The organism is Halomonas sp. 3A7M, assembly GCF_014897875.1.
GTDB lineage: Bacteria > Pseudomonadota > Gammaproteobacteria > Pseudomonadales > Halomonadaceae > Vreelandella.
The window spans coordinates 1-88,552 of record NZ_JABUZD010000175.1; the positions used below are offsets into that span (position 1 = coordinate 1).

The 88,552-nt window shown below is 53.3% G+C and carries 79 protein-coding genes and 1 pseudogene; 41 read left to right on the top strand and 39 right to left on the bottom strand.

Features of this window, described 5'->3' with window-relative positions; all coding sequences use genetic code 11:
• Positions 1 to 481 precede the first annotated feature (481 nt).
• Positions 482 to 1,465 carry an ectoine hydroxylase gene (thpD, locus tag INT19_RS18915; protein WP_193061869.1) on the top strand — a complete coding sequence of 328 codons (984 nt, stop codon included), beginning with the start codon at positions 482 to 484 and terminating at the stop codon, positions 1,463 to 1,465.
• Between the two features lie 129 nt (positions 1,466 to 1,594).
• Positions 1,595 to 2,260 carry a fumarylacetoacetate hydrolase family protein gene (locus tag INT19_RS18920; protein ID WP_193061870.1) on the top strand — a complete coding sequence of 222 codons (666 nt, stop codon included), beginning with the start codon at positions 1,595 to 1,597 and terminating at the stop codon, positions 2,258 to 2,260.
• A 146-nt stretch (positions 2,261 to 2,406) separates the two neighbouring features.
• On the opposite strand, the gene speA is transcribed toward INT19_RS18920, so the two are convergent.
• Complete coding sequence (gene speA / locus INT19_RS18925; RefSeq protein WP_089039835.1) at positions 2,407 to 4,326, bottom strand: biosynthetic arginine decarboxylase; 1,920 nt, start codon at positions 4,324 to 4,326, stop codon at positions 2,407 to 2,409.
• A complete protein-coding gene (locus tag INT19_RS18930; protein WP_089040948.1) occupies positions 4,326 to 5,282 on the bottom strand; it encodes a homoserine kinase in 957 nt (318 codons plus the stop codon). Before INT19_RS18930 ends, speA begins: the two co-directional genes overlap by 1 nt.
• A 173-nt stretch (positions 5,283 to 5,455) precedes the next feature.
• Between INT19_RS18930 and polA the strand changes: the two genes are divergently transcribed.
• Positions 5,456 to 8,230 (top strand): DNA polymerase I, encoded by a 2,775-nt coding sequence (polA, locus tag INT19_RS18935; RefSeq protein WP_193061871.1) that lies wholly within the window; start codon positions 5,456 to 5,458, stop codon positions 8,228 to 8,230.
• A 164-nt stretch (positions 8,231 to 8,394) separates the two neighbouring features.
• Here polA and INT19_RS18940 read toward each other — a convergent pair whose 3' ends face one another.
• On the bottom strand, positions 8,395 to 9,420 hold the full coding sequence (locus tag INT19_RS18940) for a Fe(3+) ABC transporter substrate-binding protein (protein WP_089039833.1): 1,026 nt from the start codon (positions 9,418 to 9,420) through the stop codon (positions 8,395 to 8,397).
• 224 nt (positions 9,421 to 9,644) lie between these two features.
• On the opposite strand from INT19_RS18940, the gene INT19_RS18945 reads away from it, so the two are divergent.
• Positions 9,645 to 10,742 carry an ABC transporter ATP-binding protein gene (locus INT19_RS18945; protein ID WP_193061872.1) on the top strand — a complete coding sequence of 366 codons (1,098 nt, stop codon included), beginning with the start codon at positions 9,645 to 9,647 and terminating at the stop codon, positions 10,740 to 10,742.
• Positions 10,743 to 10,769: 27 nt separating this feature from the next.
• On the opposite strand, the gene INT19_RS18950 is transcribed toward INT19_RS18945, so the two are convergent.
• The 4 genes from INT19_RS18950 to dctP all read right to left on the bottom strand — a co-directional run bounded on the left by INT19_RS18950 (position 10,770) and on the right by dctP (position 15,633).
• Positions 10,770 to 12,470, bottom strand: coding sequence for an ABC transporter permease (locus INT19_RS18950; RefSeq protein WP_193061873.1), 1,701 nt, complete (start codon positions 12,468 to 12,470; stop codon positions 10,770 to 10,772).
• Between the two features lie 166 nt (positions 12,471 to 12,636).
• The gene (locus tag INT19_RS18955; protein ID WP_038478243.1) at positions 12,637 to 13,968 is read right to left on the bottom strand and encodes a TRAP transporter large permease; all 1,332 of its coding nucleotides are present in this window, start codon (positions 13,966 to 13,968) and stop codon (positions 12,637 to 12,639) included.
• Positions 13,965 to 14,468 carry a TRAP transporter small permease subunit gene (locus INT19_RS18960; protein ID WP_038478240.1) on the bottom strand — a complete coding sequence of 168 codons (504 nt, stop codon included), beginning with the start codon at positions 14,466 to 14,468 and terminating at the stop codon, positions 13,965 to 13,967. Before INT19_RS18960 ends, INT19_RS18955 begins: the two co-directional genes overlap by 4 nt.
• Before the next feature lie 61 nt (positions 14,469 to 14,529).
• Entirely contained in the window at positions 14,530 to 15,633 is a 1,104-nt protein-coding gene (dctP, locus tag INT19_RS18965; RefSeq protein WP_193061874.1) for a TRAP transporter substrate-binding protein DctP, read from the bottom strand.
• 332 nt (positions 15,634 to 15,965) lie between these two features.
• On the opposite strand from dctP, the gene INT19_RS18970 reads away from it, so the two are divergent.
• The 3 genes from INT19_RS18970 (at position 15,966) to INT19_RS19710 (ending at position 20,042) form a co-directional block, all read left to right on the top strand.
• Positions 15,966 to 18,152, top strand: coding sequence for a GNAT family N-acetyltransferase (locus INT19_RS18970; protein ID WP_193061875.1), 2,187 nt, complete (start codon positions 15,966 to 15,968; stop codon positions 18,150 to 18,152).
• Between the two features lie 32 nt (positions 18,153 to 18,184).
• Positions 18,185 to 19,648 carry an aminoacyl-histidine dipeptidase gene (locus INT19_RS18975; RefSeq protein ID WP_193061876.1) on the top strand — a complete coding sequence of 488 codons (1,464 nt, stop codon included), beginning with the start codon at positions 18,185 to 18,187 and terminating at the stop codon, positions 19,646 to 19,648.
• A 268-nt stretch (positions 19,649 to 19,916) separates the two neighbouring features.
• Positions 19,917 to 20,042, top strand: coding sequence for a hypothetical protein (locus INT19_RS19710; RefSeq protein WP_264299066.1), 126 nt, complete (start codon positions 19,917 to 19,919; stop codon positions 20,040 to 20,042).
• 348 nt (positions 20,043 to 20,390) lie between these two features.
• On the opposite strand, the gene INT19_RS18980 is transcribed toward INT19_RS19710, so the two are convergent.
• Positions 20,391 to 20,867, bottom strand: coding sequence for a Dps family protein (locus tag INT19_RS18980; protein WP_009724882.1), 477 nt, complete (start codon positions 20,865 to 20,867; stop codon positions 20,391 to 20,393).
• Positions 20,868 to 21,149: 282 nt separating this feature from the next.
• Entirely contained in the window at positions 21,150 to 22,280 is a 1,131-nt protein-coding gene (locus tag INT19_RS18985) for a glycerate kinase (protein ID WP_193061877.1), read from the bottom strand.
• Between the two features lie 134 nt (positions 22,281 to 22,414).
• Between INT19_RS18985 and INT19_RS18990 the strand changes: the two genes are divergently transcribed.
• From INT19_RS18990 to INT19_RS19005, 4 genes are read left to right on the top strand one after another with little or no spacing between them, the layout of a single operon-like run.
• A complete protein-coding gene (locus INT19_RS18990; RefSeq protein ID WP_193061878.1) occupies positions 22,415 to 22,993 on the top strand; it encodes a hypothetical protein in 579 nt (192 codons plus the stop codon).
• Complete coding sequence (locus INT19_RS18995) at positions 22,990 to 23,364, top strand: hypothetical protein (RefSeq protein WP_193061879.1); 375 nt, start codon at positions 22,990 to 22,992, stop codon at positions 23,362 to 23,364. The genes INT19_RS18990 and INT19_RS18995 overlap by 4 nt, the downstream gene beginning before the upstream one ends.
• On the top strand, positions 23,361 to 24,056 hold the full coding sequence (locus INT19_RS19000) for a DUF1007 family protein (RefSeq protein WP_442311456.1): 696 nt from the start codon (positions 23,361 to 23,363) through the stop codon (positions 24,054 to 24,056). The genes INT19_RS18995 and INT19_RS19000 overlap by 4 nt, the downstream gene beginning before the upstream one ends.
• A gap of 59 nt (positions 24,057 to 24,115) precedes the next feature.
• Entirely contained in the window at positions 24,116 to 25,150 is a 1,035-nt protein-coding gene (locus INT19_RS19005; RefSeq protein ID WP_193061880.1) for a nickel/cobalt transporter, read from the top strand.
• A 1-nt stretch (position 25,151) separates the two neighbouring features.
• Here INT19_RS19005 and INT19_RS19010 read toward each other — a convergent pair whose 3' ends face one another.
• Positions 25,152 to 25,571, bottom strand: coding sequence for an HIT domain-containing protein (locus INT19_RS19010; protein ID WP_193061881.1), 420 nt, complete (start codon positions 25,569 to 25,571; stop codon positions 25,152 to 25,154).
• Positions 25,572 to 25,806: 235 nt separating this feature from the next.
• Here INT19_RS19010 and INT19_RS19015 point away from each other — a divergent pair, with 235 nt between their 5' ends.
• Entirely contained in the window at positions 25,807 to 25,938 is a 132-nt protein-coding gene (locus INT19_RS19015) for an entericidin A/B family lipoprotein (protein WP_125751484.1), read from the top strand.
• A gap of 107 nt (positions 25,939 to 26,045) precedes the next feature.
• Positions 26,046 to 26,414, top strand: a complete 369-nt coding sequence (locus INT19_RS19020; protein ID WP_193061882.1) for an I78 family peptidase inhibitor — start codon at positions 26,046 to 26,048, stop codon at positions 26,412 to 26,414.
• Here INT19_RS19020 and INT19_RS19025 read toward each other — a convergent pair.
• Positions 26,411 to 27,016 (bottom strand): LysE family translocator, encoded by a 606-nt coding sequence (locus INT19_RS19025; RefSeq protein WP_146944814.1) that lies wholly within the window; start codon positions 27,014 to 27,016, stop codon positions 26,411 to 26,413. The genes INT19_RS19020 and INT19_RS19025 overlap by 4 nt on opposite strands.
• A gap of 95 nt (positions 27,017 to 27,111) precedes the next feature.
• Here INT19_RS19025 and INT19_RS19030 point away from each other — a divergent pair, with 95 nt between their 5' ends.
• Positions 27,112 to 28,506, top strand: a complete 1,395-nt coding sequence (locus tag INT19_RS19030) for an aminotransferase-like domain-containing protein (RefSeq protein WP_193061883.1) — start codon at positions 27,112 to 27,114, stop codon at positions 28,504 to 28,506.
• Between the two features lie 35 nt (positions 28,507 to 28,541).
• Here the strand turns inward: INT19_RS19030 and INT19_RS19035 are convergent, their stop codons facing one another.
• From INT19_RS19035 to INT19_RS19065, 7 genes are all read right to left on the bottom strand, one after another.
• Positions 28,542 to 29,546 carry an ion transporter gene (locus INT19_RS19035; RefSeq protein ID WP_193061884.1) on the bottom strand — a complete coding sequence of 335 codons (1,005 nt, stop codon included), beginning with the start codon at positions 29,544 to 29,546 and terminating at the stop codon, positions 28,542 to 28,544.
• A gap of 33 nt (positions 29,547 to 29,579) precedes the next feature.
• On the bottom strand, positions 29,580 to 30,104 hold the full coding sequence (locus INT19_RS19040) for an acyl-CoA thioesterase (RefSeq protein ID WP_089039817.1): 525 nt from the start codon (positions 30,102 to 30,104) through the stop codon (positions 29,580 to 29,582).
• A 90-nt stretch (positions 30,105 to 30,194) separates the two neighbouring features.
• Positions 30,195 to 31,505, bottom strand: coding sequence for a short-chain fatty acid transporter (locus INT19_RS19045; RefSeq protein ID WP_193061885.1), 1,311 nt, complete (start codon positions 31,503 to 31,505; stop codon positions 30,195 to 30,197).
• A 218-nt stretch (positions 31,506 to 31,723) separates the two neighbouring features.
• Positions 31,724 to 33,022 carry an MATE family efflux transporter gene (locus tag INT19_RS19050; RefSeq protein ID WP_193061886.1) on the bottom strand — a complete coding sequence of 433 codons (1,299 nt, stop codon included), beginning with the start codon at positions 33,020 to 33,022 and terminating at the stop codon, positions 31,724 to 31,726.
• 12 nt (positions 33,023 to 33,034) lie between these two features.
• Entirely contained in the window at positions 33,035 to 33,283 is a 249-nt protein-coding gene (locus INT19_RS19055; RefSeq protein ID WP_038478199.1) for a YfhL family 4Fe-4S dicluster ferredoxin, read from the bottom strand.
• Positions 33,284 to 33,355: 72 nt separating this feature from the next.
• Entirely contained in the window at positions 33,356 to 33,850 is a 495-nt protein-coding gene (coaD, locus tag INT19_RS19060) for a pantetheine-phosphate adenylyltransferase (RefSeq protein WP_193061887.1), read from the bottom strand.
• Positions 33,847 to 35,733 (bottom strand): beta-ketoacyl synthase, encoded by a 1,887-nt coding sequence (locus INT19_RS19065; RefSeq protein ID WP_193061917.1) that lies wholly within the window; start codon positions 35,731 to 35,733, stop codon positions 33,847 to 33,849. The genes coaD and INT19_RS19065 overlap by 4 nt, the downstream gene beginning before the upstream one ends.
• 210 nt (positions 35,734 to 35,943) lie before the next feature.
• On the opposite strand from INT19_RS19065, the gene INT19_RS19070 reads away from it, so the two are divergent.
• From INT19_RS19070 to INT19_RS19095, 6 genes are all read left to right on the top strand, one after another.
• A complete protein-coding gene (locus INT19_RS19070) occupies positions 35,944 to 36,609 on the top strand; it encodes a methyltransferase domain-containing protein (protein WP_089039813.1) in 666 nt (221 codons plus the stop codon).
• Positions 36,606 to 36,935: a DMT family transporter gene (locus INT19_RS19075; protein ID WP_089039812.1), complete on the top strand. Its 330-nt coding sequence runs from the start codon at positions 36,606 to 36,608 to the stop codon at positions 36,933 to 36,935. The genes INT19_RS19070 and INT19_RS19075 overlap by 4 nt, the downstream gene beginning before the upstream one ends.
• A 173-nt stretch (positions 36,936 to 37,108) precedes the next feature.
• Positions 37,109 to 38,515 (top strand): D-alanyl-D-alanine carboxypeptidase/D-alanyl-D-alanine endopeptidase, encoded by a 1,407-nt coding sequence (dacB, locus tag INT19_RS19080; protein ID WP_226912532.1) that lies wholly within the window; start codon positions 37,109 to 37,111, stop codon positions 38,513 to 38,515.
• 28 nt (positions 38,516 to 38,543) lie between these two features.
• Positions 38,544 to 38,915 carry a diacylglycerol kinase gene (locus INT19_RS19085; RefSeq protein ID WP_038478183.1) on the top strand — a complete coding sequence of 124 codons (372 nt, stop codon included), beginning with the start codon at positions 38,544 to 38,546 and terminating at the stop codon, positions 38,913 to 38,915.
• 73 nt (positions 38,916 to 38,988) lie between these two features.
• Complete coding sequence (gene glnE / locus INT19_RS19090; protein ID WP_193061888.1) at positions 38,989 to 41,973, top strand: bifunctional [glutamate--ammonia ligase]-adenylyl-L-tyrosine phosphorylase/[glutamate--ammonia-ligase] adenylyltransferase; 2,985 nt, start codon at positions 38,989 to 38,991, stop codon at positions 41,971 to 41,973.
• Positions 41,974 to 42,091: 118 nt separating this feature from the next.
• Positions 42,092 to 42,985, top strand: coding sequence for an AEC family transporter (locus tag INT19_RS19095; RefSeq protein WP_095604495.1), 894 nt, complete (start codon positions 42,092 to 42,094; stop codon positions 42,983 to 42,985).
• Positions 42,986 to 43,008: 23 nt separating this feature from the next.
• Here the strand turns inward: INT19_RS19095 and INT19_RS19100 are convergent, their stop codons facing one another.
• Entirely contained in the window at positions 43,009 to 43,365 is a 357-nt protein-coding gene (locus tag INT19_RS19100; protein WP_038478174.1) for a hypothetical protein, read from the bottom strand.
• 228 nt (positions 43,366 to 43,593) lie between these two features.
• Here INT19_RS19100 and INT19_RS19105 point away from each other — a divergent pair, with 228 nt between their 5' ends.
• The 5 genes from INT19_RS19105 (at position 43,594) to INT19_RS19125 (ending at position 47,736) form a co-directional block, all read left to right on the top strand.
• A complete protein-coding gene (locus tag INT19_RS19105) occupies positions 43,594 to 45,219 on the top strand; it encodes a BCCT family transporter (protein WP_193061889.1) in 1,626 nt (541 codons plus the stop codon).
• Between the two features lie 47 nt (positions 45,220 to 45,266).
• The gene (locus INT19_RS19110) at positions 45,267 to 45,413 is read left to right on the top strand and encodes a hypothetical protein (protein ID WP_193061890.1); all 147 of its coding nucleotides are present in this window, start codon (positions 45,267 to 45,269) and stop codon (positions 45,411 to 45,413) included.
• A gap of 192 nt (positions 45,414 to 45,605) precedes the next feature.
• Positions 45,606 to 46,955 (top strand): MFS transporter, encoded by a 1,350-nt coding sequence (locus tag INT19_RS19115; RefSeq protein ID WP_193061891.1) that lies wholly within the window; start codon positions 45,606 to 45,608, stop codon positions 46,953 to 46,955.
• Positions 46,956 to 46,969: 14 nt separating this feature from the next.
• Complete coding sequence (locus INT19_RS19120; RefSeq protein ID WP_193061892.1) at positions 46,970 to 47,485, top strand: retropepsin-like aspartic protease family protein; 516 nt, start codon at positions 46,970 to 46,972, stop codon at positions 47,483 to 47,485.
• A 71-nt stretch (positions 47,486 to 47,556) separates the two neighbouring features.
• Positions 47,557 to 47,736, top strand: coding sequence for a PLDc N-terminal domain-containing protein (locus tag INT19_RS19125; protein WP_089039806.1), 180 nt, complete (start codon positions 47,557 to 47,559; stop codon positions 47,734 to 47,736).
• A 118-nt stretch (positions 47,737 to 47,854) separates the two neighbouring features.
• Here INT19_RS19125 and INT19_RS19715 read toward each other — a convergent pair whose 3' ends face one another.
• On the bottom strand, positions 47,855 to 47,977 hold the full coding sequence (locus INT19_RS19715) for a hypothetical protein (protein WP_264298822.1): 123 nt from the start codon (positions 47,975 to 47,977) through the stop codon (positions 47,855 to 47,857).
• A gap of 228 nt (positions 47,978 to 48,205) precedes the next feature.
• On the opposite strand from INT19_RS19715, the gene INT19_RS19130 reads away from it, so the two are divergent.
• Complete coding sequence (locus INT19_RS19130; protein WP_038478158.1) at positions 48,206 to 48,964, top strand: winged helix-turn-helix domain-containing protein; 759 nt, start codon at positions 48,206 to 48,208, stop codon at positions 48,962 to 48,964.
• Between the two features lie 18 nt (positions 48,965 to 48,982).
• Positions 48,983 to 50,578, top strand: coding sequence for an ATP-binding protein (locus INT19_RS19135; RefSeq protein ID WP_193061893.1), 1,596 nt, complete (start codon positions 48,983 to 48,985; stop codon positions 50,576 to 50,578).
• On the opposite strand, the gene INT19_RS19140 is transcribed toward INT19_RS19135, so the two are convergent.
• Positions 50,541 to 51,479 (bottom strand): LysR family transcriptional regulator, encoded by a 939-nt coding sequence (locus INT19_RS19140; protein ID WP_193061894.1) that lies wholly within the window; start codon positions 51,477 to 51,479, stop codon positions 50,541 to 50,543. The two genes, INT19_RS19135 and INT19_RS19140, sit on opposite strands and share 38 nt — an antisense overlap.
• A gap of 99 nt (positions 51,480 to 51,578) precedes the next feature.
• Between INT19_RS19140 and metE the strand changes: the two genes are divergently transcribed.
• Positions 51,579 to 53,876: a 5-methyltetrahydropteroyltriglutamate--homocysteine S-methyltransferase gene (gene metE, locus INT19_RS19145; protein ID WP_193061895.1), complete on the top strand. Its 2,298-nt coding sequence runs from the start codon at positions 51,579 to 51,581 to the stop codon at positions 53,874 to 53,876.
• A gap of 155 nt (positions 53,877 to 54,031) precedes the next feature.
• Here the strand turns inward: metE and ppk1 are convergent, their stop codons facing one another.
• The gene (gene ppk1 / locus INT19_RS19150) at positions 54,032 to 56,245 is read right to left on the bottom strand and encodes a polyphosphate kinase 1 (RefSeq protein WP_089039802.1); all 2,214 of its coding nucleotides are present in this window, start codon (positions 56,243 to 56,245) and stop codon (positions 54,032 to 54,034) included.
• Between the two features lie 125 nt (positions 56,246 to 56,370).
• Positions 56,371 to 57,378: a porphobilinogen synthase gene (hemB, locus tag INT19_RS19155; protein ID WP_193061896.1), complete on the bottom strand. Its 1,008-nt coding sequence runs from the start codon at positions 57,376 to 57,378 to the stop codon at positions 56,371 to 56,373.
• Positions 57,379 to 57,586: 208 nt separating this feature from the next.
• Here hemB and elbB point away from each other — a divergent pair, with 208 nt between their 5' ends.
• Positions 57,587 to 58,246, top strand: a complete 660-nt coding sequence (elbB, locus tag INT19_RS19160) for an isoprenoid biosynthesis glyoxalase ElbB (RefSeq protein WP_089039800.1) — start codon at positions 57,587 to 57,589, stop codon at positions 58,244 to 58,246.
• Between the two features lie 126 nt (positions 58,247 to 58,372).
• On the opposite strand, the gene tatC is transcribed toward elbB, so the two are convergent.
• The 14 genes and pseudogenes from tatC to INT19_RS19225 form a co-directional block, all read right to left on the bottom strand.
• Positions 58,373 to 59,155 (bottom strand): twin-arginine translocase subunit TatC, encoded by a 783-nt coding sequence (gene tatC, locus INT19_RS19165; protein ID WP_193061897.1) that lies wholly within the window; start codon positions 59,153 to 59,155, stop codon positions 58,373 to 58,375.
• Positions 59,152 to 59,289: a pentapeptide repeat-containing protein gene (locus INT19_RS19905; RefSeq protein ID WP_442311382.1), complete on the bottom strand. Its 138-nt coding sequence runs from the start codon at positions 59,287 to 59,289 to the stop codon at positions 59,152 to 59,154. The genes tatC and INT19_RS19905 overlap by 4 nt, the downstream gene beginning before the upstream one ends.
• A 36-nt stretch (positions 59,290 to 59,325) precedes the next feature.
• Positions 59,326 to 59,715: pseudogene (tatB, locus tag INT19_RS19170) on the bottom strand (Sec-independent protein translocase protein TatB); the annotation flags it as partial.
• Positions 59,716 to 59,718: 3 nt separating this feature from the next.
• A complete protein-coding gene (gene tatA, locus INT19_RS19175; protein WP_089039797.1) occupies positions 59,719 to 60,003 on the bottom strand; it encodes a Sec-independent protein translocase subunit TatA in 285 nt (94 codons plus the stop codon).
• A gap of 23 nt (positions 60,004 to 60,026) precedes the next feature.
• Positions 60,027 to 60,383, bottom strand: a complete 357-nt coding sequence (locus tag INT19_RS19180; RefSeq protein ID WP_038486243.1) for a phosphoribosyl-ATP diphosphatase — start codon at positions 60,381 to 60,383, stop codon at positions 60,027 to 60,029.
• A gap of 96 nt (positions 60,384 to 60,479) precedes the next feature.
• Positions 60,480 to 62,102, bottom strand: coding sequence for a ubiquinone biosynthesis regulatory protein kinase UbiB (ubiB, locus tag INT19_RS19185; protein WP_193061899.1), 1,623 nt, complete (start codon positions 62,100 to 62,102; stop codon positions 60,480 to 60,482).
• Entirely contained in the window at positions 62,102 to 62,779 is a 678-nt protein-coding gene (locus INT19_RS19190) for a ubiquinone biosynthesis accessory factor UbiJ (RefSeq protein WP_193061900.1), read from the bottom strand. The genes ubiB and INT19_RS19190 overlap by 1 nt, the downstream gene beginning before the upstream one ends.
• Positions 62,780 to 62,801: 22 nt before the next feature.
• On the bottom strand, positions 62,802 to 63,557 hold the full coding sequence (gene ubiE, locus INT19_RS19195) for a bifunctional demethylmenaquinone methyltransferase/2-methoxy-6-polyprenyl-1,4-benzoquinol methylase UbiE (protein ID WP_193061901.1): 756 nt from the start codon (positions 63,555 to 63,557) through the stop codon (positions 62,802 to 62,804).
• A 121-nt stretch (positions 63,558 to 63,678) separates the two neighbouring features.
• Positions 63,679 to 64,080: a gamma-butyrobetaine hydroxylase-like domain-containing protein gene (locus tag INT19_RS19200; protein WP_193061902.1), complete on the bottom strand. Its 402-nt coding sequence runs from the start codon at positions 64,078 to 64,080 to the stop codon at positions 63,679 to 63,681.
• 237 nt (positions 64,081 to 64,317) lie between these two features.
• Positions 64,318 to 65,640 carry an ATP-dependent protease ATPase subunit HslU gene (gene hslU / locus INT19_RS19205; RefSeq protein ID WP_172421953.1) on the bottom strand — a complete coding sequence of 441 codons (1,323 nt, stop codon included), beginning with the start codon at positions 65,638 to 65,640 and terminating at the stop codon, positions 64,318 to 64,320.
• A gap of 10 nt (positions 65,641 to 65,650) precedes the next feature.
• Positions 65,651 to 66,184 (bottom strand): ATP-dependent protease subunit HslV, encoded by a 534-nt coding sequence (gene hslV / locus INT19_RS19210; protein WP_193061903.1) that lies wholly within the window; start codon positions 66,182 to 66,184, stop codon positions 65,651 to 65,653.
• A 210-nt stretch (positions 66,185 to 66,394) separates the two neighbouring features.
• Positions 66,395 to 67,144, bottom strand: coding sequence for an SPOR domain-containing protein (locus INT19_RS19215; RefSeq protein WP_193061904.1), 750 nt, complete (start codon positions 67,142 to 67,144; stop codon positions 66,395 to 66,397).
• Between the two features lie 3 nt (positions 67,145 to 67,147).
• Positions 67,148 to 68,833: an arginine--tRNA ligase gene (gene argS, locus INT19_RS19220; RefSeq protein ID WP_193061905.1), complete on the bottom strand. Its 1,686-nt coding sequence runs from the start codon at positions 68,831 to 68,833 to the stop codon at positions 67,148 to 67,150.
• Between the two features lie 144 nt (positions 68,834 to 68,977).
• Entirely contained in the window at positions 68,978 to 71,362 is a 2,385-nt protein-coding gene (locus INT19_RS19225) for a primosomal protein N' (RefSeq protein WP_193061906.1), read from the bottom strand.
• 19 nt (positions 71,363 to 71,381) lie between these two features.
• On the opposite strand from INT19_RS19225, the gene rpmE reads away from it, so the two are divergent.
• Both rpmE and INT19_RS19235 read left to right on the top strand, forming a co-directional pair.
• Positions 71,382 to 71,597, top strand: coding sequence for a 50S ribosomal protein L31 (rpmE, locus tag INT19_RS19230; protein ID WP_009724828.1), 216 nt, complete (start codon positions 71,382 to 71,384; stop codon positions 71,595 to 71,597).
• Between the two features lie 483 nt (positions 71,598 to 72,080).
• Positions 72,081 to 73,352 carry a malic enzyme-like NAD(P)-binding protein gene (locus tag INT19_RS19235; protein ID WP_089039788.1) on the top strand — a complete coding sequence of 424 codons (1,272 nt, stop codon included), beginning with the start codon at positions 72,081 to 72,083 and terminating at the stop codon, positions 73,350 to 73,352.
• Positions 73,353 to 73,436: 84 nt separating this feature from the next.
• Here the strand turns inward: INT19_RS19235 and INT19_RS19240 are convergent, their stop codons facing one another.
• A complete protein-coding gene (locus tag INT19_RS19240; protein ID WP_089039787.1) occupies positions 73,437 to 74,261 on the bottom strand; it encodes an acyl-CoA thioesterase in 825 nt (274 codons plus the stop codon).
• A gap of 110 nt (positions 74,262 to 74,371) precedes the next feature.
• On the opposite strand from INT19_RS19240, the gene tadA reads away from it, so the two are divergent.
• Positions 74,372 to 74,824, top strand: a complete 453-nt coding sequence (tadA, locus tag INT19_RS19245) for a tRNA adenosine(34) deaminase TadA (protein WP_319022096.1) — start codon at positions 74,372 to 74,374, stop codon at positions 74,822 to 74,824.
• Between the two features lie 46 nt (positions 74,825 to 74,870).
• Here the strand turns inward: tadA and mltF are convergent, their stop codons facing one another.
• Entirely contained in the window at positions 74,871 to 76,337 is a 1,467-nt protein-coding gene (gene mltF, locus INT19_RS19250; RefSeq protein WP_193061908.1) for a membrane-bound lytic murein transglycosylase MltF, read from the bottom strand.
• Positions 76,338 to 76,502: 165 nt separating this feature from the next.
• On the opposite strand from mltF, the gene purL reads away from it, so the two are divergent.
• The 9 genes from purL to INT19_RS19295 all read left to right on the top strand — a co-directional run.
• Positions 76,503 to 80,429 carry a phosphoribosylformylglycinamidine synthase gene (gene purL / locus INT19_RS19255; protein ID WP_193061909.1) on the top strand — a complete coding sequence of 1,309 codons (3,927 nt, stop codon included), beginning with the start codon at positions 76,503 to 76,505 and terminating at the stop codon, positions 80,427 to 80,429.
• 226 nt (positions 80,430 to 80,655) lie between these two features.
• A complete protein-coding gene (locus tag INT19_RS19260) occupies positions 80,656 to 81,447 on the top strand; it encodes a crotonase/enoyl-CoA hydratase family protein (protein ID WP_193061910.1) in 792 nt (263 codons plus the stop codon).
• 1 nt (position 81,448) lies between these two features.
• Positions 81,449 to 83,278 carry a DEAD/DEAH box helicase gene (locus INT19_RS19265; protein WP_193061919.1) on the top strand — a complete coding sequence of 610 codons (1,830 nt, stop codon included), beginning with the start codon at positions 81,449 to 81,451 and terminating at the stop codon, positions 83,276 to 83,278.
• 111 nt (positions 83,279 to 83,389) lie between these two features.
• Positions 83,390 to 84,364: a segregation and condensation protein A gene (locus INT19_RS19270; RefSeq protein ID WP_193061911.1), complete on the top strand. Its 975-nt coding sequence runs from the start codon at positions 83,390 to 83,392 to the stop codon at positions 84,362 to 84,364.
• The gene (scpB, locus tag INT19_RS19275) at positions 84,361 to 85,161 is read left to right on the top strand and encodes an SMC-Scp complex subunit ScpB (RefSeq protein ID WP_193061912.1); all 801 of its coding nucleotides are present in this window, start codon (positions 84,361 to 84,363) and stop codon (positions 85,159 to 85,161) included. Before INT19_RS19270 ends, scpB begins: the two co-directional genes overlap by 4 nt.
• On the top strand, positions 85,148 to 86,020 hold the full coding sequence (rluB, locus tag INT19_RS19280) for a 23S rRNA pseudouridine(2605) synthase RluB (RefSeq protein WP_089039779.1): 873 nt from the start codon (positions 85,148 to 85,150) through the stop codon (positions 86,018 to 86,020). The genes scpB and rluB overlap by 14 nt, the downstream gene beginning before the upstream one ends.
• Positions 86,021 to 86,959: 939 nt before the next feature.
• Positions 86,960 to 87,166, top strand: coding sequence for a hypothetical protein (locus INT19_RS19285; protein WP_193061913.1), 207 nt, complete (start codon positions 86,960 to 86,962; stop codon positions 87,164 to 87,166).
• The gene (locus tag INT19_RS19290; RefSeq protein WP_193061914.1) at positions 87,163 to 87,360 is read left to right on the top strand and encodes a hypothetical protein; all 198 of its coding nucleotides are present in this window, start codon (positions 87,163 to 87,165) and stop codon (positions 87,358 to 87,360) included. The genes INT19_RS19285 and INT19_RS19290 overlap by 4 nt, the downstream gene beginning before the upstream one ends.
• Before the next feature lie 217 nt (positions 87,361 to 87,577).
• A partial coding sequence (locus tag INT19_RS19295) for a TolC family protein (protein ID WP_193061915.1) occupies positions 87,578 to 88,552 on the top strand: 975 nt, incomplete at its 3' end.

An 88,552-nucleotide genomic window follows, 5' to 3' on the forward strand; every position in this document is an offset into this window, starting at 1 on the left:
AGCCTCGCTTTATACACCATAACTTATGCGGATTCACTTAGTATAATAAGAGTGCCCTGATGTAAGAGTGTGAGTTTTTCATGATGTGGTGCCACCTAATGATGTCTTGGTGCATATTGGTACCTCTAATGAGGTGGCCAAATTCACTATGCCACTTACCCTGTGTAAGGGCGCTTGAGCAGAAAAAATATTCGTAAAACTCGGATTGATATCAGGCATTTAAATTTGAAGAAAATGATAAGATGTGTCGGTTTTATAGCGATTTTATTTATGGATATATTTTTCTGTAATGGTTTTTTAAAGTCGTTGCTAGGTCTTGTTTGAGAGTGCTTAAAGAAATTTCATAACACACGTTATAAAATGAAGATGTGGCGGTTGCAAGGGCTAAGTATTTAGCTACCCTATTGGCTGTGTTATGTGAAAGCGGAAGCCGCTACATGTTTTATCGGTCTGAAATTTAATCATACAAGGAGTGGATTAGATGACAGTCAGCAACAATTCTCTCAAAACGATTACTGTCTATAAGCAATATAATGAAATGTTGGATATGCCGTCGGCGCGACGTACAGCGGTGAAAGATGAGTACCCAACGCGCCTAGCAGCAGCTCCAGCTTCGCTAACTCAGCCGCGTCGCGATGCGGTGGTTAAAGGTCGAAATTTATCAGGGCCGCTATCCTCAGAGCAGCTGGATGAGTTTGAACGCAAAGGTTTTTTGTTTATTCCAAACCTCATTTCAGGTGAAGAGCTGGAGGCACTTCGCCATGAAATGACATTATTGATGAGTAATAGTGCTTATCGCGATCAAGAATTCAGCGTTACTGAGCCAGAAAGCCACGATATTCGCTCGTTGTTTGCCGTGCATAGGCTTTCTGAACGATTAGGTCAACTGGCCAGTGACGAACGCTTGGCAGGTGCAGCCCGGCAGATCATTGGTGCTAATCCATATGTGCATCAGTCACGGATTAACTATAAGCCAGGTTTTGCAGGTAAAGGGTTTAATTGGCACTCTGATTTCGAGACGTGGCACGCGGAAGACGGCATGCCGAGTATGCATGCTGTTAGCGCTTCACTGATCTTGACCGACAACCATGAATTTAATGGCCCGCTTATGCTGATTCCAGGCTCCCATTTGGAATTTGTGCCTTGTTTGGGGGAAACACCAGAGGATAACCACAAAAGCTCGCTTAAAGCACAGGAGATTGGCGTGCCCAGCCCAGAAGCGCTGACTCAGTTAGTAGCAAAATATGGTATTGAAGCGCCAAAAGGTAAAGCAGGGGGATTGCTGCTCTTTGATTGCAACACGCTGCATGCGTCTAATGCCAATTTGTCGCCAGACCCCCGCAGCAACGTATTCTTTGTGTTTAACCGTCCGGATAATCGCTGTGTTGCACCGTTTGCTGCTCCCAAGCAGCGTCCTCGCTTTTTGGCGCATGGGCCTGATGATCGCTGGACGCCCGACGCATAATCTAACGTATCACTGGTGGTATGTATGAAATGCTATAGAAGAGGTTGTGGAACATACGCATAGCTGGGGTAGACTGTTGCGCCTGTCGTTGCGAATGCGGCACGCATAATGAGAAGGAGAGGACCCGCCATGCGTTTTGTTCCACAGTTTACCGATGGCCAGGAGTTTCCCCACGCGTTGGGCAAAATCGTCTGCGTTGGCCGCAACTATGCCGACCATGCCAAAGAACTGGATAATCCGGTTCCCAGTGAGCCTCTGTTATTTATGAAGCCCGCCACCAGTGTGGTGGACTTGACTAAACCCCTAGATCCGCCGTTTTCACGGGGTGATATACATTACGAAGTCGAGCTCGCGCTTTTGGTGGGGGAGACCCTGACTCACGCGACCCAAGATGAAGCTGAGCGTGCTATTGTGGGCATTGGCCTGGCGATGGATTTAACGCTGCGAGATGTGCAAACCAAGCTGAAAGAGAAGGGGCACCCGTGGGAAATAGCAAAAGCATTTGATGGTGCTTGCCCACTATCTCCGTTCTTGCCGCTAAGCCGCGTTCCCAATTGGAACGCGTTGGTGTTCACCCTTGAGATTGATGGTGAAGAGCGTCAACACGGAGAAGGTGCCGATATGATCTTCGCGATCCCGACGTTGGTGGCAGAGATGAGCCGTCACTTCACGCTAGAGCCGGGTGACGTCATTTTGACAGGAACACCTGCGGGTGTGGGTGAATTGCCCCGTGGGGCTTCGCTGCATTTAACGTTGACCGGCGGGTTAGAAATCACCACTAGCGTAGTAGAGTAGTTGGATGGCGATGATGCCAAAACCAACACTAGCTAAGCGTTAGCCGTTATGCGAAAAGCCACCGACGATGTCAGTGGCTTTTTCGTTGGCCTATTCTAAAAGCACTGCTCTATAAGCACGGTTCTATAAGTACGGTTCTATAAGTACTATTCTAAATAGGTGTAGCCATCCAGGCCTTCGCTCAGGCTAGCGGCAAACTTTGCCTGCTCTTGGGTTGAGAAGCCGCTAGTGATCAGTTGCTCGGTGAGCTTTTGCTTAAGCACTCGAGCATCAAAATTCACGTAGGCTAAAACATCGGCCACCGTATCGCCTGCCTGTAGGTTAGACAGAACCCACTCGCCATCTTTACCCAGTGCGGCATCGACTGAGTCGGTATCGCCGAAAAGGTTGTGCAAGTCGCCAAGAATTTCCTGATAGGCACCTACCAGGAAGAAGCCTAGCCAACGCTCGTCATCGCTTGCCCACTCGGGCAACGGTAGTGTGCTCTCCACGCCTTGGCCATCCACGTAGCTATCAATGCGGCCATCTGAATCGCAGGTAATATCCTGAATGACTGCGCGACGAGTGGGGGGCTGGTCTAGCCCGCTCAATGGCAGAACAGGGAATATCTGTTCGATCCCCCAGACGTCAGGCACCGACTGGAATAATGAGAAATTGACGAACAGCTTATCGGCTAGCTTTTCAGCCAGTTCGTCCATAATTTCCCGGTGCGCGCGATTACGGGTATCAAGCTGGCCGCGTAGGCGAGCACAGGCTGCCATATAAAGCCGTTCACCTTCGGCACGGGCATTGATATCACTTAAGCCCATTACGAAACGGTCTTGCAGCTCACTAACCGCTTGCAGAAGGTCATGCCAAGCTTCCACCAAGACACGGGGCTCCTGGCTTTCGGCTAACTGCTCAAAAACCCGCCACAGGGCTTCCACCTGGAGGTCTTCCTGAGAAGAGCGCTCTGGAGGCGAATCATTAACGCGCTCTTCGCCAATCACGTTGGTGATCAACACGGCATGATGAGCCGTTAGCGCACGGCCTGACTCACTGATCAGATGAGGCTGGGGAAGGTCAGCCTCCTGACACAGCTGCGCAAAGGCGCTAACGACGTTACGTGCATACTCCTGCATGGAGTAGTTGGCTGAGCAGTAGCTACGTGAGCGAGTACCTTCGTAGTCGATTCCTAGACCGCCACCCACATCGACGGTATCAATCGGTGCCCCTAGGCTCACCAGGTTTTGGTAAAAACGGGCGCATTCCCGCAGACCGCGCTGAATGTCGCGAATATTGGCAATTTGCGAGCCGAGATGAAAGTGCACTAACTGTAGGCTCTCTAACGCATTTTGAGCGCGCAAGGTCGCGACTACGTCAAGAATTTGGCTGGCAGTCAGACCAAACTTTGACTTCTCGCCGCCGGTGTTTTGCCATTTACCCTTACCCACTGAGGCAAGCCGTGCCCGCAAACCAATACGCGGGGTGACTTCCAACTCACGCGCCTCTTCTAATATAAGTTCCAGCTCAGACAGCTTCTCAACGACCAGGTAAACGCGATGCCCCAGCTTTTCACCCAGCAGCGCTAGGCGAACGTACTCGCGGTCTTTATAACCATTGCAGACGATCAGCGAGGAGCCGCCATCCGACAGCGCCAGCACTGCCAGCAGCTCCGGTTTACTGCCTGCTTCTAAGCCTACGCGACCATTGCCCCGCTCGGAGGTGGCGAGGATCTCTTCCACCACGCGGCGCTGCTGATTCACTTTGATCGGATAAACGGCTGTGTAGCCGCCCTGATAGTCGATGTCCTGCATCGCGACATCAAACGCACCGCACAGCTGTTCTACGCGGTCGTGCAGAATGTCGCTAAACCTTACCAGTACCGGCAACCGCAGACCCGCAGTCTGCAACTGACGCACAAGCCCGCTAAGCGGCAATGCTGGGCCTTCTGCGTCGCTACCTAGCGGACGAACCAAGGCTTGCCCGTGGTCGTCCACATCAAAGTAGCCACTGCCCCATTGGTCAATATTCCATGTGCGTCGGGCACGTAAGGCCTGGGCGCTGGTGGTCACCGATTCGATCATCAAGAAACCTCTGGGAGCGGTAGTGCGCCAAATGCAATGCGCGCTTTTAAAATGGTTCGGAAACGCTCAGGGTCATGAGGCGTTAGGTCATGGGCTGGTGGGTCAACATAGACGACCAGCAGGCGCGATAGCCAATATCGCAACGCTGTCATGCGCAACATGGCTGGCCATAGTTCACGCTCATCAGCGGTGAGAGGGCGACGTGCTTGGTAAGCGCTCAGAATGGCTTCATAACGCTCAGCATTCAGCGAGCCATCCTCATTGGTTGCCCAGTCGTTAATGACGATGGCGAGATCAAATAGCAAATCGCCGGTGCAACCGTTATAAAAATCGATAATACCGCCTAGTTGGTCGCCCTCAAACAGTGTGTTATCACGGAATAAGTCGCCGTGAAGCGCTCCTTGCGGTAGCTCGCCGTGCTGGCTAAAGGCACCTTCGAAGTCATCGACTTCATTTTTCATCAGCGTTTGGTCGTCAGGGCTGATATACGTCAGCACCTTGTGATGCACTGCTCGCAGCCAGTGAAGGTCGCGCGGGTTTGGCCGATGGCCAGGAAAACGCTGGGAGACAACATGCAAGTGCCCCAACGTATTGCCCAGCGCTTGGCATTGGGCAAGGTTGGGGGCGCTAGGATGCTTGCCTGGTAGGCGTGGAAACAGTAAAGCAGGCTTACCTGCCAAACTGTGTAGCGCAATCCCTTCGCGGTCGTGAATAGTACCGGGCACCGGCAAACGGTGCTCATCCAGATAATCCAACAACTCGACAAAAAACGGCAGCTCTTCATGTTCGCCCTGTTCAAACAGGGTTAACACCAGCTCACGACGATCGGTGGTCACAAAAAACGTCGAGTTTTCTGTGCCACCGGCAACGCCTTGTAGCGAAACGAAGCTGCCGACATCAAACTTTTCCAAAAACGCGGCGACCTGAACGTCGCTCAGCGGGGTAAATACAGCCATGAGAATCTCGCCCAGGTTGCTAAGCCCATTATTGTAGCGGCTTGCAGGGTCAGTTGGCAGCGTTGTGTGAGTTTGAAATGCGTTATTCGTAGCGGTTGTTTCTGCAGCCATTGCCGTGAACGCGTATCATAGCTAATAGACTTCTTACTGTGTTGCTAACAATGGAATTGGTTATGGCCCGTGCCCCAATCGTGCTTGTCGATGGCTCATCGTACCTATATCGCGCTTTTCACGCGCTGCCACCGTTAACGACCTCCAACGGCCAGCCTACGGGGGCCGTGAAAGGCGTATTAAATATGCTCAAGCGGTTGATCAAAGACTACCCGGAAAGCCCAATGGCGGTGGTGTTTGATGCACCAGGAAAAACCTTTCGCGATGAGATGTACAGCGACTACAAAGCTCATCGACCGCCCATGCCGGACGACCTGCGCAGCCAAATTAAGCCGCTGCACGCTTGTGTAAAAGCGCTAGGCTTACCGCTGCTGTGCATTGAAGGCGTCGAAGCCGACGATGTGATTGGTACCCTGGCTCATCATGCCACCCAGGCTGGCCGTGATGCGGTGATCTCGACTGGCGATAAAGATATGGCGCAGTTGGTGAATGACCACATCACATTGGTCAACACCATGAAAGAAGAAACCCTCGATGAAACAGGCGTCAAAGAGAAATTTGGTCTACCACCCTCGCTGATCATTGATTTTTTGGCATTGATGGGGGACAAGGTTGATAACATTCCCGGCGTGCCGGGGGTGGGTGAAAAGACGGCCATTGGCCTGTTGCAAGGTATGGAAGGTGGTTTAGAGACAATTTACGGCGATCTTGAGCGCGTCAAGACACTCAGCTTCCGTGGTGCGAAAACGTTACCCAAGAAGCTGGAAGAGCACCGTGAACAGGCCTTTCTCTCTTATCAGCTAGCAACCATTAAGACCGACTGCGAGCTGCCCGTGGGGCTGGATGACTTGGATATTGCGCATCCCGACCGCGAGGCGCTGGTAGAACTCTATAAAGAAATGGAGTTCAAGCAGTGGTTGGCTGAGCTTCTGGCAGGTACCGACGAGGGCGTCGATGACGTAAAGAAGGGCGAGCCTGCACCTGATAACGCTGCTAATGACGTGACTGATAGCGCCGCGGCTTCCAGCCAGCGAAACGACCATGTCATCGTTGAGCAAGCTGAGTTTGATGCGTGGCTAGCGCGACTGAAAAAAGCCGAGCGCTTTTGCTTCGACTTAGAAACGACCAGCCTGAATTATATGGACGCCGATATTGTCGGCGTTGGCTTGGCACTGGAGGCCGGTGAAGCTGCCTATATTCCACTGGCCCATGACTACCTGGATGCGCCCGCACAGCTTGATCGTCAACAGGTTCTGCAGGCATTAAAGCCGCTGCTGGAAGATCCTGAAAAAACCAAAATTGGTCAGAACCTTAAGTACGATATTTCCGTGCTGGCAAACTATGATATTCGCGTGGTGGGGCCGCTTGCCGACACTATGCTAGCCTCGTACGTGTTGAATTCCACCGCCACGCGTCATGATATGGATTCGCTGGCGCTAAAGTATTTGGGCGAAAAAACCATCTCTTTCGAAGAGATCGCTGGAAAGGGGGCCAAGCAGCTCACCTTTAACCAGATCGCCTTAGAGCAAGCGGTTCCTTATGCCTGTGAAGATGTCGATATCACGCTGCGGCTGCAAGAAATACTGCGTCCTCAGGTGGAACGGGAAGGGCGTTTAGCGGACGTGCTGGATCATCTTGAGCTGCCGCTGATTAACGTCTTGTCGCGGATTGAACGCAATGGCGTCGCACTGGATGCCGAACGTCTACACGAGCAAAGCCAGCAGCTAGAGCGCCGTATTCGTGAGCTTGAAAGCGAAGCCTTCGAGTTAGCCGGTCGTGAGTTTAATCTCGGTTCGCCCAAACAGCTGGGGCAGATTCTGTTCGAAGAGCAGAAAATTCCGGTGATCAAGAAAACTCCCAAAGGCGCACCTTCGACTGCAGAGGCGGTGCTAGAGGAGTTGGCGCTGGATTACCCCTTGCCCAAGGTGATTATGCAGCACCGGGGGCTGGCGAAACTTAAGTCCACCTATACCGATAAGCTACCGCGCCTGCTCAATAAAACCACTGGCCGAGTGCATACCAGCTATCACCAAGCGGTGACGGCGACAGGGCGTCTCTCGTCGTCGGACCCGAATTTACAGAACATCCCTATTCGTACCGAAGAGGGACGCAAAATTCGTCAGGCATTTATTGCCCGCCCAGGCTACCGCATTGTGGCGGCAGACTACTCGCAAATTGAGCTGCGTATTATGGCGCACCTCTCAGAAGATAAAGGGCTTTTAGAGGCGTTTGCGGAAGGGCGCGATATCCATACAGCGACCGCTGCCGAAGTATTTGGTACTGCGCTTGAAAAGGTCTCTGCCGACCAGCGGCGCAGCGCTAAAGCGATCAACTTTGGCCTAATTTACGGCATGAGCGCTTGGGGCCTATCGCGCCAGTTGCATATTGATCGCAATCAGGCGCAAACCTACATCGACCGCTATTTTGACCGTTATCCTGGCGTTGCTCGCTATATGGATCGTATTCGCACCCAGGCCGCAGAAGATGGCTTTGTGGAAACCGTGCTAGGGCGGCGGCTGTACCTGCCAGAGATCCACTCGCAAAACCGCAATCGCCGTCAGGGTGCTGAACGCACTGCCATTAACGCGCCTATGCAGGGAACGGCGGCAGATATCATCAAGCAAGCGATGATTGATGTCGATGCTTGGCTTGCTGAAGGCGATTTTGACGCCCTCATGGTTATGCAGGTGCACGATGAGCTAGTGTTTGAGGTGGCCGATAAGCAGGTTGAGGCGTTTATTGAGCAAGTTCAGGCGCGTATGCAAGCCGCTGCCACGCTTAGCGTGCCGCTGATTGTTGAAGCCGAAAGCGGCGCCAACTGGGATGAAGCTCACTAGTAACCACTAGCATGAAGCCCGCTAGGCTAAGCCCTCTAGGCTAAGTAAGGCTTAAACGGCGTTACGGGGTCGTTACCGGCACCCCAATAAAAAACACCTGCAGCTGAGCTGCAGGTGTTTTTTTAGTTAGGCTTGTGGCTCCTGAGTCCTAAGAGCCGCAGAGCTTAACGCCAGCTTACGCGGTCGAAAATACGAATCGCTTCTGGGTTATTTTCACCCAGGATGCTGATGTTGATATCGTCTTTGGCGAAATCACCCCAAGATTCCAGCACCGGGTTTTTCTTGATGCCTTCCACGACGGGGAACTCGTAGTTACGGTCAGCCAGTACTTCCTGAGCTTCGTCAGAGGCTAAGAACTCCAGGAAACGAATGCCGTTTTCTGGGTTTTGCGCGTTAGCCACTAAGCCAGCGCCGCCAACGTTAATGTGGGTGCCACGGTCATCCTGGTTGGGGAAAATCACCCCCACTTTGCGCGCGGCTTCGCGGTCGGCATCTTCATCGGAATGCAGCATGCGAACATAGTAATAGTGGTTTGCAACTGCTAAGTCACACTCACCGCTCGCAACGCCAAGAATCTGATCGGTATCGCCGCCTTCTGGGTCGCGCGCCATATTATTCACAACGCCTTGGGCCCACTCTTCCGCACCTTCTTCGCCATGATGCTCAATCATTGACGCTAGCAGCGACTGGTTATAAATGTTGTTGGAAGAGCGAATGCATACTTGGCCTTCAAACTGCGGATCGGCCAAGTCTTCATAGGAAGTGATTTGGCTGGGGTCAAAGTTCTCACGGTTGTAGAAAATAACCCGTGCGCGCTGGCTAAAGCCAAACCACAAACCTTCAGGGTGGCGCATTGATTCTGGCAGGCGCTCGTTAAGCACGTCAGAGTCTACGCTTTGAAAAAGGCCGTCCTGCTCGGCGCGCCATAGGCGGCCTGCGTCAACGGTAAGCATTACGTCAGCAGGGCTAGCAATGCCTTCACGCTGCATGCGCTCCATCAACTGGTCGGAGTCGCCTTCCAGGACATTAACTTCGATGCCGGTCTCTTCAGTGAACGCTTTGTAGAGAATCTCATCAGAGTCGTAATGGCGGGCGGAGTAAATGTTGACCTCGTTAGCGAGCGCGCTACCTGCAAAAGCAGAACCTGCCATGATGGCAGCTACGGTAGCCGTAAGACGTGCTTTTTTCATAACAAATACCCTGAATGTTTATGATAATAAGTTGCATTAGCGACGTGGCGTATTGAAACGCTTCTCATGGTTGGCGTCAAGTTAAATGCTAATGAAACGCATCTGCTGTTTAGCAAGAAACGTGCATCTCTACTCAATAGAAAATAGAATGCAAATAACTTTCAACCGTGTTCGCAGCGGCATGCGTTTATCATGTCGCGGGTGGACGAGACAATGGTGAAATAATGACGGCCACTGTGTCACTTTCCGATGTGTCGGCGCCTGCATCAGCACTGTCGCTTCGTGGTATTCAGCACACGTTTGCGGCTAATAAAGTGGTGAAAGGCATTGATCTTGATATCGCTCCAGGCGAGGTTGTGTGTTTACTAGGCCCTTCTGGTTGCGGCAAAACCACACTGCTTCGGATTGCTGCGGGCTTAGAGGTCGTGCAGGAAGGCTCGGTTAGTCTTGATGGTCTATCCATTGCGGCACCCGGTAAGCGTCATGTGCCACCGGAAAAGCGCAATGTTGGTCTCGCTTTCCAAGACTCAGCCTTGTTCCCACACCTTAGCGTGCTGGAAAATGTTACCTTCGGTCTGAAAAATTTGCCCTCTAGCCAGCGCCGGGAGCGTGCGCTGGAACTGCTCGCTCAACTCGGCATGGCCGACTACGCCGAGAGCTATCCGCATATGTTGTCAGGTGGGCAGCAGCAGCGCGTTGCGCTGGCGCGAGCGCTGGCACCCACGCCTAAATTAATGTTGCTGGATGAACCCTTTTCTAGTCTGGATGCGCGGCTACGTGATCGCATCCGAGACGATACGCTGCACGTGTTGAAAAAACTCGGCTCTGCGACCCTGCTAGTGACCCACGACCCTGAAGAAGCCATGTTTATGGCAGACCGCATCGCACTAATGCGGGATGGCGAAATTGTGCAGACTGGCACTCCCCGTGAGCTTTATTGTGCGCCAGTGGCTCCCTTTGTGGTGACGTTTTTTGGCGAGGTGAATGAGTTAAGCGGCATTGTTAGAGGGGGCTTTGTCGCTACGCCCGTTGGGCCGGTAGATGCCAGCTGGTTGCCAGAAGGCAGTAGCGTTCAGGTGATGATTCGCCCCGAAGCACTGCGTATCAAAGAGCGTGACTTGCCCGTCGAGTCGCATAGCCACAGCCATGTGGTCATGGCTAAGCTGCTAGGGCGTTCCAGCCTTATTCACTTATGTGCGCATGGAGAAGATGGTCAGGAAGCCCACCTTCACGCCCGTGTGCCAGGCGTGTTTTTACCCCAGGAGGGCCAGCCGATTGATATCGACTTGGATCACTCCCAGGTATTTATCTTTCCGCGTTAAATTTTTGCTGTTCAGCGCTTGCTTCCACTACTCAGCCTGGCTCCCAGGGCGCGCCCGGCGCATTGCCAAGCTGAGTAAAATCACCGGTAAGATGCCCACTACCACAATGGTCAGAGAGGCTGTTGACGCTTCAGCTAAGCGTTCATCTGAGGCGAGGCTGTGAGCGCGTACTGCCAGCGTGTCAAAGTTGAAGGGGCGCAGGATAATCGTGGCAGGCAATTCTTTCATCACATCGACAAATACCAGAATCCCGGCTGCTAGGAGACTGCTGCGCATCAGCGGCGTATGAATATGGCGCAGTGTACCGCCAGCGGTTTGGCCCAAGGTGCGGGATGCGGCATCCATGCTGGGGGTTACTTTGCCAAGGCTCGCTTCTACCGCGTTAAACGAGACGGCCAAAAAGCGTACGACATAAGCGTAAATCAAAATAAATGCTGAGCCGCTAAACACTAGACCAATGATTTTTCCGTAGTGTTCGTGAAGCCACATGTTTAGCGAGTTATCCAGCCAAGCAAACGGAATCAGGATGCCTACGGCAACCACCGAGCCAGGAATGGCATAGCCCATTGCGGCGATGCGGGTGAAAAATCGTGCGCTTGGTGAATTGTTGAGCCTAACCCCGTAGCTCAGAAGTACGGCTAAGCCTACCGCAATCAATGCAGCAACGGTCGCGAGGCTCAGGCTATTCATAGCAAAGCCAATAAATCGTGTGCCGAACAAGCTATCGCCCGTTTTAATGGCCATATTGAGCAAAATGCCGCTGGGCAACAAAAAGCCGATAACAATAGGCAGCAAACACGCCAGGGTAGCCCCCATTGCATGCCAGCCACGCAGCTGATATTCCGGTAGTTGCTGATAGCGGTTAGTGGTATGGAAGTAGCGCCGTTTACCCCGCGAATAGCGCTCTAGAAGAACCAATACAATGACGAAGGTCAGCAAGCAAGCGGCTAGCTGAGCGGCAGCGACGGGTTCACCTAAGCCAAACCATGTGCGATAGATCCCCGTAGTGAAGGTATCTACTCCAAAAAACTGCACCGCGCCAAATTCGTTAAGTGTCTCCATCAATACCAGTGAAACGCCGCCGACTAATGCCGGGCGGGCGAGGGGCAACGCCACGCTGGCAAACAAGCGCCAGGGGCCACGCCCCAGGGTACGGCCTACATCTAATACACATACCGACTGCTCAAGAAAAGAAGCCCTAGCTAACAGATACACATACGGGTAAAGCACAAAGGTAATCAGGATTGCCGCGCCGCCTAGTGAGCGCACATTGGGGAAATAGTAATCGCCCACTCGCCAGTCAAACCATTCACGCAACATGCTTTGTAGCGGTCCTGCTACTTGGAAAAAGTCTGTATAGGCGTAGGCAATGACATACGTTGGTACCGCCAGGGGTAACAGCAGCGCCCATTCAAATATGCGCTTGCCTGGAAAGCGGCACATCACCACCAGCCACGCAGTCCCGGCGCCTGTAATAAGAGTGCCAATGCCAACCCATAGCACCAGCCAGAACGTATTAGAGAGGTAGCGTGGTAATACGGTGCTTGCAAGGTGCTGCCAAACGCCCTCTGTCGGCACAAAAATATGGCTTAGAACCACAATAATAGGCAGTGCGACAACAAGGGCGATCAAAAAAAGCGCGATTGACCAAGGGTTGAGCGATAGTGAAATGCGTGACGCAAAACCTGAAAGCAGGGCCGATGGTGAGCGGCGAGCTGGCGTAGACACGTCGTTGTCTCCTTGGATGAGGGGCAGCTTGGCTCGTCAATGCGAAAAAATAGCGGCTGCAAATAGTATCACTTGCGTTAGGCGGCTGCAGCCAACATTGTGGCTATCAAAAAAATCCCCCCGCAAGGCGGGGGGACGTTGTGCGTTTGGCATCAGTAGCTTGGTATCACTGGTAGCCCACCAGCACACTAGGTAGTCCCGTAATCAAACTAGGGAAAATAGCCATTAGTATGCAGGCGAAAAGGATGATGGCCACAAATGGCACGACGGCTTTATATAAGTCGACGATTTCGACCCCAGGTGGAGCCACCCCTTTCAAATAGAACAGCGCATAACCAAAGGGCGGCGTTAAGAAGGAGGTTTGTAACACCACCGCCACCATGACGACGAACCACAGTACATCCACGCCCATCTGCGAAATGATTGGCAGCATGATAGGGAAGCTAAGCAACACAATGCCAGTCCAATCAAGGAACATGCCGAGAATGAATACCAGGAACAGCATTAATAGCAGAGCACCAACGGTGCCGCCCGGCATGGCCAGTACAAAGTCACTGATCACGGTCATCCCGCCACCAATCGAGAATACCCCAGTGAATGCGGTGGCCCCGACGAGCACTAACATCACCATCGTCGTGGTTTTGCCAGCTTCAATCAGCGTGTTGTAACAGGTTGATAGTTTGCGGTCGCCGAAGATTAAAAACAGTAGGAAAGCAATAAAAACACCAATGGCGGATGCCTCAGTCGCTGTCGCCACACCGGTAAACAGTGCCCCTAGTACGCCGAGAATTAACGACATTGGTGGGACAACATACTTGCCCAGCATGATCAGTAGCTGTTTTGTGCTGACTTCAGCGCGCTCTTCTGCCGGAACTTTAGGGCCGTAGCTAGGTTTGAGCCAGCAGATTACCAGCACGTACAGGGCATACATCACTCCCAGTATCAGGCCGGGTACTAACGCGCCAGCAAAGAGTGCGCCTACGGAGACAGGCGAGTAGCTAGCCATCAAAATCAGCATAATGCTGGGGGGAATCAAAATGCCCAGACAGCCGCTAGCCATGATGACGCCAGCACTCAGCTCTTTGTTATAGCCATACTTAAGCATCGGCACTAAGGCAATCATGCCCATAACGGCAATCGACGCGCCGACAATGCCAGTGGTCGCTGCAAGTAAGACAGAGACAACCACCACGGTCAGCGCTAATCCACCGCGAAGGTTCGCCAGCAGCAAGCGCATGGCATCAAACATTTTTTCGGTGACGCCTGAGTCATTAAGGAAGCGCGCCATTAGAATAAACAGTGGTATCGCCACGAGTACATAGTTGTCCATGGCGTTGCCATAGACGTTGTTAATGATGATACCCAGGGTATTAATGCCCGGCCCTAAATAAGCGCCGATGACCGCCATGCCACCCAATACAAAAGCAAGCGGGTGACCCATAAACAGGCCAACTAAAAGGCCTCCAAACATCACCAGCGTCAGTAGTTCTGCACTCATGCGGACGTCTCCTCACGCAGCTGCATAATGGCGCGCAGAACGATAGCAATCGCCTGCAACAAGATAAGCACAGCAGCGACTACGATAACGCCTTTTACCGGATACACCGGGATTGAGACCATTCCGTAGGTCGTTTCGCCTCGACTGAATGAACGTTCGAAAAAGCGCCAGCCGTAGGTCAATAACAGCCAAATGAAGGGCACAAAGAATATCAAGTAGCCGAGCAGATCGAGTACGGCCTGCTTTTTACGTGATAGCAGGCGTTTAATAACGTCGACTTCCACGTGGGCATGGTGGCGCAACCCATAGGCGGCCATCAGCATAAAGTGAGCGCCGAACAGCATTTTGGTGACATCAAACGCCCAGTCGCTAGGGCGGCCAAAGAAGAAGCGCGACACAATGTCGTAAAGCACTATTAGAGTAATGATGGCAATTAACGGTGCAATGATGCGGCCCAGCAGCTCGTTAATTGCATCGATCGCCTTGGCAATCGCGTTCATGGAAGGTCTCCGCAGCTAAGCAATAACCGCCCCTGCAGCGCAGGGGCGGCACTTAAACGTCTTATAGGCAGGCTTCGATCTCTTCCAATGAGGGCAGGTTGTCCATCGTACGGCTCATGTTGAATGGCGCAGTAACATCACGCCATACAGCGTACTCTTGTAGATAGGTAATCATGGAGTGATAGACCTTCGCGTGGTCGGAGTTTTCACACGCGCCACGTACGATGACATCGTTGGTGATTTCCTGGATGCGCGCCAAGTCTTCTTCTGAGAATTGGTTAATGGTGACGCCCGCATCAATAAACTTCTGGGTCGCTTCGGTAGATTCACGCTCCGACCAGGAAAGTGACCAAGCCATGGTGGCTTCAGCAGCTATTTTTAGCTTAGTCTGGGTTTCTTCAGACAGGGCATCCCAAGCGTCTTTGTTAATCATAACGCCGAAAACGCTTGCCGACTGGTGCCAGCCAGGTGTCGCCCAGTAGTCAGCAACTTCAGCAAAACCCGCTTTAAAATCAACGCCTGGAGTCGAGAACTCACCGGCATCAATTACGCCGCGTTCAATCGCTTGATACACTTCACCACCAGCCAGGGTGACCTGTGAGCCGCCTAGCTCTTCGAGCACCCGGCCCTGATCGCGTCCCGATAGACGCAAACGCTTACCTTCAAGGTCTGCGATGCTCTCAATCGGTGTGCGGCCCATAAAGCCAGATTCGTTGTTGGTAATGCCGTAGGGCAAATACACCATGTTGTACTGGCCGTAGATTTCTTGATAGAGCTCAAAACCGCCCCATTGTTGAATCCAGTTCAAGTAATCCACGCCGTTAAACAGACTGGTAGTGGTGGCCAGAGGAGAGAATGCTGGATTCAAGCCGGCCCAGTAGCCTGGCCAATCGCCAGAGGCTTGGATAGCGCCGGTTTCGGTAGCGTCGAACACTTCAGTGCCAGGCATGAGCGTGCCGCCTGCACGGAAGTTAATTTGTACTTCGTCACCTGCAAGCTGGTTGACAAGCTCTGCCCAGTGCTGATCAACCTTAATCAGGTCAAGGTTTTCGGGCCAGGTAGTCGTCATTGTCCACTGTTCCTGCGCTTGAGCAGTGGAGGTGAGAGCGGCGAAAGCGACACCAGCGGCGAGGCTGGTTAGTGCGAATTTAGTGATCTTTTTCATTGTATGTTTCCTGGTACTTTGGCGGTTGGCGTTATTAGTGTTTATTACCTGAAAGCAGGAAAGTGCAGTGAGTGTGGCTTACGTTTACGTAAAGTAAACAGCGCTAGGCTGCCTCGCTAAGCTAGCACACTCCCCCCGCTGCAGCGCAATATCAGTAACTCAAGGAATTTAACGTCGTAGCAGAAGTTTTGTTGGGAAATTTAGCTCATTAAAAACAATTATTTGTATATTTTTTAGTAACTTTCTTAACCTTATGGTTAGTTCTAAGAGCGTTGAAAATTACGCGAATCTACAACCAAAGTTGTAAGCAAAACACAAGCTCAGGAGTTGCTATGAGATCAGGCTGCCGCGTTGACAAACCCAACGCTGCCATTAAGCAGGTATCAGCCTTGGTTCATCATGCCATCCGCTTGCAGCGCCGCAGTTGGAGGGCGCTAGTATGGCTATATGGGCCGCCTGATAAGGCCCGCCAGCAGGCGCAGCTGTTGTGGGATGCACAAACGTGGCAGGCACCGCTGTGGGTGGGCGCTGAGCATGAGACGCCAGTGGCGCCGTGTTTACCAGCCGGTAAAGCTCGTACACGGTTAGGTGCGGAGCATCAGCTAATCGTCCTAGACGCTAGTGGTACCCAAGGGTTAGATCCAGATGCGCTCGGCGCATTAGCAGGTACCGTGAGTGCTGGTGGGTTATTGGTCATTATCACGCCAGAAAATTGGGGCGAACAGCCTGATCCTGATTATGCCCGCTTTGCCGATTATCCGTGGCGTTGGGATTCGCTGAGTGCTCATTACCTTAAGCGGTTAGCGTTTCAGTTGACGGGTGAGAGCACTATTGTTCGCTGGGAGGTAGACGGTAGCCTCACGCTGCCCAGGCTGTCTATTCGAGACTCGCGTGCGGCTCCGTTTGACGACGCAGACTGTTTGACGGCTGACCAGGCTCGTGCAGTGAATGCGCTAGTAAAACTAAAGCGCCGCCGGCCATTGGTTATTACCGCGGATCGTGGGCGGGGTAAAAGCGCTGCATTGGGGATTGCTTGTGCTCGCCTGCTACAAAAAAGCGTGACGCAACTGGTGGTGACGGCACCTCGACTCAGTTCAGTGGAAAGCTTGTTTGCGCGCGTAGTAGCGCTATGTCCGGAAGGCCAACGCCTCAGCTCAGCGCGGTTTGAACTGCCGAGCGGCAGCTCACTGTGTTTTCTTGCACCTGATGCGCTTAACGAACAGGTTGATCAGGCAAGACTCGGCGGTAGCGGCAGCTATTTACTCGTCGACGAGGCAGCGGCCATTCCTGCGGCAATGTTAGCCCACTGGCTTGCTGCTTTTCCACGTATCGCGTTTGCAACCACCGTGCATGGCTATGAAGGCTCAGGGCGCGGTTTTGCACTACGCTTTCGCGAGGTGCTCAATCGAACAGCTCCTCAATGGCGAGAGTTACCGTTAGATACCCCTGTTCGCTGGTCAGTGGGAGATCCTTTAGAAGCGACTATCCAAGCGTTGCTACTGCTCAACGCTCCGTTACCTGAGGCACACGCCAGTACTCATTGCCAGAATGCCTCTATGCTGTTGACTCAGGCCCAGTTAGCCAAGCAGCGTGAGTTGTTAGCGAAGCTGTTTGGCTTGCTGGTGCAGTCCCACTATCGCACCACGCCTAGTGACTTACGCCAGCTGTTAGATGGCCCTGGTACCGCCATTCGCACAATCATCGCATCACAAGAACCCCAGGCCGTTTTGGTGACCCGTGAAGAGGGTGGCTTTAATGCTGCACTTGCTGAGCAAGTGGCGCGTGGTGAGCGACGCCCTCAAGGCCATCTGCTGGCCCAATCGTTGGCGGCTCACAGTGGTAGCCGTGAGGCGTTAACCTCTCGCTGGCGGCGAGTAGCGCGCATTGCTACTCATCCAGAGCGGCGGCGTGAAGGGTTAGGACGCCGGCTGTTAGAAGAGGATATAGCTAACGCTCATCAGCAGGGTATCGCGCTTTACGGAGCTACCTTTGGTGCCGAAGCATCGTTGCTACGTTTTTGGCTGGCACTCGGGTTTGCGCCTGTTCGTTTAGGCATCACCCGAGAAGCGGCTACCGGCGAGTACGCCATTATGGTGGCGCGCGCGCTGACCAGCGAAGGGCAAGCCGTGCTGGCGTCGCTGGGTGATACCTTTGCGGCCTCATTGATAACGCTATTGGCCTTTGAATTAGCGACACTGCCCGCGCCGATCGTCGCGTTACTGTTGCCGTCCTTGCCTCGTTTGCCGCTTAGCACCGCTGAGCTTCAGGCGGTGGACGATGTGGCGTATGCGCACCGCGACCCTGCCTTGGCAAGGACGGCGCTTCAGGCGCTGGCCAGAGAGGCTAGCCATTGGCCGTTAGGGCAAGAGGCGCACATCGCCCACCAGCAGTTGGTTACCTGGGCCTTCCAAAACCAGCCGTTAGCAAAGGCGCACGGTGAGTCAGTGCGGCTGGTTCGTCGCGCGACTCAACAAATTATTGAACAGCGCACGCTTTTCCCCAGTAGCCCGGAGGGGTAAAGTAAACTGGTTATCGATAATGAAGAGTTTCCATGAACGCACATCTAGAAGCCCTCGAGCCACGTTTAGTGTGGCAGCACTTTCGCACACTATGTAATACGCCGCGTCCCTCTGGTCATGAGGCCGCGCTGGTGGCGACGTTGGAGGCCTGGGCCGATTCCCAGGGGCTACCCCACGACCGTGATGAGTTTGGCAACTTGCGCATTTGTAAGCCAGCCACGCCCGGCTGTGAAAGCGCGCCAGGCATCGTGCTGCAGGGCCATCTAGATATGGTGGCGCAAGCTAACGCAGGCCATGACCACGATTTTACCCGCGATCCTATTCAGACGTATGAAAAAGACGGTTGGCTATTCGCTGATGGCACCACATTGGGTGCTGATAATGGCCTTGGTGTCGCCGCTATTCTGGCCGTATTGGAAGACCCTGCGCTTACGCATGGCCCGTTAGAAGCACTGTTTACGCTAGAGGAAGAGACCTCTATGGGGGGCGCGCTCAATCTTGCTGAAAATTGGCTGGAAGGGGCATTGCTGCTCAATTTAGACAGTGAAGATCGTGGCCAAGTTTATATCGGCTGCGCGGGAGGCGCTGATGTCGTAGTGAATGCGCAGCTCCCCAGCACGGCGATGCAAGACCATGAGCAGGTGATTTCGCTGGCGCTGACGGGGCTAAAAGGCGGCCACTCGGGGATGGATATTGATAAACCCCTGGGCAATGCGAACCGTCTGCTAGTCCGCGTGCTGTGGGCATTGGAATCCTTTGGTGCGCGACTGGTTAATTACCATGGCGGCACACTGCGTAATGCCATCCCTCGCGAAGCGTTTGCGCAAATTGCTCTGCCTGCTGATGAGCTGGACGCCGCGCTGGCGATGGTGAAAACGCTTGCTGGTACGCTAAAAGCTGAATTGGGCAGTGGCGATAGCAATATGACGCTTACTGCTGAGCGCGTGGAGCTGGCTGACGCTGAACCACTAACGCGGGACGCCAGTGCGATGCTGCTGGCTGCGCTGCATGCGGCCCCCTGTGGGGTCGAACGCATGAGTGCTGATGTACCGGGGGTAGTGGAAACTTCGAACAATTTAGGTGTATTAAACGTCGAAAACGGACGTTTCCATCTTTGTGCACTGGTGCGTTCACTGCATGATAGTGCCACTGACGCGATGGCGGGACGTTTTCAGGCGCTATTTGGCCTGATGGGCGCCAGAGTGAAAGTGGAAAATGGCTATCCAGGCTGGGTGCCTAATCCACAAAGCCCCTTGCTTGCTACCTTTAACGCTCGGCATGCTGCATTAATGGGCCGTGAACCCGAGGTCAAGGTGATTCATGCCGGCCTTGAATGCGGCATCCTGGGAAGTAAATACCCACAGTTAGACATGATTTCGTTTGGTCCGCTGATTCGCGGTGCGCATTCGCCAGCCGAGCGAGTGGAAATTGCCTCGGTGGCGGAGTTCTGGGAGATGCTACGCGATTTCATTGAAACCTTGGCGAACTCTCGTTAGACAAATCGCCATAAAAAACGGCACCGTTAATTGGTGTAATGCCAGTCAGTTAAGGCTGACTGGCATTTACTCCCCTAGCCCCATATAGCAAAGCGGCCACCTCCCAAGGCGTGCATCGCACGTCATTCCCGAGTCACTGCACCGTCATTCCCGAGTGGGGTTATCGGGAATCCACCTTGACCTTGGCCTGCAGCAGCCCGAAATCCCAGGTCAACATGGATTCCCGCTAAGGGCATGCGGGAATGACGAGGTGGCAGGACCTGCGGGAATGACAGAACGGAAAGTGTCATTCCCGAGTCGCCGCACCGTCATTCCCGAGTGGGGTTATCGGGAATCCACCTTGACCTTGGCCTGCAGCAGCCCGAAATCCCAGGTCAACATGGATTCCCGCTAAGGGCATGCGGGAATGACGAAGTGGCGGGGCATGCGGGAATGACAGAATGGAAAGTGTCATTCCCGAGCCACCGCACCGTCATTCCCGAGTGGGGTTATCGGGAATCCACCTTGACCTTAGCCTGCAGCAGCCCGAAATCCCAGGTCAACATGGATTCCCGCTAAGGGCATGCGGGAATGACGAAGTGGTAGGGTCTGCGGGAATGACGAGGGCGACTCGGAGGGCTGGGGTCGAGTCATCGTCAGGCACTTATTAAACAATGCCAGTCAGCCTTAACTGACTGGTATTACCGTTAATTGGTGCCGTTTTCGATAGTGCCTCCCTCCCGTCAGCGAGGTAAGCCTCGTATTATTTGCTCAGGTAAGCGTTGAGCATCCATACGGTTTTTTCCTGCTCGCGAATATAGTCGCCGGCTTGTGCTGCGGTACCTTCATCGTCAGCGTCCGACGCAATTGCCAGCAATTCCCGCTGTAATTCAATCAGTGTTTGATAACCTGTGAGTACGCCTTTCACGCAGGTTTGACCATCATGAACGTCTTTATCTTCTTCAATGCGCGAAATCTTCACATAGTCGCTATACGCATGAATAGGCTTGTGGCCTAACGTCAAAATACGCTCTGCCACTTCATCTACTTTGGTAAGTAAGTCGGTATAAAACTCTTCAAATTTTGCGTGTAGCTCAAAGAAGTCGCTACCTCGAACGTTCCAGTGGTAGCCACGAACGTTCATATAGAAAATCTGATAATTGGCCAGCAGGTGATTAAGTTTCTCGGCGAGTTGGCTTGCGCTGCCTTCGTGTAAGCCAATGCTATTTGTATCACTCATGTAGTGCTCCTCCATGGTTGCAACCGCTCTGAAAACAGTACGGTCATCAAATCGTTCGATTTAGCTTAAGACGCTTAGCAAGCGTTGCAAAACAAGTTTTTTGCATCGCGGCAATAGCGTCATACCATTACCTTGGCGGTGAGCTGGCGACGGCTGACTCATCGCTTACGCAACATAGTACAGGTCTGATATACCGTCGAATGTATGCCTAATAAAAGAGATGTAGGCGCCTAGGGTGTTTTTCAAGGGGCATATTTTTCACGCGTTGGCTGGCTGACCCGTTTATCGAGCGAGCCAAAGCCTTGCAATGCTCTCACAGCGGTCAGCGAGTAGCTCTGCGGTGCGTGGTAAAGCATCTTCAAGTGTCATCGGGCCGTCGGCAAGGGCAAACGCAGCGGTAACGCCTTCTTCTAGGCAGGCCTGCCACCCTTCACCCAGGCTACCGGCCAGTACGATGACCGGCTTGCCGTGGCGTTTGGCGGTACGGGAAACGCCAATAGGCGTTTTACCCGAAAGGCTTTGGCCATCTAGGCGACCTTCTCCGGTAATCACTACGTCAATATCAGGAAGCAGGCTGGGTAGCTTGGCCTGCTGCATCATTATCTCAATGCCGGGCGTGAGGGTGGCGTTCAGAAAGCTGCGAGCGGCAAACCCCATACCACCCGCAGCCCCCGCGCCGGCTAATTCTTTTTCATCGCGACCCAGCACCTGGGCGCTTAGCTCGGCAAAGTGGCCAATAGCGCGATCAAGCGTGGCAATATCGTCAGGTGATGCGCCTTTTTGTGGACCAAAAACAGCGCTCGCCCCACGTGATCCTAGTAGCGGGTTATCTACATCCACGGCGGCTTCAACTTCTAAGCTGTTTAAACGAGGGTCTAGCGTGGAAAGGTCTAGCGTTGCAAGCTGCTGGAGTGCTGCGCCACCGGGGGGGAGCGAGTTACCGTGCTTATCTAATAACTTGGCTCCCAGTGCTTGGAGCATGCCTGCGCCTGCGTCGTTGGTGGCACTGCCACCTAAAAAAAGCAGCGCCTTCGTGGCACCAGCATCAAGCGCCGCATGAAATAACTCCCCGACGCCGTAAGTGGTGGTATGTAGGGCATTACGTTGTTGAGGGGATAGATGCTGCAGCCCACTGGCTTCTGCTAGTTCGATAAACGCGGTACGCTGCTCGCTAAGCCAGCCCCAGGATGCTTGACGCGGCCGCCCCAAGGCATCTTGTACCGTAAGTTGACGTCGCTCGGCATGGGTGGCGGCAATCAGCGCATCCAAGCTGCCTTCGCCGCCGTCAGCAAGCGGACAAAGGTGGATCGTGGCGGTTGGCGCAGCCCGCTGAATACCATCGGCCATGGCGCTTGCTGCTTGTTCAGCGCTAAGCGCATCTTTAAAACTATCGGGGCAAAGCAGAACATTCATCGCACAACCTCCCTAACGCGTTGTCATAATTGTTTATCGTGGTTTTTTATCATTTATCTTAATGAATGGCTGCTGGCGAGCTTAGCGCGGCGTTCGATGACACACCAGCCGCATCTGAGGCGAGAGGATCACCCATGAAGGCAATACTACCGATTAGCATGACGTGCTTATTGATACTGACAGGCTGCCAAGCAGTGCCAGAGCGTCTTCCTCAAGCAGAGCCAGCGCCTTCTGCAGCCTGCTACTTTCCCTCTGGGCCGTCTGGCCAAACGGCATCGCCATTGGAGGTGGTGACGCAAAGTATTGACGTATTGGAAGCATGGGGGTTTGAGCTTGAAGCGACCGACACCGATTTAGGTTTGGTGACCGCTAGTCGACAGCGAGATTTGATTGGCTACTACGACCCTTATGATAACGACTTTGGGTATGGGCGAAACATGCGGGTATTTGGTGGCTTTGGTTTGGGGCGTGGTGGTTCCAGCATTGGTCTGGGGATTGGTAGTGGATTTGGAGGCGGTTTCCGCCATCAACCTGTTGAAATAGAGCGGGTGTCGCTACTGGCACGCGATGGTCATATTCGGCTTTCCCGAGATATTCGGCGCTTTGACCACTTAGGGGATCTGCGTGAATCTTACAGCGCTAGCAATGATGATTTTTGTCAACGTTTCCAAACTGCGTTTGAGCAAACGGTAGCTACCCCGAGGGCGTTATGAAATCACTACGTAAGCACTTTTTAACGGCCACCGCAGTTCTCATGATCATTATGCTGGCAGGCTGTGCCTCTACGCAGCCACTAGAGCCGCGAGAACTACGTTACAACGCTTCCCCAGAGCAAACGTTCCGCGAAGCCATTGAGTTAATGATGGAGCAAGGCTATGTCGTTCGGCACGCTGATTTAGCGCTAGGGCGCGCAGATGCAACGTTAGCCCGTTGGCCAGAGTATCGCTTGCAACTGCAGGTAAGTGAGGTGCCTGGTGGCAGCCGTGTCAGCCTGTCGGCGTTGCGTGGGAATCAGCCGCTGCCACCGTATGTATTAGATCCCTGGCTGGTTGAGCTGCAACATAAATTAGGAGAGTTGCCGTGACAGGCGTATTCCCCCTGCTAGGTAACTCACTGAATAAACTCCGCAGTTACTGGGTAGTGCTGGCAATAGGCGTTTGTAGCACGCTAAACAGTAGCCTTGTGTTGGCCCACCCCCATGGATGGATTGATCTCAGCGTGAGGGTGATAACAAACGATGAGGGGGTCGCAACAGGGCTTCATCAAACATGGCGAATGGACCCCTTTTACAGTTTGGTGGTGTTCGAAGAGTTACAGCAGGTTCAAGGCAGCAACTTGCAAGAGGGACTTGACCAGCTAGGCAGCGACATCCGCGATAACCTGTCGCAGCAGCACTACTTTACGGAGGTTCGTGTGAATGGCGAACCGCAAGCGCTGGGTGAAGTGTCTGAATACACGGCGTTGGAGCGCAATGGTCGCTTAACCTTTATGTTTGTTCTGCCGTTAGCAACGCCTCAGCCATTGGCCGGGCGAATACTGGAGTATCAGGTCTTTGACCCAACCTACTATATCGAAGTGGTGCACGAAGAAGAGGACGGGGCACCCTCTGAGCAGGCGCTGATTCTCTATGGTGAGCCCGACTGCCGTTTAAGCGTGCTACCTGCTGACCCTGATCCCGAGCTCGTTATGCAAGCAGCGCTGTTAGATGTGGATGAAACGGGAGAGTCAGGATTGGGCCGCCATTTTGCAGAAACGGGGCGGATTGAATGCGACTAGCGGAAAACCTGGAAGGTCGTGTATAAAGTGTTACTTTATAACTTTCCGGCGGAGGGGCAATGCCTTTAACGCGGCAACAACTGTTATGGGGAGCGCTTACCGTGTCGGGGGCGCTGCTGTTGGTCTTCATCGTACAGGCTAATTTGCAGGGGGTAAGCCTTCAATTGCTGGCTTGGCAGCGAGATTTACATCGCACCCTGACGCTTGCTATTACCGAACTCTCTCGTACGCCTTCTAGCAACACTTGGCTAACGCTGCTAGGGGTAAGTTTTGCTTATGGCGTTTTTCATGCCGCGGGGCCTGGGCATGGCAAAGCGGTATTAGCGACGTATTTAGCGTCTCACGGTGGGGCCACCCGTCGCGCCTTGGGGCTCTCTTTTGCGGCAGCTCTGCTGCAGGGGGGAACGGCGATTGCCATGGTGGCAGTGCTCGTACATGGGCTAGGCTGGGTGACCCGTCAGGCGATGGGCAGCGTGGTTTGGGTAGAGCAAGCCAGCTTTATATTAGTGGCACTGTTAGGTGGTTGGTTATGCTGGCGGGCGATAAAACAATTGCGTCACGCTTACTCAGTCCGCGCTAGTGATGCTGCTGGCCACAGCCACAGCCACAGCCACAGCCACAATCACAGCCACAATCACAGCCACAATCACAGCCATGATCATTCCCACTGCTGCGGTGGGGCTCATCATATCGAGCCTCAACAAGCGCTCGACTGGCGCACAGCGCTGATGACAGTTGGAGCGATTGGAATGCGTCCGTGCACTGGGGCAGTGCTTATGCTGGGGGCTGCTAGCCTGCTTGGACAGTTTTACGTCGGTGTCGCTTCGGTGCTTGCCATGTCGCTTGGTACCGGTATTACTGTTTCTGTGCTGGCGCTGGCAAGCATTGTGGCTCGGGGCTGGGCGGCTAAGCGGTTGCAGCAACAGAGCAGCCGACAGGTGGTCGAGAAAGCGGCTGGTTGGGCAGCGCTTGCCGGCGGTGCTCTCATTGTTGCACTAGGCGTATCGCTTTCTATGGCTGGCGCCGCCCAGCCTACCAGTGGTCCATTACTGAGTGAGCCACCATCCAGACAGGGCTCTTTGCTGGGGAATTAAGTTAAAGCTGTAATCCTTCAATTTGGGCCAGCAACTGTTCGCGGCGACTGCCCTGAAGGGGTAGCTCATAAGGCTCTGGGCTACCATTTCCCCATACCGGCGCTGGCCAACTGGCATCATCTGTATAGCGCACCACCAAATGAATATGCAGCTGGCTGACCACATTACCTAAGGTGGCAATATTGAGCTTGTCACCGTGAAATATCTCCTTCATCGCCGTTCCTAGCGCGATCGTTTCACGCCACAGCTGGGCTTGCTCATCCTGACTTAGTTCAAACACTTCGCTGACCGAGCCACGCCTGGGTACCAGAACTACCCAAGGGTAGCGTGCATCGTTCATTAGCAGCGCACGGCACAGAGGAAGGTCGGCGAGTGGTAAGGTATCCGCTTCTAGCCGTGGGTCAAGTTCAAATGTTTTCAAGTAAGTACTCCTTTACATAATGAAAATTATCATAGCAGCTGCGGATACACCTTGCTCCTTATCCAAGGTCTTTCCATGGGCTTTCCAAGAGCTTTCCAAGAGCTTTCCAAGGACTTGGGAAGGAGAGGTCAAAACAGGCGAAATTGTTAAAATCTGTTACTCTGAAAGCACTCCCATACGGCAAGGCTGCCGTCGGAGCTTCCCGATGTTGAATGATTTGTTAAGGAGAACGCAGATGAAAAAACTATTAAGTATTAGCTTTATTCTGTTGATGACGGCGGGCGCTCTAACGGGCTGCAATACCATTGCAGGTGCAGGAAAAGACGTTCAAGAAGGTGGCCAAGCAGTTCAGGATGCGGCGAGTTAATACGCTTTATTTCCACTGCTTCTTGGCGTGAATGAGCGGGTTAGGCATAGTTGTCTAGCCCGTTTTGCATTCAGGGTAGTTATTTGCCAACACAAGGAAGCGCCATAATGAATCACCCAACACGCTGTGCGAAGAAAAAATTGGCCAGCCTCACGGTATTACTCGCATCGGTATTACCAGTCTCGGTGTTATTGGTGGCATGCGCAGGCTCACCCGATAATGTCTCTGCTCCAGAGCCTCCAGCTGTTGGTCAGCCTTCTGCCGAAATGCGCACCACATGCGATGCTGAGGCGGTTCAGTACGCCATTGGCACGCCTTTTGATGAAGTCAATGTACCCGCGCTACAAAGTGAGAGTGGTGCCAAGCAGGTTAGGATACTCAGGCCTAACGGCGCTGCCACCATGGACTACCGAGAAGACCGCTTAAATATTCTTCTTGAAACTAATGACACGATTGAAGCGCTGCGCTGCGGCTAGCGTAAAATCAGTACGACGCAGGCGGCCGTTAATAGTCCCATAGTGATATTAAATGCCCGCCATGCTTGGTCACTTTTGATCCACTGTCCAATCGCGCTGCCAAACGCTGCCCACAGGGCAATGCACGGCAGCGCGACCAACTCCGCAAAGCCTGCTAACACCAGTGCGTTGACCACGGGTTGGCCATTTTCGGGCAGAAACCCAGCCATCAACGCCAGCCCCATTACCCACGCTTTGGGGTTGGCGAATTGAAACATCGCGGCTTGGAAAAAGGTTAACGGCACTCCGTGTTGAGTTCCGTTGAGATTCGGCGGTGGTGCAGTGGCTATTTTCCAGGCTAAATACAACAAATAGGCGCTACCCACCCAGCGGAGTGTCGTTTGCACCATAGGAAAGCGTTCAAACAATACGCCTAGCCCCAGCGCGATACCGGAAAACAGCAGAAAACAGCCGCCTAAAATGCCCCACATATGAGGCATGGTTCTGCGAAAACCAAAATTCGCCCCAGAGGCGGTCAACATAATATTGTTTGGCCCTGGGGTAAGCGTCATCGACATCATATAAAGCGCAGCCGGGCCAAGCAGTAGCCATTCGTTATTCATTTTGTACCCATACAATTTTGTGGTTTAAATTGTTTTTTGATCGCTTTTGTAAGCATAATGGCGGGTAAATCTACGTCAAAGGTTTTATTGTCACCATGACAATTTGGGTGCCTTCACTTGAGTGTTTTTCTGGGCCACGCTATCGCGCGATTGCTCAGTCCATTGGCGCAGCCATCTCGGCCGGCGAACTTGCCCCAGGCGAACGTTTACCACCTCAGCGGCGCTTAGCGGATGCGTTGGGGGTAACCGTAGGCACCGTGACTCGGGGGTATGCTGAGGCAGAGCACCATGGCTGGGTAATCGCTCGAGTAGGCAGCGGAACCTTCGTCAAACAAGCTGCACCAAGAACCGTTTTTGATATGGCATGGCATCAGAATGATGACAGCGATGTCATTGATTTAAGCTTAAGTTTGCCGCCGCCTCATCCGCTTCGTTTGCAGGCGTTCAGTGCTGCATTAAAGGCAATGAGTGAATCGCCTTCTGCAGTAACGCGGGGAGTTTCCTATCTTGATGCGCGGGGAGCCGAAGGCCACCGCGAGAGGTTGGCAGGGTGGCTAGCGCAATTAGGTATGTCGCTGGATGCGGACGAGCTACTGGTTACTCAAGGGGGGCAGCATGGCATTAGTCTGGTGCTGAGTACGTTGCTGCGCCCTGGTGAACTGATGGCGACCGATGCCTTGACCTATCCAGGTGCCATTAGCGCTGCCCAGCAAGCACACCTAAAAATGGTTGGCATTGCCTTTGATGAATCGGGGATGTGTATGGAAGCGCTGGAAGCCCAGTGCGCCCGCCAGCCACCCAGGTTAATCTATGTGACACCTGATCAGAATAACCCTACCGGGGCTTGTCTCAGCGAGGCGCGGCGAGAGCAATTGGTGGCACTTGCCAGGCGCTATGACAGTTGGCTACTGGAAGATGGTGTGCAGTATTTGCCTGCTGAGCAGCGCGGCACACCGCTGTATCAGTTAGCACCAGAGCGAACGCTGTTTGTCTTCAGTACCGCAAAGGTATTAGCGGGTGGGCTGCGTATCGGTGTCTTGCGGACGCCTAATAAACTGCTTGAACGCCTAGCCGCTGGGTTAAGAGCGCAGAGTTGGATGGTGCCACCGCTGATGGTTGATATTGCCTGTTATTGGATCGCTCAGCCCGAGGCAGCTTCGCTGCTTGCATGGCAAACCGAGGAGCTGGCCGCGCGACAGCAAATAGTGACAGAGGTGCTTTCCGATTACACGCTGGGTCGAAGTCACAGCGGCAGCAATGTCTGGCTTACGCTGCCGGAAGGGAGTCGTGCCATCGAACTGTGTGAACGCTTGCAGCTGCAAGGCGTTAAAGTTTCAAATGCGGAGCCCTTTTGTGTGGGAAGTACACCTGCGCCCCAGGCCATTAGGATTTGTATTGGCGCTGCTGCTGACAGGCAGACATTAGCCCAGGCGCTGAACGTTATTAAGCAGTGCCTAGCTCAGCCACCGTTGGCGACCATTACCGTATAGCAGGGCTATTCATAGCCCTGATATTGATAACCAAACTACTCATAACGGTCTTTCCATCCTTGATGGCGTATCTGCTCTTTGAGCATTTCGAGAATATCGTAAAGCACTTGTTCGGTGACATGCGCGCTTGTTTCATCCACGGTTAGCCAGCTGTTGAAGCCCGTTTCAGCTGTACGCTCAACCAGTTGGCGAAACTCCGTTGAGTGAATGCCCTGAGCGAGTTCATCCACGAGCCGCTGGGCAACTCCGCTAAGTGACGCCTGCATAGCGTTTGAAGCCGTGTGACCCATGGGAAGGCGGTGTAGTTTTTGAATTTCTGGGCTTTCCCGCAGTGTTCGGCTAACTAAGTCGTCAATCGCCGCCATGATAGCGATGCGATTTTGTTGATAGGCTTGTCCCACCGTTGTTTCTAACCGCTGAGCAATTTCATGAATTAGCTGAGCCTTGCGAGGGAGGATAACGCGATCAATAACCCGCTCTGTAAGTGAATCGCTAGCGACAACTTGCTCTTGCACATTGCCTAGTAAGCGCAGTGCAATGCGGTCGGAAAGCTCTTCTAGCAGGATGTCGTAATACTTGGCAAAAAAGCGGTAGCTGGTCCAGCGGGTTACATCAATCAAGCGCAGCCGGTGCAGTCGGTTTAAGAGTGACACGACACGCAGTACGCGCAATAAGCGGAACCCGCTAAGGGGGATGCAGCCAAGTACGTCGTACCAGTTAACAAACGGGTAGAAAAACCAGCGGTGATAGCGTCGCTCGGCAATTGCTACCGTCCAGCCCAGCAGTACATCCGCTATAAAAATACCCACGAAAAATAAGTCGATGGTAATAAAACGGCTGTGGATCACTGTGTCGTAAAAAGCGTGAAAGCCGGGTGTGAGGCTGGCAATGGTGTCGTTAATCGGCCCAATCAGAAATAACGAGTCAAACAGTAACAGGCTAAGGTTGATGATAACCGCGGCGAGAATAAAAAAATCCCAGCCGATATGCGCATACTCAACGCTTTTAGGTAGGTGTGGGTAGCGCTCCCTAGCGGGCATGAGGGCTCCTTGCTCTGAAGGTGTGGGTTGGCGTTAAGAGTGCTGCTGATGGTGGTTTTTATGAGTTAGCAACTCTTCCTGCTCTGCCTGCTTGCGCAGTTTTTTGCGTAGCGCGGCTTTTTCGAATCTCAACTTCTGTAGCGATGTTTCCAACGCTAGCGGTGGCACTAACGCGGGCTTTCCGTCTGAATCTACTGCCACCATGGTGAGATAACAGCTGTTGGTGTGACGAATCAGCTTCTCACGAATATCTTCGGCCACTACCTTAACGCCGATCTCCATAGAAGAGCGCCCCACATGATTGACGCTGGCAAGAAAGGTGACCAGCTCACCGACGTGAATCGGTTGTTTAAACAACACCTGATCGACGGAAAGCGTGACGACATAGTGGCCCGAATAACGGCTTGCGCAAGCATAGGCCACCTCATCGAGTTTTTTAAGAATAGCACCACCATGTACTTTGCCACTGAAATTAGCCATATCGGGTGTCATTAACACGGTCATAGAGAGTTCATGCTGGCCGGGCAGGGCGCTATGTTCAACCTGGGTGTCAGACATAAATAAAAACCTTCAGAGATTAAAATGCCCGCCCCAGAGGGCGGGCGCTATGTAGGTAGCTAGAGTTCTAAAGCTATTGCGACGTTAATGCTAGAACCATACTAGGCCAACAGAAATGATAATGCCGGTAATCAATAGCTGAACTAGGCAGAAGCCCATGATGTCCTTGGCCTTCAAACCCGCAATCGCCAGTACCGGTAGAGCCCAGAAAGGTTGCAGCAGGTTGGTCCAGGCATCGCCCCAGGCCACTGCCATGGCAATACGTGGAAGATCAGCACCCAGCGCTTCTGCGGCAGGTAGCATGACCGGGGCTTGAACAGCCCATTGGCCACCGCCGGAAGGCACGAACAGGTTCACGATGCCAGCACTTAGGAAGGACCAGAATGGCAGCGACGTAGCGGTGGCGAAAGAGACTAACCACTCAGACATGCTCTGAGCCAATCCCGACTGAACCATGATGGCCATAATGCCCGCGTAGAAGGGGAACTGAATAACGATGCCAGCGCCGCCTTTTATGGCTTCGTTCAAACTGTTGAGCAGGTTGCGCGGTGTCCGGTGCAGCACAATAGCTAAGAATAGGAACAGGAAATTGACCACGTTCAGGTTCAAACCACCGCTACGGAGTAGAAAATGGTCGAGCAGGAACAGCAGCCCCGGAACGCCCACAAGCAGGGCGAGAGGCATGCTGTTTTCGAGTTTTTCGGCTGGGCGGGTAATGCGGCCTTGCTGTTCGGGTTCATCGTTTAGCAGCTTGGGATCCACGTAAACGCTGTCTTTTTCGTCCGGCAGCATGAAGCGGTTAACCAGCGGTACGGCGATAAACAGACAAATAACAATCGCAAGGTTAAAGAAGGCAAAAATGGTTGAGCCGGTACCGATAACGCCGATTTGATCAGCGGAGAAGTGGCCTTCAGTCGCAATGGTCAACGGAATTGAACCAGCAAGCCCACCATGCCATACCACGAAGCCTGAGTAAGCACTGGCAACCAGAAGCCGATAGTCCACTCGTATCAAGCGAGCGAGCTCTTTGGCAAAAAGCGCCCCAACAACTAAGCCAAACCCCCAGTTAATCCAACTAGCCACGAGCGAAACGAGCGTGACTAAAATGATCGCGCCACCAGGGCTTTTCGCAGTGCTAGCGATTTTCTGCAGAATGCGTTTGACCGGTGGTGAGCTTGCCAACATAAAACCCGTGACGAGTACCAGCAGCATTTGCATTGAGAAGGTGAGTAGCCCCCAAAAACCATCTCCCCACATGCGCAGCACGGCAAGCGGTGTTTGGCGCTCAACGGCGATGGCAGCCACGGAGGCAATTAACGTGAGCAGCAGAACAAAGATATAGGGGTCTGGCAAATAGCGCTCGACCAGCTTAACTGCCGGTTTTGATATGAGTTTTAACATGAGTGCTCTCTTTATTCGTTATTAAGATATGCGTGGCTAATATACGGCGGTACACCGTATTTTTCATCCATTGTTAGGTGCTTTATCAAGTGCTTTCTCAAGTACTGGCTCAGATAATCACTATTACGGTAGACCAGTTGGCAACAGCTAAGCGTGGTGGGCTTCAACGGTGGGAGGGCACGATGAGTTTAGCAGTGTGGATTTCAGCACTATGGGCTTTAGCCCTGAGGGCGCCAGTGGCGTTGACGGTAGCGGTAGTAGTAGGCGATCAGTACCGCTGAGCGTGTGAACATAAAGAGCGTAAAGGCTAACCACAGGCCATGGTTACCAAGCCCTTGGGATAGCCACCAAGTCGGTAGGTAAACCGCTAAACCGATAAAAATGCTGTTGCGCATTTCGCGCACAGCGGTGGTGCCGATAAAAACGCCATCTAATAAATAGCTCCATACGGCTATCAATGGCATCACGATCATCCAAGGCAGGTAACTAGCGGCGGTGGCACGCACCTCTGCCAGCCCTGTCAGCATGGCAACTAGATAATTTCCGCCCAATGCGAAGGCAATGGTGGCTACAGCGGCTGTCCAGAACGAGAATTGTGCTGTCGCCCGAACCGTCGCTGCAAATTCCTGCCAGTCACGCCGTCCAAACGCGCGGCCTACCAACGATTCCGCTGCGTGGGCGAAGCCATCAAGTGCGTAGCTAGTGAGCATAATAAATTGCAATAGCACGGCATTGGCGGCTAACACTGTGTCGCCCTGGCGTGCCCCTTGAGCGGTAAAAAAGGCCATTGCAAACAGCAACCCTAAGGTGCGCACAAACAGGTTGGCGTTAACATTAAACAGGGCTGAGTAGGCTGACACTACCAAAAGTCGCTGCCGTTGAAAGCAGCCTTCCAAGTGGCCAAGCTGGTGCAGTACTAAATAGCTGCCAAAGGTTAGCGCACTGTAATCGGCAATCACGCTGGCCAGGGCGACGCCGCCGCTGGTCATTCCTAGCCCTACGACAAACCAAAGATCGAGCACGATATTGACGCTATTGGTCAGCACTAAAATCATCAGCGTAACGCGGGCGTTTTGTTGGCCCAAAAACCAGCCGAGGATGGCATAGTTCGCCAGCACTGCCGGGGCTGACCAGAGGCGTATTTCGGCATACTCGCGTGCCAGTGGTGTCGCCGCTTCACTGCCGTCTAACAGCCATAGGCCGAGCGAAATCAGCGGTGAGCCAAAGATAATCAGTAGCGCGCCGATAACGGCCGCCATAATGAGTGACTGACCCAGCAAATTGCGCACCTCGCTATGTGCTTCGCGGCCGATTGCCTGGGCAACCAACCCCGTGGTGCCCATGCGTAGAAAGCCAAATCCCCAATAGAGGAAACTAAACAGCGTCGCTCCGAGGGTTACTGCCGCTAGGTAGCGAGAATCGGGCAGGTGCCCGACCACAGCGGTATCGACCAGCCCTAGTAAGGGAACTGTTATATTCGAAAGAATGATTGGCCAGGCAAGAGTCCAAATACGCACGTTTCAGTGGGCCTAAGCAGCAGTAATGATGCGGTACTTCTCCATGAGTTTCTCGTGGGTTTCGGGACGCTCTGGGTCGAGAGGAATGCAGTCCACTGGACACACTTGCTGGCACTGTGGCTCGTCAAAGTGGCCGACACATTCCGTGCATAAATTGGGGTCAATAACGTAAATCTCTTCACCAGGAGAGATGGCGTCATTGGGGCATTCAGGTTCGCAGACGTCGCAGTTAATGCATTCGTCGGTGATCATCAGGGCCATGGGCGTACCTCACGAATGGCTTTTCGCCCAGGTAGTTATATACCTGAGCGTTTTACTCAACAATATCGATCGCTAGATAGTGTAGTGCTTACGCAGTGCCTCTGCGACCTGCGGGTGAACGAGCGGTGAAATATCGCCGCCCAGTTTGGCGATTTCTCGCACGATGGTCGACGAAATATAGGAGTTTTCCACCGCTGGGGTGAGAAATACGCTCTCAAGCTCAGGGTTTTGCGCCCGATTCATATTGGCCAGCTGTAGCTCGTACTCGAAATCCGAGACAGCCCGCAGGCCACGTAGAATAATGGTGGCCCCCTGTTCACGCATCATAGTGGTCAGAAGTGTTGAAAAGCCGATGACCTCTACGTTCGGCAGTGAAGCACACACCGTTTTGGCCAGCGCGATACGGGTGTCTAGCTCAAGGCTAGGCTGCTTGCCAGGGCTCGCCGCGACGGCAATGACCACCTTATCGAACATCCGTGCGCCGCGTTCGATAAGATCAAAGTGGCCGTTGGTGATAGGGTCAAAGGTCCCGGGATAGACGGCAACATTCACACGTTGATCGTTCATTCGGGTGTCTCCTGCTCGTCAAGCTGACCAAAAGGGTTGTCCGCCGTTAGCGAAACGGCGTGATCATAGCCCGGGATATGAATGCGGTCGGCGTGGATCTCAAGCTCAGGGCCTTCTAGAACGGCTTCACCAAACTGATAACGAGGCGCATAGTGCCCATGATCAGCGTCTGTTAAATAAGCGGCGGCATTCTCGCGCACAGCTTCCCGACGCGTTTTCCAAGCGCTGATGGCAGCGCTGCCGTGGCGTTGAGTGAGCAATCGTTCGGTGACCTGAGGGGAGAGCACGACGCCAGTAGCGTTATTACCACCGAACCCTTTCGCATTAATAAAGGCAGCATCGGCGCTAAACGCCACTGGGGTAGTGGAAAAACGTAGCTGCTTAGCGTACACATCGTCCGCGACCGCGTCTAAAGTGGGAATGCCTGGCAGTAACCCATGGGCAAAGCTGCCCAGAGCGCTTACCAACTGATCGCCTGCCGCAGACCCTTGGGAGTGGCCGATAAACGCTTTAATAGCGACCACTGGCCAGTTCTCGATGCCATTTGCACGGGCAATTTCATCAAAAACATGGGATTCAGTCGTGCGATTTTTGGGAGTGCTGGTGCCATGGGCATGCAGGAAAGTGCGCTCTTTTAGCGCTTTCTCACCAAGCATATCTTTTACCAACGAGGCTGCCTTGCCCAGGGTGATGTAGTTGCCAATGCCGGGTGCAGAGATAGAGCGTTTAAAACCATCGGCATTAACGAACACATCGGGCACTGAACCTAGAATATCCGCCCCTAACTCAAGCGCTAACGCATCGTCCATTAACAGTACGAACTGACTTGCTTCCGCCATGGTGAAGCCACAGTTACGTGCAAACGGGCGACAAGCGCGCTGGTAGTCAGCGTCGGTAAGTAGCGCTAAAGAATCCAGTGCTTTCAGGCTGGCATCATCGGCCAGTGCGCCCATGGCGCGGAAGCCTTCGATGATTTCGGGGGTAATCGGCGCATCTGCGGTGCCTACCATAACGACCCGGCAACGCCCTGTGCGAATATCATCAATACCTAGGCGCAGGTTGTATAAAAAGCTTGCGCAGGCACCTAAGGCAGCACCCGTACTTCCCACGCTGCCTAATACGTAGGCATTGAGGAAGTCCGCAGGCATTTGCCCGTAACCCAGCGGCATTTGCTTAGAGGTGGCACGTTGGCCACTCACCAAGCTCTTTAGTAAGCCACCCCAACCTTGGTCATCTAATTGGCCAATAGAGTTGCCCGCATATACAGCGATATGGTCAGGGTCGAGTCGCTGGCGAATTGTTTCCCAAGCGAGCCCGCTGGCACCTAGGCAGTCACTAGCACTAAAGACTGCCATCGACAGCCCGCGCGGATGATGCACGCTACGGTAAAGGCTAGCGGGGTCGAAGCCACTCGGCAGTTGGGCGGCTGCACGCACCTTGGGTTCTAAGGCGTCAGGCAGCAGAGCACTAAAGTTGCCCGCGGGCACGGTGACGGCGACTACCTTGGCGTCGATGTCCTCCACCTGCCATCCTTCAGGCAGCTGTTCGGGCAGCTGACGGCGGCGCAATGTAAACCGCACCGGTTCAGACAGCGTCATTTCTGCCCGTCGGTTGGCTGGCAAGCCCAGGGCGAGAAAGCGTGGATCTTCGTTGCGCCGAATCAATGTGTGGTTAAGCACATGATCGCGCAAGGTTTGAGCAGGGGAGTCAATGGGCTGGCCGGCGCTATCATGCCAGCCGTTAGCGGAATGCTCGGCAAGGCGCATAAGCGCTGCCAAGCCTTCCAGTGTTTGGCGCTGCTGGTCAGCTGGAAGAGCATCAAGCACGGTGCGGCGGAAGGCCTGGTGGCCCGAGGTTCTGCCGGCGGGATTGATGCCGCCCATGCCGACAATCACCGGTAAGTGTGACAAGCCGGGTTCCTCGTGGTGCGGTGGTTTTTAGTAACAGCTATTGTCAGAGGCATAGCAAAAAAGTGCTGCTCATCTGCGCTTAATAATACTCTCGAACGTGATCATAGCACCGGGCGTGCAACGGCGTCATGCCGCGTGCGCAGTAGACTGATAGAATCACGTTTTTTTTAAGCAGGGAATGGCATGCAGCATACTTCACGCCCCGTGGTTTCCAACCAACCTGGCCCGCATCACGATGTAGCGCGCCGGGTAGCACGTGCCTTGGAAAACCCACTGCGAAAGCCAATCGCTGCGCATACGCAACAAGCCTTTGAAGACGCGCATACGTGGCTTCAAAAGCAGCAAGCGCCGTTAATCCTCGATGCTGGCTGCGGTGTAGGGCTTTCGACACGCCGTTTGGCAGAACAGTTTCCAGCGCACGCGGTGATCGGCGTTGATCGAAGCGAAGATCGGTTAAGCCGAGACCATGGTGAATTGCCTGCTAATGCACTGTTGGTGCGGGCTGACCTTGTCGATTTCTGGCGACTAGCTGAACAGGCGAAGTGGGCACCCGAGCGACATTTTCTGCTTTACCCCAATCCTTATCCAAAAGCTGCGCATTTAAAAATGCGCTGGCATGGGCATCCTGTTTTCCCCACACTGCTAGCCCTTGGCGGGTATTTAGAAGTGCGCTCCAATTGGCAGTTGTATGTTGAAGAGTTTGCTCTGGCAACCGCCCTAGTAACGGGAAAGCAGGCAACGATTGCCGCGTTGGCTCCCAACGGCAGCTATCTAACGCCATTTGAAGCAAAGTATGATCAAAGCGGCCAAACGCTTTGGCAGTTGAAGATTGAATTGGAGCGGGCATGACGTTTGTATATCTAGTGCTAGCAATTGTTGCCGAGGTTGTCGCCACTAGCGCCCTCAAGTCGTCAATGGGATTCACACGACCGCTTCCAAGCATCATGGTCGTCGTGGGCTACGGTGTGGCATTTTATCTGTTGAGCTTGGTGTTGCGGACATTGCCGGTCGGTATTGCTTATGCCATCTGGGCAGGTCTGGGAATCGTGTTGGTCACGCTGGTTGGCATTGTAGTTTTCGGTGAGAAACCTGATTTACCTGCCGTTGTCGGCATTAGTTTGATCGTGGCTGGGGTAGTCATACTTCAAGTCTTTTCAAAAATGAACGTGCATTGAGGAAAGTAAGCGTGACGTGCTCAGATATTAGCTCTTTAAATATTAGGTCTTCAGATATTAAGTGTTCAGAAGTTAGCTATTCTGCGGTGATATTCTCAGCGTTTAATCATTCGGTTAAATCATCCCTACGCCGCTGGCATCGGGCGTTGGTGACCAGTGTGGTAGGTGCCGCCATGTGCGCAAGCCCTGCACTGTATGCCGACTTCAGCCAGCTTGGTCAGTTAGAAGACAAAGGCTTCTCAATTAGCGCTGAAGCACGCTTACTGGATGCGGATACTGGTAGTAATGCATTGCTGGGTAGTCTGAATCCTGAGCGTCAGCTGTCGCCAGCGTCTGTCACCAAAGCCTATATGTCTGCTGCGGCACTCAATCGTTTTGGGCCCCAGCATCGCTTTACCAGCCAACTTGTCAGCACAGGTAGTGTGGAAAATGGCGTATTGCGTGGCGATTTGGTATTTGAAGGTGGGGGCGATCCAGGCCTCACAACTGAAGATCTTTGGCGGTTAGTGCAACGTCTGCAGCTGGCGGGAGTGCGCGAAGTGGATGGCGCGCTGGTGGTCAGTCAGTGGCGTTTTGGCCCTGTTGAGTGTATTACCACGGACCGCTGTAATGCGCGTACCCGAGTCACTAATGCTTACAGTGCGCCGCTCACCTCGGCAGGCGTCAACTTTGGTAGCTGGTGCGCCAATATAGCCCCTGCTGCGGCAGCGGGAGAGCCTGCCCGTGTGGGGTTATGCGATAGCCAGGCGCCGTTAATTGCTATTGATAACCAAGTTGTCACGCGCCCGGCTAATAGTGGCACTGACATCAGCGCAGAGCGGATTACCGATGAGCGCGGTGATGTTCTGCGTCTTACCGGGCAAATTTCAACCAATGCCGCGGCTCGTGATGTTTATCGTGGCGCTGGCGATGCGGCAGAGAAAACGGCGCAAGTATTGTTAAGCATGCTAAATCAGGCAGGTGTCAGTGTGCGTGACCCCTGGCGGGTTAGCTCAACGCGTCCGCCCAGCAGTGCACAGCGTTTGGCAGCCGTTGACAGCAAGCCGCTGCAGGAGCTGCTGCTGCGTACAATGAACTACTCCAATAATTACATGGCTGATGTGCTGGCGCTGAACCTGGTGGAAACACCACAAGCGCAACTGCGCCAAGCGGGGGAGGCGATAGAAGCCTATGTGAACAGCTTGTCGGGCCACGGTCCGTTAACGTTACACAGCGGCAGCGGGCTGACGACTGATAACCGTACCTCCGCTCACGGCGTCAATGTGATGTTGGAGGATATGTTCCGCCAGAGCGCTTTGTTCCCCAGTTTTGTCGCCTCTTTCCAGTCGCCTGCCAATGGGGTCATGCGCTTTATTCGCCGTGGTTCTCCAACGTTTCAAAATAACGTGATGCTGAAAACAGGCACGCTCAATCAGCCGTTTGCTGTTCGCGCCGCGGCGGGCTATTTCCGTACCGCCCAGGGGCGCTGGGGCGTTTTTAGTGTGCTGGTTAACGGCACTGGCAGTACGCCTTATCTTAGCTGGCCCGAGGTGTTAGATCCGCTTTCGCTGGATTTAGATGCGATGATATTGGCTAATTAATCTTAATTTTACCGCTGAGGCAACAGGCATGAAGCCAGGACATACGGGGTTAACCCATTTAATGCACTCAACGCGCTATTCATGGAAAGGGCTAAAAGCCGCTTTTAGAAATGAAGCTGCGTTTCGCCAAGAAGTGGGTATTACAGCGGTGTTGCTACCGCTGGCTTGGTGGATTGGAGAAGGGCCCATTAGCTGGTTGTTGCTGGTTGGCAGCCTGTGCCTTGTGCTGATTGTGGAACTGCTTAATAGTGCTATAGAGAACGTTGTTGATCGTATTGGCACCGAGCATCACGAGCTTTCAGGGCGTGCTAAAGATATTGGCTCGGCGGCGGTTATGCTGTCATTGATCATGGCAGGCTTAACCTGGGGGCTGTTAGGCTGGCAAAAATTGGTGGGCTAAATTGCTTTTATTCAGCTCATGCAGCGACCCGCTTCATCAACAAACATAATAGACGCTTGGCAAAGAGGTGGTTATGCAGTTAGACGACGCGTTTTTCCCCCAAGTTGGGCTGCCAACAGCGCTTAAGCCCGCTGCACAGCGCGCCTGGCAGCGATTAAGTGAAGCGCTTAGCCAAGCTGATAATATTGCCTCAATGACCCAACAGTCGTTGCCTTCCAGTAGTTGGGAGGCGCTTTCTGATGCGCGTCGTGAAGCGTTAGCCAACGTCGTAACTGTCTCAAGCTTCGCTCTAGATACCTTGGCACGCTTTCCGCACTGGCTGATTGATTTAGATGTGGCTGGCGAGCTGGATGCGACAGCGAGTAAGGAGTCACAAGCGAGTTGGCTAGCTGATGCGCTGGAAAATGCCGATGATGAAGAGGCAATGCATCGCGCTATTCGCCGTTTTCGTCGTGCCCGCATGCTCGGGATTGTGTGGCGCGATCTTAATCGTCCTGATGGCTACACCATGTGGGACACTGCTCAGGCAGTTTCGTGGCTGGCGGAAGTCTGTATTGAAGCCGCGCTCAGCTGGCTTGAACGTTTTTACGCCCCGCGCTGGGGATTACCTGCGGCCCGCAGAGATGGCTCGTCCCAGCGCTTGGTGGTGCTGGGTATGGGTAAGCTCGGCGCGGGTGAGCTGAATCTTTCCTCAGATATTGACCTGATCTTCGCCTTTCCTGAAAAAGGTGAAACCGAAGGCGGGCGTAAACCCCTTGAGCACCAGGAGTACTTCACCAAACTAGGCCAGAAACTGATCGCCGCTTTAGATGCCATGACGGCTGACGGTTTCGTATTTCGCGTTGATATGCGGCTGCGCCCACTGGGTGATGGCGGCCCCCTGGTGGGCAGTTTCTCGATGCTCTCCAGTTACTATCAGGATCAGGGGCGTGAGTGGGAGCGTTATGCCATGCTCAAAGCGCGTCCCGTTGCAGGAGACATAGATGGCGGGCATGAACTGCTCGCAAGTCTCAGGCCGTTTGTTTACCGCCGCTACCTGGATTTTGGTGCGATTGAGTCGCTGCGTGAACTCAAGGCGATGATCAATCGCGAAGTAAAGCGCAAGGGCATGCAAAGCAATATCAAACTAGGGCCCGGTGGGATCAGGGAGGTTGAGTTCGTTGTCCAGGCATTTCAGCTGATTCGCGGTGGACGTGATACCGAGCTTCAAGTGACCTCACTCAAGACCGCTCTTAATCGACTGCCTGAACTGGGGCTGTTGCCCCAAGCAGTCGTCGATGAGCTGCTACCCGACTATGCGTATCTTCGCGACATGGAACACGCTATTCAGGCGCTAGAAGACCGTCAAACCCAAACGCTACCCGTTGATGATGAAGATCGGGAGCGGATCGCCTTTGCCTTGGGGCATGAAGATTGGCCGGGGCTCATCGCGCGGCTGGAGGAAGTGCGCGAACGCGTTCGTCAGCACTTTGATGCAGTGATCGCCGACCCCGAAGAGGACAGCGATGCAGAGAGTAGCGACGATAACCTTGGCCTGTCTCAGTGGCGGTTACTGTGGCGCGGCGAGCTAGAGCAGGAAGAAGCGGAAGCACTGCTAACTGATGCTGGTTTTATAGAACCAGAGAAAGCGCTTAAACGGCTGCAGAGTCTTTACCATTCCCGCCAAGTGCAAAGCATGCAGCGTATCGGCTTTGAACGGCTAGATGCGCTGATGCCGCTACTGCTGGTTGCCGTTGCCGAAAGTGAGTTGCCGGATAACGCGCTTAGTGGTGTCCAGCCGCTGATCGAATCGGTGCTTAGGCGAACCGCTTACCTTGCACTGTTGCGTGAAAACCCTCAGGCGCTTGAGCACCTAATGAAGCTGTGCTCGGCCAGCCACTGGATTGCAGAGCAACTTGCGCGTTACCCGATACTGCTTGATGAACTACTAACGCCGGATACGCTTTACACTCCCGCTGATAAATCACGACTTGCCGATGAGTTACGCCAGACCTTAAGCCGCTTGCCAGAAGATGATGATGAGGCACAGTTGGAAGCGCTTCGCGTGTTTAAGCATGCGCAGATGCTTCACGTTGCTGCATCGGATATCGCTGGAACACGCCACTTGATGAAGGTGAGCGACTACTTAACGTATATCGCTGAAGTCATTCTGGATGCCGTGCTAGCGATGGCCTGGAAGCATGTCACGCGGAAACATGGTGTGCCAGAAGGCCTCAATACACGAGAGCCAGCGTTTTTGATTGTGGGATACGGCAAGCTGGGGGGCATCGAGCTTGGTTATGGCTCTGATTTGGACTTGGTGTTCCTTCATGATAACGACGGAAAAGGCACTACCGATGGTGCCCGGCCCATCGATACAGCGGTCTTTTTTACCCGTCTAGGCCAGCGCATCATCCACCTCTTAACCGCAGTAACGCCTGCCGGCAGCCTTTACGAGGTTGATATGCGCCTTCGGCCTTCGGGCAATGCAGGCCTGTTGGTGACCTCTTTAGATGCCTTTGCGGATTATCAACGCCAAAACGCCTGGACCTGGGAGCATCAGGCGCTGGTACGCGCGCGCGTTGTCGCCGGTAGTAACACGCTGGCGAGTAAATTTGATGCAATCCGTGGTGAGATGCTGTGTCGCGAGCGTGACCCGCAAGCCTTAAGAGATGACGTTGTCAGCATGCGTCATAAAATGCGTGATCACCTTGGTTCTAAAGGACAGGGTTCTAAAGGGCAGCCAGGTAGTGCGGACGGGGAGGTGTTTAGTCTAAAGCACGATGTGGGTGGCATGGTTGATATTGAGTTTCTTTGCCAATATGCGGTGCTATCACTCGCTCATGACACGCCTGCATTAATCACCTATAGCGATAATATCCGCATTTTAGAAACCCTCGCCAAGAGTGGTCATATTACCGAGTCAGAAGCGGAGCAGTTGCGGGAAGCGTATCTCGCTTATCGTAGCCGTACCCACCGTGCGGCGTTAACCGGTGAAAAAACTGTCGTTGATGCACAGGCATTCAAAGCCCACCGCGATGTGGTTATTGCACTTTGGCAGCGTTTTCTTGAACCCTGATTGGCGAGGTGAGCGTTTTTAAGTAGCATCGATAGGGAAGATAGCCTGATAACAATAAGGAAAAGCTCCCTATGCATGCAACAGTTTGTCTCTGCGCCCGCCGCTTGGCGGAGGGCGTATGATCGGTCATATTCTCGCAACGCTGTTACCCGTGTTCTTAATTGCTGGCTGTGGTGCGGTTTACGGGCGTTATCGAAACCCTGATATTCGCAGCCTTAACACGCTCAATATGGAGCTATTTGTTCCACTACTGGTATTTGCCGTGTTGGCTGATCGCCAAGCGCCTTTGGCGGACTATGCGTGGCTTGCCACTGCGGCGGTGGCCGTCGTGCTAGGGTCTGGTCTTGTGCTTTGGCCGGTTGCTAAATGGCTGTCGCTGGACACAAAAGTGTTCTTGCCGCCGATGATGTTCAATAACTCTGGCAATATGGGGGTACCGCTACTGGTGCTCGCCTTTGGTCCAGAGGCCCTGCCGGCTGCAGTGGTCGTGTTTATTGTTGAAATGCTGCTGCATTTCTCAGTAGGTCTTTATATGTTGGACCCGCGCACGTCACTTTGGCGACTGTTACGAATGCCCATCGTAGCTGCGAGCCTAGCAGGGCTAGTCATCAACGTTGGAAATGTACCGTTGCCGAGCTGGCTGTTAGAAGCAATGCACATGTTAGGGGGAATCTGTATTCCACTGATGCTCTTTGCATTAGGTGTTCGATTGCTGGAAATTGATTTTAATGACTGGCGAACAGGCTTGTTGGGCGCTCTACTTTGCCCACTTTCTGGCTTAGTGATCGCACTACCGCTCATGTGGTTACTCCCATTGAATCCGCTACAGACAGCCGTGCTACTGGTATTTGCTGCACTGCCGCCTGCGGTATTGAACTACTTGGTGGCCGAGCAGTATAAACTGGCACCTCAGAAAGTCGCTTCGTTGGTGCTCATCGGCAATTTAGGGAGCTTAGTCGTTATGCCACTGACGTTAGCAGCAGCGTTCGCCTGGATTCAAGCGCCGCTTTAAAAGCGGCGGTAGTCAGCAACTGATTAAGACCGGTGGTGGTCGTCTTTAACTTCGTAACTACCTTCTATTGCGTCGTGCTGGCTCGTAGAGGTATCCCTGTAAGCATAACCGCCACCAACATCCTGAGCGTTGTCAGCGCGCATCTGCTCCATGCGTTTTTTCATTTTATGGCGGACAAAGGGCATCATTGCCCAGCCAATGAGCAGGAAAAAAAGTCCGAGTACAACACCGACGATCATCAGTGCACCAAACGCTAACCACGTCAGTAGCAGTTTAATACTGCCCATCAGGCCGGTCGGCTGGGTCTGGGCTGCCCGAGCACGCCACTGGTTAGCAGCTTGCCACGCGGCATTGCGTTGATCACGATTCATTTGCGGCATGAAAGCCTCCATCGTTCATATGCGTTCCATTGGAACACAGGCTGGGTATCAAGTTCCTGCTCAGAGTTAACATTTCTTCATTCTGGCCGTGAAGGAGTTTTGTACGAATATGTTAGGTTAAAAGTCATGCCGTTTAAGGTTCAGTACAAGATCTGGATTTCAAAAAAACAGCATTTATCGGTACATTTTACGCTGTTACACACAATGCTCATTTAACAGGATGGTTATATGGCAAATCATGGCGGTAAGTCGGTATTTGTCGCCTCTGCGGTGATTATATTCGGCTTGGTTGTTATTGGCGCTGCATTCCCAGAAGGCTTTGGTAATGCAGCCCAAGCAGCGCTCACATCAATTACGGAACTGTTTGGCTGGTTCTACTTATTTTCAGTGTTTGGCTTTGTAGTTTTTCTGGTTGGCTTAGCATTGAGTAAGTATGGAAAAGTGCGCCTTGGCCCTCAGGACAGTACGCCCAGCTACAGTTTTTTCTCGTGGATTAGCATGCTGCTGGCGGCTGGGTTCGGCGTTGGGCTGGTGTTCTACGGTATGGCTGAACCAATGACGCACTATATCAACCCTCCCTATGGTGACGTGCCTGCTGAAACTGACGCTGCTGCGCGCTATGCAATCCAATACAGTTACTTTAACTGGGGTATCCATCAGTGGGCAGCATTTTCTGTTGTGGGCTTAATTATTGCCTACTTTCAATTTCGGAAAGGGCAAGCAGGGCTGGTGTCTTCAGTACTCTCTTCAGTGACGGCTAAGCATCCCCGGGTCCGTCCTTACGCATCATGGCTAGATGTTTTTGCTGTGGTCGCCACCGTTATGGGGGTTGCCACCTCGCTTGGCTTAGGTGTGCTGCAAATGAACGGTGGGCTTAATGCGGTGTTTGGTTTGCCGGAAAATGGCTTTTGGCAGTTTGTCATTCTGTTTGTCATGTTTTGTGCTTACATGGCATCGACATGGTCAGGTTTGGATAAAGGCATTAAGCGGTTATCGAACTTAAACATGATTTTATGTATTGGCTTGATGCTGTATGTATTAATCACCGGCCCCACTATTGCTATTTTAGAGACCATTACCCTGGGGATTGGTGATTACCTGCAAAACTTTATTGGCATGAGCCTACGTATTTCGCCCTATAGCGATAATGAATGGGCGAGTAGCTGGACCATTTTTTATTGGGCATGGGTCATTGCCTGGTCGCCGTTTGTGGGTACCTTTGTGGCGCGTGTTTCCCGCGGCCGCACGATCAAAGAGTATGTTTTTGGCGTACTGTTTGTGCCGCCACTATTAGCCTGTTTATGGATAGGTGTTTTTGGCGGTGCTGCGCTTAATTTGGAAATGTCGAGCAGTGATGCTGGATTGGCTGCCGCCACTGAAGCCAATATTACCGTGGCGTTGTTTGAGATGTTCGAGCTAATGCCCTTTACCGGTGCATTATCGGTAGTCGCCATGATGCTTATCTTCATTTTCCTGGTGACGTCGGCAGATTCTGCTTCCTACATCGTGGCGCAAATGACCGACAATGGCTCCATCAATCCGCCACTTTATAAGCGTATTATTTGGGGTGTCTTGATCGCCGCTATTTGTTTAACACTGATTGTGGCGGGTGGACTTTCTGGCCTGCAGTCAGCGGCGGTGCTTTCGGCATTACCGTTTACCTTTATTTTGTATATGATGATTGTAGTGCTGGTTCGTGAGCTGCGTGCTGATCGCAAGGCGATGCAAACGCAGCTATATCGTCGCCACGGGGAAACGCCGGTTGGTGCTGATGCGTTTGAAGCTGAGCAGTTAGGCGAGGAAGAACGCCTACGCCGTGCTCCAAGTGTCGTCAATCGCCGCATTAATAGTTAAATTATTCGCTGATTTATGGGGAATGCACACATGGATAAGGCGTGCTGATGGCCCGGCAAGGACACCACGGTGCCACGCGAAAACAGCCCAAAAGGGAGGTTTTTGATCGCTGGCTGGATCGAATCGTCACTGTTGCTGTTATAACAGCGATGGTGGTGGGTATTGCGGCCGTGGTAGCGCACTGGTTGCTATGATCCAGAAGGCCAAGGATGGCAAAAGCAACAATGTTCAGCGTATTACGCTCGGCTATGCCGAGCGTTTGCTTTTTTAAGGCCCCGTCCGCGGTTAAGCCGCTTTACTGAATAATCACCTGCCCTATTATCGTTATGAATTAGCTGTCGTTAATAGGGTAATGACGCTACTACACACTTTTTGAGAGAGCCTGCATGCTGACTGCTAACCCCGCCAAGGTTGCTCCCACCTACGCATCGCGACGTGAAATATTTGGTTGGGCAATGTTTGACTTTGCCAACCAGGCTTACACCTTGCTCATCATCACGGTCGTGTTTGGAGAACTGTTTACGACGGTAATCGTAGGTGATCGAGGCGATGGCTTTCGTCTAGCCAATTTTTTGTGGAGTCTCGCGCTAGCGTTGAGCTATCTAATGGTCGTATTAACTGCCCCGCTCTGCGGTGCCGTGATGGATTATCGAGCAGAAAAAAAACGCTTTTTATTAATCAGTTATCTCGCCACTGTGGCGACAACTGCCATGCTTTACTTTGTCGAGCCTGGTTACGTAGTCGTGGGGCTGCTGTTAATTATACTTTCAAACTATGCTTACTCGATGGGCGAGTCGTTTATTGCCGCTTTTCTACCGGAGCTAGGCCCTCCTGATGCGCTGGGTAAAATTTCTGGGTTTGGCTGGGCGCTTGGCTATATTGGTGGCCTTTTTGCCGCTGGTTTTACGCTGATGGTGCTAGGGGAGGCGACCGCCGATAACTTTGAACGCATACGTTGGGTAGGTCCTTTTGCAGCTGGCTTTTTCTTAGTAGCGGCGATTCCCACCTTCCTATGGATGAAAGAGCGAGGTGTGCCTCAACCCCATGCTGTTTCCTATCAACGTATTGCGTTACAGCGTGTTCGCTCAACATTTACTGAGCTGCGCTACTTTAAAGACTTAACTGTCTTTTTGGTGTCGCTGTTATTCTCAATGGCAGGTGTCTACATCATTATTGCGTTTGCTTTTATTTATGGTGCTCAGGTGATTGGCTGGGATGAGGGAGTGCGCAATATTATGTTTATTATTGTTCAAATAACGGCAGCGGCAGGCGCACTGGGATTTGGTTTTTTACAGGATAAATTGGGCGCCAAGCGCACGTATCAAATGACACTAGCGCTGTGGGTCATCGCTATTTTATCGATATGGGCGACGCCAGAGCTGACCGACTGGGTTAACAGCCGTTACGCCGTACAGTGGCAAGCACAGTACGTTTTTCTGGTGGTCGGTTGTCTGGCGGGTCTTAGTCTGGGGTCTAGCCAATCAGCTAGCCGGGCGCTGGTCGGCGTTTTTTCACCACTGGAGAAGTCTGCTGAGTTTTTTGGCTTCTGGGGGCTCGCTAATAAATTGGCCGGCGTGTTCGGGATTGTCATGCTGGGTGTTTTGCAAACGTTAATTGGTTTGCAAGCGTCTATCCTATTATGTGTAGGACTGTTTGTTATCGCGATGTTGATATGCGCTGGCGTGAATGAACAGCGTGGACGTGAGGCTGCACTTGCCTGGAAAAGGAGCGCTTAGTCTGGAGGTGGCGTATGAAAACCCTCGCTATGCAACGAGGTGGTATCGTCACAATGCTACTCTTTTGGGTGCTGCTATTGGCTGCTGGCACATGGCTATTAGATGGTGGTTTCGAGAAAGTAATGACGCCGAATGCCCATGTGATGTACGCCTCCGCCGATGACGGACCTGTCAATTTGACGCGTAATCGTGCTGGCCATTTTGAAGCGCCTGGGAAAATTAACGGGAAGCCGGTGACCTTCCTATTAGATACCGGGGCGACTTATGTTGCAGTGCCGCGCAACTTGGCTAGCGAGTTGGGGCTAAAGCCGGGACGCAGTGCTTGGTTTAATACCGCGAATGGTCGCGCAGAGGGCGCGCTGACACAGCTAGATGAGGTGGTGTTGGGCAACATACGTATGAATGGCGTACAAGGGTCTATAAGCCCTGGTATGGAAAACGATACCGTACTACTTGGCATGAGTTTTCTTAATTTATTGGTGATTGAAATACGTGGCGGGGAAATGGTGCTAAGCCTGCCTGCGGAGTGAATGTTACTTGTCTGTATCGAAACGGTGTGCTTAGCTAAAATTGATGGAAGCAAACCTGCTCAGGAGCAGTTATGGGCATTGAAGTAGGTGGATTACTAGGACTTATCTGGCTCATCATTGTTGTATGGGCCATTGTTAAAGTTGCTAAGAGTGCAGCAGGTGGGCTGGCAAAGCTGCTATGGATCTTGGCGCTATTGTTTTTTCCGTTAGTTGGACTGATCGCGTGGTTTCTATTTGGCCCCAAAGGGTAGCGAGCAACACGCTTTTTCTAAAAAATAAAGAGCGGACCACCTCTGTGGTCTGCCTTTTTAGTAACCTAGCGATCAGGCTACCTAACGGATCGTGAAACGGCTTATCACGCAAGCCGTTTTAGTCACTTGGTGGCGCTTTATAATGCCCCGGAATCGTCAGCTTCTCTCCATTAGGCAAATCGCGCACTTGAGTGGGTACGTAAACGCGCTTGATGACACTTTTTGTTTTGCTGATTCCCATAATGTCCTCCTTCTGCCAGATTATCGACAGTTAGCAACGCCACATTAGCGTTTGGCGGTGTAAGAATCAAGGTGTCTAGCAGGCGAACCATTACATAGGGTATGGGGAAAGAAGTAAGGGGGCAGGCGTTTGAACGGTTTTGAGGTATCCTGGAAGATATTGCAACCTGCGGTTACATAGGGTGAGCGGGTGATAACACAAACTGCCTAAGCGGAGTGAATATAAAGGATGGTAGACCACTTGGAACAGCAATTTCAGGCGCTTGGGGCTCAAGACGCCGCCACACTTGGCTATCCCGATCAAGATCACGTGTTGATTATTGAAGATGACCAGCGCTTGGCAGAGCTGACCCGCGAATATCTGGAGGCAAATGGCTTTCAAGTGACGCTAGAGGCGGATGGTGCAAAAGGCGTGGATCGTATTTTAACACTTCAGCCTGACTTGGTGATTTTGGACTTAATGTTACCGGGCGAAGATGGTTTGGCTATCTGCCGTCGTGTTAGGCCCAACTTTGCTGGTCCTATCATGATGCTAACGGCCCGCACGGATGATCTTGACCAGGTGCTGGGTTTGGAAATGGGGGCTGATGACTATGTTCCAAAACCGGTTCAACCCCGCGTCCTATTAGCACGTATGCGTGCGTTACTGCGTCGTGCCGATGCACCAGCGCCTGGTGGTGAGATGCGCCTGCGCTTCGAAAATCTAGAGATAGATAACGCAACGCGTGAAGCCTGGCTTTCCGGCGAGCGTATAGATCTTACCAGCGCGGAATTTGATCTGCTGTGGCTGTTGGCGAGCAACGCAGGGCGTGTATTAACCCGAGAAGAAATTTTCAATGAGCTGCGTGGCATTAAATACGATGGGCAGGATCGTTCAATTGACGTGCGGGTTTCACGTATTCGTCCCAAAGTAGGCGACGACCCTAACCAACCGCACCGGATCAAAACAGTGCGGAGCAAAGGCTATCTTTTTGTCAAAGACAGTTAACTAACAGAGGTTAACCGCATGCGGCGAGTGCTGGGCCACGGTTCTTTTTTAAGGTTTTATCTTCTGCTGGGGTTAGCACTATGCGTGGTATTTTTTATTGCATTGGGCGGGCGTTCTTTTATCGAGCAGATTCGTCGAGAAGATTATCGTGAACAGCTCGCCGCATTGCCGATGTCGTTAATGACGCAGCAGTTAGCGTCAAGTCCGGTGGCTGAAAGAGAAACCATGCTTGCCCGCTTTTCGGAACGGCTGGGTATGCAGCTCTCACTTAAGCGTATTGAAAGTGTGGGGCTTAACTACTTTGAACAAGCTCGCGTCGAGCGAGGCACGGTATTAGTTGCTGAAGAGCCCTGGCGGTTACGGCAACGCATACCCAACGATGAGTGGATGCTGGAAGCAACGTTTGCTGCCTGGAGCGAGCGCCAGTGGCAGGGCTGCATGATACTGCTCGGAGAGTGGCTTTCTAGCATGCCTCATGAGGCGAGGGCCGACGCCATCGCTTCGCTAGACGCGGGTGGCTGGCCACTTGTCCTGCTTTCAACGCCGCCCTCAGACCTTACTCCAGAACAGCAGTTTCAACTCGCTCAGGGAGGCGTGCTGACGCGGCTGGTGTCGGATAAGCTCTCGCTGATCCTGCTTTACCGGGTGCCTGGTGATAATCAGTGGCTGCAAGCGGGGCCGACCTCTCGTGGTGATACGCTGCCGGTCAATTTGCACTTACCTTTGTTGGTAGGCTTGATGGTCGTGCTTAGCCTGATTATTTACTTAATTATGCGCAGCATTGAATCGCGTATGGCGCGTTTAGAGCTTGCTGCGACTAGAATCGCTAGCGGGCGCTTAGAAACCCAGGTGAAAGTGGAAAGCGGAGACTTTTTAGGCCGCTTGGGTATGGCATTCAATGGGATGGCGAATCAAGTTCAGAGCTTGTTAAGAGGCCAGCAAGAGATGATTCGTGCGGTCTCTCATGAATTACGCACGCCGGTGGCCCGTATACGGTTTGCGGTGCAAATGGTCGAAGATATGACCGACCAACCTGCGATTCGCCGTCAGCTTCAGGGGATTGATGCTGATATTGCCGAACTAGACGAATTGGTAGACGAAATTCTCACCTATGCTCGCCTGGGGGGGGAGTCGAACAATGGCGTTGAATTAGAAATGGCGTTGGTTGAGTGCCGGGCAATGGCTGAGCGAGTCATCGACACGCTGTCACCTTTGCACCAAAGCTTATCGTTAACGCTGGATGGTAGTGCTGAAGTTGAGTTATACGCCGAACCTCGCTATTTACAACGAGCGTTGCAGAACCTTGTCAGCAATGCCTGTCGCTATGGCAAGTCGCAAGTAGTGATTCGCCTATGGGATGAGCCTCACCTTGTACGTATTGATATTGAGGATGATGGGCCCGGCATACCACCCGAAGCGCGTAGCGATATCTTCAAGCCGTTTGCCAGACTTGACGACAGTCGAGCCCGTAGCTCTGGGGGCTACGGGCTAGGTTTATCTATTGTGCAAAAAATTATCGCAGGCCATGGCGGTAGCGTCACTGTTGATACCAGCCCTACACTGGGCGGCGCGCGCTTTACGTTGCTGATTCCTCGTCGCGAGTTGCCGGTTTAATACCTGACAGCACCGCAAATGACGTCTCTTTAGCGGTGCGCAAAAAATCCTGCATCCAAGGCGCTTCTATATTTTCCTCCCGAATGGCAGCATAAAGTGTGCTCCAAATGCCGTTCTCGCCCAGTTTTACGGCGCTAACGTAATCCCGCTCTAAATACTCGGTGAGCGCCCAGTTGGGTAGCGCGCAGACGCCTCTACCGCTGGCAACAAGCTGCATCATCATGATGGTGAGCTCTGCGGTGCGAATTTCCTGTGGTCGTACATTGGCGGGAGACAAAAACTGGGTAAACACATCTAGCCGGGAGTGTTCGACTGGGTAGGTGATTAGCGTCTCCTCGGCTAACGCTTGTGGTTCGATAAATGGTCGGCCGGCAAAGGCATGCTGTCGAGCAACCGCTAGTAGTCCCTCATAACGAAACAGCGGCACGTAGTGAACCCCTTCCAGTGGCTGAGGATCGGCGGTAATCACCAAGTCTAACTGCTCTCTAGCAAGGGCAGGGAGTGGGTCGAAGTGGTGACCGCTGGGGATATCGATTTCCACCTCTGGCCAATGGTCGCGAAAATAATCCACCGTTGGCATCAGCCACTGGAAACAGCTGTGGCACTCGATCGCCATGTGTAATCGTCCCTGTTCGGTACCTGCTAAGCGAGCTAAGTCGCGCTCAGCTTTACGCACCTCAGGCAAAATCTCATCCGCCAGGGCCAATAGGCGAAGACCCGCCCGAGTGAATTCTACTGGGCGCGTTTTACGTACAAACAGCGCGCTGTCAACGCGACCTTCCAAGTCTTTTAGCTGATGGGAAAGTGCCGACTGCGTTAGGTGAACCCGCTCAGCAGCCTCCACTAAAGAACCGGTTTCCCGGAGGGCAAGCAGCGTGCGCAGGTGGCGTAATTCAATCATTGTGAGTATTTTTCATGATTAATATTAAAAACTTTAGTTTGATTCATCTTTGTAGGGTGAGCAGACTGTGCGAAATCATTCACGTTGAAAGGTTTCATCATGACAGTTTCTCATATTCTCGGCTATCCCCGAATTGGCGCTCAGCGCGAACTTAAAAAAGCCACCGAAGCCTATTGGAAAGGAGACATCACACGGGGAGACCTTGAAGCAACAGGTCAGGCGCTCAGGCTTTCTCATTGGCAGACCCAACAAAACGCGGGCCTCGACTTTATCAGTGTTGGCGATTTTGCATTTTACGACCAGGTACTTAATGTTTCCGTCATGCTGGGAGCGGTGCCCGCGCGTTTTAATGCCCAGCACGAAGTTAGCGCAGGCAACGTTGATTTGGATACCGCGTTTCGCATGGCCCGTGGCCGTGCCCCTAGCGGGACACCCGCAGCTGCTTGCGAAATGACCAAGTACTTTGATACCAACTACCACTACTTAGTACCTGAGCTGCATGAGGGGCAGACGTTTACGCTAGCGTCTGACCGCTTATTTAATGAAGTAGATGAAGCTTTACAGGCGGGCTTTACGCCGAAAGTGACGCTAACCGGCCCGCTTACTTGGCTATGGCTGGGTAAGACTAAAGGTAGTGAGTTTGACCGGCTGAGCCTGTTAGACAGCGTACTGGATGTGTATAGCGAAATTCTGGCACGCTTAGCCACTCAAGGTATTGAGTGGGTGCAGCTTGACGAGCCTGCTCTGGTGCAAGACTTGCCGTTGGCGTGGCAGCAAGCGTATGAGCGCGCCTATCATCGCCTGCAATCGGCGCCGCTGAAGCTACTCGTTGCCAGTTACTTTGGTGCGCTGGGTGATAACCTTTCGCTAACCACTCGCCTGCCAGTGGCTGGGTTGCATATTGATGCTGTGCGTGCGCCGGGCCAGGTAGAGAGCGTGATTGATCGTTTAAGCCCTCATCAAGTGCTCTCAATTGGCTTAGTCGATGGCCGTAATATCTGGCGTGCTGATTTGGCAGCCCTACGTGAGCGTTTGCTGCCCTTAAAAGTGCGTTTAGGGCAGCGGTTATGGCTGGCGCCCAGCTGCTCGTTGCTGCACGTGCCGGTAGACTTATCCCAAGAAACCGAGCTAGAGAGCGAGCTGGTCGGCTGGTTAGCATTTGCCCGGCAAAAACTGGATGAGGTGGTGACCCTCGCTCGGCTCATTGATAATCGCACAACGCCTGTCGATGAACAGCGGGTGAGCGAAGCAACGTATGCTTTGGATAAGCGTCGGGAATCAACCCGAATTCATCAGCCTGCTGTCAGCTCACGTCTAGCAGCAATAACGGCTCAAGATAGCCAACGCCAATCACCTTATGTTGCCCGCGCAGCAGCACAGCGCAGAGCGCTTGCGTTACCGCTGTTTCCCACCACCACCATTGGTTCTTTTCCGCAAACAGGTGAGATACGCGCTGCTCGTCGGGCATTTAAAGCCGGTGAACTGGGCCAAACGGATTATGAAGCCCGCATGCGAGAAGAAATTGCCTTCGTCGTAGAGCGCCAGCAAGCACTAGGTCTTGATGTGCCTGTCCATGGTGAGGCTGAACGTAATGACATGGTGGAGTACTTTGGTGAGCAGTTAGAAGGCTTTGCCTTTACGCGCTTTGGCTGGGTACAAAGTTATGGCTCTCGTTGTGTGAAACCGCCGATTATTTTTGGTGATGTCACCCGCCCAGAGCCAATGACAGTGAAGTGGAGCGAATATGCCCAATCGCTCACGGATAAGCCCATGAAAGGCATGCTGACAGGGCCTGTGACGATTTTGCAGTGGTCGTTTGTGCGTGATGATCAACCCCGCGCAACCACCTGCCGCCAGATCGCCCTGGCGCTGCGTGACGAAGTATTAGATTTGGAAAAAGCCGGTATTCGGATCATTCAAATTGATGAGCCCGCGCTACGTGAAGGCTTACCGCTGCGTCAGCACGAGTGGCAGTCCTATTTAGATTGGGCGGTAGAAAGCTTCCAGCTAAGCGCTGCTGGCGTTAAGGATAGCACCCAAATTCATACCCATATGTGCTATTCGGAGTTCAACGACATCATTGGTGCCATCGCTGCACTAGACGCGGATGTGATTACTATTGAAACGTCGCGTTCCGATATGGAGTTGCTGGACGCTTTCCAGGATTTTGCATACCCGAACGAAATTGGGCCAGGGGTTTATGATATCCACACGCCCAATATTCCGGATGTTGCGTGGATGGTGGCGCTGATGGAAAAAGCGCTGGAGAAAATCCCTGCCGAGCGGCTGTGGGTGAACCCAGACTGTGGTCTAAAAACCCGTGGTTGGGCAGAAGTAGAGCCTGCATTGGCGAATATGGTGGAAGCGGCCAATCAACTACGTCAGCGTTATGCGTAATTAACGGATCACCCGCTAGACAAGTAAGTAAGGGTGATAAAAGTTAATTCTGAGCATAGGTAGTTCTAAATATAGGTAGTTCTGAACACAGCTATTTGTCATTTAAGCCCCGCTGCAACAGGCAGCGGGGCTTACTGTTTCTCTAGCGGTGATAGCTAGCTTTTAGAGGCGTAGGCATAGAGCAGTGTTTCCTGGGCGCTGATCGGGTCGCCATTGCCAGGGCTCTGCAGTTGATAGCTGCCGTCGCTTTGTAGTAGCCAGCTTTGGCAGTTATCGACCAGATAGGTTTCCAAATCTTTACGTACTCGGGTGGCCAGCTTTTTATCCAATAGCGGGAAACAGGTTTCTACGCGATGGAACATATTGCGTGACATAAAATCAGCGCTTGAACACCACGTTTCTGGCTTGCCGTCATTGTGGAAGTGGAAAACACGGGTATGTTCTAAAAAGCGCCCAATAATCGACCGCACGCGGATATTCTCTGAAACACCCTCGATACCGGGTTTCAAACAGCACATGCCGCGAATGATTAGGTCGCACTCTACGCCTGCTTGCGAGGCGCGATAAAGCGCTTTGATAAGCTTGGGCTCTGTTAACGAATTACACTTAATAATGATATGCCCACGCTTACCTTTAAGCGCCACCTGAGCTTCACGGTCAATCATTTCGACTAAGCGCTCGTGAAGCGTAAAGGGGGCGTGGAGCAGGGTATCGATCTTGCGCGCGCGGCCCATGCCAGAAAGCTGCTGGAACACTTTATGCACGTCCGCGCATAGCGCTGTATTGGCAGTCAGCAAGCTGTAATCGGTATATAGTTTGGCGGTTTTAGAGTGGTAGTTGCCGGTACCTAAATGTGCGTAGTGGCGCAGCTCGCCCTTCTCACGTCGCACGATATGCAGCATTTTGGCGTGGGTTTTATAGGCCATGATGCCGTAAATCACGATGGCACCGGCTTCTTGCAGGCGTGATGCTAACTGAAGATTGTCGGCCTCATCGAAACGCGCCCGCAGCTCGATAACAACGGTAACTTCTTTGCCTTGGCTAGCGGCATCGACCAGAGCACTCACTATCGTTGAGTCTGCGCCTGTACGGTACAGCGTCTGCTTGATTGCCAGTACGTCCGGATCACGTGCAGCCTCGCGCAGTAAATCTTCGATAGGTGAAAAGGACTGGAACGGGTGGTGAAGCAGAATATCGCTTTTGGCAATAGCGCTAAACAGGCTGCCACCTTTTAATGCTTTTGGCACGCTAGGTGAGTAAGGGCGGTAGAGTAGCTCTGGTCGGTCGACATCGCCGAGAACCGCCATCATGCGGGTCAAATTTACCGGCCCTTGAACACGGTATAAATCGCTGCTTTCTAGCTCAAACTGGCGCAGCAAGAAACTGATCAAGTCATCTGGACAATTATCAGCGACTTCAAGGCGAACACCGCTGCCATAGCGACGGGCTAATAGCTCGCCACGTAGCGCTGAGGCCAAGTCTGAGACCTCTTCTGGGTCGACGGTCATATCGGCATTGCGGGTCAGCCGGAACTGATAACAACCGCGCACACGCATGCCGGGGAAGAGTTCCTCTGCATGTGCGTGAATCATCGACGATAAGAAAATATACTCGGAGAAGCCTTCTGCACATAGCGCTTTAGGCAGCGCCATCAAACGAGGCAGTGAGCGGGGTGCTGGCAGTATTGCCATACCGCCAGCCCGGCCAAAGGCGTCCTTTCCCTCTAGCTCAACAATGAAGTTGAGGCTTTTATTAACCAAACGCGGGAACGGGTGGGAAGGATCTAAGCCAATGGGGCTGATGACCGGCATGATCTCGTTATCAAAAAAATCTTTCACCCAGGCTTTTTGCTCGTCGGTCCACTGATCGCGACGACGAAAGCGTAATCCCTGAGCTTCCAGCGCGGGCAGCAGTGTTTCGTTCAATATTTGATATTGGCGGGCAATTTGCTGATGCGCGATATCCGAAATTTCTGCCAACACAGCCTTGGGTAAGCGGCCATCAGCGGCGGTGGTATCGTCGCCTAGTGCCATTTGGTGTTTAAGCCCGGCGACTCTTATCTCAAAAAACTCATCCATGTTGGATGAAAAGATCAGCAGAAACATCAGCCGGTTAAGTAGCGGATGCGCATCGTCCAGGGCTTGTTCAAGCACCCGGATATTGAATTGCAGATGAGAAAGCTCGCGATTGAAGTAGAGCTGCGGATCGTCAAGATCCGCCTCCAAATGAGACTCTTTCGCGTGAACTCCGGTGGGGGTACGATTGATGCGCAATGGCAAAGCTTCTCCCTCGCCACTTACTGTCTCGTTTGCAGCGTTCGTTGACTCGCTAGAAAATACTGGCGTGGAATCTGCTGATTGATCGTCCATGGTTGCCCCCCCGGTGGTGGTTCATACTCATCATAGCGTGATAATTGCTGTTGATAGGAGTATGCCGGGAAAAGATGACAAACTAGTGTCACTGGTTTGTCATCTTTACGGACTGATCTACTAAACTAACGCTGCAATAAGCGTGCTGCTTCTAACGCAAAATAGGTTAAAATTCCATCAGCTCCTGCGCGCTTGAAGCACATCAGTGACTCAAGAATCACCGGTTCGGCCTCAAGCCAGCCGTTATCGAAAGCAGCGCGATGCATGGCGTATTCACCGCTGACTTGGTAGGCAAATGTCGGTACTTGGAGTTCGCTTTTTACACGGCGTACGATATCCAAGTAAGGCATACCGGGTTTCACCATCACCATATCGGCGCCTTCGGCGATATCCATAGCCACTTCATGCAGCGCTTCATCGCTATTGGCAGGATCCATCTGATAGGTGCGTTTATCTGCTTTGCCAAGGTTAGTGGCAGACCCGACTGCATCACGGAAGGGGCCGTAATACTTAGAGGCATACTTAGCGCTATACGCCATAATACGCACATTATGCAGGTGTTCTTGCTCTAACACTTGGCGGATGGCGCCGATGCGGCCATCCATCATATCGGAGGGGGCTACGACATCGGCGCCTGCTTCGGCGTGAGAGAGCGCTTGTTTGAGCAGCGTATCCACTGTGCGGTCATTTTGCACATAGCCGTGCTCATCAAGAATGCCGTCCTGCCCGTGGCTAGTATAGGGGTCAAGGGCGACATCGGTAATAATGCCAAGCTCTGGTAGTGCTTCTTTTAGCGCCCGCACACTACGCTGGACAAGACCATTCGAGTTGTAAGCCTCTTCTGCTAACTCGCTTTTTTGCTCAGCGCCGACAACGGGGAAGAGAGCTAAGGCAGGAATACCCAGCGCGTAGGCCTCACGTGCCTGCTCTATCAGCAGGTCGATGGAAAGACGCTCAACACCGGGCATTGAGGCAATTGCTTCGCGTTGATTTTCGCCTTCCAGTACAAAAACCGGCAAAATCAAATCACTGGGTGTTAGCGTCGACTCCTGCATTAAGCGACGGGAGAAATCGTCGCGACGCATACGGCGAAGTCGGGTAGCAGGGAAGTGACGGGGAGCAGAGGTGTTCAACGGCTTTCTCCAAACAATCGCATAGTCAATCGAATAGTAGGTGCCTTAAAAGGCCTAACGTGAGTATATCAGTCCTGCACTGCAGCGAAAGCAGGCTTGTGGTAGCTGGCTTGTAGTGGCTTTATAGACTGACTAAAGTGAGCCACTCAGCGACGCTAAGTGGCGACGATTTAACAGCGATAATAAGCGCTACGATAAGGAGATAAGCATGACCAAACAGGTAGCAATCGTATTAGCAGGCTGCGGCGTTTTTGATGGTTCTGAAATCTATGAAACAACGCTAACGCTGCTGCGCCTTGATCAGTTGGGGATTGGCTATCGCTGCTTTGCGCCAGATGTCGCTCAGCATCATGTGATTAACCACTTAACCCAAGAGCCTGTTGAGGGTGAGCAGCGCAATGTGTTGCAGGAGTCTGCGCGCCTTGCCCGGGGTGATATTAGCCCGATTACTGAGCTAGATGCTGACGACTTTGATGCGGTCATTGTTCCTGGTGGCTTTGGTGTCGCTAAAAACCTGTCTGATTTTGCCGACAAGGGCGACAGTATGCAGGTACTTGAGAGCGTAAAAGAGGCGCTGGTAGGCTTTAAGGAAGAGGCAAAACCCATTGGCCTGATGTGTATTTCTCCTGTTTTGGTCCCGCGCCTACTTGGCGAAGGGGTGGCCGTGACCATTGGTCATGATCCGAGTGTTTCTGGCGCCATTAGTGCGATGGGTGGCCTGCACCGCAGCTGTGGCGTAGAAGACATTGTGGTGGATCATGAGCACCGGGTGGTAACGACGCCTGCTTATATGCTGGCGACCCGTATCAGTGAGGCCGCAACAGGTATCTTTAAGTTGGTAGACCGCATTGATGAAATGATGGGCTAATATTTTCTAGGTAATCGGCTATGCGTATGAGGGGCAAAAAGCCTCTCGTATGAAGAGTAAAAAGCCTCTGTCATGCTCCCATGGCAGAGGCTTTTTTTGAGCGGTGTATCGCCTTTAATAGTGCTTTTAGGTCTCTTGTTCCTCAGCGTCATCCGCCTTTGCCTTACGGCGTACCAACCGGCCAAACAGTAGGCCCACCTCATAAAGTAGATACATCGGTATCGCTAACAGGCTTTGAGAAATAATGTCGGGAGGGGTAAGCAGCATGCCCACCACAAAGCAGCCTAAAATAATGTAGGGGCGCTTTTTAGAAAGGCTTTCGACCGTGGTCGCACCAGACAGGATCAACAGAAATGTTGCGATGGGGATTTCAAACGCAACACCAAAGGCGAAAAACAGCTTCAGTACAAAGTTCAGATACTGATTAATATCGGTCATTACCGCCACGTTTTCCGGCCCGGTCTGGGTGAAAAACTCAAAGAGCAGCGGAAAAACCACGTAATAAGCGAAGGCCGCCCCAGCGTAAAATAGCGCTATGCTGGAGACCAGAATGGGTATCGCCAGCGCTTTTTCGTTATCGTAAAGCCCAGGTGCTACAAACGCCCATGCTTGGTGCAGTACGAAGGGGATAGCGATAAAGACGGCGACTACCAGGGTTAGTTTGAAGGGCGCCAAGAAGGGCGAGGCTACCTCGGTGGCGATCATCTGTGAGCCTTCTGGCAACAGTGCCATTAATGGCTCAGCCACAAAGCTGTAGATGTCATTAGCAAAGGCATAAAGGCCAAGAAATATGACTAATACAACCACGACCGCTTTCATAAGCCGCGAGCGTAGTTCGATCAGGTGCTCAATAAGAGGCGCTTGGCCTTGGTCTTTACGTGGCTCCTGGGAATCGCCAGACATGCTCATTGGTGATTACTATCCTTTGTAAGATCTGCCTTTGTAAGATCCGCCTTTGTAAGATCCGCTTTTTTAATATCGGCATTTTCCACATCCGCTTGCTTAGCATTATTGCTAGGCTCACTCTTGCCGCTAGGATTCACCGCGCGCAGTTCATCGGTAGCACGTTGATGAGACGTTGAGGAAGAGGCTGCTGGCGTGTCTTCGCGTACTGTTTGCAGGGCATCATCTAGCCGAGCACTCGCGTTGGCAACCCGCTGCTCGGTCTCGTTTTGGGTCGCTTGTGCCGAAGTGCTGGAAGAAGAGGGGGCGTCGGCAATGCTCTCAACATCCTGCTTGGCTTTTTTGAGACTGTCATCGAGCTTTTTCTGCTGCTCGTTGAGCTTTTGACGCAGCTCCTCTGCTTCCAACTGAGCGCTGATTTCGCGCTGCATACCGGATACCGTACGCTTGATTTTGCCAATCCACATGCCTGCAGTGCGAGCGGCTCTAGGCAGGCGCTCTGGGCCAAGCACCAGAAGCCCGACGATACCAATCAGCATCAGTTCAAGAAAGCCGATATCCAGCATGGGTTATTTGCGCTCTTCGTTACGTTCTGTGGGGCGTTCTTCGGCGGCACGCTTCTCTTCTGCTTGAACATCATAGGTGTTACCAGCCTCTTCGTGGCTTACCTTCGCCTGAGGTTGGTCAGCATCCTTTTTGTCGCCGTCTTTCTCTTCTTCGTTAATGGCCTTCTTAAAGCCTTTGACTGCACCGCCTAAGTCGGTGCCCACATTACGCAGTTTCTTAGTGCCGAAAATTAGGATGATAATGCCCAGAACAATCAGCAACTGCCAAATACTGATACCACCTAACATATGCATTTCCTCATCAGTGCAGGTTAACGTTGTGTGCGGGACGCTTTTTCGTCATGACCAGAAATACCAAACCGCCGTGCTAGCTCATCTAAAACGCGCTGATGATCCAGTTCAAGGTGCGACAGCATCACCAAACTATGAAACCACAGGTCAGCGGTTTCAGCGATCACAGCTTGATGCGCCTGTTCGCCGCCGTGCTCGGCATCTTTAGCAGCCAAAATTGTTTCGGTCGCCTCTTCGCCGACTTTTTCGAGTATCTTGTTCAAACCCTTATGATGCAAGGAGGCAACATAAGAATCTTCTGCACAAGCATGTCGACGCTGCTTTAAGACCTCCGCGAGTGCATCTAGCACCTGCGTCGTCTGGGTAGAATCAGTCATAGGCATCCTTTTATCAATCATCACAGCGCTTTCGCCAAAGATCAGTGCTTTCGCCAAGGGCGACACTGAGACGCTTTATCTTACTGCCAGAATGTTTCATTGCCATAGCAGCAGCAACAAACCTACTCCCGCAGCTACTAAGACAGGCCACTCTTGAGCCGATGCCCAGCTGCTCAGCGGCTGCCAAGCCAGGGCAATAGCAAGCAAGATAAGGCCGATACGCAGTCGGTAATGACGCTTATGCTGGCGCGTCAGTTGCTGCTGAACGTCACTAATTGAGGCCACTTGCTGATGACGCTGGCGGTGTTCATGCTCCATTCGACTCAGCGCTTGATGCGCTAGCACGGGTAGCTCAGGCAACTGATGAGAAAGCTCCGGCGCTTGGCGTTTGAGCGATTCCCAAAGGCCGCCGATACCAGCGCGCTGTTTCATCCACTTTTCTAGATATGGTTTCGCAGTGCTCCACAGATCCAGTTCAGGGTAAAGCTGACGACCCAGTCCTTCGATGTTAAGCAGCGTTTTTTGCAACAATACTAACTGTGGCTGTACTTCCATATTAAAGCGTCGTGCTGTTTGAAACAGTCCTAACAGCACCTGCCCAAACGAAATATCTTTTAGCGGCTTTTCAAGAATGGGCTCGCATACGGTACGAATAGCGGCTGCAAACTCGTTAGCGCGCGTGTTTTCGCCCACCCAGCCGGACTCAATATGTAACGCCGCTACTTCGTAATAATCTTGATGGAAAAAGGCCAGCAGGTTGCGCGCTAGGTAGTCTTGATCTTCTCGGGTAAGGCTCCCCACGATGCCGCAGTCGATGGCGATATACTGTGGATCTTCAGGATCATCGCAGTTAACAAAGATATTGCCGGGGTGCATATCGGCATGGAAGAAGTTATCTCGGAAGACCTGGGTGAAGAAGATTTCTACGCCGCGTTCAGCCAGCTTCTTAAGGTTGGTTCCACGCGCCTTGAGGGTGTCTAAATCAGCCACAGGCACGCCGCGAATGCGCTCCTGAACCATGACATGGCGGCGGGTGTATGACCAATAGATTGTCGGTACAAACAGCAGCGGTGAGTCTTTGAAGTTACGTTTAAGTTGCGATGTGTTTGCCGCTTCTTTGTAGAGATCAAGTTCGTCAAATAAGGTGGCTTCGTAATCACGAATCACTTCTACGGGGCGTAAGCGTTTCGCGTCAGGCACTTTACCCAGCAACTTAGCGATTTGATACATCAGCGCCATATCTTGGCGCATAATGCGCTCGATGCCGGGGCGAATAATTTTGACGACGACATCTTCACCGCTATGCAGCGTTGCCGCATGCACCTGGGCAATCGATGCTGACGCTAAAGGCACTCGGTCAAAGGCGGCAAATGCCTCTACAAGCGACATTTCAAGCTCTTTTTCGACCCGTGCAGCGGCTAGTTCGCCGGGGAAGGGCGGCACTTGGTCTTGCAGCCGTTTTAATTCATCGGCGATGTCTTCGGGCAATAGGTCTCGACGGGTCGAGAGCATTTGGCCAAATTTAATAAAAATCGGCCCCAGCGCTTCCAAGGCCAGGCGCAGTCGCTCGCCGCGACTGCGCTGCCCGACAGGAAACAGTTTTAGAGGCGAAAGCGTCATTAAGGCACGTAGCCAGAACGGTAGCCGCTCAACGGGTATCAACGTATCCAAGCGATGGCGAGCCACTATCCAAGAGATCTTCAATAACCGCAGGCTCATCAGTGCGGCTCCTCGAGGTGTGGCTGCTTGTTTGGCGACTGGCTGGCCGTCAACTGTGTCAAACGCTTATGCAGGCGATTGAGCTTGGCTTCCAGGCGGTCGGTGGAGATCTCTAGTTCGGTCAAATGATCGCGGAGCACATCGCGCTGTTGGCGGCCGGGGAGTATGCGGGCTTCTTCAAATACGTATTCAGAAACGTCTTGCAGCAGCTCATCTTTCGCTCTTAGCCCCCAGCGCGCGGCGCGTCGGACACCTTCGGCCAGTGAATGAGCGGGCATATCTCCCAGCCAGCGAGCTAGCTCGCCTTCCCAGTCGATATCCAGATCAAAGAGTAGGTCTCGGGTGGCTTCCAGAAGGTGGATGCGGCCACGCACAGAAAGCTTGCCATCAAACATCAACCGCTCAATGGAGGAGCCACTTAACCACTCAGAGAGTGTTTCAGGAGTGAGTTCGACGATGGCATCGACGTCAGTTTCGTCTAAATCATCGCCACGCAGCAGATCAATACCTGCATGGTGGTAGTGCAGCACCAGCTGAAGGTGAGGCTTTTCAAGCCTTACCAGTAGCCGACTTCCTGCTAACGCGGACAAACGCGCAGGCGCAGCCGGATCACGGGCAAGCAAGGCGTTCAACGTGCGTTCACATCCGGCCAGCAACAGGGTCGGGGTGACTAGCATGCTGACCTCATTGTCGGTGAGTTCATAATTTAATGCCGCGGTGAAGGGCAACGATGCCGCCGGTCAGGTTGGTATATTCAACCCGATCAAGCCCTGCCGTTTCCATCATGCCTTTCAGGGTTTCCTGGTCGGGATGCATGCGAATAGATTCGGCGAGGTAGCGATAACTCTCACCGTCCCCGGCTACTAGTTCGCCCATTTTAGGCAGCAGGCGGAAGGAGTACTCATCGTAGGCTTTCGACAGCAGCGCACTATTTGGCTTTGAAAACTCCAGCACTAGCAACCGTCCGCCGGGCTTTAGCACGCGTGTCATAGAGCGCAGTGCAGCGTCTTTGTCGGTGACGTTACGCAGTCCGAAGGCAATCGTAATGCAGTCAAAACTGTTGTCCGGAAATGGCAGGCACTCGGCGTTGGCTTGTACAAACTCAACGTTACCTCCGACGCCATTATCCATCAGTTTGTCGCGGCCAACGTTGAGCATAGAGGCGTTAATGTCGGCCAATACCACTTTGCCACGCGGGCCAACCAAGCGAGAGAACTTGAGCGTTAAATCGCCAGTGCCGCCAGCAATATCCAGCACGTGGTGCCCAGGACGAACACCTGCGCGCTCAATAGCAAGGCGCTTCCAGATGCGGTGGATGCCCATAGACATCAAGTCATTCATGATGTCATAGCGCGCGGCTACCGAGTGAAAGACATCGGCAACACGAGACGCTTTCTCGTCAACCGCGACTTCCTGGTAACCAAAATGGGTGGTGCGTTTTTCAGAGGGGCTCATGGGGCTCTAGCTCCCGAGTTCGAGGCGGTAATAATCGACCAAAAGGTCGTCGCAATAAATGGTTAGCGACATTGTAGCCTTCTCACCCCCAGCTTGTCTGCGCTTCAACTGAGGTCAAGCGTCACAGCTGTTTGAATTGGATACCAGTTGGTTCGCGGGAGGCGCCAGCCTCTTCTAGGCGTTGTAGGTAGTTTTGCCAATACTCTGTTTGATGCTGAGCTAAGTCGTAAAGATAGTTCCAGCTGTAAAGGCCGCTGTCGTGGCCGTCGTCAAAGTGCAATTTCAGAGCGTAATTACCTGCTTGGGTAATGTTTTGCAGGCCGACATCTTTTTTACCCACTTGCAGTACGGCAGTATCGCCGCCGTGGCCACGCACTTCGGCTGAAGGTGAGTAGACCCGTAAAAATTCGACAGGCAGCCGAAAGTTTTCACCCGTGGCGTAGCCAAGTTCTAGTTCGCGAGCCTGTTTATGGTAGTGAACCCGCGTTGGGGTGGGGGCATTCGTAGAAGTAGGGGCATTCATGGATGACGTCACCTTTAACGATACTGAGCTAAAGCGGATTGACCGACTATTTGCGCTTTAGCAAATGCGTGAAGGCAAGCGCCACGGCTAACGTTTGATCGACAGGGCGTCGATCGAGCACGGGCAACAGGGATGTTGTTCGCGTGCGTAACGTTAGACGCAGCGCAGCCTGAACAGCAGCATTTGCGAGCGTAAAAAGCGGGCAAGCTGCTGCGGGCTATACCGATATAAGCGCGTTTACAAAATATAGCGCGATAGGTCTTCGTCTACTGCTAGCTCACCCAGTTGGGCATTGACGTAATCGGCATCGATGACCAGCGGGCTATCCATGTCGCCGCCTTTGAAGGAGGCTTCTTCAAGCAGTCGTTCCAGCACTGTATGTAAACGGCGAGCACCAATATTCTCGGTGCCTTCGTTTACTTGCCAGGAAATTTCGGCAATACGCTCGATACCGTCTGGAGTGAACTCGATATCCAACCCTTCGGTAGCCAGCAGTGCTTGATACTGCTTAGTGAGCGAGGCGGAGGGCTCGGTGAGAATCCGCTGGAAATCGCCGGGGGTCAGCGCATCCAGCTCAACACGGATCGGCAAGCGTCCTTGTAGCTCTGGAATAAGGTCCGAGGGACGCGATAGGTGGAAGGCACCCGAGGCAATAAACAGGATATGATCGGTTTTGACCATGCCGTATTTGGTTGACACGGTAGAGCCTTCGATTAACGGCAGCAGATCACGCTGAACGCCTTCGCGGGAGACTTCGCCACCGCTAGACTGGCCGCTACCCTTGGCAACTTTGTCGATTTCATCCAAGAAGACAATCCCATGCTGCTCGACGGCTTCGACAGCGCGAGCTTTGATCTCTTCTTCATTGACCAGCTTGCCCGCTTCTTCATCGCGCAGCAGAACCAGTGCTTCTTTGACCGTTACACGGCGCTGTTCGCGCTTTTGCTGGCCCATGTTGGAGAACAGGCTCTGTAGCTGGTTGGTCATCTCCTCCATGCCTGGCGGCGTCATTATGTCGATGCCTTGCCCGTGGGAGGAAACTTCGATATCGATCTCTTTATCATCCAGTTGGCCTTCCCGAAGCTTTTTGCGGAAGGTTTGACGCGTACCACTATCTTCCCGAGGCTTATCTTCCTGACCGCGGGGCGGTGGTAGCAGTGCATCTAGAACGCGATCTTCAGCGGCATCTTCAGCGCGATGGCCGACTTCTTCCTTCGCGTATTCACGCACCATTTTGATGGCGGCTTCCATCAAGTCGCGAATAATCGACTCAACGTCTCGGCCTACATAGCCCACTTCGGTAAATTTAGTCGCCTCGACCTTGATGAAGGGCGCTCTGGCTAGCTTGGCGAGGCGGCGAGCAATTTCAGTTTTACCCACGCCGGTAGGGCCAATCATCAGAATATTCTTTGGAGTCACTTCCGGGCGCAACTCATCGTCTAGTTGCATGCGACGCCAGCGGTTACGCAGGGCAATGGCCACGGCGCGCTTGGCATCTTGTTGACCAATGATGTATTGATCCAGGGCGTGGACGATTTCGCGGGGTGTCATCTGAGTCATAAAAAGGGCCTCAACGGTCGTTGATGTTCAGCTCTTCGAGCGTCACGTGGTGATTGGTAAATACGCAGATGTCGCCGGCGATTTCGAGAGACTTTTCAGTGATTTCACGAGCAGAAAGCTCGGTGTTTTCCAATAGTGCGCGGGCACTTGCTTGGGCAAAGTTGCCGCCAGAGCCAATAGCAATAATGCCGCGTTCAGGCTCAACCACATCACCGTTACCGGTAATAATCAGCGAGGCACTGTGGTCCGCCACGGCCAGTAGCGCTTCCAGGCGGCGCAGCGCTCGATCGGTGCGCCAATCTTTGGCCAACTCAACCGCTGCTTTGGTGAGGTGTCCTTGGTGTTTTTCTAACTGCGCTTCAAAACGCTCAAACAGGGTGAAGGCATCGGCGGTGCCGCCAGCAAAACCAGCGAGTACTTTGCCACGATACAGGCGGCGTACTTTACTCGCGTTGCCTTTCATTACGGTGTTGCCCAGTGATACTTGGCCGTCGCCTGCAAGGGCAACCTGATTACCGCGGCGTACGGATACAATAGTGGTCATGGAGATAACTCCTTGGGGGAGACACATGCTCCCGATGACTGATCGGCCATTTTAAAAGACCGTATAAAAAGCGATTCACAACAAAATGCGGGCGGCTGATAAAAAATCAACCGCCCGCTAAATAAAGCTGTTAGATAAACTGTTTTTTTAACGGGGCTTATGACGATGAAAGCCTGTCTAGCCCTTGGGTTAAAATAGTCTGTGGTTAGACTAGTTCTGCAGTTGGATCAGCAGTGGCTCAATGCCTTGTGTGGCCATTAAGTCTTGGGCGCGGTTAAGCTCACGAGTATCTTCGTAAGGGCCTACTTGAACACGGTGCCAAGTATCGCCATTAGCCTTTACTTCGCTAACTTGGGCCAGCAGGCTTAAGTTGCGCAGACGGCCACGCAACTGCTCGGCATCGCTTAGCTCCCGAAACGACGCGGCCTGTAGCATGTAGCGGTTAGGCGTGTTGCTGGCAGGCGCTTGCTGGGCAGCGGCCACTTGCTCTTCAGGGCGCATATTAGCTGCAATAACCTGAGCAATAGGGTCATCGTTCTGACGCGCACTTGCGTTGCTTGTCGTTGTTTCGTTACTTGCCGTCGTTTGTTCCTGCTGTGCTGCTTCAGGGCGGTTCACGGTTGATGGCAGTGACACGCCTGGAGCAATGACTTCTGTGTCTGGCAGCAGCGTGTAGAACTCAAACGTTGGCATTGATGGCTCGGCGACGGTTTCTGTTTGACGCGCAGCGCTGCGCTCATCGCTGTCAGCAGGCTTAGGCAAGACAGTCGCTTGGGGCGTGTCTTCCTGCTCTTGCCAAGGAGCTGTGCCATGTTGATGCTGCGCTAGGAAGAAGCCTGCCGCTAAACCTGCTATCCCCCAAAGCCAGCCAGGGATTTTGAATCCGCCACCTGAGCTTTTGCTGGCTTTGCGCTGAGAGGTTGCGCCTCGGCGGGCGGGCTTCTCTTTTGGGCTGGCCATCGCTTACATCTCCTCTGGGGCGCTAACCCCCATAAGATCAAGGCCGTTGCGAAGCACCTGCTTGGTTGCTAGTCCAAGAGCTAAGCGTGTGTTGCGCAGGGTATCGTCTTCGACCATGACTTTAACGGCGTTGTAGCAGGTGTGGAAATCACCTGAAAGATCCAATAGATACTGAGCAACCTGCTGAGGCTCGCGATTTTTAGCGGCGTTTTCAACCACTTCTGGGTAGCGTGCCAAGCGATTAAGCACGGCCTTTTCCTGGTCGCTATCGAGCAGTGCGAGGTTAGCTAGAGCGACGCTGTGGTTGAATGGCTGGTCTGCATCTTCGGCTTTGCGCAGCATGCTGGATACCCGCGCATGAGCGTATTGAATGTAATACACCGGGTTATCGTTCGACTGCGAGCGTGCCAAGTCGATGTCAAAAGTAAGCTGCGAGTCCGCCCGGCGTGCGGCCAGGAAGAAGCGGGTAGCATCACGGCCAACTTCATCAATCAGGTCGCGCACGGTGACATAGCTGCCAGCACGTTTGGACAGTTTTACCTCTACGCCTGAGCGGGTCACCATTACCATTTGATGCAGAACGTAGTCGGGCCAGCCTTTGGGGATGCCGACCTCCAGTGCCTGCAAGCCAGCACGAACACGGGTAACCGTGGAGTGGTGGTCAGCGCCTTGCTCATTAATCACGGTTTTAAAGCCGCGTTGCCACTTATTCAGGTGGTAGGCCACATCCGGTAAGAAGTAGGTGTAGCCACCTTCGCGTTTGCGCATCACGCGGTCTTTGTCATCGCCAAAGTCAGTGGTGCGCAGCCACATGGCACCGTCTTCTTCGTACGTATGGCCATTCGCAACGAGCTTCTCAACGGCCGCGTCTACTTTGCCGTCTTGATAAAGCGATGACTCAAGGAAGTAGACGTCAAACTCAACGCCAAACGCTTTCAGGTCTAAATCCTGTTCTCGGCGTAGCCAAGCGACAGCGAAAGCCTGAATGGCATCTAGGTCATTAGCATCTGCTTTAGCGGTGACTTCACGGTCATCGGCTGCCACCGTTTTGCCTGCCATGTAGTCATTGGCCACATCAACGATGTACTCGCCGCGGTAGCCGTCTTCTGGCCAGCTGGGGTCATCTGGCCCAAGGCCCTTGGCGCGAGCTTGAACAGAAAGCGCCAGATTTTTGATCTGGGCGCCGGCATCGTTGTAATAAAATTCGCGCGTCACATCGTAGCCGGTGGCTTCTAACAGGCGGCAAATACAGTCGCCTATTGCTGCGCCACGGCCATGGCCAACATGAAGAGGTCCTGTCGGGTTGGCAGAAACAAACTCCACTTGGACTTTCTCGCCCTTGCCAATCAGGCTGCGGCCAAAGGCATCGCCGCTATCGAGCACCTGAGCAACAATTTGAGCGGCCGCATCTGTGGCAGCAAAAAAATTAATAAAGCCGGGGCCAGCAATCTCGGTTTTTTGAATGGCATCGCTCGCAGGGAGGGCGGCGACCAGTAGGTCGGCTAGCTCGCGCGGCTTCTTTGCTGCGGGCTTCGCCAGCATAAGGGCTAGGTTGGTGGCGTAGTCGCCGTGTGCTTTATCTTTAGTGGGGTCAACTTTAATCGTCGGCTGTAGATCGTCGGGCAGCACGCCTTGGTGCTTAAGCGCGTCAATCGCGCCTTCTAGCAAAGTAACAATTGTGTCTTTCATTTAAATATCCGAATGTCGTCAGTGGCGGCGTGTGCATGCGCTCATGTTAGGCAGCGGCAAAGCGGCCATTATCGGCAATTGGCGCGCAGTTTCAAAGCCGTATTACATTACAGGGCGAGCCAATGGCCCGTGATATCCCTGTCTCTACGCGAGCGTTTGCGGGTCAATGTCGATTGACCAACGGACTTTGCGCGCCTCACGATTGGCCTCTAACCACTGTACCAGCCAGTTAGCGGCGGTATGGCGCTGGCTACGTTTGTCTGCTGCCAGCATGATATGCACATGATAACGGTTTTGTCGGCGCTCCATGGGAGCTGGAACGGGGCCCAAACAGCGCACCGGCAATTTTACAATTGTTAACCATTGGCGGAGCGCTTGAGCAGCCTGCTGGCCCAAAGCGGTGGCAGCTTCTTCATGGGGGCTTTCAATGCGTAGCAATGCCATAAAGCAAAAAGGCGGCAGCATAGCGAGGCGGCGCTCTTCCAAAAGGCTGCGGGCGAGTGCGCCATAACCGTGCTCCGCAAGTTGGCCCAAGTGCGGGTCATCTGGGTGCAGCGTTTGTACCAGTACTCGCCCTGGATGAGCGGCACGCCCAGCGCGACCGGCGACCTGCTCCAGCAACTGCGCGCTGTGTTCCAGCGCGCGAAAATCAGCAGCGTAAAGTCCACCGTCGGCATTAACGACGACGACCAGCGTGACATGGGGCAGGTGATGGCCTTTCGCCAGCATTTGGGTGCCGACGAGCAAGCATGGCTCGCCTCGTTGGATCTCTTTGAGTATCTGCTCAAAACTCTCTTTTTTACGCGTACTGTCGCGGTCAATACGGTGAACGGTGACGTTTGGGAACAATCCCTGCAATGTCTCTTCCGTTCGTTCGGTGCCGCTGCCCAGGGCGCGCAGGTCGCCGCTGCCACACTCGGGGCAAGCGTCTGGTAGCGCGCGCCGACTATCGCAATGGTGGCAGGCCAAAAGGGGAGGCTGGCGGTGCAGCGTCATGCGCGAGTCGCACTGTCCGCACTCGGCGATCCACCCACAGCTATGGCAAGCCAGCGTTGGTGCGAATCCCCGTCGGTTAATAAAAACCAGCGCCTGCTTGCCTGACGCTAAGGTGTTTTTGATAGCGGTGATGGCGCCGGGCAGCAGCCCCCCCTGGCGTCGCTGATGACGTAGGTCAATCAATTCAAGCTTGGCTGGTGGGTGTCGGCTGGGACGTTGGGTGAGGCGCAGATGGCGATAGTGGCCAGAAAGCGCTTGCTGCAAACTCTCAAAAGAAGGCGTGGCGCTGCCTAACAGCAGGGGGATGTTGTGGTAATGAGCCCTGGCAACGGCTAAATCCCGGGCGTGGTAGCGAAGCCCGTCGTGCTGTTTATAGGAGCCATCATGCTCTTCGTCGACGATAATGGCGCCTGGGTTTTTGAGTGGCGTAAAAATAGCCGAACGGGTGCCGATAATGACTAGCGCGCGGCCATTGGCTGCGGCTTCCCATACATCCAGGCGCTCCAGGTCGGTAAGCCCTGAGTGTAGCGCCACTACCGGTACCCTAAAGCGACTCTTAAAGCGCGCCAGGGTTTGAGGCGTGAGGCCTATTTCAGGCACCAACACCAGAGACTGCTTGCCCTTAGCGGCGAGGGCTTCAATTAGCTGAAGGTAGATTTCGGTTTTACCGCTTCCGGTTACGCCTTCAAGTAAGCAAGGATGGTAGCTATCGAGCTTTTCATGCAATACGGCAAGTGCCGAGGCCTGCTCTCTGTTCAGCGGCAGTGATGGTGAGGCCAGCAGGTTGCCGCCAGCGTGCGGTGTGGCGGTTAGCGTGGTTTCCTGGGCACGGGCGAAGCCCTTTTTTTGCAAGGCTAGAAGCTGTTCACGGGTGAAACCATGAGCAGTGATGGCTCGACCAGCCAGCCCATGTGGATGCTGACGCAGCAGGGCATACAGCTCGGCTTGTTTCGGTGCTCGCTGAAGCGGCAGGTCGTCCCCAGGTGATAGCGGCAGCCACAGGGTCTGCGTTCGCCCTCCCATTGGGTGGCCCTGGCGCAGCCGAGCGGGCATGGCCAGCTGCATTGTGTCGCCTAAACTGTGCTGATAATAACGGGCCGCGAAATGGCATAGCCACTGCCAGTCGTTGGGCAGGGGGGCGTCATCGAGCACCTCGCTAATAGCGCGTAGCTTCCCGTGAGGCAGTTCGCTGCCATTGGCAAGTTCTGCCACCACGCCGACCACTTCTCTGCGGCCAAAGGGGACGCGCACTCTAAGGCCTATCTGCCAGCCACAAGCGGGTGGTTGGCGTGTTGGTAAATAGTCAAATAAACGCCGCAGCGGTGATGGTAGAGCGACTTTTAGCACTTGAAAAGGTGCTGTGGACCCGCCTTGAGGGCGTGCCTGGTTAGAAACAGAGTCGGACAATTGGCCTCCGGCGTTTAGTTTGCTAGAATGCGCGGCCGCTCTGAATCTATAGGATGGAGCGGTTAACCGGTTAGCAGTTTTTTCAAACCCGTATGCGGTGCTTGGCAACGGATCAGGTGGCGGCATACAGCTCATGAGGCTCAAGATGAAACAAGGTATCCACCCGAATTACAACACGGTCACCGCTAGCTGTTCTTGCGGTGCAAGCTTCCAGGTTGGTTCTACCTCTGGTCAGGACTTCTCTCTGGACGTGTGCTCCAACTGCCACCCGTTCTACACTGGTAAGCAGAAGCAAGCGACCACTGGTGGCCGTGTAGAACGCTTTAACAAGCGTTTCGGCGCTGCCGTTAAGCGCGGCTAATCCTAACGGATTTGCGCTGCTGCAAACACACAATGTGTTTGCAATATAAGCCCACGCTACGGCGTGGGCTTTTTATTCTCAGAGGCACGCTTTTTCCATTTTCCTTTCCCTTCCTTACCTGATAGGCCTTTTGAAGGCTTATTCTACCTAGTAATGATGCATCCATGGATGCTTCTAGCAGATGCTTAAAATAGATACTTGTCCACAGCCGCTTCTGCACAGGCAGGCCTGTGGAAAAATTGGTTTTTTATAATTTTTAATGGAATTTATTTTCATAAATGCCGCATTGCATCAATAAGCAAACCTTTATGGCTATCGCGTTCATTTATAAGTTGCAGCAAATGGTGTTGAAAAGTTACGAACATGTTGGAAACGGGGTTGAAACAACTGTTTTTCTGCAAAGTTTACTACGTGCTTGAGGCGCATGGGTTTTTTCTATATTCTGGAGTGACTTTTCTACTTTAGGCTGATTGGACCTTGACCATGATGGATGCAAATAAGCAAGCGGCTTTGGATTATCACGCTAAACCGATTCCCGGTAAGCTGTCTGTGGAGTTAACCAAACCCACAGCTACCGCGCGTGATCTGGCGCTGGCGTATAGCCCTGGCGTTGCTGAGCCGGTTCGCGAAATCGCCCGTGAGGCGGAAAACGCGTATCGCTACACTGGTAAAGGGAATCTGGTCGCTGTCATTTCTGACGGAACTGCCATTCTAGGTCTTGGTAACCTTGGTCCGCTGGCCAGTAAGCCGGTTATGGAAGGTAAGGGCGTACTGTTTAAGTGCTTTGCAGGCATTAACTCAGTCGATATTGAAGTGGATGCTGAAAGCCCTCAGGCGTTTATCGATACGGTGGCGCGTATTGCGGATACCTGGGGTGGTATTAACCTGGAAGATATCAAAGCACCCGAGTGCTTTGAAATCGAAAAAGCCTTGATTGATCGCTGCAGTATTCCAGTATTTCACGATGATCAGCATGGTACGGCCATTGTGACCGCTGCCGGTATGCTTAATGCGCTGGATATTGCCAATAAGCGCATTGAAGATGTGAAGATTGTTTGCATGGGCGCGGGGGCAGCAGCGATTGCCTGCATGCGTTTGCTAGTGTCTTGTGGCGCGAGTAAAAAGAATTTGGTGATGCTTGATCGTCGCGGTGTTATTCACGCTGATCGCGATGGCATTAACGAGTATAAAGCTGAATTCGCCCGCCATACCAATATGCGCACGTTAGACGATGCCATCGACGGTGCTGATGTGTTTATTGGTCTTTCAGGCCCAGGGCTGCTTTCTGCCGAGCAAGTGAAAAAAATGGCCGCAGACCCGGTTATTTTCGCCTGTACTAACCCAGATCCGGAAATTCACCCGGCTGTGGCCCGCGAGGCACGTCCTGATGTGATCATGGCCACCGGTCGTTCGGATTTCCCGAATCAGGTAAATAACGTATTGGGTTTCCCGTTTATTTTCCGAGGTGCTTTGGATGTTCGGGCGACACGCATTAATGAAGCCATGAAGCTGGCTGCTGTCCACGCCCTGAAGGATCTAGCTCGAGAGCCGGTACCCCAAGAAGTGTTAGACGCCTACGAGCGCACTGAGATGAGCTTTGGGCGTGAGTACATTATCCCGACGCCGGTCGATATTCGCCTGCTTGAGCGAGTTTCTTCGGCGGTGGCTCAGGCAGCCGTAGACTCAGGTGTGGCGCGTAAGCCTTATCCCGCGCACTATCCGCTCAAAACTATTAATGACGTTTACGGTGCGTAAACTTTTTAGCGCACGTTGATGTATCCTCCGACGCCCGCTGATAGCGGGCGTCGGTGTTTTTGCGAATCGGTTGATTGATGTGCTTTAGTGCTGTTGCGGGTAGCGCACCAGTCCTTCTTGAGCGGTAGAGGCCACCAAGCGACCATCGCGTCGGTAAATATGACCGCGCGCTAAACCGCGGGCGCCGCCTGCCCAGGGAGAGTCAATCACGTAGAGTAGCCAGTCATCCAGACGGGGATCTTCGTGTAGCCACAGGGCATGGTCCAGGCTGGCGATGCGCAGTTTAGGATCGGTAAACTTGATACCGTGGGGAACCAGTCCGGTCGTTAGTAGGTTGAAGTCCGATGCGTAGGAAAGCAGATGGCGATGCAGGGCTGGGTCATCGGGCAGCGTTCCGCCCGCTAGGCGAAACCATAGACACTGCCCTGCAGGCGATGCATTGTCTGGATTGCCTTTTAAATGCAAAAACTCGATAGGATGACCCGGGAAACGCGCATGCTTTACATCTCCACTTTCGATTAACGCTTCTGGCGTAGGCACGTGGGGCATGGTGCGCTGGTGGCTAATGCTCTCTTCGGCGCTTTGAAACGAAGCGCTACAGAAGAAGATCGGGCGCCCTTTTTGAATAGCGGTAACGCGCCGAGTAGTAAAGCTACCACCATCGCGAATCGTGTCTACTTGGTAGACGACGGGGCGGTGAGGGTCGCCGGGACGCAGAAAATAGCCATGCTGGGAGTGTGGGCGGCGATCATCGGGCACGGTGCGTGCCGCCGCTGCTAATGCTTGGCCTAATACCTGGCCGCCGTAGAGCTGTGGGAAGCCGAGGTCTTGGCTTTGGCCACGAAATAGCGTCTCTTCAAGTGTTTCCAGCTCTAGTAAGCTTACCAGTAACTTCAGCGCATCGTTCATTCTCGGTATCCTTAGTGCTGTCCGTTTGGCCGCTAATGTTTGCCAGGGTATCTTTGCGGCTATGGCACAATTAAAACGATCGTTTTGCTACCTTAGCGGAGTTTGTCTTGATACGCAGCGACGAATTTTACATGCACCGAGCGCTTGACCAAGCACACCTTGCCTTTAAAGAGGGTGAGGTGCCGGTGGGGGCCGTAGTGGTGGATGCTTTGGGTACCATTATAGGAGCAGGGCGAAACTCACCGGTAGCGAGTTGTGACCCTAGCGGTCACGCGGAAATTCGCGCGCTGAGAGCGGCTGGGCAGCAGGTAGGTAACTACCGCTTAGAGGGCTGCACACTATTTGTGACGCTTGAGCCATGCATGATGTGTGCGGGTGCCATGGTTCATGCCCGCTTAGCGCGCTTGGTGTATGGTGCGGCAGAGCCGCGCACGGGGATGGTCGAGTCAAAAGCTAACCTGCTTGCTCAGCCGTGGTTCAATCATCAAGTAGTTGTCACCAGTGGCGTGCTGGCAGCGCCGGCAAAAAAATTGCTAAAACAGTTTTTTGCTACGAAACGCTAGCCCGCTACTATCGTCAACGAGTGGCGGTATTGTGGGTAGCAGCCAATCATTGCTCCACGGGTGGAATAATATCAAAGAGTAACAGAGGCTCATCGCTAACCAGCGTTTGTCCCAACTGGAAAAACTGCTGGCGACTGCGTTCGACGTACTCAATCATCTCGTAGTAGCGGCGAATGTTGCGTACGTAGATCACCGGCTCACCGCCGCGTGCATAGCCATGGCGAGTTTGGCTATGCCATTCCCGTTGCTGAAGTAAGGGCAGCGCTGCACGGACATCTTGCCAGCTGTCTGGGTTGCCGCCGCGCATTTCGGCGATCTTGCGGGCATCGTATAGGTGTCCAAGTCCCACGTTATAGGCCGCCATCGCCATGTAGAGCCGGTCATTACCGACAATGCTCTCTGGCAGACGATCTTTAATACTGCGTAAATAGCGGGCGCCACCATCAATGCTCTGGGCAGGATTAGTGCGGTCAGCGACGCCCATCTCGCTGGCGGTTGGGTTGGTGAGCATCATTAGGCCGCGCACCCCGGTGGGAGACACTGCGTTAGGGTCCCAGTGAGATTCCTGATAGCCCACGGCAGCCAGCAGTTTCCAATCAAACCCCGTGTCTCGAGCAGCCTTTTTGAAAAGCTCGCTATAGGTTGGCAGGCGTTCATCAAGATGGGCTAAAAACGTGCGTGTTCCCACGTACTCCAAATAATCATCATGGCCAAAATAGCGGCTGACGAGCTGCTCCAGCGTGCCACTTTCCTGCAGTTCTTGAAGAAACTGATTGGCAGTTTCCAATAGCCCCAGTCCGCGCCCGCTGGGCACCGCCCAGGCTAATGATAGCGGCTCTCCTAGCAAGAAGCCGCGCTCGACGTTAGGAAAAAAAAGCCGATTGAGACGAAACTGATGATCAAAAATAATTGCGGCATCCAGCGTGCCGTTTTCCACCCGAGCCAGCAGTTCTGCTACTTCAAGCTCGTGAGACTCTTTCCAGCTTAAGCTTGGGTAGTCGCGCTGAAGGGCGAGGAGTGATTGGCTGGTGCCTGCTTCGCTAAGCGTGCCTAATTCCAAACCAACTAAATTTTTTGGCTCGTTTATGCCGTTCAAGCCGCGACGATAAACCACCAGTGGCTGCATCTGGATTATTGAGCGGGTGTAATGAATGCCGGGTGAATCTGGCAGCAAGGGTAGCGCCGCAGCACCTAGGTCTCCTTGTCCTCGTACTGCTGGCAGCACGCTTTCAGGATGGTGGCTTGCATTGAGATTTAAGCTAACCCCCAAATAGTCAGCAAACCGATGCATCAGCTCATATTCAAAGCCAGTGGGGCCTTGGCGGCCTTCATAGTAAGTGGTTGGTGTGTTACGGGTATGAATCGTAATAAATTCTTTCGCGATGATCTGAGCGAGGTGCTCACCTTGCGGTACCGGCGTGGCGCGCGGAATTAACGCTAAGAAAAGCGTAACAATGACTGCAAAATAAGCGCGATAACGCGTTATAAAATGTCGGCAAATCAACGTCAGCATGGCGTCTTGTCGGCATGAAACAAGCTGCCACGATACCCAGCCTGAGAGATGCTGTCACCTTGTTGATTTCGTGTGACCGCCGCTTTCCAGTATCATAGTGAGATTGCCGCGCTGCGGCCCACTGATTTCCCGCACGAACTCTTCCTGCTTTAGAGGCTCCCAGATATGCTCGAACTGCGAGGCGCACCTGCCCTTTCTGCCTTCCGCCATGAACGGCTGTTAACGGTGTTGCGTGAACGTGTTCCCGAGGTGGAGGCGTTGTCCGCCCATTATGTCCACTTCATAGACCACCGCGAGACACTGGATGATGCTGCCCAGGAGTGTTTGGCCAAGCTGCTTGATTATGGCAGCCACGCGAGCCAAGACATTCCTGAAAACGCCCAGCGCTTCCTGGTTGTGCCGCGTTTAGGCACCCAGTCGCCATGGTCTTCTAAAGCAACTGATATTGCTCATAACTGTGGGCTGCACCAGATTGATCGCATCGAACGCGGTGTCGATTATCGGGTAGCACTGCGCGGAGCGCCTAGCGCAGAACAGTTAGGTGTGATCAGCGCGCTACTGCACGATCGTATGACGGAGAACGTGCTGGCTGACGTTGCTGACGCGGTCAAACTGTTTGCTCATCATACCCCTGCGCCACTGGGCAGTGTCGATATCTTGGAAGGCGGCCACGAAGCGCTGGCGACAGCCAACCGAGAATTAGGGCTGGCGCTTGCCGACGATGAAATCGACTATCTGGTGGCTGCGTTTATTGAGCTTGGTCGCAACCCTAGCGATGTCGAGCTGATGATGTTTGCCCAGGCGAACTCGGAGCACTGCCGCCACAAAATCTTCAACGCGGACTGGGTTATCGATGGCGAGGCCCAGAGCCATTCGCTGTTTAAGATGATAAAGAACACCTTTGCGACCTCGCCGGATAACGTACTCTCGGCTTATAGCGATAACGCGGCGGTGATCAAGGGTAGCCAGGGGGGGCGCTTCTTCCCCACGCCACTGACTGGCGCTGGGGGGGAGCGGGCCAGCTACGACGCCCACCAAGAGCCCATCCATATTCTGATGAAGGTGGAAACCCACAACCACCCTACAGCGATTGCACCATTCCCAGGCGCGGCAACCGGTTCTGGCGGTGAAATTCGTGATGAGGGGGCGACCGGTATCGGTGGCAAGCCGAAGGCAGGCCTGTCGGGCTTTACCGTATCCAACCTGCGTATCCCCGAGTTCGTACAGCCCTGGGAAGCGTTTGATTACGGCAAACCAGAGCGTATGCAGTCAGCGCTGCAAATTATGCTGGACGGCCCCATCGGTGGTGCGGCGTTTAACAATGAATTTGGCCGGCCTAATCTGACGGGCTACTTCCGTACCTACGAGCAGGATACGCTGAGCGACGATGGTATCGAGCGTCGCGGCTTCCACAAGCCGATTATGCTGGCCGGTGGTTATGGCAATATTCGTGCTCACCATGTGCAGAAAGGCGAAATTCCCGTTGGTGGCAAGCTAATCGTGATGGGCGGCCCAGCCATGCTGATCGGCCTGGGTGGTGGTGCAGCGTCTAGCATGGCGTCAGGCGAGTCTAGCGCGGACTTGGATTTTGCCTCGGTACAGCGGGAAAATCCGGAAATTGAACGTCGCGCCCAGGAGGTCATCGACCGCTGTTGGGCACTGGGCGATAAAAACCCGATTCGCTTTATTCACGACGTGGGCGCAGGCGGGCTTTCCAACGCCTTACCGGAGCTGGTCAAAGACGGTAATCGCGGTGGCCTGTTCAATCTGCGTGCAGTGCCTAATGCTGAACCGGGTATGAGTCCGCTGGAAATTTGGTGTAACGAAGCCCAAGAACGTTATGTGCTGGCCGTTGCCCCCGAAGACCTGGATACCTTTGACGCACTGTGCAAGCGCGAACGCTGCCCCTATGCGGTGGTCGGCGAGGCCATGGAGCATCATCATCTGGAAGTTCGCGACGGTCATTTTGATACCAAGCCGGTCGATCTGCCGATGAGCGTGTTGTTTGGCAAGCCGCCGAAGATGACGCGCTCGTTTGAACGTCAAACCCCTGAGCTATCTGGCGTTATGCTCGACAACCTGGATCTGCGCGAAGCGATGGATCGGGTGTTGCGCCTGCCAACCGTGGCATCGAAGAGCTTTTTGATTACCATTGGTGACCGTTCAATTACCGGCCAAGTCGCCCGCGATCAGATGGTTGGCCCTTGGCAGGTACCGGTGGCCGATGTGGCCGTGACCACTGCTAGCTTCGACACCCACGCTGGTGAAGCCATGGCGATGGGCGAGCGCCCGCCAGTGGCGCTGATTAACCCTGCTGCCAGCGCCCGCTTAGCGGTTGCCGAAGCGATTACTAACTTAGCTGCGGCGCCAATTGCCAAACTGTCGGATATTAAGCTTTCAGCTAACTGGATGAGCGCTGCCGACCATCCCGGTGAAAATCAGGCGCTCTATGATGCTGTACATGCCGTAGGTATGGAGCTGTGTCCGGCACTCGGCATTGCCATTCCGGTGGGTAAGGATTCCATGTCAATGCGTACCGCTTGGCAGGAAGGTAATGAGGCTGACGAAAAGAGCATTACATCGCCGCTTTCGCTGGTGGTGACGGGGTTTGCGCCAGTGACCGATGCAATGGCGACGTTGACACCGCAAATCAATCTGGAGCAGGACGAATCAGATCTGATTCTGATCGACCTGGGAAATGGACAAAACCGCTTAGGTGGTTCTGCGCTGGCGCAAGTCTATGGTCAAGTCGGTAATGACTGTCCTGATGTTGATGACCCAGAAGACCTGAAGGCGTTTTTTGAGGTCATTCAGGGGCTCAACCGCGATGGCAAGCTGCTGGCCTACCACGACCGTAGCGATGGTGGCCTGCTGGTCACGCTGTTGGAAATGGCCTTTGCTGCCCATGCGGGCCTTGAGATTAAGCTGGACTGGCTGATTGATGAGCCGGTGGAAGCGTTCAATGCGCTGTTCTCTGAAGAGCTGGGTGCGGTGATTCAGGTGAGCCGTGAGCACACTGAAGAAGTGCTCACCCAGTTTGCCGTTGCAGGTATCGAAACATGCGGTGTTATTGCGCGTCCCCGTTATGACGACCAGGTGCGGGTAACGCTGTTTGAAGAGCCGCTGCTGGAAACTACTCGCCAACTGACTCAGCGCACCTGGGCGGAAACCAGTTACCGCATGCAGGCGCTGCGTGATAACCCCGAATGCGCTAAGAACGAATTCGATAACCTGCTGGATGTTCGTGATCCTGGCCTAAGCGCCGCGCCTAGCTTTGATATCAACGATGATATCAGCGCGCCGTTTATCAACACGGCCAAGCCTGCTGTTGCCGTGCTGCGCGAACAAGGTGTTAATGGTCAGGTCGAGATGGCTTGGGCATTCCATAAAGCGGGCTTTGACGCAGTGGATGTGCACATGAGTGACATCCTGGAAGGGCGTGTTTCGCTTGATGAGTTCAAAGGGCTAGTCGCCTGCGGCGGTTTCTCTTATGGCGATGTGCTGGGCGCAGGTGGCGGTTGGGCGAAGTCGGTACTGTTCAATGAGCGTGCCCGTGAGCAGTTTGCCAACTTCTTCACCCGTGATGACAGCTTCTCGCTGGGCGTGTGCAATGGTTGTCAGATGCTCTCGCAGCTTAAGACACTGATTCCGGGGGCTGAAAGCTGGCCTGCGTTTGAGCGTAACGAATCTGAGCAGTTTGAAGCACGTGTGGCGATGGTGCGGGTAGAGAAAAGCCCGTCGATTCTGCTGGCGGGTATGGAAGGCTCTAAATTACCGATTGCTGTGGCCCACGGCGAAGGACGTGCTGAGTTCCGTGATACCGCGCATCTGCGCAGTATGCAGTCCAGCAGCCAGATAGCGCTGCGTTATATCGACAACTACGGTCAAGTAACAACCCGCTACCCAGCTAACCCTAATGGCTCGCCGTCAGGAATCACCGGCCTCACCACACCGGATGGCCGTGTGACCATTATGATGCCTCACCCAGAGCGGGTGACTCGCGCGGTTACCAACTCCTGGCGTCCGGCCGAGTGGACTGAGGATGGCGCTTGGCTGCGTTTATTCCGTAACGCCCGTGTATGGCTGGGCTGATACGCCCTGCCATGCTAAAGAAAAGCGGCCTGCGGGCCGCTTTTTTCCTGTGGTGGAGAAGTGATCTTGGCGGTGGTTGCGATAGAATGAAACGTGTGTTTGAAAATGCTTCATCTTCGCGCCACACTCAGTTCACAAGCGCTTTTATCACGTCATAAGCGCACTACTTCACAAGCTCAGCTATCGCCCATCGATGGCGAGCCAAAGGAATCTTCTGGGAGCTCGAATGCATCAAATCCTCAATGAACGTGTGACCCTAACCTTCGCTGACCACGTGGCTGAGGTCATGTTGTCGCGACCTGACCACCATAATGGCCTGGATTGGGCCATGATTGATGGTCTGTTGGCAGCCCAACAGTGCCTGACCCAGCTCGCTGGGCTGCGTGCGGTGGTCTTGAGCGGCGATGGTGACAGCTTTTGCGCGGGGCTCGATATGGCGTCGATCATGAGCGAGGCGGAGCGGCTGCCCACCCTGCTGGCGTCCGATGAAGCGGGCATCAACCCGGTTCAGCGCTTGGCTCTAGGCTGGCGCGAGGCGGGCGTTCCCGTGGTGGCTGCTCTGCACGGGCATGTTTACGGCGGCGGCTTGCAGATAGCCTTGGGCGCCGATATCCGCATTCTCCACCCCCGCGCACGTCTGGCGCTGCTTGAGATCGACTGGGGGATCATCCCTGATATGGCCATTAGCGTGACTGGAGCGGGGCTGCGTCAGGATGTACTCCAGGAATTGGCGATAAGTGGGCGCAAGGTATCAGGTGAAGAGGCCTATCAGTTGGGCTTGGGCAGCCGCCTGAGCGATACGCCCCAGGAAGCCGCCCGGGAAACCGCTGCGCTTATTGCCTCGCGCTCACCTCGTGCCGTCGCTGCGGCTCGTGAACTGTTTGCATGCAGTCCGGATTTAGCCCCTCGTGATCGACTAGCCCTCGAAGCGCATTTGCAGCAGCAGCTTTTAGCCGGTGCCGAGCAGCGTGAGGCGGTGAGTGCACGAATGGAGCGTCGCGCCCCGCGTTTCGACTGACATGCCTCAATTCAGCCCTTCCAGCGATCCCATTTCTGGCCCACCACCCCGTTTACGCCCCTACCAAACGGAGGCTGTAAAGCGCGTGGTGGGCCACTTCCGTGCCAGCAGCGCGCCTGCAGTGGTGGTATTGCCCACTGGGAGCGGTAAGTCGTTAGTGATTGCTGAGCTGGCCAGGCTAGCCCGTGGCCGTGTGCTGGTGCTGGCCCACGTGCGTGAGCTGGTTGAGCAAAATCATGCCAAGTACCAAGCCTACGGGCTTCAGGCAGATATTTTCAGTGCAGGTCTTAAGCGTAAAGAAGCCAGCCGACAAGTGGTGTTTGGCTCGGTGCAGTCGGTGGTGCGTAATCTGGAGCGCTTCAGTGACGCCAGTTTTACGTTACTGGTGATTGATGAATGCCACCGAGTATCGCTAGAAAAAGATGCCAGCTATCGCCAAGTGATTGAGCATCTGCAGCGTCAGAACCCACAGCTAAAAATTCTCGGCTTAACCGCTACGCCGTTTCGGTTAGGGCAGGGATTTATCTACCACCGCCATCACCATGGCATGGTGCGTGGCGATGAAGCGTGCTTCTTTGCCGACTGCGTCTTTGAACAGCCGCTACGATTGATGGTGAAACAAGGTTTTTTGGCGGCGCCTAAACGGCTGGATATGGCCATTGAAGGCTACGATTTTTCTGCCTTGGCCCCTGCGCCCAGTGGGTTGTTTCGTGAGGAAGAGCTCAATCGCGTTGTTGCCGGTAGCCGTGCTACGCCAAGGATTATTCAGCAGGTGGTTGAGTACGCTGAAGAACGTCAAGGGGTAATGGTTTTTTCCGCAACGGTCGCTCATGCTGAAGAAATCATCAGCTACTTACCTGCGGACCAAGCGGCGTTGATTACCGGCGCGACGGCCTCCCAAGAGCGCGCCTCTCTGATTGAAGCGTTCAAGGCGCGTGAGCTTAAATTCCTGGTCAACGTCGCCGTGCTGACGACCGGATTTGATGCGCCCCATGTGGATTTAATCGCTATTCTGCGGCCCACGGAATCGGTGAGCCTTTATCAGCAGATTGTTGGTCGAGGGCTGCGTTTATCGCCGGACAAAACCAACTGCCTAGTGTTGGATTTCGCCGGCAATCCCTGGGACCTTTATGCGCCAGAAGTCGGCGAGCCAAAACCAGACAGCGACAGCGAACCGGTCCAGGTTGAGTGCCCGGCGTGTGGCCATGCCAATCTGTTCTGGGGCAAACGAGATGGAGAGCTGGTGATTGAGCATTTTGGCCGCCGCTGCCAGGGGCTGGTAGACAACCCCAATCCGCCCGCTAAGCCGGGCAAGGGCAGGCAGGGCACCGATCAAAAACAGTGTGATTTTCGTTTTCGCTTTAAAGTTTGTGAGCAGTGTGGCGCTGAGAATGATATTGCCGCCCGCCGATGTCATGGTTGCGAGCAACTGCTGGTGGATGCCGACGATAAGCTCAAAGACGCACTCAAATTAAAAGATGCCAAAGTGCTGCGAGTCAGCGGTATGCAGTTAGAGGCCACGACCAATGGGCGGGGGCTGCCGCGTTTAAAAGTGACTTACTACGATGAAGATGGCGCGAGCTTGGCGGAGTGGTTTGCGCTGGAAACGCCTGCTCAGCGGCGGGCATTTTATGCTGTTTTTTTACGTAACCACCTGCGTGCCCCAGGCGCTAAGTGGCAGCCTGCTTCGCCGGCCGAAGTGGTCGAAGAGCAGCGCCGCCTGCGCCATCCTGATTTTGTTGTGGGGCGTAAAGTCGGGCGGCACTGGCAGCTTCGCGATAAGCTGTTTGACTACCAAGGGCGTTATCGCAAGGCGGCTGAGGCAGGCTAGCGATAATGCCTCGATAGGTGACACGCTGTTACACTGGCGAGCATAGCCATTTAACTAACCATGGGCGCTTAACTAACCATGGATGTTTAACTAAAAAGGAACACGCCCCGCGTGAGCGAGACGCCAAACGCCCCCGTTGATCACGAACTTATTGCGCCAACTGCCGAACCGGCAGCGGAAGCGCTTGGGCGTCTGTTTGATGAGCCCATCATGCAGTTGCCGGAGGATCTCTATATACCTCCGGAGGCGCTACGCGTGTTTCTAGAGGCCTTCGAAGGGCCGCTTGATCTGCTGCTCTATCTTATTCGCCGTCAGAACCTGGATATTTTGACGATCAATGTGGCGACCATTACTCATCAATACATTGAGTATGTGGAACTGATGAAAGCCATGGAGATTGAGCTGGCCGGAGAGTACTTATTAATGGCGGCTATGCTGGCGGAAATTAAATCCCGCACACTACTGCCGCGCCCACCGAAGGCAGAAGGCGAAGAGGAAGAAGATCCCAGGGCTGAGCTGATTCGCCGTCTGCAAGAGTATGAGCGCTTAAAGGAAGCCGCCGAAACGTTGGACACGCTGCCTCGGGTAGGGCGTGACTGGTTTAGTGTACAGGCGGGCCTGCCCCCGTTAGAGGCGCGGGTAATTCATCCCGATGTAGGGCTAGATGAACTGCTGGGGGCGCTGTCGGATATTCTGAAACGCGCTGAGTTGGCGCAAGCCCACCAAATCAGCCGCGAGGTACTCTCTACCCGCGAACGCATGCTGAAAATTATGGAGCAGTTAAGTCACGACGGGGACCATCAGCGCTATACCCCGTTTGAAGCGTTGTTTACGCTGGAAGAGGGGCGTGCTGGAGTCGTTGTTACGTTTATGGCCATTTTAGAATTAGCCAAAGAAGCCATGATCGAAATTGTTCAGAACGCGCCACTGTCGCCCATTCATGTGCGTGCGCGACGTGCAGCCCTCACGGATGGAGAAGAGAGCGCATTTGAAGAGGCTGACTCAGACGATGACGCCTCAGAGTCTGCGTTTGAAGAGTACGCGTTTGAGGAGTCAGCATTTGAACCTGACGAGGAGTCGCCGTGAGAGACACCACGTTAGACGATATTATTGAAGCGGCGTTGCTCGCCGCTGGCGAGCCGCTTTCTCTAGAGCGGCTTGAAACGCTGTTTTTAGAAGACGAGTGTCCGTCTAAAAAAGCGCTGCGCGATACTTTGTCCCGCCTTGTCCTGCGCCATGAAGAAGGAGCGCTGGAGCTAGTAGAGACCGCGTCAGGGTTTCAGCTGCGTATTCGCCCACGGCTCTCTCATTGGGTATCGCGCCTATGGGATGAGCGGCCACAGCGATACTCCCGGGCATTGTTGGAAACATTGGCGCTGATTGCTTATCGACAGCCGGTGACGCGGGGTGATATCGAAGACGTACGCGGTGTAAGTGTTAGCAGCTCTATTATCCGTACGCTAATGGAGCGGGGATGGATTCGCGTGGTAGGCCATCGAGATGTACCAGGGCGACCAGCCGTTTATGCCACCACCCGCAACTTTTTAGATGATTTTGGCTTGAAAACCTTGGATGCATTGCCGCCGATGCATGAATTGGTCAATACCGATGATAGCGATACGGTTATTGAGCAAGATGAAGCACAACCAGCACTGGACGAAACGCCAGAAACCGTGCAAGATGCGCCACCCCAGAGTGAAGAGATAGCTTCAGCTGAGACTGCTGCAGCAGAGATAGCTGATAAACACGCCGAGACGGCGTTAACCCAGCCGCTGAGTTTTGCCGATTTAGAGGCGCGCTTAGCGGCACGTGCGCAGCGTAACGATGATGATGCGCGCACGCAGACTAACGATGTGAGGTCAGACGACCATGAGTCAGAGTAATAACACCACGCCCCCCGCCAGTGAAAAGCTGCAAAAAGTACTGGCCCGGGCAGGGCTGGGGTCACGCCGTGAAATGGAAACTGCCATTTCCGACGGCCGGGTAAAGGTTAATAGCCAGGTAGCCAAGTTAGGCGACCGAGTAGAAGCCCGCGACAAGGTCAGTTTTGATGATCGCCCTGTGTCGCTGCGCCCCGAAGAGGAAGTGCCCCGCCGTGTGATTATGTACAACAAGCCGGAAGGAGAGTTGTGCACGCGCAAAGACCCAGAAGGGCGTCGCACGGTGTTTGAGCGTCTCCCGCGCCTGAAAGGCGAGCGCTGGGTTGCCATTGGCCGTTTGGATATTAACACTAGCGGCTTGTTGCTATTCACCACAGACGGCGAGCTTGCAAACCGGCTAATGCACCCTTCGACCCAGGTAGAGCGTGAGTACGCGGTTCGAGTGATGGGTGAAGTCAAGCGCGAGCATATTGTCGCCATGGTTGATGGCGTCATGTTAGAAGATGGTCCTGCGCGCTTTACTGACGTACAAGAGTTTGGTGGCGAAGGCATTAATACCTGGTTCCACGTGGTGATTTTAGAAGGTCGTAACCGTGAAGTACGCCGCCTGTGGGAATCTCAGGGGCTAACGGTTAGCCGTCTGAAGCGGGTGCGCTACGGCAACATATTCCTTGATAAGCGCGCTAAAGCAGGCGAGTGGGTTGAACTCTCCCAGGATGAGGTCGACGACCTAGCTACGTTAGCAAACCTGGAAACTCGCAAGGTACCTGCACTAACACCCGACGAGAAAAACCGCTGGAGCCGTGATAAGCACAAACGCCGTCCGGTTCAAGCTATGCGCAAGCCTAAGCGTCGCGAATAACTATTAACACAGTCGGTGCTATTACAAATAGTGCCTCTTTGATAATTCGCTCAGGGTCTCTGTAGATATCAACGTCTTCGAGGCCCTTTTGTGTTTCAGGAATTGTGTTTTCAGCAATGCCCTGTGGTTTGGCCCCATTACTGTGCTGCTTTTTCCCCCATCTACGTTACCGAATTGCGATTAAGCCCAACCGGCGGGCGTGCATTTCCTCTCTTTGATCAATGTTGATTCTCTAAAACCTTTGAACTTCATCGAATTAGAAAGCTTTTCTGAAGGGGAGATATCTTTCTTTAAGGGAATAAAGTTTGTAATATTTTGATACCGAGTTACACAACATCAGTATCTAAGCTAAACACTTAGCCGAACTAACGTTTGGAGGTTCGGATAGTAGTGCAGACTGTTCAGGGTGAATGATCAAGTGTTTTGAATGCATTAGATTTGCCTTATGTTGATTGAATTCAGGTTATCTCTATAAGAAATTGGTTTTGTTTTATATACCTTTTTCGTGTAGTCCTTTTTTGGCTGTGACTCCTTTCGGTGAGCCTGTTGTTGAAGAAATCGTGTGATTGATGGGGTGAAGAGTTAGTAGCTAAGAGCTATTGGATGGCATTCTTTTGTTGCGATTCTTTTTAATTGGTCTAATTTCGATGAGTATGAGGAAAATACTAAATACGCTAAGCCGATTGTTAATTCTTTGCATGCAGGGGGGAGTGGGAAGAGCCTCGCTATAGTTTACAGTACGGCTAATGCAAACATTTTTCGTGCGGGTTATAACTCCGGCGACGCGGCGCTTTATTACCGTATCTACGATTAGCAAGGTAATTTCCTAACGGATCAGTAAATGATTGTTACGGGAGGTGATGGAGCCGGACTACCCAATAACAATAATGTCAACTGGGACTCCATCTACGTGGCGCCGACAGGGGGGATGACTTTGTCGTGGGCTGGCTGGGGGCTGATCATGACGGCGATGGCACCTCTGCATTGATCAATCTGATGACACCGGGGTACGACACTATCGCGGTGGCGGAGGATGTGGCCGGTAACAAGTTAGTCCAGGTTGAGGGTGATGTTGATCCGGCTGTGGTAGGCGATTTGGGCGGTGGCGCACCGCCCGTCGTGAGTCAGCCGAAGTCAGTTCGATGATGTTTAGACTAAGCGATATGGATGATGGAGCTGGCGATGGAGAGATGGTGTTGCCTGAATTTGACAGCAACTATGTGGAAGAGGAGCAAGTGGCAAGTGGCTCTGAAACCTCTGGAGAAGTGCCTATGGGAGACTTCTCCGAGCTGCAGAATCCGCTTAACGACGAGCTTGATCAGAACACCTATGTGGCTTGATTAAGGCTTTAACGTTGGCATTACTGCCAAAGCACCGGGCCCAAGGGCCCGGTGCGTTTTTTGGTTAAGGTAAAGATGACCCAATATTGGCACGCAGTTTTTTGCCATCAATGCAGCAACCCTCAGTGGTATTGGTGGCAGAATGCTGGAATAGAAGCTGTAAGGAAAGCTGTAATGTCAGCCCAAGTGATCATCGCAAAATGGAGTGAAGCTAACTATGAGAAACCTCAGTGCTGACAAGCTAAAAAATAAGACTCCCTACATGGTATGGGCATTGGCGGTCAGTTTTTTGTCATGGGGTGGGGTTAGCACAACGTGGGCACAGAAGGGTGGCCCATCGACATTGGATGGTGTCACTGATCAACCGACACAAGATGCCCAAAGCCTAACCATGCAAGCGGCGGTGCAACAAGCGGTTAATTGGTACCCTTCTATTGCTGAAACATTGGGGCGCTTATATCAGCAAAATGAGCAGGTGGCGGTGGCGCGTTCTGGGTATCTGCCTCAGGTTGATGCGGGGTTATCATCACAGTACAGAACATCCAGTAGCCAAACGGAAGAGGCGTTCAATATTACCGCCTCCCAGATGCTCTATGATTTTGGCAAAGTTGAAAATGAGGTAAAAGCCGAATTATTTGGTGTGGAGCGCGATCAGGCGAGAGTCCTGTTGGCAATTGATCAACTAGCGCTCGAGGTCGCTCAAGCGGTAATTGATATTCAGCGCTTTAAAACCTTGTTGGCGATTGCAGATGATCAAATTAACAATGTCACCGATATACAGGTGTTAGCGGAAAGACGCTCAGAGCTTGGCGCCAGCACACGGTCTGATGAGGTGCAGGCGCAGTCAAGGGTGGAAGCGGCTAGAGCAACACGTGAGCAGTATCAGTCACGGCTGTCAACCAGTCGTAATAACTTAAGCAGGCTCATTGGGGCGCAAAGGCCGGTTAGCGTTACGGATACTCTTCCCGATGGCTTGTTACAAGTATGTAAGACGGTTTCTGATCAGTTTCATAATGTACCGGAAATTATGGTGGCCGATGCCCAGCGTGAAGAAGCACGCGCACAAATTGCTCGGCGTGAGGCAGATTTTTACCCAACTATCTCCGCAGAGGCAGGCTTTAATCAATTTATTAACCAGGTCGGCAACAATGAACCGCCCCGGTTATTCCGGAGACCGGTTTGTTTGAGTCAG

What these genes read in the sequence shown, in the direction of transcription:
- INT19_RS19025 (WP_146944814.1), bottom strand. Translation starts at nt 27,016, where the DNA reads ATGAATAACGAATGGCTACTGCTTGGCCCGGCTGCGCTTTATATGATG.
- INT19_RS19235 (WP_089039788.1), top strand. Translation starts at nt 72,081, where the DNA reads ATGATGGATGCAAATAAGCAAGCGGCTTTGGATTATCACGCTAAACCG.
- INT19_RS19290 (WP_193061914.1), top strand. Translation starts at nt 87,163, where the DNA reads ATGATGTTTAGACTAAGCGATATGGATGATGGAGCTGGCGATGGAGAG.
- INT19_RS19100 (WP_038478174.1), bottom strand. Translation starts at nt 43,365, where the DNA reads ATGCCGCAAATGAATCGTGATCAACGCAATGCCGCGTGGCAAGCTGCT.
- INT19_RS19070 (WP_089039813.1), top strand. Translation starts at nt 35,944, where the DNA reads ATGCAGCATACTTCACGCCCCGTGGTTTCCAACCAACCTGGCCCGCAT.
- INT19_RS19110 (WP_193061890.1), top strand. Translation starts at nt 45,267, where the DNA reads ATGGCCCGGCAAGGACACCACGGTGCCACGCGAAAACAGCCCAAAAGG.
- INT19_RS18940 (WP_089039833.1), bottom strand. Translation starts at nt 9,420, where the DNA reads ATGAAAAAAGCACGTCTTACGGCTACCGTAGCTGCCATCATGGCAGGT.
- INT19_RS19105 (WP_193061889.1), top strand. Translation starts at nt 43,594, where the DNA reads ATGGCAAATCATGGCGGTAAGTCGGTATTTGTCGCCTCTGCGGTGATT.
- INT19_RS19030 (WP_193061883.1), top strand. Translation starts at nt 27,112, where the DNA reads ATGACAATTTGGGTGCCTTCACTTGAGTGTTTTTCTGGGCCACGCTAT.
- INT19_RS19075 (WP_089039812.1), top strand. Translation starts at nt 36,606, where the DNA reads ATGACGTTTGTATATCTAGTGCTAGCAATTGTTGCCGAGGTTGTCGCC.
- tatA (WP_089039797.1), bottom strand. Translation starts at nt 60,003, where the DNA reads ATGTTAGGTGGTATCAGTATTTGGCAGTTGCTGATTGTTCTGGGCATT.
- INT19_RS19005 (WP_193061880.1), top strand. Translation starts at nt 24,116, where the DNA reads ATGCCTTTAACGCGGCAACAACTGTTATGGGGAGCGCTTACCGTGTCG.
- ubiB (WP_193061899.1), bottom strand. Translation starts at nt 62,102, where the DNA reads ATGAGCCTGCGGTTATTGAAGATCTCTTGGATAGTGGCTCGCCATCGC.
- rpmE (WP_009724828.1), top strand. Translation starts at nt 71,382, where the DNA reads ATGAAACAAGGTATCCACCCGAATTACAACACGGTCACCGCTAGCTGT.
- dacB (WP_226912532.1), top strand. Translation starts at nt 37,109, where the DNA reads ATGTGCGCAAGCCCTGCACTGTATGCCGACTTCAGCCAGCTTGGTCAG.
- INT19_RS19140 (WP_193061894.1), bottom strand. Translation starts at nt 51,479, where the DNA reads ATGATTGAATTACGCCACCTGCGCACGCTGCTTGCCCTCCGGGAAACC.
- metE (WP_193061895.1), top strand. Translation starts at nt 51,579, where the DNA reads ATGACAGTTTCTCATATTCTCGGCTATCCCCGAATTGGCGCTCAGCGC.
- dctP (WP_193061874.1), bottom strand. Translation starts at nt 15,633, where the DNA reads ATGAAAAAGATCACTAAATTCGCACTAACCAGCCTCGCCGCTGGTGTC.
- INT19_RS18980 (WP_009724882.1), bottom strand. Translation starts at nt 20,867, where the DNA reads ATGAGTGATACAAATAGCATTGGCTTACACGAAGGCAGCGCAAGCCAA.
- ubiE (WP_193061901.1), bottom strand. Translation starts at nt 63,557, where the DNA reads ATGAGCCCCTCTGAAAAACGCACCACCCATTTTGGTTACCAGGAAGTC.
- INT19_RS19240 (WP_089039787.1), bottom strand. Translation starts at nt 74,261, where the DNA reads ATGAACGATGCGCTGAAGTTACTGGTAAGCTTACTAGAGCTGGAAACA.
- INT19_RS18960 (WP_038478240.1), bottom strand. Translation starts at nt 14,468, where the DNA reads ATGAACGCGATTGCCAAGGCGATCGATGCAATTAACGAGCTGCTGGGC.
- INT19_RS19120 (WP_193061892.1), top strand. Translation starts at nt 46,970, where the DNA reads ATGAAAACCCTCGCTATGCAACGAGGTGGTATCGTCACAATGCTACTC.
- INT19_RS19125 (WP_089039806.1), top strand. Translation starts at nt 47,557, where the DNA reads ATGGGCATTGAAGTAGGTGGATTACTAGGACTTATCTGGCTCATCATT.
- hslV (WP_193061903.1), bottom strand. Translation starts at nt 66,184, where the DNA reads ATGACCACTATTGTATCCGTACGCCGCGGTAATCAGGTTGCCCTTGCA.
- INT19_RS19040 (WP_089039817.1), bottom strand. Translation starts at nt 30,104, where the DNA reads ATGTCTGACACCCAGGTTGAACATAGCGCCCTGCCCGGCCAGCATGAA.
- INT19_RS19265 (WP_193061919.1), top strand. Translation starts at nt 81,449, where the DNA reads ATGCCTCAATTCAGCCCTTCCAGCGATCCCATTTCTGGCCCACCACCC.
- INT19_RS18930 (WP_089040948.1), bottom strand. Translation starts at nt 5,282, where the DNA reads ATGGCTGTATTTACCCCGCTGAGCGACGTTCAGGTCGCCGCGTTTTTG.
- INT19_RS19190 (WP_193061900.1), bottom strand. Translation starts at nt 62,779, where the DNA reads ATGCTAGTCACCCCGACCCTGTTGCTGGCCGGATGTGAACGCACGTTG.
- INT19_RS19020 (WP_193061882.1), top strand. Translation starts at nt 26,046, where the DNA reads ATGAATCACCCAACACGCTGTGCGAAGAAAAAATTGGCCAGCCTCACG.
- INT19_RS19715 (WP_264298822.1), bottom strand. Translation starts at nt 47,977, where the DNA reads ATGGGAATCAGCAAAACAAAAAGTGTCATCAAGCGCGTTTACGTACCC.
- polA (WP_193061871.1), top strand. Translation starts at nt 5,456, where the DNA reads ATGGCCCGTGCCCCAATCGTGCTTGTCGATGGCTCATCGTACCTATAT.
- rluB (WP_089039779.1), top strand. Translation starts at nt 85,148, where the DNA reads ATGAGTCAGAGTAATAACACCACGCCCCCCGCCAGTGAAAAGCTGCAA.
- hslU (WP_172421953.1), bottom strand. Translation starts at nt 65,640, where the DNA reads ATGACTCAGATGACACCCCGCGAAATCGTCCACGCCCTGGATCAATAC.
- INT19_RS19225 (WP_193061906.1), bottom strand. Translation starts at nt 71,362, where the DNA reads ATGCCGCCACCTGATCCGTTGCCAAGCACCGCATACGGGTTTGAAAAA.
- coaD (WP_193061887.1), bottom strand. Translation starts at nt 33,850, where the DNA reads ATGAACGATCAACGTGTGAATGTTGCCGTCTATCCCGGGACCTTTGAC.
- INT19_RS19200 (WP_193061902.1), bottom strand. Translation starts at nt 64,080, where the DNA reads ATGAATGCCCCTACTTCTACGAATGCCCCCACCCCAACGCGGGTTCAC.
- argS (WP_193061905.1), bottom strand. Translation starts at nt 68,833, where the DNA reads ATGAAAGACACAATTGTTACTTTGCTAGAAGGCGCGATTGACGCGCTT.
- ppk1 (WP_089039802.1), bottom strand. Translation starts at nt 56,245, where the DNA reads ATGGACGATCAATCAGCAGATTCCACGCCAGTATTTTCTAGCGAGTCA.
- INT19_RS19055 (WP_038478199.1), bottom strand. Translation starts at nt 33,283, where the DNA reads ATGGCCCTGATGATCACCGACGAATGCATTAACTGCGACGTCTGCGAA.
- INT19_RS19130 (WP_038478158.1), top strand. Translation starts at nt 48,206, where the DNA reads ATGGTAGACCACTTGGAACAGCAATTTCAGGCGCTTGGGGCTCAAGAC.
- INT19_RS19035 (WP_193061884.1), bottom strand. Translation starts at nt 29,546, where the DNA reads ATGCCCGCTAGGGAGCGCTACCCACACCTACCTAAAAGCGTTGAGTAT.
- INT19_RS19115 (WP_193061891.1), top strand. Translation starts at nt 45,606, where the DNA reads ATGCTGACTGCTAACCCCGCCAAGGTTGCTCCCACCTACGCATCGCGA.
- INT19_RS19135 (WP_193061893.1), top strand. Translation starts at nt 48,983, where the DNA reads ATGCGGCGAGTGCTGGGCCACGGTTCTTTTTTAAGGTTTTATCTTCTG.
- INT19_RS19260 (WP_193061910.1), top strand. Translation starts at nt 80,656, where the DNA reads ATGCATCAAATCCTCAATGAACGTGTGACCCTAACCTTCGCTGACCAC.
- purL (WP_193061909.1), top strand. Translation starts at nt 76,503, where the DNA reads ATGCTCGAACTGCGAGGCGCACCTGCCCTTTCTGCCTTCCGCCATGAA.
- elbB (WP_089039800.1), top strand. Translation starts at nt 57,587, where the DNA reads ATGACCAAACAGGTAGCAATCGTATTAGCAGGCTGCGGCGTTTTTGAT.
- INT19_RS18990 (WP_193061878.1), top strand. Translation starts at nt 22,415, where the DNA reads ATGAAGGCAATACTACCGATTAGCATGACGTGCTTATTGATACTGACA.
- INT19_RS19095 (WP_095604495.1), top strand. Translation starts at nt 42,092, where the DNA reads ATGATCGGTCATATTCTCGCAACGCTGTTACCCGTGTTCTTAATTGCT.
- INT19_RS18920 (WP_193061870.1), top strand. Translation starts at nt 1,595, where the DNA reads ATGCGTTTTGTTCCACAGTTTACCGATGGCCAGGAGTTTCCCCACGCG.
- glnE (WP_193061888.1), top strand. Translation starts at nt 38,989, where the DNA reads ATGCAGTTAGACGACGCGTTTTTCCCCCAAGTTGGGCTGCCAACAGCG.
- INT19_RS18970 (WP_193061875.1), top strand. Translation starts at nt 15,966, where the DNA reads ATGAGATCAGGCTGCCGCGTTGACAAACCCAACGCTGCCATTAAGCAG.
- INT19_RS19015 (WP_125751484.1), top strand. Translation starts at nt 25,807, where the DNA reads ATGAAAAAACTATTAAGTATTAGCTTTATTCTGTTGATGACGGCGGGC.
- INT19_RS18995 (WP_193061879.1), top strand. Translation starts at nt 22,990, where the DNA reads ATGAAATCACTACGTAAGCACTTTTTAACGGCCACCGCAGTTCTCATG.
- INT19_RS19085 (WP_038478183.1), top strand. Translation starts at nt 38,544, where the DNA reads ATGAAGCCAGGACATACGGGGTTAACCCATTTAATGCACTCAACGCGC.
- INT19_RS19215 (WP_193061904.1), bottom strand. Translation starts at nt 67,144, where the DNA reads ATGGCCAGCCCAAAAGAGAAGCCCGCCCGCCGAGGCGCAACCTCTCAG.
- INT19_RS18975 (WP_193061876.1), top strand. Translation starts at nt 18,185, where the DNA reads ATGAACGCACATCTAGAAGCCCTCGAGCCACGTTTAGTGTGGCAGCAC.
- INT19_RS19180 (WP_038486243.1), bottom strand. Translation starts at nt 60,383, where the DNA reads ATGACTGATTCTACCCAGACGACGCAGGTGCTAGATGCACTCGCGGAG.
- INT19_RS18955 (WP_038478243.1), bottom strand. Translation starts at nt 13,968, where the DNA reads ATGAGTGCAGAACTACTGACGCTGGTGATGTTTGGAGGCCTTTTAGTT.
- mltF (WP_193061908.1), bottom strand. Translation starts at nt 76,337, where the DNA reads ATGCTGACGTTGATTTGCCGACATTTTATAACGCGTTATCGCGCTTAT.
- speA (WP_089039835.1), bottom strand. Translation starts at nt 4,326, where the DNA reads ATGATCGAATCGGTGACCACCAGCGCCCAGGCCTTACGTGCCCGACGC.
- INT19_RS19065 (WP_193061917.1), bottom strand. Translation starts at nt 35,733, where the DNA reads ATGGGCGGCATCAATCCCGCCGGCAGAACCTCGGGCCACCAGGCCTTC.
- thpD (WP_193061869.1), top strand. Translation starts at nt 482, where the DNA reads ATGACAGTCAGCAACAATTCTCTCAAAACGATTACTGTCTATAAGCAA.
- INT19_RS19710 (WP_264299066.1), top strand. Translation starts at nt 19,917, where the DNA reads ATGACAGAACGGAAAGTGTCATTCCCGAGTCGCCGCACCGTCATTCCC.
- INT19_RS19045 (WP_193061885.1), bottom strand. Translation starts at nt 31,505, where the DNA reads ATGTTAAAACTCATATCAAAACCGGCAGTTAAGCTGGTCGAGCGCTAT.
- INT19_RS18985 (WP_193061877.1), bottom strand. Translation starts at nt 22,280, where the DNA reads ATGAATGTTCTGCTTTGCCCCGATAGTTTTAAAGATGCGCTTAGCGCT.
- tatC (WP_193061897.1), bottom strand. Translation starts at nt 59,155, where the DNA reads ATGAGCATGTCTGGCGATTCCCAGGAGCCACGTAAAGACCAAGGCCAA.
- INT19_RS18945 (WP_193061872.1), top strand. Translation starts at nt 9,645, where the DNA reads ATGACGGCCACTGTGTCACTTTCCGATGTGTCGGCGCCTGCATCAGCA.